Raw genomic sequence first — 115,343 nt, forward strand, 5'->3', positions numbered from 1 at the left:
CTGCTCGGACATCTCGATCAGATGCCGCAGTTGCCCACGCATGACGTCCCGGTCGCCGTACGGCCGGCGCAGCGCCGCCTCGTCCAGCACGGCGTGGAATTGGGGTGAACGTTCGGAGACGAGGGCCTTCTGCCGCTCCAGCCGCAGCGCCACACGGCGGTCGATCTCGGCGGCGGGTGCGTCACCCATGCCCCGGGTGACGACCGCGTGCGCGTAGGACTCGGTCTGCAACAGGCCGTGTACGAACTGGACTTCGTACACCCGGATGAGCGATGCCGCACCCTCCAGGCCGATGTACGTCTGGAACCATCCGGGCAGTACATCTCCGTAACTGTGCCACCAGCCCGCCACATTGGCCTCGCGGGCGAGGCCGAGCAGGGCGTCGCGCTCCGCGTCGTCCGTGACACCGTAGAGCGTAAGCAGGTCCTCGACGTCCCTGGCCTTGAAGCTCACCCGTCCCAACTCCATGCGGCTGATCTTCGATTCGGAAGCCCGGATGGAGTAGCCGGCCGCCTCACGGGTGATACCGCGTGAGTCGCGCAGCCGCCTGAGCTGCGAGCCCAGCAGGATGCGCCGCACCACAGATCCACTCGACTCGCCTGCCGCCACTGGTCCGGTCCTCCCCATCGCTTCCTGGACACCGGGGCTCCCCCTGAACCCCAAGTGCCGGATTCTGCCATCAAAACGCTTCAGCCCGTACTCGTTCGATTACGGAAATGAGAAGACTCCCGCAAAGCGACGAAAACACCCGCAGGAAGAAATGACCAAGAACCGGCACGGGTTCGGACAGGTCCGGCGCGTGCACGTGCATCTGCCCTTGCATCTGCCCTGCGCATTCGGAACCATGGCCCTCGCGCACCTGCGTGCTCGTTCGTGTTGTGCCGCTGTACCCGTAGTGCCGATACAGCCGCGAATCCCGGGAGTGCCTCGCATGGGGACGAATGGATCGACGATGCTCGAGCCGTTACGGCAGGGGCTTCCCCCCATCGATACCTCGGCCGTCTCCGGATCGGCGACCTGCACACTGCCCGCCCAGTACGAAGCCGTGGGCGGGGCACGGCGGTTCACCAGGACGACGCTGAACGGATGGGATCTGGACGAGCGTTTCGACGATGTCGCACTCGTCGTCTCCGAACTCGTCACCAACGCCCTGCGGCACGCCTTGCCCGCCGACTTGGCGCCGGATCCTCAGATACCGCCCGTACGGCTGCACTTGATGCGCTGGAGCTCGCGCCTGGTGTGCGCCGTGCGCGACCCCAGCCACAAGAGCCCCATCGCCTCCGAGGCTCCCGACTCCGCGGAGTCGGGCCGGGGCCTCTTCCTGGTGGAGTCCTTCAGCGACTCCTGGGGCTGGCACCCCACCCCCGTCATGGGGACGGAGGGCCCGGACAGCGTGGCGGCACCGCGCGGCAAGGTGGTCTGGGCACTGTTCCGGCTGTCCGACACCGTGTGATCCGCGCGGCCCGACGGTGAGCGGCGGGCAGCGGGCGATGGGCGGCGGGCAATGGGCCGGCCGGTCGCCGGATACCGGCCCGTGGGATGCGGTCAGCCGCCCGCTATGAGGTGGTCGAACTCCCCGTCCTTCACCCCGAGCAACAACGCCTCTATCTCGGCCGGCGTATAGACCAGGGCCGGCCCGTCGGGGTGGCGCGAATTCCGCATCGCCACATCCCCGCCGGGCAGTTTCGCGAACTCCACGCAGGATCCCTGGGAGTTGCTGTGTCTGCTCTTCTGCCAGACGACTCCGCGAAGCTCTGTGGCCGCCATGCCGTTGTACACGTGGTGCACAGGACGCTCCCCGAGTTGCAAGGTGCAAGTGTCAACTGTCTCGGATCATAGCTCTGTTCAAATATCCCTGCATGAGCAGATGCATGAGCGAATGCACGTGCACGCGGGGTGTTCTCGTGATTACAGCTCTGCGATTACAGCTGTGGACGCAGAGATAGACGTACGGGTTGTCTGTTCGGCTCCACCTCGCCGCGTCTACCCCGGGTCGGGCCCTCCATCCCGGAGCCGCGCGCTGGTAGCTTGGCGCGGTCTTTCATCGACCAGGGGGAATTCCACATGCGCGAAGTCCTGCGAACCGGCGTCGTGATCGTCGCCGGAATCGTCACCGCCGCCGCACTGACCGGCTGCAGCAGTGACAGCGAGAAGAGCGACTCGGGCAAGGGTGCCGACGCCGCGAAGTCCAGCCAGGCTCCCGGCGCCAGCGGCGGCAGCAGCAGCAGCGGTGGGGGCGGCGATTCCGGGGCCGGTACCGCGGCGCTGGAAGGCGGTTGGGCCGGGAAGACCGACGGCAAGACGGTGATCATTTCCGTCGCATCCGGTAAGGCCGTGCTCGTCACCGAGCAGCAGGCCTGCACCGGCACCGTGCAGGACACGGGCAAGGTGATGCTGACGCTGAAGTGCGCCGACGGCGACACCCGGCGCACGACCGGAGCCATCGAGTCCAACGACGGCAAGACCGTCGTCGTGTCCTGGGACGGCGGCACGAAGGACACCCTGGCCAAGACCGCCCCGGGCGCGCTCCCGTCGGGGCTGCCGGATCTGCCGGCCTCCTGACGGCCGACTGCGCCGCCTTTCGTCTCTCGATCCTCAATTCGCCTGGTTCGCGGGAGGGTTCGGGTTCGGGTTCGAGTTCGGGTTCGGGTTCGGGTTCGGGTTCGGACCCGGCTTCGGACCCGGCTTCGGCTTCGGATCTGGCTTCTGTTTCGGATCCGGCTTCTGTTTCGGTTTTGGTTTCGGTTTCGGCGTGCCGTCCAGGCCGCGGGAGAATTCGTCCAGGGCTTCGAGAAGGAGGCCGACCCCGTTCCGTACGAACGGGGCCGCCTCCTCCGCGCCCGTCTGCTGTCGCGCATCCCACTGCGCCAGCGCCTCCCGCACCTCCGCCCAGTCCGGTACGCGCCGCTCCCGCACCTCCTTCGCGCCCTGTTCGGTGTCCCGGCGCAGCGCCTCGGCCAGACGCGCGGCGGCCGGTACGGGGGTGGCGCCGCCGCACGGGAGGTGGGCCTCCAGCAACATCGCGACCCGGCCGAACTGCGCGAGGGCGTGCTGGGTGTCGTCGGCTGCGGCGCGGGAGAGGCCGCGGTTGCGCACCGGTTCGTGCTGGGCGGTGGCCAGCGCCTCCTGCCAGGCGACACGGGCCTCGCGGGTGTGGAGCAGCGCGGAACGCACGTCGTCTTGGCCGCGCTCGGCCGGGTCGGCGTACTGATCGACGACCGAGGCGGCGTACCTCCCGTCCGCCTTCAGCCAGTCGCCGAGCCTGCCGCGAAGCCGCGGGGTCTCCCAGGCCGGGTAAGCGGCGTACGAGATCATCGCGAGGAGGCCGCCGACGAGGGTGAGGACGACGCGTTCGAACACGGTCTGCGACCAGTTGTCGCCCGCCATGCCGAGCAGGAAGACGACATACGCCGAGACGCAGGCCTGCCCGACCACGTACCCGGTGCGCATCAGCAGATACATCAGCAGGGCGCAGAGCACGGAGAGCATCGCGGCCAGGGTCACACCGGGGTGGGTGGTCTGGACGATCGCGGTGGCGAGCGAGACGCCGACGATCGTGCCGCCGAAGCGGGCCACGGAACGCCCGTACGTCTGGGAGAACTCCGGCCGCATCACCATCACCGCCGCCATGGGCGCCCAGTAGCCGTGGCCGAACGGCAGCGCGGTGCCGATGAGATAGCCGACGGCCGCGACGACGGACACCCGGACGGCGTGCCGCAGGATCGGTGAACCGGGGCGCAGTTCGGCGTACATCGCCTTCATGACGACGGGGATCATCCGCGGGAGGGTGGGCCTGCGGCGGTGCGGGACGGCGGGCGGTTCCTCCCCGGTGGTCTTGATGGCCTCCGCCGCCGCCTCGGCCTCGGCCTGTTCCTCCTTCGTCCCCTCGCCCTCGGCCGTCTCGATGACGTCGGAGAGCAGCGCGCCGAGCCGGTCGGCGGCGCGGTGGGACGGGCCGGTGAGGAGGGTGCCGGTGTCGGGGGTCCGCAGCACCGCGACGGCGGCCGGGGAGAGCTGCACCGGATCGCCGTTGCGGATCGCACGGGCCGCCGAGTCGAGCACGGATCCGGCGGCCGCGAGCAGCTCGCGGACCCGGTCCCGCTCCGGGCCTTCGGACGGAACGCCCATCGCCGGGTCCGCGAGCGAGGCGAGTACCGGCCTGATCCGCTCGGCGACGCCGCGCGAGCCACGCAGTTCGGCCGGCCGGCGGCGGGCCTGACGCGGGGTGACGGCGGCCGCGCTGCGGGCCGTCATCAGCGGCACCGGGTCGAAGGCGGCGAGCGGGTCGTGGCGCAGCCGCCGGGCGTAGTCCGCCTCCGCGGCCAGGGCGTGGGCGAGGGCGTCGCGCTGGGCACCCCATCGCCGTACCGGGAACAGGACGATCAGCACCGCCTGCACCACACCGCCGAACAGGATCATCCCGGCGTGCACGGCCGAGTTCGCGACGGAGGTGGGCAGGGTGACCGTCACCAGCATGATCGCCACGTTGGACGACGCGATGATGCCGCCCGTCGGCCCCGCCGCCCAGGCCAGGCCCGCGAGGAACGTCCAGAGCACCAGCAGAGCCAGGAACAACGGCATGCGGGAGCCGGTCAGATAGCCGAGGAAGGTGGATACGGCGAGACTCGCCCCGGAGACCAGGGCGAGGACGGGCCGGGGGCGCCAACTGCGCTGGAACGTGGCGATGGCCGCCTGGAAGGCGCCGAACGCGGAGCTCGCGGCGACGACGGGCCCGAAGAACGCGAGGCTGATCCCGATGACGAGGGCGAGCCCGGCCGCACCGCGGATGGCGATGAGCGGTTCGAGACGCCGTCGCTCGATTCTCAGCCCCGAGCGGGCCGTCTCCTTCAGCGCCCGGAGCCAGCTCATGCCCAGAGCCTAGCCGGAATCACCGATAAGCCCGAGTTGCGGTAATTTCAAGGCTTTCGATGTTTCTACCATTTCCCGCGCCTGCCGGGGATCTCCGGCCCGGTACCACCCGTCCTCGCCCGGTCCGCAGCGGCCGTTCCATGGGTCCATCCGTCGAGGTCGGTGGCGCCCCGGACGCGCGTGGTCGTGGTTTCGGGGAACATCCGCTCGGCGGTGTCCGTGACGGCCATGTCGCGGGCCGCGAGCACCGGGAGCAGTCGAGGGCTGCCGGACCCGGCCGGTCCGGCGCCGCTCCCGCCCCCGGCCTCGGTATCGGCCTCGGCGGTGACACGGGCGGTGTTGGCGGCGAGCCGGCTGCCCAGGCGCTGGGCGTACGCCATCAGGAACGACTGCCGGAACGTCTTGGTCCGCTTGCGCCCGTCGGCCCGCTGGCCCGCCTCCGCCTTCGTCATCGCCGCCGTGCCCTGGACCAACAGGGAGGTGTACAGCAGTTCCACGGCGTCCAGGTCCGGCTCGAAGCCGACCACCGTGGAGAAGCCGAGGTCGCTGTTCCACACCGCCCGGCAGCGGTTCGCGGCGGCGACCGCGTCGAGCAGGATCGCCTTCGCCGTCTCGTACGGCGCGTCGACCCCGATCCGGCACGCGCCCGGCGCCTCCTTGCTGTGGGTACGGGCGGCGAGCAGGGCCTCGTCGATGGAGTGCCGGGCCATCAGCTCTTGCGCCTTGGTGGTGAGGGCCTCTGCCTCTTCCGGGAAACCGGTCGCCTCCGCTTTGGCGAGCAGGGCGCGGATCCGGGTCAGCATCCGCGGTTCGTCGTGCGCGGGCGGCAGGTGGAGCCCGTGCGGGGAGGTGCCGGGCGGCGGACCGACCGGTTCGATGGCGGGGAGCCGAAGCAGCAGCCGGTACAGGCCGAGGAGGGCGGAGGCGTAGGAGAAGCGGTCCGGCCGGTTCCGGGGCGGCGCGACGCGGAGACCGTCGAGCTGCGACCGCCAGCGGGGCGGCAGCGATGCGTACCGCCCCGTCTCCGAGGCGATCAGCCCGGCGACAAGGCCGGCCGCGGTCTCGTCGAGGTCGCGGCGGACGATGCGTACGACATCGGCGGGCTGCCAGCCGCGCGCCCAGGCCCGGCGGACGAACTCCTCGCCGCGCCGGACGAGTTCCGCGTCGGCCGTCGGGTCGGCGGCCAGGAGGGAGGCTCCGGCGTCGAGACCGGCGTCGCCGTCCGAGTAGAGGGCTGCCGAGAATGCCTGGTCGATCACCGGTTCCATGAGGTCAGGGTAGGCAGGACAGTGGGCCGGGGTAGGGCTGGCCCCACCCCGGGTACGGGGCCTAGTGGTCGTGAGCGTGGGGCGCGGAAACGGTTCGATCGGGAACATGACATTCGAGGACATGACTTCCCCGCATGCGCCCGCCGCCGCATCCGCGTCCCCTGCCGCCGCCGCGTCCCGCCGCGTTCTCCGAGCCTGCGGGGGGCCGCGAGCGCCACCGACGCCGTACGGCTTCGCTCCGTACGCCGCGCCTACGGCGAGGCCGAAGCTCTCGCCGGCATCCGACCGGGCAGGGCACCGGCCCGCCGAGATGTCGGGCGGCCAGCAGCAGCGGGTGGCCCTGGCCCGGGCCCTGATCACCCGGCCCGCGGTGCTCTTCGGCGACGAACCGACCGGTGCGCTGGACACCGCGACAAGCCAGGAGGTGCTGGTGATGCTGCGGGAGCTGGTGGACCGGGAGGGGCAGACAGTCGTGATGGTCACCCATGACCCAGTGGCCGCGGCGTATGCGGACCGGGTGGTCTTCCTGGTCGACGGGCAGGTGGCGGACGACCTGACCGGGCTGTCGGCCGAGCGGATCGCGGCCTGGATGGCGACGCGGTGTGCAGGGCTTAAGGGATGCACGGTGCGCAAGGGGTATACGGGGTATACGAGATCTTCCGAAGGCGCCGCAGGAGCCCACCGGACGACTGCGGACACGGACACGGACGCGGACATCGCAGGTCACGCGGGTCGCGCAGGTCTTGTCGGTCACTCGGGCCACACGGACACGGACGTCCTCGGTCACTCAGGCCACGCGGACGTCACCGACCACACGGACATCGCCGGCCACGCGGAAGGCACGCCGTGCTGACCGTCGCTCTGGCCACCCTGCGTACCCGCTGGACCATCCTCATCGGCACCCTTCGTCGCGCTCGCGCCGGTGGTGGTGATGGGCGACGACACCCTGACCGTGGAGGTGCGGCGCGGGCCGTCCACGGACCGGGTCAGTCACAGACTCATTCATCCACACCCTGTGGATATCGAACTCCTGCGTACCCTCCGGGCGCTCGGTCCGGTGACGCGGGACGACGGGAACAGCGCGCGCGGCGGCCCGGACGCCGTGGGTGTGGACGCGCCCGCCGCCGAGGTGCGCCGTGTCGTCGGCGACCGCGCCCTGGTCCTCACCGGGGACGACCGCCGGCGCGCCGACCCGGCGACGGCGCGGGACGCCGAGGGGCTGGTCACCGTGAACGCCCGGCTCGGCACGGCGGGCGGCGTCACCGCCTTCGTCGCGGTCTTCGTCGTCACGTCGGCCTTCGCCTTCGCGGTGGCACCGCGCCGACGCGAGTTCGGGCTGCTGCGCACGGCGGGCGCCACACCGGGCCGGCTCCGGCGGCTCCTGCTGACCGAGGCCGCCGTGGTCGGCACGCTCGCCTCCGCCGCGGGGTGCGCGCTGGGCCTGCGGGGTGCGCCACTGCTGGCCGGGCTGCCGGTCGACGAGGGGATGGCACCGTCCTGGTTCACCGTCCGGCCGGTCGCCTGGCCGCTCCACGCCGCCTTCTGGACCGGTCTCGTCGTGGCATTCACGGGGGTCTGGGCGGCGTCGCGGCGGGCGGGCCGGATCGGCCCGGCCGAAGCGCTGCGCGAGGCCGACGTCGATACGGGCGTGCTGCCGCCGGCCCGTCGGCTGCTGGGCTTCGCCCTGCTCGCGGGGGCCGCGTTCCTGATGGCGAAGTCCCTCGTCACCGACCCGTCCGCGCTGCTGAAGCGGAAGACGTACACCACTCAGCCGATGGTCCTGATCACGGCCGCCACCCTCCTCACGCCACTGCTGGTACGCCCGTTGGCCCGGCTGGTCCGGCTGCCCGAGCGCCAGCACCGCCGCGATCCGCAGCTCGGCCGGCCGCCCGTTGCCGAGCCACACCCGGGCTGTCGCGCCCACCGTGTGCTGCTGATGGCGGGGTCCGTACTGTCCTCGGAGCTGAACGCGCTCCGGCTGGCCGGCGCCACCCGGTCCCGGGTACTGGCCGTGGTGGCCGGGGAGACCCTGTTCGCGGTGGCGATCGGGGCGCTGCTCGGACTGGCCGCGACCGCGGTGAACCTGGCGGGCCTCGGCGCCGCGCTGGCCTCGCTCTCCGCACCGGTGACGGTGTCGGTGCAGTGGCCGCTGGTGGGCGGTGCGGCCGGGGTGTGCGCGGTGGTCGCGGTGGGGGCGGCGCTGCTGCCGGGAGCGGTGCGGTGCCTCTCGACGCCGGTGCACTGAACCACCGACGCCGAGCGGTCGGCGAGAGGCCCGGCCGGACCGTACGGGACCGGTTCGACAACGTGATTGGTCCATACGGCCCCACCCGCTGACGGCATATCCACTTTCATCCTTTTACCCAGGTTTCACATGGTTTCATCTCGCCATGGAGGCGATCAAGTGATGACTGGAGACCGACAGCAGGACACGCAGGCACGGGCGATCACATCGCGGCGACGCGTACTGGCGGCGGCCGCACTCACACCGGTGCTGGCCGCCGCGGGGCCGGCCACCGCGTGCACCCTGCCCGCCGGAATGCCCGGGCCGGGGCGCCGCAGGCGGGTCAAGCCGGCGCCGACCGGCCTGGCGGACTGGGCGGCCGTCGCGAAGGCGCTGGGCCGCACCGGCAACATGCTGCGCGGAACGACGTACCACACGAGTTTCCCCCGGCGGGACCTCCACGTGGTGTCCGACGGCGTCGTCGTCACACCGGCGCTCGCGCTGGGCACGCATGTGGCCTTCGTCCGCTACGCCGACGGCAGCACGATGCTGATGGGCGACGTGGTGGTCACCGAGCACGAATTGCAGCAGGTGACCGACGCCTGGCAGGCGCAGGGAATCGAGCAGACCGCGCTGCACAAGCACCTGCTCGCCCAGATCCCCGACATCTGGTGGATCCACGTCCACGCCCACGGCCACGACGCGGCGGCCCTGGCCCGCGGCCTGCGCGCCGGATTCGACCGCACCGGGACCCCGCCCGCCCAGCCGCCCGGCCCTCCGGTCCCGGTCGACCTGGACATCGCCGGGATGGAGGCGGCGCTCGGCGCGAAGGGTTCCGCCGATGACGGGCTGTACAAGGTCATCTTCGTCCGCCGCGAGACCATCGCGGACGGGCATCTGATCCTGCCCCCCGGCCTGGGATCGACCAGCGCGCTCAACTTCCAGCCGCTGGGCGGCGGCCGGGCCGCGCTCAGCGGTGACTGCGCCATGCTCGCCGGTGAGGTCCAGAACGTACTGAAGGCATTGCGGCGCGGCGGGATCAAGCTCGTCGAGCTGCACAACCACCACCTGGCGGACGACCCCCGCCTGTTCTTCACCCACTTCTGGGCCGTGGGCGACGGCGTCGAGCTCGCCCGCGCGGTGCGCCCCGCGGTGGACGCCACCGACGTCGTACCGTCCGGCTGAGACCGGCCGCTCACGCCGACCCCGGCGAACGCGCCGCACCGGCCGCACGGGGTCGCCGGACCGATTTGCGCCGGTCCAGCGACGCCGGCCGCCGATTCCGTTCTGCATATGGACCAATCGGCCCGAAGTGGCGCGTGCCCGTGCGGGTGACCGGGCACCCATGTCCCGTCCAGCCAGCACCTTCCTCGAACCGCCCGTCAGATCCCCCTCTGGAGCTCCGTATGGAACCGGTCGCCGCCGCACGGCACTGCCCGTTCGACTATGCCGAGGCCCTCGAATTCGACCCGGTGCTCAGGCACTTGATGACCGAAGAACCCGTCTCCCGCATCCGGCTGCCGCACGGCGACGGCGAGGCGTGGCTCGTTACCGGCTACGACGACGTTCGCACGGTGACCACCGACCGGCGCTTCAGCCGGAGCGCCATCATCGGCCGGAACTTCCCGCGCATGACCCCTGAACCGATCGTTCAGGACGAAGCGATCAACGTGATGGACCCGCCGGGCAGCAGCCGGCTGCGCAGCCTGATCTCCAAGGGGTTCGCGCCGCGTCACATGGAGCGCATGAAGGTGCGTACCCAGCATGTCGTGGACGAACTGCTGGACCGCATGGAGGAGCACGGTTCCCCCGCCGATCTCTTCGAGCACCTGGCGGCCCCGCTGCCTCTGACCACCATCTGCGAGGTCCTCGACATTCCCGAGGCCGACCGCGCACAACTGCGTGCCCATGCCCGGACCATGATGGACACCACCGTCGAGAACAAGGACGCCGCGGTACATGCCAAGGCCGATCTCCGTGCCTACTTCCAGAAATTGACGGCCGAGCGGCGCGCGAACCCGGGCGACGACCTGATCAGCGCGCTGGCCACGGCGCGCGACGGGGACGAGATCCTGGGCGACCAGGAATTGACCGTGATGGCCATGGTCCTGCTCATCACCGGCCAGGACACCACCACGTACGAGATCGGCAACATCGCCTACACGCTGCTCACCAGGCCCAACGAGCTCGCCATGCTGCGCGAGCACCCCGACATGCTCCCGCAGGCCATGGAGGAACTGCTGCGCTTCATCCCGTTCCGCAAGGGCGTCGGCATCCCCCGGGTCGCCCTGGAGGACGTGGAGCTGAGCGGGGTGCTGATCCGGGAGGGGGACATCGTGCACGTCTCCTATCTGACGGCCAACCGCGACCCCCGGAAGTTCGACCGGCCCGACGAGCTGGATCTGAAGCGCGAGAATCCGTCCCACATGACGTTCGGCTGGGGCGGCCACCACTGTCTCGGCGCGCCGCTCGCCGCCACGGAACTCCAGGCCGCCATCGGAACCCTGCTGAAGCGCTTCCCCGCTCTGAAGCTGGCGACACCGGCCGAGGAAGTGCGGTGGAACAAGACGTCGATCTGGCGCTATCCCCTCGAACTGCCCGTCACCTGGTGACAGGGTGTACCACGCATCCGCGCAGGGACCGTGCGGACCGTACGGCTCGTGACTGTCATCGATGATGCGTCACAGCAGGGCGCCCGGCAACCCGGGTCCATCCCGGGCACCGGGCGCCCTCTTGCGCCGCTTTTACACCCTTATTGCTTCCTGTTGCACCCCTCTTACACTCCTCTTGGTACGTCGTCACGTCGGCTCGGAATCCGCACCGATCCGCTGGGACATGCGCGCCGATCCGTCCGCGGTACGGCGGACATCCGCTCGACGTGCGGCCCTGATTCTTCTGCCGTAGCGTGATCCCCGACGGCCACCCAGCCGTGGCGGATCAGCATCCGCCACGAACGGCTAGAACTCAATCTTCGACGGTCGGCCCGTCCGCGCCCGTGCCAGGGGTATCGAACCCGGTGCAGGAATCCACCAGAGCTCTGTCCCGCGCGTCACCGCGCGTGACGGAACAGTGGTGGCCACTCCCGCGTCGGTTCATACCCCGTGACCGCTCCGGGCCCGGCCGTGTGGACCAAGTCCGCTAGGAGGAATTCCATGGCGGTTCTCTGCAAGCCGGCAATCGAGGTTCCCGAGTACGTCATCACCAACGAGGAAACTCTCGAGCTGGCTCAAAGGTTGCATGGCGACCATCCGCAGATCGACCTGGTCCTTCGCTTGATCGAACATACCGGGGTGCAGAAACGGCACCTGATCCAGCCTATCGACAAGGTGCTTCAGCACCCGGGCTTCGACGCCCGCAGCGTCACGTACGAGGAACACACCAAGGCCCGGGTGCCGGCGGTGATACGCCGGGCACTCGACTCGGCCGAACTGGAGCCGCAGCAGATCGACTTGATCGTCTACGTCTCCTGCACCGGCTTCATGATGCCGCCGCCGACCGCGTGGCTCATCGGCGCGATGGGCTTCCGCCCGGAGACCCGACAGCTGCCGATCGCCCAACTCGGCTGTGCCGCGGGCGGCGCCGCCGTCAACCGGGCCCATGACTTCTGCACGGCGTACCCCGAGGCGAACGTGCTGGTCGTCGCCTGCGAGTTCTGCTCGCTCTGTTACCAGCCCACCGACCTGAGCGTCGGATCCCTGCTGTCCAACGGCCTGTTCGGCGACGGCATAGCCGCCGTCGTACTCCGGGGCAGGGGTGGCACCGGTGTCCGTCTGGAACGCAACGGCTCGTTCGTCATCCCGGACACCGAGGACTGGATCTCCTACGCGGTCCGCTCCACCGGGTTCCACTTCCAGCTCGACAAGCGGGTGCCCGGAACCATGGAGCCCCTCGCTCCGGTGCTGAACGCCGTCGCGGAGGAGTACCACTGGAACGCCAGCAAGCTGGACTTCTACATCATCCACGCGGGCGGCCCGCGCATCCTGGACGACCTGAGCCGCTTCCTCGACGTGCCGCCCGAAGCGTTCCGCTTCAGCCGGGCCACGCTCACCGAGTACGGCAACATCGCCAGTGCGGTGGTGCTCGACGCCCTCGGCCGCATGTTCGACGAGGCATCGGCCCTGGACGGCCACCGCGGCCTGATGGCCGGCTTCGGTCCCGGCATCACCGCCGAGATCTCCCTGGGCACCTGGACGACGGACGCCGCGTCCTGACGTCCCGCCTCCGGCCCGCCCGGCGTGCTCGGCCCTCCGGCCCTCCCGGGCGCGGGGCGGGGTGAAGCCCCCGCAGCGACCCACCCCACCCCGCGCCCGTCTCCCGGCCGCTGTCAGTGCCGGGTGCCAGACTCGACGACATGACCGAACGTTGGGCTCTGGCCACCACGGAGACCGGCGGCGCCCGCCTCGCCCCGCTGGATCCCACCGGCCTGCCCACCGCCCCGGTCCTGACCGAACCCGACCTCGTGGAGGCCGTCCGCTCCCGCCCGGACGTCACACGCTGGGTCTGGCGGTCCACCGCCGAGATCTACCCGCGCCTGCTCGCCGCCGGCGTCCCCGTGGCCCGCTGTTACGACATCGAGGTCGCCGAATCCCTTCTCCTCGCCCACGAGGGCCGTCTCGGCGAACCCCGCTCCGCAGCCGCCGCCCACGCCCGCCTGCGCAACGCCCCCGTGCCCCCCGACCCCCCGCCCCGCTCGGCCGAGCCCGGCTCGCAGTCCTCCCTCTTCGAGCCGCAGTCCGGCACGGGCCTGCCGTTCGACGACTTGCTCCACGTGTACGCCGCGCAGCTCCGCCGCCACGACGCCACGGCGCACCCGGGCCGGATGCGCCTGCTGACGGCCGTCGAATCGGCCGGCATGATGGTCGCCGCCGAGATGAACCGGTCCGGTCTCCCCTGGCGCGCGGACGTACACCGGGCAGTGCTCCACGAACTGCTCGGCGAGCGCTACGCGGGCGGCGGCGAACCCCGCAGGCTGGCCGTGCTCGCCGACGAGGTGTCGGCCGCCTTCGGCCGACGGGTCCGCCCCGACCTCCCCGCCGACGTGGTGAAGGCGTTCGCGCAGGCCGGTATCAAGGTGAAGTCCACCCGGCGCTGGGAGCTGGAGGAGCTGGACCATCCGGCGGTGGAACCCCTCATCCAGTACAAGAAGCTGTACCGGATCTGGACGGCGCACGGCTGGAGCTGGCTCCAGGACTGGGTGCGCGACGGCCGCTTCCGCCCCGAGTACCAGCCCGGCGGCACCGTCAGCGGCCGCTGGACGACCAACGGCGGAGGGGCGCTGCAGATCCCCAAGGTGATACGGCAGGCGGTCGTCGCCGACGAGGGCTGGCGCCTCGTCGTCGCGGACGCCGACCAGATGGAGCCCAGGGTCCTGGCCGCGATCTCCCGCGACCGCGGCCTGATGGAGGTGGCCGGCCATGACGGCGACCTCTATACGGCACTGTCGGACCAGGCCTTCCAAGGCGACCGGGAACACGCCAAGCTCGCCCTCTTGGGCGCGGTCTACGGCCAGACGTCGGGCGACGGCCTGAAGAACCTGGCCGCCCTGCGCCGAAGATTTCCCCTGGCCGTGGCCTATGTCGACGACGCGGCGAAGGCGGGCGAGGAGGGCCGTCTCGTACGGACGTGGCTGGGCCGGACCAGTCCGCCCGCCGCCGGGAGCGGGGACGACGACGAGGCCGGCATTCCGCAGGAGAGCCAGGAGAGCACGGACAAGCCTTTCGCCGATGGCGAGTTCACCCCTGGTTACGCCTCGTCGAACGCCCGGGCGCGGGGCCGCTTCACCCGCAACTTCGTGGTGCAGGGCAGCGCCGCGGACTGGGCTCTGCTGCTGCTGGCCGCTCTGCGCCGGGCGATCGGCTCCGCCGGTCTCCGGGCCGAGCTGGTCTTCTTCCAGCATGACGAGGTGATCGTGCACTGCCCGCGGGAGGAGGCCGAGGCGGTCGTGGAGGCGATCCGGGCGGCCGGTGAGCTGGCCGGGCGGACCGTCTTCGGTGAGACGCCGGTGCGGTTTCCATTCACGACGGCGGTGGTGGAGCGCTACTCGGACGCGAAGTGATCACCCTCCGGAACCCGACTCCGAACCGGAACTCGGGCCGGGATCCGAACCGGAACCGGAACCGGAGGCTGTCCCGGAATCAGCTCCTCCGTCTTGCCGTTGTCCACCCGCGCCGGGCTCCGTGGCAAGCCGGGAAGAGTGTCCCGAAGCCGGTTCGTCCCCGAACCCGGCCAGCCCGTGTTCGTAGTGCGCCGGACGCAGATGCTGATGCCGATGGCGGGCATTGAGCTGATGGATGACGAACGCTGCGATCGCGATCATCACGAGGACGACCACGACAGTGACCAGGGTGTCCATACGGTAGCGGCCCCCTTCGATGCGCAGGCCGAAAGAACCGGCTCACCGGGAGCCGTACACGTCCAGGCTACTCCGCGGCCCGCCGGCCGCCCCTCGGGCAGCGGACCGTTCGCGCCCCGGCAGCACGGCACGGAGGTGCCCGGCCCGGATGCGCTCCGGCAGAGTGTCCGGCCTGCGGGGGCCGCTTCAACAGCAACGCGCTGGAGTTCATCACACCCGAAACGTCGTAAGGCGCGTTCAGGCCACACCCGGCCGGGGCCAGTACGAAGCCTCATTGACCATGACTGACCAGACGCCTTGGACGTCCTCCGGTTCGCCTCGGCCGGCCGGCTGCCGGTCGGTGCCGAGTTCCAGGCACGAAGTCAGCTCACCGAATGCCTCGGCCTGATCACCCAGCCGCTGATCTACGACGTGGAAGACGCTCGTAGCCCGCACAATGACGGGCCGCACGCCTTGGGATGCAGAGCGTCGAGAGCACTGAATCTGAAGTGCTGACCTCGCCCTGAAACGGGACGGCACTTCCGTATGCACTGACGCAGCCGCTCCTTCGATGCCCTTGCCGATCGGCTACTGCGTGCACTCACGGCCGATCATCGCCAGGACCCGAGCCGAACGTGAGATCTGTCGGGACCAAACAGTCCCGACGACGCCTGTCGCCAATCGGAGAGGGGTGCATTTCACCCACCGTCCCGGGGTCGGCGAGAGCCCCCTGATGGGGTGTCACGCACGGCTGTCCACCGGGACGTGCCGATAGAGGGTCTGCCAGGAGATTCCGAGCTCCTTGCAGAGCTCGGTGACCTCGGGGTCGGGTTACAGGAACCGAGGCGGCATCAGGACACATTGCGCAGCAGTGCCGACGTCATGGCGAGCAGCGTCTCGGCCTCCACCCGGCTGTATTGGAAGTCGCGGGTGATCGCGTCGTTGTGCATTGCTCCGCTGGTCTGGCTGTACAGCGCCGCCTGGATCCGCCACCATCGTTCGCTCTGACTGCACTGTTCGGCGGCCTTCTTCGTCCCCGGGTTGTCCCACCCCGCGTTCTGCTGGATCCATTCCAGTGCGCGGCGCACTTCCAGGATGCTCGCTCGGATCTCGCCGACCGTGATCAGACGCTGTGCCTCGCGCAGGGTTCGGCCGATCTCGGCGCGCGGCTCGTCAGCAAGGGGAAATGGGACTGCCATCTCGAACGCGGAGGACGGGCCGAGGGCGGCGATCTGTTCCTCCCACCGGCTCTTGGCGATGGTGATGCCCAAGGTCTCCGGCGCGCAGGCGGGGTAGCCGACGGCCTGCGGCAGCGTGGCGTTGAGGTCGAGTTCGAAGCGCATGTCGCTGCCCCTGCCCGCCTCGATCGCGTGCAGCTGCAGGGACGTCAACAGGAAGGACAGCTGGACCCGGTGCACGGTCACGGCCTGCGTGTAGGCCAGGTTCAAGGTCGTGCGTGCCAGCATGGATCGGGGTCCGGAGGCGGTCCCGAAGCCGACCAGGCCGGCCTCCAAAGCAAGGATCTGTCCGGCCTCCTTAAATGGCGTCGCCACGACGTTGAGCTGGACACGCAGCTCATGGCCGCCGAGTCCCCGGTGCAGCCACACCTGATCGTTGTCGGTGCTCACGGCGAATCGCAGATCGTCAAAGCGTAGTTCCTGCATCACGTACGTCCCCCTGGGATAGTGCGGTTGGTCTGCCGATTCTGCCGTCTGTGGATCAAGAGCCCTCCACGGCCGGAGTGAACGTCCGGTCGGATGAGACCGTGGTGGAGTTCCTGCTGAGCTGGCACAGGAAGAAGACCGAGCTGAAGAGGACCACCGTCCACGAGTACGGCCGCGCCATCGAGCTGTACCTGGTCCCCCGCCTCGGCGTACTTAAGATGCGCGGCCTTCGCGCCCGCCACGCTCAGGGCGTCTTCCCTGGATCGTCTCCGACAACGCGCGCCGCCTGGAGCACCGCGCCCGTCATCGAACCGCAAAACGTACCCATAGTTCTGCTCCGACCACGCTGGTAGAGCTGTCCGGCCTGCCGCCGATGAGGCGGAGAGTCCGGCGCTGGCCGTCGACATCACGCTCACGACCGTGCAGGCGATGCTCGCATCGATGCGGATGACGACCGACACGTACAAGGCGGTGCTGCCTGAGATGCACGCCGCAACGGCCTCGGCCCCTTGTACCCCATCACCACGTACCGGGCAGCAGAAAGCCAGAAGGCCGGAAAGAAGACGAAAAATAAGGACCTGAAGGCGGACGGACGGAGGCCCACGTGGGCCCCAGATTGAGCCCACCGGGCCGCCTCAGGGCCCAATCGGCAAGCAGTTTGGACCAGAAGCCGATCAAGTAAATGAGAAAAGGCCAGGTCAGAGGGTGTCTGGCCTGGCTTTTCTCGCATCCGCTTTCGGGATTCGAACCCGAGACCTACGCATTACGTGCGCGGGCCCCCATCTGGCCCCCATGAGCCGATTCGGAGCCGAATCAGGCGTGTGGTGTAGACCACGAACTGATCGAGGAAAAGCAAAAGCCCCAGGTCACGGCGAGTGAGTCCTGAGGCTTCTACAGAGCCGCCTTCGGGATTCGAACCCGAGACCTACGCATTACGAGTGCGTTGCTCTGGCCAACTGAGCTAAGGCGGCACGCCCTGTCGCACCATGGTGTGATCAGCAGCGTCGCCAAGTCTACACAGTTTCCGGGGGTGCTCCGCACCAGCCCGGTTTCGGACCGTTTTCGCAGGTCAGTGGCAGTCCAGTGGCAAGTCGGCGGCAGATCCGCAGTGGGTCGGGCGGGATCAGGAGCACTGCTTGCCCTCGCTCGGCGGGGTGCCGTCCAGGAGGTAGGTGTTGATCGCCGTGTCGATGCAGTCGCTGCCGCGACCGTAGGCCGTGTGGCCGTCGCCTCGGTAGGTGAGGAGGGTACCGGAGGAGAGCTGGCCGGCCAGGGACTCGGCCCACTTGTACGGGGTGGCCGGGTCGCGGGTGGTGCCGACCACGACGATCGGATCCGCGCCCTTCGCCTCGATGCGGTGGGGGGTGCCGGTGGGCCGGACCGGCCAGTGGGCACAGTTCAGGGCGGCCCAGGTGAAGGTCCTGCCGAAGACCGGGGACGCCTTCTCGAAGCGCGGAAGCGCCCGGGCGGCGGCATCGGCGTCGGCGAAGGCGGGCGGCAGGTCCAGGCAGTTCACGGCGGCATTGGCGGACATCAGGTTCGCGTACGTGCCGTTCGGTTCGCGTTCGTAGTAGCTGTCCGACAGGGAGAGCAGGCCGGAGCCGTCACCCTTCTCCGCGCCGGTGAGGGCCTCGCGGAGCTGGGGCCAGGCCGTCTCGTCGTACATCGCGGCGATGACTCCCGTCGTGGCGAGGGATTCCGTGAGCCGGCGGGAGTCGCCGGTGGGGATCGGCCGGGCGTCGAGTTGAGCGAAGAGCTGCTTCAGGCGGGTGGCCGCGTCGGCGGTGGAGGTGGTGCCGAGCGGACAGTCCGCCTTTTTGAGGCAGTCGGCGGCAAAGGACTGGAACGCGGTCTCGAAGCCCGTGGTCTGGTCACGGTTCACTTCGACGGCGGGGAGCGACGGGTCCATCGCCCCGTCCAGGACCAGGCGGCCGACCCGGGCGGGAAAGAGCTCGGCGTACGTCGCACCGAGGTACGTGCCGTACGAAGCGCCGACGTAGTGCAGTTTCTCGTCACCGAGCAGGGCGCGCAGCATGTCCATGTCCCGTGCCGTCTCGACGGTGGAGACATGCGGCAGGATCTCGCCGGAGTGGCGCTCGCAGCCGCCGGCGAACTCCTTGTAGGCGCCGCTCAGTCTGGCGACCTCGCCGACGTCGTCGGGTGTCTGGTCGACCTGGGTGTAGGCGTCCATCTGCGGACCGGTGAGGCACTCGACGGGCTCACTGCGGCCCACGCCGCGCGGGTCGATGGCGACCATGTCGTAGCGGGCCCGAACCTGGGCGGGGTAGCCGACGGCCGCGTAACTCTGGAGATAGCCGATGGCCGAACCACCGGGGCCGCCCGGATTCACCAGGAGGGAGCCGACCCGCTTGCCGGGTCCGGTGGCCTTGGCACGGGAGACGGCCAGCTTGATGTCACCGCCGTCCGGCTGCGCGTAGTCCAAGGGCGCCTTCATCGTCGCGCACTGGAACCCTTCGACGCCGCAGTCCCGCCAGTCCAACTGCTGCGCGTAGAAAGGCTTGAGCGCGGTGGGGACGGATGCGGCGGACGGGACGGACGGCGAGGCGCTCGTGGAACTGCCGCCGCTACAGCCGGAGATGAGGAGGCCGGCAGCGCCGAGCGCGGTGGCGAGGATGCGGAGCGGGCGCCTGGTGTCCATCCCCGGAGCGTAGTCGCCGCGCGACGACTCACCCGATTTCCCGCTCATACGGGTGAAAAATATGACAGGAAGTGACACAAAATTACATATAGGGATGCATGACGATACATGGAGACGCGCGTTGACGAGTGAGGACGAACGGCGGCGGTGCCCGGCCTCAGCCCGCGCGCAGCGCCATCGTCATCGCCTCCACCGCGAGCAGCGGGGCCACGTTGCGGTCCAGCGCCCGGCGGCAGGCGCTCACCGCTTCTATCCGGCGCAGGGTGCGCTCGGGTGTGGAGGAGCGGGCGATGCGGTCGAGGGCGTCCTGCGCGTCCCCGTTGGCGATGGCGATGCGCGAGCCCAGCTGGATCGCCAGTACGTCGCGGTAGAAGCCGGTCAGGTCGGTGAGCGCGAGGTCGAGGCTGTCGCGCTGGGTACGGGTCTTGCGGCGCTTCTGTCTGTCCTCCAGCTCCTTCATCACCCCGGCCGTGCCGCGCGGCATCCGCCCACCCGCGGCGGCACCGAGCGCCGCCTTCATCTCCTCCGTCTCCTTGGCATCGACCTCCTCCGAGACCTGCTTGGCATCGTCGTTGGCGGTGTCGATCAGCTCCTGAGCGGCCTTGAGACAGCCGCCGATGTCCTCGACCCGGAGCGGCAGCTTGAGCACGGCGGCACGACGGGAACGGGCTGCCTCGTCGGTGGCGAGGCGGCGGGCCCTGCCGATGTGGCCCTGGGTGGCACGGGCAACGGACACGGCCCGCTCCGGATCGATGCCGTCGCGCCGCATCAGGACGTCGGCCACCGCGTCCACCGACGGCGTGCGCAGGGTGAGGTGACGGCAGCGGGAACGGATGGTGGGCAGCACGTCTTCGAGCGAGGGCGCGCAGAGCAGCCACACCGTGCGCGGCGCGGGCTCCTCGACCGCCTTCAGCAGGACGTTCCCCGCGCCTTCGGTGAGCCGGTCGGCGTCCTCCAGGACGATGACCTGCCAGCGGCCGACGGCCGGGGAGAGCTGGGCACGGCGGACCAGCTCTCGGGTCTCCTTCACACCGATGGAGAGCAGATCGGTACGGACCACCTCGACGTCGGCGTGGGTACCGATGAGGCTGGTGTGGCAGCCGTCGCAGAAACCGCAGCCCGGTGCGCCGCCCAGGGCCCGGTCGGGGCTGGTGCACTGGAGGGCGGCAGCAAAGGCGCGGGCCGCGGTGGAACGGCCGGAGCCCGGCGGGCCGGTGAACAGCCAGGCATGGGTCATCTTCGACCCCGAAGGCGCCGGCTCCCCCGTGGAGTTGGCGGTGACCAGCGCATCGGCGTCCCGGGCGGCGGCACCGAGCTGCTTCTGCACCCGGTCCTGGCCGACCAGGTCGTCCCATACGGTCATGGGTCACCGCCCTTCAGGTGGTGTGCGCCGCGCGGCTGTCGTGCGATGCGGTCGCGTGGCTGTGATGTCGCTGCTCGTCGATCCGGCTTCCCATTGTGAGGGACGGGTCTGACAATCCCGGCAACACGGCGGGACGGCGGGAGTTCGGCACGGCTGCCGGGCGGGCCCGCCCGGCAGCCGCCCCGGATCAGCGGCGCGGGCGGCGCCCCCGGCCCGAGGAGCCCGAGCCCTCGTCGTCACGGTGGTCGCCCAGCAGCTCGTCCGCCAGCGTCGGCAGATCGTCCAGCGGAGTCTCCTCGGCCCAGTCGGGGCGAGGCCGCCGGCCCCGGCGCTCCTCCTGTTCCTGGCGTTCCGGACGCTCCCGCTGGTCCCGGACCGGCCGCAAAACCGCCGCGTGCGGGTCGCCGATCTGCGGAAGTTCGCGGGTGCGCTCGTTCTCGTTCTCCTGAGCGGGTTCCGCCGGGCGCTCATCACGGAAGATGCCCCGCGGAACCCGGTCCGCCGGATTCGTCTCCCGGGCGTCGTGCACGTCCCGTACCGGAGGAAGAACCGCCGTCTCGTCCGCACCAGGGCGCTCGGCACGGCCCGAACGGTCGTGGATCTTCGGAATCATCGCCGTCTCGGCCTCGTCGGGCGGCGTGGAGCCGGGCGAGGACGGGGCGACCGGCGACGGCACCGGCTGCGTCACCTCGTTCGGGTTGACGATCGGAGTCGGCACCGTGATCTCGTTGTCCGGCACGGACGCCGACGCGGCTTCCTCCGCCCGGGCCGACTCCGCCGCGGCAGCCGCCTCGGCCCGCCGACGCGCCTCCTCGGCCCGCAACAGCGCCTCCTCGGCCTTGCGCTGCTTCTCCAGCCGCCGCGCCTCGGCCTCCTTGCGCAGCCGGGCCTCCTCCTCGGCCTGCCGGCGCAGCCGGGCCTGCTCGGCCTCGTGAGCCGCTTCCTCGGCCTCCCGCCTGACCCGCTCCTCCTCGGCCAGACGGCGGGCTTCCTCGGCGCGCTGCCGGGCCTCCTCCGCCTGCCGCTCGGCCTCGCGCCGGCGTGCTTCCTCCACCTCGCGGCGCTTGCGTTCCTCCTCCTCGGCACGGAGCTTGGCGAGCTGTGCCTGCCGCTCGCGCTCCAGCCGCTCCTCCTCGGCCTTGCGGGCCGCCTCTTCCTCGGCCTTGCGCCTGGCCTCCTCCTCGGCGGCCTTGCGCGCCTCCTCCTGGGCCTTGATCTCGGCCTCGGAGAGCGGAAGGAGCTGGTCGAGCCGGTGGCGTACGACCGTGGTGATCGCTTCCGGATCCTGGCCCGCGTCGACCACCAGGTAGCGGGTCGGGTCGGCCGCGGCCAGCGCCAGGAAGCCGGACCGCACCCGGGTGTGGAACTCGGGCGGCTCGGACTCCAGCCGGTCGGGCGCCTCGGTGAACCGTTCCCGCGCGGTCTCCGGGGCGACGTCCAGCAGCACCGTCAGATGCGGTACGAGTCCGCTCGTCGCCCACCGCGAGATCCGGGCGATCTCGGTCGGGGAGAGATCGCGGCCCGCGCCCTGGTAGGCGACGGACGAGTCGATGTAGCGGTCGGAGATGACGACCGCGCCGCGTTCCAGCGCCGGACGGACGAGCGAGTCGACGTGCTCGGCGCGGTCCGCCGCGTACAGCAGTGCCTCGGCCCGGTTGGAGAGCCCGGCCGACGACACGTCGAGCAGGATCGAACGCAGCCGCTTGCCGACCGGGGTGGCGCCCGGCTCACGGGTGACGACGACCTCGTGGCCCTTGGCGCGGATCCACTCGGCGAGCGCCTCGACCTGGGTGGACTTGCCGGCGCCGTCGCCGCCCTCCAGGGCGAGGAAGAAACCGGTCGCGGCGGGCGCGACGGCCGGGTCGCCGCCGCGCAGCGCCTCGCGCAGATCGCGGCGCAGCGGCACGCCGGAGCGGTCGTCCGTCTTCGCGAGGACGATCACGGCGACGGGCAGCAGCAGCGCGCCGATCAGCATCAGGGCGAAGGCCGCTCCGCCGTGGTCGAAGACGAAGTCACCCGAGGTCAGCCGGTGGGTGCCGATCGCGGCGGCCAGCAGCGGACCCGCGAGCGCGCCGAGCGCGATGAGCACCCGTACGACGGCCTGGAGGTGTTCCGTGGTCCTGGCCCGGCGGAACTCCTCGGTCTCCTGGTCCACCAGGACATGACCGGTGCCGGCGGCGACCCCTGCCGCGTATCCGGCGAGCACCGCGATCATGAGCACGGTCGCCGTGTCCGGCACGAGGCCCAGGGCGAGGAGCCCGATGCCCGTGACGGCGATGGCCAGCGCGAGCAGCCGGCGCCGCGACAGCGCGGGCAGCACCTTCCCCGCGGTACGGATGCCGACACCCGTGGCGCCGGTCAGAGCGAGGATCAGCAGGGCGAAGGTGGCGGGCCCGCCACCCAGTTCGGCGGCGTGCAGTACGGCGACGGCGGCAGCGGCGGCGATGGCTCCGGCGACGATGGCCGAGGCGCCGACGAGCAGCGGCACGGCTCCGGTACGGCCCTTGTCGGGTCCGCTGCCAGCCGACGGCCGGCGCAGGCCCTCCAGCGGCGAGCGCGGGCGGGGCGTCTGCGTACCGGGCAGTTCCAGGAAGTACAGGGTGGAGATCGAGGCCGAGAAGAGCCCGGCCGCGATGTACGAACCGAGGGCCGCCTGGTGGAGCGAGAACCACTCCAGGCCCGAGCCCAGCAGAGCGCCGACGAGCGTGGCGATCAGCAGGACGGCCGCGGCGGCCGGAATGGCGGCGAAGTCGGTACGGACGGAGAGCCGGCGCAGTGCGTCGAGATGGTCGGGCAGCGGGCGTACCGCAGCGCCCTCGGGGGGCGGGGCAGGCAGCAGCGCGGGGGCTGCGCCGTCCTTGGCGACGGTCCACAGGCGTTCGGCGGCGCCGACGACGAAGACGGTGATGAGGATCATCATGAGTGCCTTGTCGGGCATCCAGTCGATCCACAGCGGTGCGACGACCAGCAGCGCGAGCCGCAGCCCGTCAGTCCCGATCATCAGCCACCGCCGGTCCAGCGGTCCTCCGGGCGCGGTGAGCGTCGTCAGCGGCCCCAGAAGTACGGCTCCGAAGAGCAGGGTGGCAAGGATCCGGGCACCGAACACCGCGGCGACGGCAAACGCCGCCCCTCGGTATCCAGCTCCGAATGAGCCCTCAAGGACCGCCGCTTGCAGCGACATCAGCACCAGCACGAGAAGGGCGAGTGCATCGCCGATACTTCCGACGAGCTGGGCGCTCCACAACCGCTTCAGCGGGGGAACACGCAACAGGGCTCGTACGGCGCGCTCGCGTGAGTCTGCGGCAAGTGTGTCGGAGGTGGGGCTCACGACCGTTGGCTGCTCGGCTCGCGTCATCCGCCCAGCCTATCCGGAGCGGAGGGGTCCCCGGAGGCCCAGCCCGAACATATGGGCGCCCGGCCGGTTCCGGTGCTTCCGGCCCCGCCCGGCGCCCCCGGCATTTCCAGCCCCTCCGGCGCTTGAGGATCGGGATCCGGGGCAGAGCCCCGGTTACAGGGTGGGAAAACAGACCCGCCGCAGGCGCCACCCACCCGCCGCACCCGTCCGACCCGGCGCGCCCACCCCCGCCGGAACCCGCGCAAACGCCGGAGGGGGCCGGAACACCCGGCCCCCTCCGGCGTACTCGACGCGTACCGCTCAGTCCTCCACGGACGACGTCGCAGCCGTCTTCTTCGCCGCCGTCGCCTTCTTGGCGGCCGTCTTCTTCGCGGTGGTCGTCTTCGCGGCGGTCTTCTTGGCCGCGGTCGTCTTCGCGGCGGTCTTCTTGGCCGCGGTCGTCTTCGCGGCGGTCTTCTTGGCCGCGGTCGTCTTCTTGGCCGCTGTCGTCTTCGCGGTCGCCTTCTTGGCCGGGGCCTTCTTGGCCGGGGCCTTCTTCGCCGCCTTCTTGGCGGGCCCCTTGGCGCGCTTCTCGGCGAGCAGTTCGTAGCCGCGCTCCGGCGTGATGGTCTCGACGCTGTCGCCGGTCCGCAGCGTCGCGTTGGTCTCGCCGTCGGTTACGTACGCACCGAACCGCCCGTCCTTGACCACGACCGGAGCCCCGCTCACCGGGTCCGTGCCCAGTTCCTTCAGCGGCGGCTTCGCGGCGGCGCGGCCACGCTGCTTGGGCTGGGCGTAGATCGCGAGGGCTTCTTCAAGGGTGATGTCGAAGAGCTGATCCTCGGAGGTCAGCGACCGCGAGTCCGTGCCCTTCTTCAGGTACGGACCGTAGCGGCCGTTCTGCGCGGTGATCTCGACGCCCTCGGCGTCCTCGCCGACGACCCGCGGCAGCGACATCAGCCTGAGCGCGTCGGCCAGCGTCACCGTGTCCGGCGACATCGACTTGAAGAGCGAGGCCGTCCGCGGCTTCACCGCGTTCTTGCCGGTCTTCGGGGTGCCCTCGGGCAGCACCTCGGTGACGTACGGGCCGTAACGCCCGTCCTTGGCGATGATCTGGTGCCCGGTGATCGGGTCCGCACCGAGCTCGAAGTCGCCACTCGGCTTGGCCAGCAGCTCCTCCGCGTACTCGACGGACAGCTCGTCGGGCGCCAGTTCCTCCGGCACGTCCGCGCGCTGGTGGCCCTCGGAGTCCTTCTCACCGCGCTCGATGTACGGGCCGTACCGGCCGACTCGGAGCTTGATGTCATTGCCGACGGGGAACGAGGAGATCTCCCGCGCGTCGATCGCGCCGAGGTCGGTGACGAGCTCCTTCAGGCCGCCGAGGTGGTCGCCGTCGCCATTGCCCGCGTCGGAGGCCGCGCCCGCTCCGGCCGTGTCGTCGTCGCCCGCGCCGAAGTAGAAGCGCTTCAGCCACGGCACGGCCTGGGCCTCGCCCCGCGCGATGCGGTCGAGATCGTCCTCCATCTTCGCGGTGAAGTCGTAGTCGACGAGCCGGCCGAAGTGCTTCTCCAGCAGGTTGACCACGGCGAAGGAGAGGAACGACGGCACCAGGGCCGTGCCCTTCTTGAAGACGTAGCCGCGGTCCAGGATCGTGCCGATGATCGAGGCGTACGTCGACGGGCGGCCGATCTCGCGCTCTTCGAGCTCCTTGACCAGCGAGGCCTCGGTGTAGCGGGCCGGCGGCTTGGTGGCGTGACCGTCCACCGAGATCTCCTCGGCGGACAGCGCGTCGCCCTCGGCGACCTGCGGGAGACGCCGCTCGCGGTCGTCGAGCTCGGCGTTCGGGTCGTCGGCGCCTTCGACGTACGCCTTCATGAAGCCGTGGAAGGTGATCGTCTTGCCGGACGCGGAGAACTCGGCGTCCCGGCCGTCGCTCGCCCGGCCACTGATCTTGACGGTGACGGAGTTACCGACCGCGTCCTTCATCTGGGAGGCGACGGTCCGCTTCCAGATCAGCTCGTAGAGCCGGAACTGGTCGCCGGTGAGGCCGGTCTCGGCAGGGGTGCGGAAGCGGTCGCCGGAGGGGCGGATCGCCTCGTGCGCCTCCTGCGCGTTCTTGACCTTCCCGGCGTACGTGCGCGGCTTGTCCGGCAGGTAGTCGGCGCCGTACAGCTGCGTGACCTGCGCCCGGGCCGCGGAGACCGCGGTGTCCGAGAGGGTCGTGGAGTCGGTACGCATATAGGTGATGAAGCCGTTCTCGTACAGCTTCTGCGCGACCTGCATGGTGGCCTTGGCCCCGAAGCCCAGCTTCCGGCTCGCCTCCTGCTGGAGGGTCGTCGTCCGGAACGGGGCGTACGGGGAGCGGCGGTACGGCTTCGACTCGACGGACCGTACGGCGAACGTGGCATCGGCGAGCGCGGCGGCCAGGGCTCGGGCGTTCGTCTCGTCCAGGTGCAGCGTCTGGCCGGAGCCGGGCTTCAGCCGGCCGTCCGGACCGAAGTCACGGCCCTGGGCCACCCGGCGGCCGTCGACCGCGCTGAGGCGGGCGGCGAGGGTCGACGGATCGGAGGCGTCACCGGTGCGGCCGGTGGCGAAGGCGCCGGTCAGGTCCCAGTACTCGGCGGAACGGAAGGCGATGCGCTCGCGCTCCCGCTCGACGACGAGACGGGTCGCCACGGACTGGACCCGGCCGGCCGACAGGCGCGGCATGACCTTCTTCCACAGGACCGGCGAGACCTCGTAGCCGTAGAGGCGGTCAAGGATGCGGCGGGTCTCCTGGGCGTCGACCATGCGCTGGTTGAGCTCGCGCGGGTTGGCGACGGCGGCCCGGATCGCGTCCTTGGTGATCTCGTGGAAGACCATCCGGTGGACCGGGACCTTGGGCTTCAGAACTTCCTGCAGGTGCCACGCGATGGCTTCGCCCTCGCGGTCCTCATCGGTGGCGAGGAAGAGTTCATCGGACTCGGCCAGCAGCTGCTTGAGCTTCCTGACCTGTGCCTTCTTGTCCGCGTTGACGACATAGATGGGCTGGAAGTCATGCTCGACGTCGACGCCGAGCCGACGGACCTCGCCGGTGTACTCATCGGGGACCTCTGCGGCGCCGTTCGGCAGGTCGCGGATGTGCCCGACGCTTGCCTCGACGACGTATCCGGGGCCGAGATAGCCCTTGATCGTCTTCGCCTTGGCAGGCGACTCGACGATGACGAGTCGGCGGCCGCCCTGTGCGGTCTCGCTGGTCGGGGACAACTTCGCTCTTCTCTCCGGTCGACACTCAGTGGGCATCCGGGCAGCGCGATGACGCTGCCGACGGTGCTGTCGCTGCGGAGTGTGACGGTACAACCCGCCCCCGTGTCAAACGGCAAAAGCCCGCAACGGCCACTCGAACGGTAACCCGACTTCCGCCATTCCTGCCGCCCGGACCGCTCGCTCCCCTGTGGGCACGGTCGCCGCCTGCGGGTTTCCGAGTGCTGCGGCGGTACCGCGGAGCGGGACTTCCGGCGTCGGGCACCCGGGCGCCCCGGGCGCGTTCTCCGCCTCCCCGCCATGGCTGTCGAGACCCTGGGGGCCGGATCCGGTGGGACGTGGATCAGATGCGGGTGAAACACCACACACCGAGGACGAGAAAAAGTACGCCGAACACAGTGGCGAGAGCGGCGGAAGCGATGGGGCTCACTCCGTGCGCCACCGGCGCACGGTGCAGCACGCGCGCCCCCGTCCACAGCAGCAGTGCGGCGCCGAACAGCGCGAACGCCGTTCCGGCGAAGACCGCAGGTCCGCTCTCCATGTCCGTACGCCTCCCATTCCTGCCCGGCCGGGGCCCATGCCGGTCCGGTCCGGTCCGGTTCGGGGGAGGCTGCCACCCCAGGACGTCGTGGACGCGAACCCCGGGTGAATGGCGGGAATCACGCACCGCGCAAGTTCGGGGCCCTGGGCCGGGGGGCGACACCGCCCGGTGAGCCAACCGGAATCCGCGGCCTCCGCGACGGACCGGAGACGGTGAACGCGAAGGCGCTGATGACGAGCCGGTTCCTTGCGTACGGCGGTACGCGCCCGAACCGGAACGGAGCCCGGTGACGGAGCCCGGTGTAGGAGCCCGCCCAAGGCTGCGGCAGCGAGGGAGACGGCCGCCCGGCCCGGCTCACGGCAACGTGATCGGCTCGATCAACTCGAACGATGCGATCAACTCGTCGACGGCACCGGCTCCAGGAAGCCCTCCTCCACCAGTAGCCGGATCGCCTGCGGAGTGCGGTCGCGCAGAAGCACCGGGTCCTCGTTCATCAACTGGGCGATCGCGTCCAGGATCCGGCCCGCGGGCAGCGTCCCGTCGCACACGCCCGCGAAGCCGGCGCCGACGGCGTCGACCTTCGTCGCACGCCGCATGCCACGGTTCTGACGGAGCACCACATGCTCGGGGTCCTCCGCACCAGGGAGCCCGACCTGTTCCTGCACGACCTCGGCGGCGAGGGTGAAATGCCCGGCCAGGAGCGCCGCGTCATCCTGTTCGCGGAGGTAGTCCTGACGGACGAAGTGGGCCTGGACAGCGGGTCCGAGCGGCTGCTCCACCGCGTGCGGCCACTCCTCGATCACGACGGACGGATTCCCGGCGGCAGCAGCGGCGGACTTCCGCAGGGTGATCCAGCCGAAGCCCACGCCCTTGGTCTTGCGTGCCTCGAACTCGTCCAGCCAGGCGTCGTACCGCGCGGCGTACTCGGTGGGGTCCGTGCGGTGGTCGCCGCTGTCGCGCAGCCACAGCTCCGCGTACTGCGTGACGTCCTGAACCTCGCGCTGCACGATCCAGGCATCACAGCCGTGCGGCACCCAGGAACTCAGCCGGGTCTGCCACTCCTCGCCCTCGATGTGCTGCCAGTTGGCGAGAAAGTGGGCATACCCGCCTTCGTTCAACCGGTCGCCCGCCTGCTGCACCAGGGTCCGGCACAGGTCGTCGCCGCCCATGCCGCCGTCGCGGTAGGTGAGGCGGGCACCGGGCGAGATGACGAACGGCGGGTTGGAGACGATCAGGTCGTACGTCTCGGTGCCGACGGGCTCGTACAGGGAGCCCTGACGCAGATCGGCCGCGGCGACGCCGGAGAGGGCGAGCGTCAGCCGGGTGAAGTCCAGCGCTCGCGGGTTGAGGTCGGTGGCGGTGACCCGGGTGGCGTGCTGCGAGGCGTGCAGCGCCTGGATGCCGGAGCCCGTACCGACATCGAGCGCGGAGGCGACAGGTGTACGGACGGTGATGCCCGCGAGCGTGGTGGACGCCCCGCCGACGCCGAGGACCACGCCCTCCTCCCTCGAGCCGATGCCGCCCGCGCCGCCGACCGCGCACCCCAGGTCGGAGACGATGTACCAGTCCTGCCCTTCGGGACCGCCGTACGGCCGCACGTCGACCGTGGCCCGCACTTCGCCGGCGGTGTGGGTCACCCAGCCGTCCTCGACGCACTCGGCCAGGGGGAGCGCGGCGCGGGCCCGCTCGTACGGGACCGGGTGCTGGAGCAGGAAGAGCCGCACCAGCGTGTCGAGCGGGGAGTCGCCCCGGGTGGCCCGCAGGGCCGGGACCGTCTCGCTCCGGGCGAGCGCGGCATAGGCGGGGGCACCGAGCAGGTCGAGGAGCCCGTCGGCGGTGAAGGCGGCGGCGAGCAGGGCTGCACGGAGCCGGGGCGAACGGTCGGGCACGGGGAGGCTGGTCGTACTCACCCCCTCATTGTGGCCGCTCCCACTGACAACGGCAGCGGCCCGGCGCCCACCGGGGCCGCCGGGCCGTACGCACAACGGCCGCAGTCGCTACAACCGCCGTACCTGCTACGACTGCCGCACCTGCTACGGCTACGGCTGCCGCGGCCGTTCGGTTACGACTTCTTGCTGGGCGAGGCGGACGGCGACGGGGCGCCCGGCTTCGGGGAGGCGGTGTTCGGCGCCACCGAGGCCGTCGGCTTCTGGCAGCCCTTCTGCTTCGCCATCGCGGCGGCTACCTCGCCGGACTGGAGCTTCCTCAGGGCCTTGTCACCACCGTTGCTGATCTTGTTCAGCTCGTCCGCGATGCCCTTGAGGCCGTCGGCGAACTTCGCCTGGTCCTTCGTGTCGAGGGCGTCGACCTTCTTCTCCAAGTTCGCGTACGCCGCGGAGGAGGCGTTCAACTCCTTCACGGCCTCCTTCTGCGTGGTCTCGCCACCGTCGACCGGCGGCGCGCCCGCCGAATCGACAGCCGCACCCAGAGCCTTGTACGCCTGCGAGATCTGCTGGAAGGCGGCCGAGTCGGTCCTCTGGACGTCGGCGGGCTTGCTGTTGTCCGCGGTCTGCTGCTGGATGGCGGCGTTGGCGTTCGCGATCTTCTGGAGCTGGGGCTGGACCTTGTCACAGACCGCCTTGGCCCAGTCGTTCACCTTGTCGCTGTTGTCGTCGCTGCTGCAGCCCGACAGCGTGAGTACCAGTACCGCACCGCCGGACAGCGCGGCCGCAAGCTTCTTGTTCACCGGATCGGTCCCTTCCAAGGCTCTCGGCCCCGGAACTTACACGTCGGGCGCCCTCCATCCGGGTGCCGGGCGCCCAATGAGAGATCTTTTGTAGCCATTTGCACCAAGGAAAATGAGGGAGATACAACTCACCCACGCGGCTCTCCAGAGCCCTCCGGGCGGGTGAACACCTGCACGAGCAAGCACCCGGACGGGACCGCCGACGGGGGCACCGCCCGGCGCCCCGGCCGATGCCCCGCTGCCGGGCCGCCGAAGAGACCGCGGGCGGACGACACACCAGAGTGCGTCGCCCGCCCGGTCATGGGCCGAGGGCGGCTACGTATCGCCACCCTCGCCGCCCTCTTCCCGTCACCGCTTCACGAAACCGCCGCCTCTCCGGGCGACTCGGCGGGCCTGCCTCCGCCACCGGCCCCGCCACCGGGGCCCTCCTCGTCCCCCACGGCGACCCCACGCCGTTTCGAGACGTAGACGGCGCCGATGATGACGACGGTGGCCAGCGCCGCGACCGCCGCCCGCACGCCGGCGCTCGCGTCCTGCCCGTAGCTGAACTGCACCACTGCCGGGGCAATGAGCAGCGCGACCAGGTTCATCACCTTGAGCAGAGGGTTGATCGCCGGACCTGCCGTGTCCTTGAACGGGTCGCCGACCGTGTCACCGATGACGGTCGCGGCATGGGCCTCACTGCCCTTGCCGCCGTAATGGCCGTCCTCGACGAGCTTCTTGGCGTTGTCCCACGCACCACCGGAGTTGGCGAGGAAGACCGCCATCAGCGTGCCGGTGCCGATGGCACCCGCGAGATACGAACCCAACGCCCCGACACCGAGTGTGAACCCGACGGCGATCGGCGCCAGGACCGCGAGCAGGCCGGGCGTGGCGAGCTCGCGCAGGGCGTCCTTGGTGCAGATGTCGACGACGCGTCCGTACTCCGGCTTCTCGCTGTAGTCCATGATCCCGGGGTGCTCGCTGAACTGCCGTCGCACCTCGTAGACCACGGATCCGGCGGATCGGGACACCGCGTTGATCGCCAGCCCGGAGAAGAGGAAGACGACCGCGGCACCGAGGATCAGGCCCACCAGGTTGTTGGGCTGCGAGATGTCCAGGCTGAGGGTCATCTCCCCGGCCTTGGCCCCCACGCCGTCGACGGCCGTGGCGATCGCGTCGCGGTACGAGCCGAAGAGCGCCGAGGCCGCCAGTACGGCCGTGGCGATGGCGATGCCCTTGGTGATGGCCTTGGTGGTGTTGCCGACGGCGTCCAGGTCGGTGAGGACCTGCGCGCCGGCGCCGGTGACGTCGCCGGACATCTCCGCAATGCCCTGCGCGTTGTCGGAGACCGGGCCGAAGGTGTCCATGGCAACGATGACACCGACGGTGGTGAGCAGCCCGGTCCCTGCCAGGGCCACCGCGAAGAGCGCCAGCATGATCGACGTACCGCCGAGCAGGAACGCCCCGTAGACGCCCAGGCTGATCAGCAGGGCCGTGTAGACGGCAGACTCCAGACCGATGGAGATACCGGCGAGTACGACGGTGGCCGGGCCGGTCAGCGATGACTTGCCGATGTCCCTGACGGGGCGCCGGCCGGTCTCGGTGAAGTAGCCGGTCAACTGCTGGATCAGAGCGGCCAGCACGATGCCGATGGCGACGGCGACCAGGGCGAAGACCCGCGGGTCGCCGCCGTGCGAGGTGATGGCGCTGTCGGTGACACCGTGCAGATCCGCGTACGAGGACGGCAGATAGACGAAGACGCCCACGCCGACCAGGACGAGCGAGATCACCGCGGAGATGAAGAATCCGCGGTTGATTGCGGTCATTCCGCTGCGGTCGGCGCGCCGCGGGGCGACCGCGAAGATCCCGATCATCGCGGTGACCACGCCGATCGCCGGAACGATCAGTGGAAAGGCCAGTCCGGCGTCGCCGAAGGCGGCCTTGCCGAGGATGAGCGCGGCGACGAGCGTCACGGCGTACGACTCGAAGAGGTCGGCGGCCATGCCCGCGCAGTCGCCGACGTTGTCGCCCACGTTGTCGGCGATGGTGGCGGCGTTGCGCGGGTCGTCCTCCGGGATGCCCTGCTCCACCTTGCCGACGAGGTCGGCTCCGACGTCCGCGGCCTTGGTGAAGATGCCGCCGCCGACCCTCATGAACATGGCGATCAGCGCGGCACCGAGACCGAAGCCCTCCAGCACCTTCGGAGCGTCGGCGGCATAGACGAGGACCACACAGGAAGCCCCGAGCAGGCCGAGGCCCACGGTGATCATGCCGACCACGCCACCCGTGCGAAAAGCGATCTTCATCGCCTTGTGTGAAACGGTGGTGAGATCTTTTTCGGGTTCGCCCTCCGCAGGAGTCGCCTCCCGAGCGGCAGCGGCCACGCGGACGTTGCTGCGTACGGCGAGCCGCATCCCGATGTATCCAGTGGTCGCCGAGAAAAGCGCACCCACCAGGAAGAACAACGAACGGCCCGCGCGCTGCGACCAGTTGTCGGCCGGAAGCAGCAGAAGCAAGAAGAAGACCACGACGGCAAAGATGCCGACGGTGCGCAGCTGCCGGGCCAGATAGGCGTTCGCGCCTTCCTGGACGGCTGCCGCAATCTCCTTCATGCGGTCGGTGCCCTCACCGGCCGCCAGCACCTGACGCACCAGCAGTCGGGCGACGACCAGTGCGGCAACGGCAACGACCGCGACGACGGCCACGATGACGCGATTGTCATCGGTGAGCACCGCGGCCGCGAGAGACGCGGGCCGGCTGGAAGGGGTGGAAAGTGCGGAATCTTGCGCCAGTCCTGCCAGTGGGGTGTTGAAGAACTCCGCCATACGTCCTCCTTGACGCTCAGCGCTCAAGACGTGGACGGATTGTAAGGAGCGGAAGCCGATCAAAACAGTGCGCGGTAAATGTAATTGACCTTCACGGGCGGCTCGGTAAATGATCGCGCCCACGAATCGACCCGAATGCAGTAATGGGGCAGGCGCATTTTCCGTAGATCAATGATCACACAGAAATGAAAAAAGGCCCTGCTCGGCAGGGCCTCAATGACGGATCAAGAAATATGTCGGGGATGGTTCGGGGGAGGGATCCGACGGGATCGGGACCGGCGGACCGCCCGTGGTGGCTGCGGAGCCTCAGGGAAGCACCGTCACTGGCGTCTTCGGCCAGCTCATGCGGATCACTCCGCCGTTGGCTCCCGACCTGACCTCCACATCGTCGACGAGGCCGCTGATGACCGCGAGGCCCATCTCGTCCTCGCCGTCGGAATCCGGCCCATCGAGCCCCACGCCGGGCGTGGCGCCGCGTGTCGCAGGGGCCTCGGCGGATCCGCCGGGCTCGGGCTCGGCGCCCGGTCCGGGCACCTCGTCGCCGACCTCGATCGAGAAGGACTTCTCCTCCTCGATCAGGACGACCGAGACGGGAGCGGCGATGCCGTGACTGCGGTGCAGCCCGACTGCGCGGCTGCAGGCTTCACCGACGGCGAGTCTGACCTCGTCGAGCACGGCTTCATCGACCCCCGCCCGGCGCGCCACGGCGGCTGCCACGAGGCGGGCCGTCCTGACGTGTTCGGGCTGGGCACTGAAGCGGAGTTCAACGGTGGCCATGGGATCCCCCTCAGACGTACGGGTATGCATCCCGGCGGCCCGGGCACACTGCCCGGATACCCCGGCTCTTCTTCGGGTCTTCTTCCGGTTTTGTTTCCGCGTTCATTCGGACTGCTTCCGGATTTCTTCCGGAACCGACGAACCCGGCGACCGACCTGGTCGGCGGCCGCGCGGAGAGCCGGCCCGCTGACGTCCGTCTGCCGACCGGCGGACGGACCACTCCCGGGCAACCGAACAACCGACGACCGGCCGACAAGCGACTGCCCGCCGGACGACCGGTCGGCAGGCAACCGACGACCCACCGGTCGGCCGACCGGCAACCGACCGGACGCCGACCGGCTGCCCGGCAACCGGAGCACCGACTGCCCGGTCTCCCGGCCGCCGGCACCGATCGCCCGGCCGACTGCCTGACTGCGACAACCGGCCGTTCAGGCCACCTGCACGGCACCGGCCGCCGGTCAGGGCTACCGGTACACCGACCACTGGTCGGACCGCGGACGACCGCGGACCGGCCGTCAGTCGGTGGCCGCAACGGCCTCGTCGACCGTGGTGTGAATCGGGAACACCTTGGTCAGACCAGTGATCCGGAAGATCTTGAGAATGCGCTCCTGGTTGCAGACCAGGCGCAGCGAGCCCTCATGGGCCCGGACACGCTTCAGGCCGCCCACGAGCACGCCGAGGCCGGTGGAGTCGAGGAAGTCGACGCCTTCCATGTCGACAACCAGGTGGTAGCTGCCGTCATTCACCAACTCGACCAACTGCTCGCGCAGCTTGGGCGCGGTATACACATCAATCTCGCCACCGACCTCGACGACCGTACGGTCGCCACCAGGGCCGGACACATTGCGAGTCGACAAGGACAGGTCCACGGATCCTCCAGCACCTTGCTATCGAGCGGTCGCCCCTCGGTCTCCCCGGCGGAGCCAGGGGACGGATCGCCAGCCGCGATGGCATTCAATCACTTACCAGCAGCCATGCACGACGCCTTGGGACCATTGTCCGTCACGCCAGTGACACACTCGGTGCCGATGGCCAAGAATCACCGCCCCAGTCGACCAGCCGAGAACAGGGACTCGCGCCCCTCTCCGGCCATGGTCCTCGACCGGCTCGCCGCAGTGGCGGGCCGGTCCGCGCGCATCACTCATACGGAGCACTTGCCCCCGCGCACGGGAACCCATGCCATCTGGCCCGATCGCATCCGGCCAGAAGTGATCGCCGCGATCCAGAAGGCCGGAATCGACCATCCGTGGGCACACCAGGCGGCCGCCGCCGAGCACGCCCTGGACGGCGAGTCCGTGATCATCGCCACGGGCACGGCTTCCGGCAAGTCGCTCGCGTACCTCGCCCCGGTACTCACCACCCTGCTCGACGGCTCCGAGGCCCCGAACGGCCGTGGCGCGACCGCCCTGTATCTCGCCCCCACCAAGGCCCTGGCCGCCGATCAGAGGCGTGCGGTGAAGGAACTCGCGGCACCACTCGGCAACGCCATCAGGCCTGCGGTCTACGACGGCGACACCCCCGTCGAGGAACGCGAATGGGTGCGCCAGTACGCCAACTACGTCCTGACCAATCCCGACATGCTGCACCGCGGGATACTCCCGTCCCACCCCCGATGGTCCTCCTTCCTGCGCGCCCTGCGCTTCGTCATCATCGACGAGTGCCACACCTACCGCGGTGTCTTCGGCTCCCACGTCGCCCAGGTGGTACGCAGGCTGCGCCGCCTGTGCGCCCGCTACGGAGCGGATCCGGTCTTCCTCCTCGCCTCGGCCACCGCGGCTGAGCCATCCGTCGCGGCGGGCCGCCTCACCGGTCTCCCGGTCAAGGAGGTCGCCGACGACGCCTCGCCACGCGGCGAGCTGCTCTTCGCCCTGTGGGAGCCGCCTCTGACCGAGCTCCACGGTGAAAAGGGCGCGCCCGTCCGCCGTACCGCCACCGCCGAGACCGCCGACCTCCTCACCGATCTGACCGTCCAGGGCGTCCGCTCGGTCGCCTTCGTACGCTCCCGGCGCGGGGCCGAGCTGATCTCCGTCATCGCCAAGGAACGCCTCGCCGAGGTGGACCGCTCCCTGCCCGCCCGGGTCGCCGCCTACCGCGGGGGCTATCTCCCCGAGGAGCGCCGCGCCCTGGAGCGCGCCCTGCACTCCGGGCGGCTGCTCGGCCTTGCCGCCACCACCGCCCTCGAACTCGGCGTCGACGTGTCCGGCCTGGACGCCGTCGTCATCGCCGGTTATCCGGGCACCAGGGCGTCGCTGTGGCAGCAGGCGGGCCGCGCCGGACGCTCCGGCCACGGCGCCCTGGCCGTCCTGGTCGCCCGCGACGACCCGCTGGACACCTTTCTCGTCCACCATCCCGAGGCCCTGTTCCAGCAGCCCGTGGAGTCGACCGTCCTCGACCCGGACAACCCGTACGTCCTCGCCCCGCACCTGTGTGCCGCCGCTGCGGAGCTCCCGCTCACCGAAGCCGATCTGGAGCTCTTCGGTCCGGCCGTGGCCGAACTGCTGCCGCAGCTGGAAGCCGCGAAGCTGCTGCGCAGACGCGCGTCGGGCTGGCACTGGACCCGCCGCGAGCGCGCCGTCGATCTCACCGACATCCGGGGCGAGGGCGGTCGCCCCGTCCAAATCGTCGAGGAGGGCACCGGCCGGCTGCTGGGCACCGTCGACGAGGCTGCCTCGCACACCGCCGTCCATGAAGGCGCCGTCCATCTCCACCAGGGCCGCACCTATCTGGTCCGGAAGCTGGATCTGGAGGATTCGGTGGCCTTGGTCGAAGGGGCCAACCCGCCGTACTCGACGACTGCCCGCGACACCACCGCCATCGCCGTCCTGGAGACCGACACCGAGATCCCATGGGGTGACGGGCGGCTCTGCTACGGCTCGGTGGAAGTCACCAACCAGGTCGTCTCCTTCCTGCGTCGCAAACTGATCACCGGCGAGGTCCTCGGCGAAACCAAACTGGATCTGCCGCCCCGCACTCTGCGTACGCGCGCCGTGTGGTGGACCATCACACAGGATCAGCTCGACGCCGCCCGCATCAACCCGGAGATCCTCGGCGGCGCCCTGCATGCCGCGGAGCACGCTTCGATCGGGATGCTGCCGCTCTTCGCCACCTGCGACCGATGGGATATCGGTGGCGTCTCCGTACCGTTGCACCCGGACACCCTCCTGCCCACGGTCTTCGTGTACGACGGACATCCGGGCGGTGCCGGATTCGCCGAGCGGGCCTTCCACACCGCCCGCGCATGGCTGACCGCGACCCGCCAGGCCATCGCGTCCTGCGAATGCGAGGCCGGCTGCCCGTCCTGCATCCAGTCCCCCAAGTGCGGCAACGGCAACGATCCACTGCACAAACGCGGCGCCGTGCGTCTCCTCAGCGAACTCCTCCGGTGGGCTCCGCCGGATTCCGGGGAGCCGAGCCCTCCGGAATCGTCGGAGGCGACGGCTCCGGAGGATCGGGAACAGCCACCGGAGGGCCCGCCCGGGACCTGACCTCCGGTTCGTACGGTCCGAAACGCACCTGGGCCGTCACATCGGCGACCTCTCCTCGCACCACGCACCGGACCACCACGACCCCCTGTGCCGCGGCCACCTTCTCGGCCGCCCCACATGCCTCCTCGGCCCCTTGCAGGGCCCGGTCGGCCGCGGCCAGAGCCGCCAAGTCCGCCGCGCCGCCGGCCAGGTGCCGAACGGCTACCACCTTCCCGAGCGCCAGCACGACAGCGAACACCGCACACAAGGTAGCCGTGGTCATCGCCACCCACACCGTCGCCAGCCCCCTGTCCCGGCCCGCCGGGCCCTGGTCCGGCTCGCGGCCCCGTCCCCGTCCGTGACCCGGGCCGCCGGACCCACGTACGTGGAGCCGCCCGGTCACAGCCGACGCGGCACCCCGTCCCATCCCGGTCATGGCGTCACCCCCACCGTGTCCTCGGCCAGTGCCACCGCCTCCGCATGAAGCGTCAGGGCCAGCGGGCCGAGTCCGGGGGTGGGCGCCGCCACCCGCACCCGCCACAACTCCCCGGCCCGCTCCATCGCGATTTCGGCCCCGCCGGGTGCGGCCGAACGGGCGACTTCCAACACCTGTGGCTCCGGTTCCGAACGGGCCGCCGCCCTCGCCCCCGCTCTGGCCGCGTCCACGCACCGGATCTGGGCGGAGGCGGCCATCAGCGCCCAGACCAGGGCCAGGGCGAACACCACCAGTACCGGAATCGCCAAGGCGGCTTCCGCCGTCACCGCACCCCGGTCCCCGCCCGCGCCCGCAGTCCCCGATCGGCCCCCGGCACACGCCCCGGAACCATTCCTAGAACTTCGCATCGAGTGCGTCCTTCACCAGTGACTGCAGCGCGGACATGACCGGCTGGCTGTTCACCACCTTGTAGAGCACCGCCGCGAACGCACAGGCCGCGATCGTCCCCACCGCGTATTCGGACGTCGTCATTCCGTTGTCCGACCGGACTCGGCGCGCCATGCTCCGCACCCAGCCCCTGATTCGCTGCACCATTTCAACCCCCGAGAAATGCGTAATTAATATGAATAGATAATTTCAGCGCTTTTCATTCAGGCGGAGTGAAGCAGGCCGGTCGCCAGCCCGATCACCACCGGCGCCACGCCGACTGCCAGGAACGCGGGCAGAAAACAGAGCCCGACCGGTGCGGTGATCAGCACGCCTGCCCGCTGGGCGCGCGTCACGGCCGCGCTCGCCCGCTCCGCCCGCATCGCCTCGGCCAGCCGCGCCACCGGCTCCGCCGCCGGAGCTCCGGTCGATCCCGCCCGGTCCAGGCAACGGGACAGCGCGCCGGCGCCAGGTATCTCCCCGAACCGCCCCCACGCCACGGCCGGTTCACCACCGAGCCGGATCTCCGCCGCCGTCCGCGCCAGACACACGCCGACCGGTCCGCCCAGCGAATCCCCTACCGCCTCCGCCGCCTCCCAGGGGCCTGCTCCGGCCGAAATGCATGCCGCCAAGAGATCTGCCGCCAGCGGGAGTTGGCGTGCGGCCTCAGCCATTTCCGAAGCACCGGCACCCTGTTCGCCGCTGCGCCGGGCCCGCTGCCACCGCCGGGCGATGTACGCCCCGGCAAGCCCGGCCACGCACCCCAACAGGCCGCCGACCAGGACCACGCCCGTCGCCACAGCCCCCAGCGGTGCGATCCACTCCTTGGCTGCCAGGGCGCCGGAAACCGCACGCCCGGGTCGACGCTTCTCCGCACCGATCGCCATCAGCGCCGCACCCCGGCGGCGTACCGCCCGCCGATGCCGCCGCCCCGACAGAGCGAGAGCCAGATACAGGGCCAGGCCCAAAACCCCCCACACCGCCGCCACCAGGTGGGCGGCATCGCCGATGACTCCGTTCATGCCGCCTCCCCCGCCCGTACGATCCGTCCGGCCCAGCAGAGCCCGGCAGCCTCCAGCAACCCACCCGCCACCAGACAGACCAGCCCGGCCGGCGTGTGCAGCAGCACCTCCAACGGATCCGCTCCGAGCGCCGCCCCCAGTCCCAGCCCAAGCACCGGCAGCAGCGCGAGCACGGCCACCGTCGACCAGGCACCCGCCAGTTGGGCCCGTAACTCCTCGCGTCTGCATCGCTCGGACCGCAGTGCACCTTCCAGGCGGTCCAGCCCCGCCGCGAGCCCGGCCCCACCGTCCGCCGCCACCCGCCAGCAGGCCGCGACCCCGGCAAGCCCGTCCAGGCCCGGCTCCCGTGCCGCCTGCCCGAGCGCCCTCGGTACATCGCCACCGAACCGTGCCGCGGCGGACACACCAGCCTCCGCCGCTCCCATCACCCCGGTCCCGCGGACTGCGACGAGCAGCGCCTGCCCCGGCTCGTGTCCGGCCCGCAGCTCACCCACGACTGCGCCGCACAGCGCCACCAGCCCATCGGCTCGGCGTTCCCGCTTACGCGTCAGGGCCTGTCTCCGCAGCCACCGCCGCACCAGCGGCACCGCGACCGCCCCGGCCAGTAGCGGAAGCACGGACTCCCCCAGCACCGCGATGGCCAGCGCCACCGGCAGACAGAGCCACTCCCGCCGCTCCCGCAACCGCGCCTGGAACCACGCCCGAATCCGCTCCCAGCGCGCACGCAGCGTCGACTCCACCTCTCCGTCGACGAACAGCCCCCGGGCCCTCCGCCGCCCCTGGTCCTGCGCCACCACCAACCAGGCCGCCACCGCGACGCACAAGACCGCCGCGCAGCCCGCAGTCGCCGACAGCCCCGGCGCCGCACCGCCGCTCACAGCGCACCGCCGATCAACGACCGCAGCCGCTCCCAGCCCCGCTCCCGCACGAATCCGCCGGCGCCCCAGCGCAGCGCCGGCACGGTCACCACCAGCCCGGCCGCGTCCCGCTCCAGCACCTGCACCTCGGCGATCCGCCGCTGTCCGGCCCGGTCCCGTACGAGATGGACCACCACTGACAGCGCCGCCGCCAACTGGCTGTGAAGTGCTGCCCGGTCCAGCCCCGCCGCCGTCCCCAGCGCCTCAAGACGGGCTGGTACATGCTCGGCGGCATTGGCGTGAACCGTCCCGCAACCGCCCTCGTGCCCGGTATTCAGCGCGGCCAGCAGTTCGGTGACCTCGGCACCCCGCACCTCCCCGACGACCAGCCGGTCGGGCCGCATCCGCAGCGCCTGCCGCACCAGGTCCCGAAGAGTCACCCGGCCCGCCCCCTCCTGATTGGCGGGGCGCGACTCCAAACGCACCACATGCGGATGGTCCGGCCGCAGCTCCGCCGAATCCTCGGCGAGCACGATTCGCTCACGCTCCCCGACTGCACCCAGCAGACTCGACAGGAGGGTCGTCTTTCCGGCTCCCGTCCCCCCGCTGATCAGATAGGAGACCCGGGCGTCCACCAAGGCCCGCAGCACCCGGTCGCCGTCCGGTGGCACCGTCCCGGCCTCGACCAGTTCCGTCAGCGAGAAGGCCCGCGGGCGTACCACCCGCAGCGACAGACACGTCGAGCCGACGGACACCGGCGGCAGCACGGCGTGCATACGGGTGCCGTCCGGCAGCCGTGCGTCCACCCAGGGCCGGGCGTCGTCGAGCCGCCGCCCCGACACGGCCGCCAGCCGCTGAGCCAGCCTGCGCACCGCGGCAGCGTCCGGGAACGTCACCGCAGTGATTTCGAGCCCGCCGCCCCGGTCCACCCACACCCGGTCCGGCGCACAGACCAGCACATCCGTCACCGCCGGGTCGGCGAGCAGCGGTTCCAGCACTCCGGTCCCGACCAGCTCGCCGCGCAGCTCATCGGCCGCACCAAGCACTTCAGCATCACCGAGCAGCCGCCCCTGGGCACGCAGTGCGGCCGCGACCCCGGCCGGGGTCGGCGCCGCGCCGCTCTGCGCCAGCCGCTGCCGTACGGCGTCGAGCAGCGTCTCGGTCATGACGCATCCCCAGCGGTGCGGCTCCCGACGCCCTCCGGGGCGAGCGCCCGCTCCCAGAAGGCCGTGCAGAACCTGGCCAGTGGACTGCGCGCGCTGCTGCCGGGGGGTGCCCCGCCGTCCTGGGCCGCCAGCAGCCCGGTTTCGAGCGGGAGTTCACCAGCAAGCGGCAACCCAAGCGCTTGCGCCACCCACCGTTCGTCGAGGCCCGCCGCGTACGGACCGCGCGCCACCACCCGCAGGTCGTCCAGGACCATTCCGGCCATCGCCGCCACCCGCTTCGCCGCCGCAACCGCCCGAAGCTCCCCCGGGACCACCAACAGCCCGAGGTCCAGCTGCGCGAGCGCCTCGGCGACCGCCTCGTCGACCCGGCGTGGCAGATCGACGACAACCACCCCGCCGAGCCTGCGCGCGGCGGCCAGCACAGCCTGTATGGCCGGCGGCGGGATCACCACCCAGTCGTCGCGGCCCCAACTGAGCACCCGCAAACCGTGCAGTGCGGGAAGCGACTCCTCCAGCGCGCCTCCGCCGACCCGCCCTTTGGAATGGGCGAAATCCGGCCATCTCATTCCCTCGGTCCGCTCGCCGCCGAGCAGCACATCGATGCCCCCGCCGAGCGGGTCACCGTCGATCAGCATGGTCCGCCGCCCGGCCCTGGCCGCCGTCACCGCGAGGGCGCAGGCCAGTGTGGATGCGCCGGAACCGCCCCGCCCGCCGATCACCCCGACGGTGAGTGCCGGCCGGCCCACGCCTTCCGCCGCATTGGCGATCTGATCGACGAGCCAACCCTCGGATTCGGGCAGCCTCAGCACATATTCGGCCCCGATCTCGACGGCGCGACGCCAGACGTCCGGGACATCCTGGTCCCGGCCGACGAGCATCACACCGCGCCTGCGCGCCACCCCGCGGCACCGCTGGGCTGCGTCGTCCCCCACGAGAACCATCGGGGCCTGATCCCAGCTGCCTCTGCGCTCGGGCAGCGAGTGATGAACTTCCGGTTCCGCTCCAGCGGCGGCGCACAGCCGCAGCAGATCGTCGAGGAGTTCCACATCCTCGGTCACGATCAACGGTCCGCCCCGCCGCACTTCGGCGCTCGGCAGACGATCCCGTGCGTTGGATTCAGCCACGATCTCCACCCCCTTCTCACTGCACCTTCATCACAGTTCGCGCTGATCCCGGAGCGTTCCGGGATCAGCGATTCCACAACCCGCGGACTTCGCGGCTGGAATCACCGTGCAACGCTTCGGGAAATCGTGTGGATCTTGCTCAAAAACTGTGGACAACCCCACCGCTGTGAATAACTCGGTCACTCATACCGGCGACTCCCGGAGAGCAGCACTTCCGCTACGCACCGTGACGGGGCACGATGATGGGAGACGGGCGAGAAGTGAGCCGTCGTAGCCGAAACGGAGGCGGAATGCTTGATTCCAAACCGCGGAAATGGGTCCGGACATGCGACGACCCCCGCCGGGGGGGAGAGCGGGGGTCGTCCCCACGGCCGACTCGGGGGGGGAGGAGCCGGACCGGGTTAGCACGGTCGCGAACGATCCGTGACTTCCATGGTGTACCCGAGAGCCTTCTCAGGCAAACCCACGCGCCAGAGTTTACGCCGAATGGTGGGCCCCTATGCTCTGCCTTGTGGAAAACCGCTTCTTGCCGCGCACAGCAGCCTTCTTCGACCTGGACAAGACGGTCATTGCGAAGTCTTCGACGCTGACCTTCAGCAAGTCCTTCTACCAAGGCGGACTGATCAACCGCCGCGCCGTGCTGCGCACTGCGTACGCACAGTTCGTGTTCCTCGCCGGGGGTGCAGATCACGACCAGATGGAACGGATGCGGGAATATCTCTCCGCGCTCTGCAAGGGTTGGAACGTACAGCAAGTGAAGGAAATCGTCGCCGAGACCCTGCACGATCTGATCGACCCAATCATCTACGACGAAGCGGCGACGCTCATCGAGGAGCACCACACCGCCGGACGCGATGTGGTGATCGTCTCGACCTCGGGCGCCGAGGTCGTCGAGCCGATCGGCGAGCTGCTCGGCGCCGACCGAGTCGTCGCCACCCGAATGGTCGTCGGCGACGACGGCTGCTTCACCGGCGAAGTGGAGTACTACGCCTACGGACCGACGAAGGCCGAGGCGATCAAGGCACTCGCGGTGTCGGAGGGGTACGACCTCTCGCGTTGCTACGCCTACAGCGATTCGGCGACCGATGTACCGATGCTGGAATCGGTCGGACACCCGCACGCAGTGAATCCGGACCGCACTCTGCGGCGCGAGGCGACCCTCCGCGAGTGGCCGGTTCTCGTCTTCGATCGACCGGTCCGGCTCAAGCAGCGGCTGCCCGCTTTCACAATGCCGCCGCGTCCCGCGCTGGTCGCGGCGGCGGCGGTGGGCGCGGCCGCGGTCACGGCGGGACTGGTCTGGTACACCTCCCGTCGCCGCTCCATCAATCCCTCCGTCTGACCTCGCGACCCGGGCGGCACCCCGATGCCGTGAACCCGCTGCCCGACCCCGCCCATGGGGCCGGACAAGGCGACCACCTCGACCCAATTCACCGACTGAACCAAGCTGTCCAACTCGCCCGTAATTGAACCTAAAAGTAAAGAAGTGTGGCCAGCACTACCGCTCACACCAGCCCTGGAGTACAAAGGACTCAACGGCCCGCGAGACCAAGGACGTCCGAGAGGATTACCTGTAACGCAGAGAAGGCCCCACGGACCGAGCATGAAAACCGAGCACCCACGCGACGTCGACCCGTCGATTACGGGCCAGCCGCACCAGGGAACGGGCAAAGCCCCCGACCTGATGGGCACATATCGAGGACGCCTGGTAACTGGGTAGACATGCCAGCGGCGGTACCGAGGACGGTACCGCCGCAACCCTTGCACCGGGCCGTGAAGTTGCCCCGGCGAAGTCACCGCGAAGCCGCCCTTGGCCCGGTGGAATCACCGCACTGAAGTTACGACCCTGACGTTATGCGGTGGAGTTTCACGGCTGACAATTCAGCCCGTCGCACCCGGCACCGCGACACCGCCGCGTCGTTACGCGGCGCCGCGCTGCAGCGCCTCGCACACCGCCGTCGATTCCCTGACTCCCAGTTCCACAGCGCGCCCGCAGTGCGCGATCCAGGTCGCCAACCCGTCCGGCGTCCCCGAAAGGTAGCCATCGAACGCCGCGATATACGCCGCCCGGCCCTGCTCGGCGTGCCCCACCTCGGCGGGGCAGACCGATTTGGGGTCGAGCCCGCTCCCGATCAACACGATCCGCTCGGCGGTCCGTGCGACGAGGCCGTTGTACGAACCGAAGGGGCGCAGGGCCAGCAGTTCACCGTGCACAACCGCCGCCGTCACCAACGCGGGCGCCGAAGTGCCCGAAAGGATCAGCCCGGAGAGCCCTTCCAGCCGTCCGGCCACCTCGTCGGCGCCCGGCAGCGGCGCTTGGATCAGCGGTTCGTCCACGGGTTCGCCCGTCAGCCGCGGTCGGCCGACAGCGTCCTCGGGTTCGGCGCCGCCGGCCGCAACCAGATGAAGCCGCGCCAGAACACGCAAGGGCGACTGCCGCCAGATGGAAAGCAGTTGGCCCGCTTCGGCGGTCAGCCTCAGGGCCGCTCCGATCACATGCGCCTCACCGTCTCCACTGAAGTCGGTGCGGCGGCGCACCTCCTCCAGGTTCCAGTCGGCCCCGGACAGTGCCGCCGAGCCACGGGCGCCGCGCAGTGCCGCTTCGGCGGTGACCTCGTTGCTTCGGCGCCGCATGACACGGTGACCGTAGACGCGGTCGACGGCCTTGCGTACGGAGTCCACCGCATCGGCGACTCCCGGCAGGGCGCCCAGGGTGGCGAGCGGATCAGAGGCAGGCGTACTCATAGGTAGCGAGGCTACGCGCCCCACAATCCGTTACGAGCCGGGAGTGGCCTTCTTCACGAAGTGTGACAGCAGAGCGCGATCGTCACGCTACCCTAGGTGAACATGAAGATCGCTTTCGTAGGGAAGGGCGGCAGCGGCAAGACCACGTTGTCCTCGCTCTTCATCCGTCACCTTGCCGCCAATGAAGCCCACGTCGTCGCGGTGGACGCCGACATCAACCAGCACCTCGGGGTCGCGCTCGGCCTCGACGACCAGGAAGCCGCGGCGCTCCCCGCCATGGGGGCCCAGTTGCCTCTGATCAAGGAGTATCTACGCGGCAGCAATCCCCGTATCGCCTCCATCGAGACGATGATCAAGACGACTCCGCCCGGCGAGGGCTCGCGACTGCTGCGGGTCCGTGAGGACAACCCGATCTACGACGCGTGCGCCCGTACGGTCCGGCTCGACGACGGGGAGATCCGGCTGATGGCCACCGGGCCGTTCACCGAGTCGGATCTGGGCGTGGCGTGCTACCACTCCAAGGTCGGTGCGGTGGAGCTCTGCCTCAACCATCTCGTCGACGGCCCCGAGGACTACGTCGTCGTCGACATGACAGCCGGATCGGACTCCTTCGCTTCCGGGATGTTCACCCGTTTCGACATGACGTTCCTGGTCGCCGAGCCGACCCGCAAGGGAGTCTCGGTATATCGCCAGTACAAGGAGTACGCGCGGAACTTCGGGGTCGCGCTGAAGGTCGTCGGCAACAAGGTGCAGGGTGAGGACGATCTGGATTTCCTGCGCGCCGAGGTGGGCGACGACCTGCTGGTCACTGTCGGGCACTCCGACTGGGTACGGGCTATGGAGAAGGGCCGTCCCGCCCGCTTCGAGCTGTTGGAGGCGGACAACCGGATGGCTCTGCAGGCACTGCAGAACGCCGCGGAGGATTCGTACGAACAGCGGGACTGGGAGCGATACACGCGGCAGATGGTGCACTTCCATCTGAAGAACGCGGAGAGTTGGGGCAACGAGAAGACGGGCGCCGACCTCGCCGCCCAGGTCGACCCCGCCTTCGTGCTCGACGAGCGGTACGTGCAGGACGGCGCCGCCCAGCCGGCCTGACCGTCGGCTCAGCCAACCCGGTCAGCCGGCCCAGCCGATCCGGTCGGCCGATGCCCCGGCCGGGAAGAGGCGTTCGTACCGCCGGGATGTCGTTGACATTCCTTCCGCCGGGGCGCCGTTGCACCCCTTATCAGGCGCCGGTTCACAGCAGTACCGGTCCTCAGCCGAAGGACGCTCAGCTCGGTGGCCGCGCACGGCCACCGAGCACTGTCACCGGGGGCCGTCGCCGAGCCGGCGACCGGGCTGATAGGCGTCGGATCCGGCGTGAGCCGTGCCGGCCCCCGATGTCCGGCCCGCTTCCGCCGGCGAGTCAGACACACAGCGGACACCCTTCTTGGTGCAGACCGTCGCGATGGTCTCCTCGACGGCGCGCATGTACGTGCCACCGTTCCAGGGCTCGAAATCGAGAGGCCCCAGATACCGTCCTTCTTCTTCGGCCAGACCTGCTTGTTGACCCCGCTGGAGTCGTACCGGAAGCCCGTGGCCCGCGCTGCGGCGACCATATTCTTCTGCCCCTCCAGACATGGGGTACGGCCGCCGATGAGCTCCTTGTCGTAGTCGAAGGGAAGCGGCTTCTCATCCTTGAGACCGGCGTCGTTGCTCTTCCAGCTCTTCACAAAGGACTTGGCCCGGTCGATCTCGCTCTTCCACTGGTCGACAGACCAGGTGCCGACGCCGCCCTCGGGGCCGCAGAAGTGGCCGTTGAAGCAGGTGCCGATCTCGTCGCCGTCCTCCCAGGCACCGCGCATCCGGCTGATGGTGTTCCGGATTCCCTCGGCCTCGTTGAAGCCGATGTCGGAGCTGCTGACGTTGCGCTTCGGCGGATCGCAGAGCTCCCGTTTGTCTTTCGGCGGCATGTACACGCCGCTGAGGAAGTACGTCGTGTTCGCGTGGTACTTCCTTCCCATCTCGCGGAAGTGCGAGAACAGCTTCTGGCTGTCCTCCCGGAGGAGCGGCCGGCCACCGCAACCAGCGCAACAGCCACGACGCCCAGGGCGACCCGTCCGGCAGCGGTCCTCTTCGCGGCAGCCAGCATCCGCCCACCCTCTTCCTTGCAGCCGATTCGCGTCGAGGTGCCGACACGGCGCGGCCAAAGTCGCGTGCAGCTTTGCCGGAATCAGTGCGATAAGCCGCATAAAAAGCTGCCTATTCACCTGAACAGGTGATCGACCGGGTCATTTAACCTCAAGCATCGACATGAATCTTTACTCTCCATTACGATCTATTTACTGAGAGTTGAGAAATCCCGCCGCTGCAAGCCGTGCCCCACGGCCGCGTCCCCCACGTTCCGCGACCGCACCGCCCCGGAGGAGACGGGAAAATGTCTGCCTACGTACCCACTCGCCATGACCGCCCACCCCGCAGTTCGCGCCCACCCCGCGCCTGGGGGATCAAACGACCACACAGCCCGCCACCGCCGCGTGGCAGCGGACGATTCCGCATCACGGGCGCCGACCTGTCCGCCTCGGTCACGGTCTTCCTGCTCGCCGTCCCCATGTCGCTCGGCCTCGCAGTCGCCATGGACGCCCCGCTGGAAGCCGGCCTCATCTCAGCCGCCATTGGCGGTATCGTCGCCGGGCTGCTCGGCGGCACACCCCTCCAGGTCAGCGGCCCGTCCGCCGGACTGACCGTGGTCACAGCCGAGTTGATCCAGATCTACGGCTGGCGTACCACCTGCGCGATCACCGTCGGCGCCGGACTGCTGCAGATCCTGCTGGGCTCACTGCGGGCGGCGCGCAGCGCCCTCGCCGTCAGCCCCGCCATCGTGCACGGCACCCTCGCCGGAATCGGCGTGGCCATCGCGCTCGCCCAGCTGCACATCGTGCTCGGTGGCTCACCCCAGAGTTCAGCGGTCGCCAACACCCTCGCCCTTCCCGACCAGTTGGGGCGGGTGGGTCCGGCCGCACCCCTGATCGGCGTGCTGACCATCGCCGTCCTGGTCCTGTGGCCGCGGATTCCTGGGCGGATCGGCCGGGTGTTACGGCGGATTCCGGCCGCCCTCGCCGCAGTGGTGACAGCGACGGCGGTGGCCGCGCCGGCCGCACCCGGGATCGCCCGGGTCGACCTGCCGTCCTGGCGCTCCCACGCACTGCCGGAGATGCCGCAAGGTCCCGTACTCGCCCTGGCCACCGCTGTGTTCACTGTGATGTTGGTGGCCAGTCTGGAGTCGCTGCTCGCCGCGGTGGCCGTGGACAAGCTGTCGGCCGACCGCGCCGGTGAGCGAACAGCCGCCCGGTCACAGGCCGACCCGCCTTCGGCGTCCGCGGCGGTGTCGGTACGGGCGTCGGCGTCGGCGCCGCCGGCCCCGCCCGCCAGGCGTTCGGATCTCGACCGTGAGCTGCGCGCCCAGGGCATCGCCAACACCCTGTCCGGACTCGTGGGCGGGCTCGCGGTGTCCGGTGGTGCGGTGCGCAGCTCGGCAAACGTGCGGGCAGGGGCGACGAGCCGCGCCTCCACCGTGCTGCACGGCGTCTGGATGGTTCTCGCCATCGGGCTGCTGGTTACCGTCCTGGAATGGATCCCGCTGGCCGCCCTCGCCGCGCTGGTCATGATGGTCGGCATCAAGATGGTGAGCTTCGCCCACATCCGCAATGTCCATAAGCACCGAGAATTCCTGGTGTACGGGGCGACGATCAGCGGCGTGGTCCTCTTCGGCGTGCTCAAGGGCGTGGCGATCGGCATCGCGGCGGCGGTGGCCGTGGCACTGCATCGGCTGGCCCGGACCAGGATCACCGTGGCCAATCAGGGTGAACGGCATCTGATCGTCGTGCGGGGCCAGTTGACGTTTCTCGCGGTGCCTCGGCTCAGTCGGACGCTTGGACAGTTGCCGCAGGGCGGGGACGTCGTCGTCGAGCTGGACGGCTTCTTCATGGACCACGCGGCGTACGAGGCCATCCAGGACTGGAGCCTTGCCCAGAAGGCCCACGGCGGCAGGGTCGCTTTCACCGGCAGGTCAGGCGGCCGGATCGCCGAGCCCACCTCGTCGGCGCACTTCTGTTGCCGCCCCTGGACGCCCTGGCGGAACCATCACTGCCACGACCGGCCCGAGCAGACGCCCGACGCCCACCCTGGCCCCGGCGCCCCCTTCGACGGCTCCCGCACCGGCCTCGACCCCGTCCGGGGAGCGGACACGAGCCCCTCTCCCAGCACCGTCGACGGCCACAGCTCCGAATCCGGCTCCGCCCCTGATGTCGGTCCCGCTTCCGGCCCCGGAGCCCACAACACTCACGATCCGGCCACGCCAGCCACCGCCCCACGCGGGATCGGCGGCAACCGCCTGGCCAGCGGCCTGAGTTCGTTCCAGCGCAACACCGCCCCGCTGGTGCGCGAGGAGTTGGCCCGGCTGGCTCGCGAGGGTCAGTGCCCCTCCCAGCTCTTCATCACCTGCGCGGACTCCCGCCTGGTCACCAGCATGATCACGGCGAGTGGCCCGGGCGACCTGTTCACCGTGCGGAACGTCGGCAATCTGGTGCCCCCGCCGGATACCGATTCGGGTGACGACTCGGTGGGTGCCGCGATCGAGTACGCGCTGGATGTGCTGAAGGTGGAGTCCATCACCGTGTGCGGGCACTCCGGCTGCGGCGCGATGCAAGCTCTGCTCGACGCCGAGCCCGCTCCGGACACTCCTCAGACGTCCCTGTGGCGCTGGCTGAGACACGGGTTGCCGAGCCTGGAACGGATGGCGTCCCGCCATCACGCCTGGGCACGGATCTCCGGTCGGCTGCCGACCGATGCGGTGGATCAGCTCTGCCTCACCAACGTGGTCCAGCAGTTGGACCATCTACGGGCCCATGAACCGGTGGCCCGGCGACTCTCTCAGGGCACGCTCCAACTGCACGGGATGTACTTTCACGTGGGCGAAGCACAGGCCTACCTGCTGACCGAGGGCGCGAGCGCAGGACTTGCGCTCGACGAGGTCTTCGACCGCGTGGACCCGGGCGTCACCCCCGGCAACGTTCCGGCCCGGGCGCCGGCCGAAACGAAGGCCCCGGTCGAACCCCACGCCCTTGCCGAGGCCCGCACCCGCACCCGCACCCACACCTCGGGCGCTTCCCGCGTCACCGGCGACGCCGACACCCTCGGGTCCACCGCCGTCCCGGGAGCTCCCTCCTCCCCGGGCGATCCTTCGGATCCCGGCCGGTTGGAACGTACTGGCGTCTGAACCGCATTCGTCCCCGGTCCGTGAGACCTTGTGGTCCCGCCTCCGCAACACACCGTGTGACTCCGCAAACGCACCGTGCCGCTCGGCCCCCGTGCCGGCCGGCACGGCGTCGCATCGCGTCAGCCGTACGGGGAAGCGGGACCGTGTCTCCATGCACGCCCATACACGAAACACAGGTCTAAACCAATTTCGGGCAGACACTTGTCACCCGGCCTTTGGCCTGATGAGCTATGCCCCGGGACACAACGGACACCCTGGGAATGGGAGATGTCGTGAGCAACGAAAGCTTGGCCAATCTGCTTCGTGAGGAGCGGCGGTTCGCACCGCCTGCCGATCTGGCCGCGAACGCCAACGTCAAAGCGGAGGCGTACGAGCAGGCCGAGGCGGACCGGCTGGGCTTCTGGGCCGAGCAGGCCCGTCGCCTGACCTGGGCCACGGAGCCGACCGAAACGCTCGACTGGAGCAACCCGCCCTTCGCGAAATGGTTCGCGGACGGCAAACTGAACGTCGCGTACAACTGCGTGGACCGCCATGTCGAGGCCGGCCATGGCGACCGGGTCGCCATCCACTTCGAGGGCGAGCCCGGCGACAGCCGCGCGATCACTTACGCCGACCTCAAGGACGAGGTCTCCCGGGCCGCGAACGCACTCATCGAGCTCGGTGTCGGCAAGGGCGACCGGGTCGCCGTCTATCTGCCGATGATCCCCGAGGCCGCCATCGCGATGCTGGCCTGCGCCCGCATCGGCGCCGCGCACTCGGTGGTCTTCGGCGGCTTCTCCGCCGACGCCATCGCCGCCCGCATCCAGGACGCGGACGCCAAGGTCGTGATCACAAGCGACGGTGGTTACCGCCGGGGCAAGCCGTCCGCGCTCAAGCCCGCCGTGGACGACGCCGTCTCCCGTATCGACAGCGTCGAGCACGTCCTGGTGGTGCGGCGCACCGGCCAGGAGACCGCGTGGACCGAGGGCCGCGACGTCTGGTGGCACGAGATCACCGGCCGGCAGTCCGCCGAGCACACCCCCGAGGCGTTCGACGCGGAGCAGCCGCTCTTCGTCCTGTACACCTCCGGCACCACGGGTAAGCCGAAGGGCATCCTGCACACCTCCGGTGGCTACCTCACGCAGGTCGCATACACGCACCACGCAGTCTTCGACCTCAAGCCGGAGACCGACGTCTTCTGGTGCACCGCCGACATCGGCTGGGTGACCGGCCACTCGTACATCGTCTACGGCCCGCTCGCCAACGGCGCGACGCAGGTCATGTACGAGGGCACGCCCGATACCCCGCACCAGGGGCGCTTCTGGGAGATCGTGCAGAAGTACGGCGTCACGATCCTCTACACCGCGCCGACCGCGATCCGTACGTTCATGAAGTGGGGTGACGACATCCCCGCCAAGTTCGACCTGAGCAGCCTTCGGGTCCTCGGTTCGGTCGGTGAGCCGATCAACCCCGAGGCGTGGATGTGGTACCGCAATCACATCGGCGCCGACAGGTGCCCGATCGTGGACACCTGGTGGCAGACCGAGACCGGCGCGATGATGATCTCGCCGCTGCCGGGCGTGACGGAGACCAAGCCGGGAAGCGCCCAGCGCGCCCTGCCCGGCATCTCCGCCACGGTCGTCGACGACGAGGCCAACGAGGTTCCGAACGGCGGGGGCGGCTATCTCGTCCTCACCGAGCCGTGGCCGTCGATGCTCCGCACCATCTGGGGCGACGACCAGCGTTTCATCGACACCTACTGGTCCCGCTTCGAAGGCAAGTACTTCGCCGGCGACGGCGCCAAGAAGGACGAGGACGGCGACATCTGGCTGCTCGGCCGGGTCGACGACGTGATGCTCGTGTCCGGGCACAACATCTCGACCACCGAGGTCGAGTCGGCGCTCGTGTCACATCCGTCGGTCGCCGAGGCCGCCGTGGTCGGTGCCGCCGACGAGACGACCGGCCAGGCCATCGTGGCGTTCGTGATACTGCGCGGTACGGCTGCGGCCTCCGACGAGCTCGTCGCGGAGCTGCGCAACCACGTCGGTGCCACGCTCGGCCCGATCGCCAAGCCGAAGCGGGTCCTTCCGGTTGCCGAGCTGCCGAAGACCCGCTCGGGCAAGATCATGCGTCGCCTGCTGCGTGACGTCGCCGAGAACCGCGAACTGGGAGACGTCACGACGCTCACCGACTCCTCGGTGATGGAGCTCATCCAGACCCAACTGCCGTCCTCCTCCTCGGAGGACTGAGCCCAGGTTGTCCCCGGGAGCATCCGGCAAGGCGCCGGGTGCCCCTCGGGCATTTAGGGTGAAGATCACCGGTTACAGCCCCGCACACCCCAGGTACAGTGGCAGGCGCATCAACAAAGTAATAAGAAATCTCCACAGGGTGTGCCGGGAAGTCTGGTCGGCAAGTGCATCAGCCATGCCATCGCTGCCGTACCGACCCGGAGGTCCTCAATCGTGGCCGCGCCCACCCCCGCACCCGCACCCCCTTCTTCCGAGCCCCGCCGTACCTTTCTCGGGCGCCTGTCCCTCCCTGAGCGGAACTACCTCGCGAATGCCCTGCGCACCGAGACCGTCGGCGGCGTCATCCTGCTGATCGCCGCGGTGGCGGCCCTGGTGTGGGCGAACACTTTCGGTTCCAGTTACGCGGCCGTCAGCGACTTCCACTTCGGTCCCGGTTCGCTGGGCCTCAACCTCTCCGTGGAGCACTGGGCGGCGGACGGGCTGCTCGCGGTCTTCTTCTTCGTCGCGGGCGTCGAACTGAAGCGGGAACTGGTCGCGGGCGAATTGCGCGATCCCAAGGCGGCCGCTCTCCCCGTCGTCGCCGCGCTGTGCGGAATGGCGGTTCCGGCCGTCGTCTACACGCTCGTGGCCGTGACCGGCGGAGGTTCCACGGGCGGCTGGGCCGTCCCGACCGCCACCGACATCGCCTTCGCCCTCGCCGTCCTCGCGGTCATCGGGACGTCCCTGCCGAACGCGCTGCGCGCCTTCCTTCTGACCCTCGCCGTCGTCGACGACCTCTTCGCGATCTTGATCATCGCGGTCTTCTTCACCGAGACGATCAACTTCATGGCGCTCATCGGCGCCTTCATCGGCCTCGCCGTCTTCTATCTGCTGCTGCGCAAGAACGTGCGCGGCTGGTACATCTACGTACCGCTCGCCCTGGTCATCTGGGGCCTGATGTACAACAGCGGCATCCACGCCACCATCGCCGGTGTCGCCATGGGCCTGATGCTGCGCTGCACGCGGCGGGACGGCGAGGCCCACTCCCCCGGCGAGCACATCGAGCACCTGATCCGCCCGCTGTCGGCCGGTGTCGCCGTACCGCTGTTCGCCCTCTTCGCCGCCGGGGTCTCCCTCTCCGGCGGCGCGCTGGCGGGCGTCTTCACCCGGCCCGAGACGCTCGGTGTCGTCCTGGGGCTCGTCGTCGGCAAGGCGATAGGCATCTTCGGCGGTACGTGGCTGGCCACCCGCTTCACCAAGGCTGAGCTGAACAAGGACCTGGCCTGGGCGGATGTCTTCGCGGTCGCCTCGCTCGCCGGGATCGGCTTCACCGTGTCCCTGCTCATCGGCGAGCTGGCCTTCGTCGGCGACGAGGACATGATCAACCAGATCAAGGCCGCCGTGCTGCTCGGCTCCCTGACGGCCGCCGTCCTCTCCTGTGTACTGCTCAGACTCCGAGTACGCAGATACCGGGCGCTGCACGAGGAGGAGGAGCGCGACGAGGACGAGGACGGCGTGCCCGACGTCTACGAGCAGGACGACCCGGAGTACCACCTGCGGATGGCCGCGATCTACGAGAAGAAGGCGGCCGAGCACCGACGTCTTGCCCAACTGGCGGGGGCAGCGAGCGTCAAGCCGGACAGTCCGGCATGATCTGACACCAGATGTGTTGAGCAGGAGAGCAGAAGAGGGAGTCAGGGATGAGCGACCCCGGCAGCAATGCGGGCAGCACCGACCGCAGTCTCGGACAGTTGGTCGCCGCGGCGACGGCCGAGATGTCCGCACTGGTGCACGACGAGATCGCCCTGGCCAAGGCCGAAGTGCGGCAGGACGTCAAGCGCGGCGTCACCGGGAGTGCGGCGTTCGTCATCGCGGGCGTGCTGGTTCTGTTCGCGATCCCGGTGCTGAGTTTCGCGGCGGCGTACGGAATCCACAACTTGGGACTCGGCCTCGCGTGGTCGTTCCTGATCGTGGGCGCGGCCTTCATCGTGCTCGGGGTGTTGCTCGCGCTGTTCGCCGTCGCCAAGTTCAAGAAGGTGAAACCGCCGGAGAAGTCCATCGCCTCGGCCAAGCAGACGGCGGCCGTGCTGCAGGGCGTCAAGCCGCACCCGCGGCCCGCCGTCACGGTGGGAACGAGCCGTCCGGCGGTCGTGGGCAGCACGCTGGCGGACAAGGCTCTGGAGAAATCTCCGGTCCAGGACAAGGCGTCCGCTGTGGCACGCTCGTCCACATGACGGTCCCCGATTCCAGCGCATCCGCCCCAGAAGGCCCGGAAGGCTCAGTTGGCCCGGAAGATCAGGTAAGCGAAGTACGTCAGGTGGGTCAGGCAAGCCAGGTGAGCCAGGTAGGCCCGGGCGATCTCAGCGCGCCCCGGTCACACGGTTCGTCCGACCCGGCAGGTGTGGCGGGCCGGGCGGGTGCGGCCGGTCCGTCGGCCCCGATGGGCGCGGCCGGTGCCGGTGGGCCGGTGCGGATCGACGGGCCGTGGACCCACCGGGACGTGGCGGCCAACGGCGCCCGCTTCCACATCGCCGAGCTCGGCGAGGGGCCGCTGGTGCTGCTGCTGCACGGCTTTCCGCAGTTCTGGTGGACCTGGCGCCATCAGCTCACCGCACTCGCCGACGCCGGTTTCCGCGCCGTGGCGATGGACCTCCGCGGCGTCGGCGGCAGCGACCGTACGCCCCGGGGTTACGACCCCGCCAACCTGGCACTCGATATCACCGGCGTCATCCGTTCGCTCGGCGAACCGGACGCAGCGCTGGTCGGCCACGACATGGGCGGCTACCTCGCCTGGACGGCCGCGGTGATGCGGCCGAAGCTGGTGCGCCGCCTCGTTGTCTCCTCGATGCCGCATCCACGCCGCTGGCGCTCGTCGATGCTCTCCGACTTCGCGCAGTCCCGGGCGGGCTCGTACGTCTGGGGCTTCCAGCGTCCGTGGGTGCCGGAGCGTCAGCTCGTCGCGGACGACGCGGCGTTGGTGGGCCGGCTGATCCACGACTGGTCGGGCGCCCGGACCCCGGAGTTCCCCGACGACGCGGCGATCGACGTCTACCGCCGCGCGATGTGCATTCCGTCGACGGCGCACTGCTCGATCGAGCCGTACCGCTGGATGGTCCGCTCCCTGGCCCGTCCGGACGGAATCCAGTTCAACCGGAGGATGAAGCGGCCGGTGCGGGTGCCCACACTGCACCTGCACGGTTCACTCGATCCGGCGATCCGCACGCGGAGCGCGGCGGGGTCCGGCGAGTACGTCGAAGCGCCGTACCGTTGGCGACTTTTCGACGGCCTGGGACACTTCCCGCACGAGGAGGATCCGGCCGGCTTCTCGGCCGAACTCATCAACTGGCTCAAGGATCCTGAGCCCGACCGGTAGCCGTGCGGCACAGTTGTCCGACGAACAGCCAATTGCCTGGCGCATAAGCCAATTGGCTGGCGGATGGGTGGTTACCGACCATGAGGCACGGGCAGACGTCGGGGTATGGGCTGGACGCACGACTTCGGTGACGCAGCACGCAACCGCCGCTCGACCGCCACGGCGGGTCCGAGCACTCATGAGGGGGGCGGCCCCCAGGGCCGGGTGCAAGATATGCATGTTCTGCATGATCCCCGGCTCGGTATCCCGCGCATTCTGCGCCGTCGGGCCCGCTGGGTCTCGGCGCGATTGCGCCATCCACGCGGATGAGATCCGCCCCGGCCGACCGGTGAGCGTTCACCGGCCGGGCGGGAATTCCACCGCTCTTCCCCGGCTGGCACCGGTCTGTCCGCGTGGATCGTCGGCGCACACCCCGTACGCCGTCTGAAGCGACCCCACCGAGCAGGTGGGGTCGCTCGGTGCAACCGTGCGCGCCCGGTGGAGTTGCTCGATCCGCCCGCGCGCGCCTAGAGCGCGCACGCCTGACTGTCGACCTGCTGGTTGGCGGAGCGGCCGTGCGCGATGTCCTGGCGGATCTCGTCGGCCGTCAGCGCGTACCCGGTATCCGGGTCGTCGCGCGACTTCGCGAAGACGACCCCGTACACCTTGCCGTCGGGGGTCAGCAGCGGCCCGCCCGAGTTGCCCTGACGAACCGTCGCGAAGAGCGAGTACACATCGCGGCGGACGGTGCCCCGGTGATAGATGTCCGGGCCGTCGGCGTCGATACGGCCCCGGACGCGCGCGGCGCGTACGTCGTACGAACCGTTCTCCGGGAAACCCGCGACGATGGCGCTGTTCCCGGTCCGGGCGTCGTGATCGGTGTCGGTGAACTTCAGCGGCTTCGCGTCGAGGTCCGGGACGTCGAGGACGGCGATGTCGCGCTGCCAGTCGTAGAGGACGACCTTCGCGTCGTACAGCCGTCCCTGGCCGCCGATCTGGACGGTCGGCTCGTCGACACCGCCGACGACATGGGCGTTGGTCATCACCCGGCGGTCGGAGAAGACGAAGCCGGTGCCTTCGAGGACCTTGCCGCAGCTCGGGGCCGTACCGACGACCTTGACGATGGACTCCTTGGCGCGGGCCGCGACGGGGCTGCCGACCAGCGCCGGGTCCGGGGCCCTGACCTCGGTGATCGGCTCGTCGGCGAAGGGGCTGAAGACCTGCGGGAAGCCGTTCTGCGCGAGGACCGAGGAGAAGTCCGTGAACCAGGTGGAGGCCTGGGTGGGCATCACGCGGGAGATGCCGAGCAGGACCGAGGAGCTGCGGACCTCCTTGCCCAGCGTCGGCAGTGAGGTACCGGCCAGTGCCGAGCCGATCAACCACGCGACCAGCAGCATCGCGACCACGTTGACCAGGGCGCCGCCGGTGGCATCGAGGGCGCGTGCGGGCGACCACGTGATGTACCTGCGGAGCTTGTTTCCCAGGTGGGTGGTGAATGCCTGCCCCACCGAGGCGCAGACGATCACGATGATGACGGCGACGACGGCTGCCGTCGATGAGACCTCGGAACCGTTCGTCAGCTGGTCCCACAGGACCGGCAGCAGATAGACGGCGACGAGACCGCCGCCCAGGAACCCGATCACCGACAGGATGCCGACGACGAACCCCTGGCGATAGCCGATGACCGCGAACCACACGGCGCCGGCCAGCAGCAGGATGTCCAGCACGTTCACCGTCTATAGCCTCGCAGATTCGTCACCGGGCCCGGGCCTTCGGCTGGGTCCGGGCGCGGCCGGACAGCACAGCACGGGAGTCAGCCTGTCATGCGCGCCAGTCGAGCGGCACCTGCTTAGCTGTGTCCCACGGGCGCTCCCAGCCCGCGAAGTGCAGGATCCGGTCGATCACTCCGGCCGTGAAACCCCAGACCAGGGCGGATTCGACCAGAAATGCCGGGCCTCGGTGGCCGCTCGGATGGACCGTGGTCGCGCGGTTGGCCGGATCCGTGAGATCCGCCACGGGAACGGTGAAGACCCGGGCGGTCTCACCCGGATCGACGACCCCGACCGGGCTCGGCGACCGCCACCAGCCGAGAACCGGTGTCACGACGAAGCCGCTCACGGGGATGTAGAGCCGGGGCAGCACGGCGAAGAGCTGGACCCCGCGCGGATCGAGGCCGGTCTCCTCCTGCGCTTCCCGCAGAGCGGCCCTGAGCGGCCCTGTGGTCGCCTGGTCGCCGTCTTCCGGGTCCAGGGCGCCACCGGGGAAGGACGGCTGCCCAGCGTGGGAACGCAGGCTTCCGGATCGCTCCATGAGGAGTAGTTCAGGGCCGCGCTCGCCCTCCCCGAACAGTACGAGTACGGCGGACTGCCGCCCGGCGCCGCTCTCGGGTGGCAGAAAGCGGCTGAGCTGATCCGGCTCGATGGTCTGCGCGGCGCGGGCCACGGGCATGAGCCAGTCGGGCAGGCCTTCGGCCGTGACGGTGATGGCGCCGCCGTGCCCGGAGCCTGCCGGGGCAGTGGCCGCTGCTGCGGGGCTGACGGACGCGGGGCCCACCGTCGTGCGGTGGACCGGCACGGAATGCACCACCACGGTTGCGGCTGCCGTTTCCACGATCTGCTCGTCCACGATCGGCTCGGCCGCAACCTGTTCGTTCGTGTTCTGCCCGTGGGTGTTCTCTTGGTGCGTGCTCTGTTCGTGCGTCTTCATAGGCACCCCTCGTCTCACAACGCCTGTCGTCACGCATTTCGTTCCGGAGCGAACGCCCGTGCGTCAATCGGCTCCGAGGGCCGGCGCGGGCTTGCCCGGGAAGCCCGGCGGCGGACTCAGCCGCTGACCGGGCTGACCGCCCATCTCGTACTTCAGAAGCTTTCTGGCTTTCTCCGGGTCCGTCTCGCCCTCCCCGTAGGCCGGGCAGAGCGGGGCGATCGGGCAGGCCCCGCAGGCGGGCTTGCGGGCATGGCAGATGCGGCGGCCGTGGAAGATCACACGGTGGGAGAGCATCGTCCACTCGCTCTTGGGGAAGATCGCGCCGATCTCGGCCTCGATCTTCTCCGGGGTCTCCTGTTCCGTCCACTTCCAGCGGCGGACCAGGCGCGCGAAATGGGTGTCGACGGTGATGCCCGGTACGCCGAAGGCATTCCCGAGCACGACGTTGGCGGTCTTGCGGCCGACCCCCGGCAACGTGACGAGATCGGTGAGACGGCCCGGTACCTCACCACCGAAATTGTCCCTGATCGCCATGGAGAGGCCTATCAGCGACTTCGTCTTGGCCCGGAAGAAGCCGGTCGGTCGGATGAGCTCTTCCAGTTCCTCCGGAACGGCCGCCGCCATGTCCTCGGGGGTGGGATAGGCGGCGAAGAGCGCGGGAGTGGTCTGATTGACTCTCAGGTCGGTGGTCTGAGCGGAGAGGACCGTGGCGACGAGAAGCTCGAAGGGGTTCCTGAAGTCCAGCTCGGGGTGGGCGTACGGGTACAGCTCGGCAAGCTCACGGTTGATCCTGCGGGCACGGCGGACCATCGCCAGATGCGATTCCGGTTTCGGTTTCGCACCGGCTTTCACTCCGGGCTTCGCGGACTCAGCCGACTTGGCGGGCTTCACGGACGTCGCGGGCTTCACCGGCTTCACGGACTTCGCTCCGCCCTTCGGAGCTTGCCCGACCAGGGGTCGTTTTGTCGCTTTTTTCGGGCGACTCGCGCCCTGTTCGCCCACAGCGGAATCACGGCCTTCCGGCACCCCATCAGCCCCCTTGGCCTGCGCTCTCACCGGCGATTTGGACACCCGGCCAGCCTAGAGCCACACACTGACATCCGCCCCGGTCACCGCGCATCCGCCCCCGATCGGCCCCCCTGCCGCACGGTTCGGCACGCCCGTGCGTCAAACTGGTTTGTGATTGATCGCACTGTTTTACCGTCCGGCATGATGGGGACCACGGTTCCCTGAACAGGCCGACAAGGAGAGAACTCGTGGACGACGTTCTGCGGCGCGCCCCGCTTTTCGCGGCGCTCGATGATGAGCAGGCCGCGGAGCTCCGCGCCTCGATGAGTGAGGTGACCCTCGCACGCGGCGACGCGCTCTTCCACGAGGGCGACCCGGGCGACCGCCTCTATGTGGTCACCGAGGGCAAGGTGAAGCTCCACCGCACCTCACCGGACGGGCGCGAGAACATGCTGGCGGTCCTCGGCCCCGGCGAGCTGATCGGTGAGCTGTCGCTCTTCGACCCGGGCCCGCGCACCGCGACCGCGACCGCGCTGACCGAGGTCAAGCTTCTCGGTCTCGGTCACGGCGACCTCCAGCCCTGGCTGAACGTCCGCCCCGAGGTGGCCACGGCCCTGCTGCGCGCCGTCGCCCGCCGGCTGCGCAAGACCAACGACCAGATGTCCGACCTGGTCTTCTCGGACGTACCGGGCCGTGTCGCCCGCGCCCTCCTCGACCTGTCGCGCCGCTTCGGCGTCCAGTCGGAGGAAGGTATCCATGTCGTCCACGACCTGACTCAGGAAGAGCTGGCCCAGCTGGTCGGCGCCTCCCGCGAGACGGTCAACAAGGCGCTTGCCGACTTCGCCGGACGCGGCTGGCTGCGTCTGGAGGCGCGCGCCGTGATCCTGCTGGACGTGGAGCGCCTGGCGAAGCGGTCCCGCTAGCCGGCCGTCCGATCCGCCGACGGGACGGGGCGCCGGACCGGACGCCGTCTCCGTACGCGAGTACACAAGGCCCGACTGCGCGGCCCTGCTACGCGGTCCCGCCGCGCGGCAGGGCCTTGCGCGTATCCGTCCGACCTAGATCAGGCCGTGCTCGCCCAAATACTCCAACTGCGCCAGCACCGAGAGTTCCGCCGCGGGCCACAGGGACCGGTCCACGTCCACGTACACCTGCGCCACCACCTCCGACGCCGTCCGGTACCCCGCCTCGACCGCCGTCTCCACCTGGGCCAGCCGGTGCGCGCGGTGCGCGAGGTAGAACTCGACCGCGCCCTGCGCGTCATCCAGCACCGGGCCGTGTCCCGGCAGGACCGTGTGCACGCCGTCGTCGACGGACAGCGAGCGCAGCCTGCGCAGCGAGTCCAGGTAATCGCCGAGCCGCCCGTCCGGATGCGCGACGACCGTCGTGCCGCGTCCGAGGATCGTGTCCCCCGTCAGCACCGCCCGGTCGGCCGGCAGGTGGAAGGAGAGCGAGTCCGCGGTGTGCCCCGGGGTCGGCACGACACGCAGCTCCAGACCCCCGGTGGTGATCACGTCGCCCGCGGTCAGCCCCTCGTCGCCGAGCCGCAGCACGGGGTCCAGGGCGCGCACCTTCGTACGGGTCAGCTCCCCGAAGCGTGCCGCGCCCTCCGCGTGGTCGGGATGCCCGTGGGTGAGCAGGGTGAGCGCGATCCGGCGGCCCGCCCGCCCCGCGGTGTCGATGACGGCCCGCAGATGTATGTCGTCCAGCGGCCCCGGATCGATGACGACCGCGAGGTCGGAGTCGGGCTCGGCGACGATCCAGGTGTTGGTGCCGTCCAGCGTCATCGGCGAGGCGTTGGGGGCCAGGACGTTGACGGTACGGGTGGTGGCGGGCCCGCACAGAACTCCGCCGCGTGGCTGTCCGGGCAGCGCTTGCGCGTCGCTCATCCCGCTTCACCTCCCACACCACCGGCACCACCGGCACCACCGGCACCACCCGCACCACCCGCACCAGCAGGGCCGCTCGGGATGTGCTTGGTGAACTCGTCGTGCCCCGGCCAGCTCAGCACCAACTCGTCACCCTCCAGCCGCGCCTGTGCGAGTACGGGGGTGAGGTCCTGGGAATCCGCCGCCTTCAGGGCCTCGGCGGCTGTCCCGTACGGCCTGAGCGCCCGTAGCGTCGACACGGTCGGCGGCATCATCAGCAGCTCGCCCCGGTCGTAGCCGTCGGCCGCCTCGCCGGGCCCGATCCACACCGTACGGTCGGCCTCCGTGGAGGCGTTGCGGGTGCGCTGGCCCTCGGGGAGCGCGGCGACGAAGAACCACGTGTCGTAGCGGCGCGGCTCGAACTCGGGGGTGATCCAGCGCGCCCAGGCGCCCAGCAGATCGGAGCGCAGCACCAGACCTCGCCGGTCCAGGAACTCCGCGAAGGACAGCTCGCGCCCGACCAGTGCCTCGCGATCGGCCTCCCAGTCGGCGCCGGTGGTGTCGCTGACGACCGTGTCGGCGGTCGGGCCGGCGAGGAGAACGCCCGCCTCCTCGTACGTCTCACGGACCGCCGCGCAGACGATGGCCTGGGCCTCGGCCGGTGTATCGACGCCGAGCCGTGCGGCCCAGCTCCCCAGCGCGGGTCCGGCCCAGCCGACGAGCCGGTCGTCGTCACGCGGGTCGACTCCGCCACCCGGATAGGCGTACGCGCCGCCGGCAAAGGCCATGGAGGCGCGGCGGCGCAGCATATGGACCGCGGGGCCGCCCTCGGTTCCCGTGGCAGGGTCCCGGAGCAGCATCACGGTGGCGGCCCGCCTCGGGGTCGCGGCCGTCAGCTCGCCCGCGGCGAGTGCCCGGATCCGGTCGGGCCATTCCGGTGGGTACCACTGACCATTGGACATGGCCGGAGGCTATCCGGAAACCGCGCCGATGTTCGAGAGACATGTTGATCCGTGCATGCCCCCGCACACACATGATCCCGTCCGGTCGCCACGACCGGACGGGATCAGAGAATCGGGCGGCGGACGGCAAGCACACTCGACGGCACCGCCCTGCCGGACCGGCAGGGCGGTGCGGCTCAAGCCCCACCGCCCCGGCGGGCCAACACCTCAAGCCCCACCGCCCTCAGCAGACGACCTGCTGCTCAGGTGTCGGCCAGCTCGACCTGGACCTCGACCTCCACCGGCGCGTCCAGCGGCAGCACCGCGACGCCCACAGCGCTGCGCGCGTGCACGCCCTTGTCGCCGAGGACCGCGCCCAGCAGCTCGCTGGCGCCGTTGATCACGGCGGGCTGCCCGGTGAAGTCGGATGCCGAGGCGACGAAGCCCACGACCTTCACGACCCGTGCGATCCGGTCCAGATCGCCCGCGACGGACTTCACCGCGGCCAGCGCGTTGAGCGCGCAGGTCTTCGCCAGTTCCTTGGCCTCCTCGGCCGTGACCTCCCCACCGACCTTGCCGGTGACCGCGAGCTTGCCGTCCACCATCGGCAGCTGGCCGGAGGTGTACACGTAAGCCCCCGACCGCACGGCCGGCTGGTACGAGGCCAGCGGCGGTACGACGTCCGGCAGCGTCAGCCCGAGCTCGGCGAGCTTCGCCTCGACGGCGCCCGCCACTACGCCTTCTCCCGCTTCAGGTAGGCCACGAGCTGCTCGGGGTTGTTCGGGCCGGGAACGACCTGGACCAGCTCCCAGCCGTCCTCGCCCCAGGTGTCCAGAATCTGCTTGGTCGCGTGCACGAGAAGGGGCACGGTCGCGTATTCCCACTTGGTCATGGCCCGACTGTAATACCTGGCACGCACAGCCTCGTGCGTAGCCCGCGGCCCGACTGGTTAGGCTCGAATACGTGAGCAGGTTCCAGGTCGTCAGCGGCAAGGGTGGTACCGGTAAGACCACGGTCGCCGCCGCACTCGCGCTCGCCCTCGCGACCGAGGGCAGGCGCACCCTCCTCGTGGAGGTCGAGGGCAGGCAGGGCATCGCCCAGCTCTTCGAGACGCAGTCCCTTCCGTACGAGGAGCGCAAGATCGCCGTCGCACCGGGCGGCGGCGAGGTGTACGCCCTCGCGATCGACGCCGAACGCGCCCTTCTCGACTACCTCCAGATGTTCTACAAGCTCGGCAGCGCGGGCCGCGCCCTCAAGAAGCTCGGCGCGATCGACTTCGCCACCACGATCGCGCCCGGTGTACGGGACGTGCTGCTGACCGGCAAGGCCTGCGAAGCCGTACGCCGCAAGGACAAGCAGAACCGGTACGTCTACGACTATGTGATCATGGACGCCCCGCCCACCGGACGCATCACCCGCTTCCTCAATGTGAATGACGAGGTGGCGGGGCTGGCCCGGATCGGCCCGATACACAATCAGGCGCAGGCCGTGATGCGGGTGCTGAAGTCCCCCGAGACCGCGGTCCATCTGGTGACGCTCCTGGAGGAGATGCCGGTCCAGGAGACCGCGGACGGCATCGCTGAGCTGCAGGCGGCCGAACTGCCGGTCGGCCGGGTCATCGTGAACATGGTGCGCCCGCATCTACTGGACGAGGACGCGCTGCGCACCGCCGCCGGCGGCCGCCGCAAGGAGATCGCCAAGGCGCTGACCCGGGCGGGCGTGACCGACTCCGCGGGGCTCGTGCGTCCCCTTGTCGAGCAGGCCGCCGAGCATGCCCAGCGGGTCGAGCTGGAGCGCGAACAGCGTGCGGTGCTCGCGGACCTGGAGCTGCCGGGGTACGAACTCCCGCTGCTCGGCGAGGGCATGGACCCGGCCGGGCTGTACGACCTGGCGACCGAACTACGCAAGCAGGGCGTGGGCAACGGGGAGGGACAGGGACAAGGGGTGGGCACATGAGACGGGACGCGGACACGGCCGAAGTCACCGCCACGGACACGCACGAGGCCGCGCCCGCAGCCACGGACACGGCCACCGCAGCCGACCCCGCACCCGTACCCGTACCCGCACCCACGCTGGACACCGACGCGCTGCTCGACGACCCCGGTATCCGGATCGTCGTGTGCTGCGGTTCGGGCGGAGTCGGCAAGACCACGACCGCCGCGGCGCTGGGCGTACGGGCGGCCGAGCGCGGTCGTAAGGTCGTCGTCCTGACCATCGACCCGGCCCGCAGGCTCGCCCAGTCCATGGGTATCGACTCGCTGGACAACATCCCGCGCCAGGTGCCGGGCATCACGGGCGACGGCGCCGGGGAACTGCACGCGATGATGCTCGACATGAAGCGGACCTTCGACGAGATCGTCGAAGCACACGCGGACGGCGAGCGGGCCCGCGCGATCCTGGAGAACCCCTTCTACCAGTCCCTGTCGGCCGGTTTCGCGGGCACGCAGGAGTACATGGCGATGGAGAAGCTCGGCCAGCTGCGCGCGCGCAACGAGTGGGACCTGATCATCGTGGACACCCCGCCGTCGCGTTCCGCACTGGACTTCTTGGACGCGCCGAAGCGGCTCGGTTCGTTCCTGGACGGAAAGTTCATCAAACTGCTGATGGCCCCGGCGAAGATGGGCGGCCGGGCGGGGATGAAGTTCCTCAACGTGGGCATGTCGATGATGACCGGCACCCTCGGCAAGCTGCTCGGCGGTCAATTCCTGCGCGACGTACAGACTTTCGTGGCGGCGATGGACACCATGTTCGGCGGCTTCCGTACCCGGGCCGATGCCACGTACAAACTTCTACAGGCACCCGGTACGGCGTTCCTCGTCGTCGCGACACCGGAGCGGGACGCGCTGCGCGAAGCTGCGTACTTCGTGGAACGGCTGGCCGCGGAGGAGATGCCGCTGGCCGGTCTGGTGCTCAACCGCGTCCATGACAGCGGCGCCGCCCGGCTCTCCGCCGAGCGCGCCCTGGCAGCCGCAGAAAATCTTGACGGGGTCGGCATTGTGGATCAGCCGTCAGGGAAGGCTGGACTTGGTGACCCGGCCGAGTGGTCGGTCGCGCCTCCCGAAACCGATGGCACCCCGAGTACCGCCCCCGCAGCCCTTCCTGATCATTCCGAGCACGAGCACAAGGACACCGAAGACCGCGAACCAGACCCGGATACTGGCCCGGACACAGAGCAGGGATCAGACCCAGCAGAAGACCCGGTAGAAGATCCCGAGGCCGCTTCCGTCGAGCAGCTGACCGCAGGCCTGTTGCGACTGCACGCGGAACGAATGCAGGTAGTCGCGCGCGAAAAGCGCACACGCGACCGCTTCACCGCGCTGCATCCCGAGGTAGCCGTGACCGAAGTGGCCGCGCTGCCCGGTGACGTACATGACCTCGCGGGGCTTCGGGCCATCGGGGACCGGCTCGCGACCGGTTCCGCCTCGGCCGGAACTGCGTAGCCGCCCGTTCGCCGCTATCCCACCGCGGCATACCTCTCATGCAGTTCGTCGTCCAGTCCGATCGCCACGGGCAGGATGCCCGCGGACTGCTCGTACTCGCTGCGCGCGGTCTCCAGCAGCCGGCGCCACGACGTGACGGTGGGCCGCCTGCGCAGCAGTGCGCGGCGCTCCCGCTCCGTCATTCCGCCCCACACGCCGAATTCGACGCGATTGTCCAGCGCATCGGCCAGGCACTCGGTCCGCACCGGACATCCGGTGCACACCGCCTTGGCCCTGTTCTGCGCTGCCCCTTGTACGAACAGTTCATCCGGATCGGTAGTGCGGCAGGCTGCCTGCGCACTCCAGTCGGTTACCCAGCCCATCACGGCGCCGTCCTCTCCCGAATCGAGGCTCCCCCACGGCGGTAGCGGCATATTCACCGCTGCCAGTTGAGGACGTTACGGAAGGCGGCGACAGCACAACACCCCCTTCGGGCCCAATCTTGGATGGCCCGAACGGACTATGCGTATGCGGCAGATCACCCAGGGGAGTGAGGTGAGGACATACGGGAGTATCCCCACGGAATCGGGACAGTTCTCCCGGATCACAACGGACGTTCACTGACACAGGAGGCGAATTCGGGACCGCCTGAACTCATGGCCGGATTGTGCGCGGGGGTTGCTACAAAACGGGACTGCTGTGACAGTTGAGAGCAGCTTAGGCCAAGGCATATACGTGTGTCCGGCGAATGAGAACGTAGGCTGCCCCCATGCCAAAGAAGCGCTCGGGCGGGGGTCTCACGACGACCCAGCAGGCCGCCAAGTTCCTCGGTGTCGCCACACTTTCCGGAGTTGTGCTCGCGGGCATCGCACTGCCGGCCGCCGGAGCACTGGGTCTTGCCACCAAGGGAACGGTCGAGGGGTTCGACGAGATCCCGGCCAATCTCCAGACTCCGCCGCTGAGCCAGCGCACCACGATCCTGGACAGCAAAGGAGGAATGATCGCCTCGGTGTATTCGCGCGACCGCACGGTGGTCGAGCTGAAGGACATCTCGCCGTACATGCAGAAGGCGATCGTCGCGATCGAGGACGCCCGCTTCTACAAGCACGGGGCCGTCGACCTCAAGGGCATCCTGCGCGCGCTGAACCGCAATGTGCAGTCGGGCGGAACCGCGCAGGGTGCGTCGACGCTCACGCAGCAGTACGTGAAGAACGTCTTCGTCGAGGAGGCCGGTGACGACCCGGACAAGGTCGCCCAGGCCACCCAGCAGACCCTGGGCCGCAAGATCCAGGAGCTGAAGTACGCGATCCAGGTCGAGGAGAAGCTCGGCAAGAAGCGGATCCTGACGAATTACCTGAACATCACGTTCTTCGGGCAGCAGGCGTACGGCGTCGAGGCCGCCTCCCAGCGCTACTTCTCCAAGTCGGCGAAGGACCTGACGCTGGAGGACGCCGCGCTGCTGGCCGGCATCGTGCAGTCGCCGAGCCGCTACGACCCGGTCAACGACCCGGCGGAGGCGACCAAGCGCCGCAACACCGTGCTCCAGAGAATGGCCGACGTCGGCGACGTCACGCAGGCCGAGGCCGACAAGGCGAAGGCGACCCCGATCAAGCTGAAGGTGAAGAAGCCGAAGAACGGCTGCATCACCGCCGTCAGCGGCGCGGGCTTCTTCTGTGACTACGTACGCAACGTCTTCCTCACCGATCCGGCCTTCGGCAAGACCAAGGAGGACCGGGCCAAGATCTGGAACCGGGGCGGTCTGACGATACGGACGACGCTCGACCCGCAGTCCCAGCAGTCGGTGCAGGCCTCGATCAAGAGCCATGTCTACAAGTCGGACAAGGTCGCGACGGCCGTGACGCTGGTCCAGCCGGGTACGGGCAAGATCATGGGCATGGGCCAGTCCAAGCCGTACGGCTTCGGGCCCAACGAGACCCAGTACAACTACTCGGTCGACAAGGACATGGGCGGCTCGAACTTCGGCTTCCCGACCGGTTCCACGTTCAAGCCGTTCGTAGCGGCCGCCGCCATAGCGCAGGGGAAGCCCGCCACCCAGGTCTACTCGTCGCCGTACGAGATGCCCTATCCGTCGGTGCAGACCTGCGACAAGCCGTACGTGAACCTGGACGGCGCGCGGGTGCCGAACGAGGACGAGTCGGAGCATGGTCCTTACGCACTGAAGGAGGCGATGGCCAAGTCGGTCAACACCTACTTCATCCAGATGGTGCAGGACATCGGCCTCTGCCCCGTGACACAGTTGACCGACAAGCTCGGCGTGGTCCAGGGCAATGGTGAAAAGCTCCCCCAGTCCCCCGCCATCGCACTCGGCTCGAAGGGGCTCTCTCCGCTGACGATGGCCAGTGCGTACGCCGCTTTCGCCAACCGCGGCACGTACTGCACGCCGGTCGCCATCGAGTCGGTCAGGACCGCGGACGGCACCTCGCTCCCCGTACCGAAGACCAGCTGCTCACAGGCGATGTCGCAGACGACGGCCGACACCATCAACACCCTGCTGCGCGGCGTGGTCGACTCCGGTACCGGTCAGCAGGCGGGCCTCACCAGCCGCGACAACGCGGGCAAGACCGGTACGACCGACTTCCGCAAGAACGCCTGGTTCGTCGGCTACACGCCGAACATGTCCGGCGCGGTCTGGGTCGGCAGTCCGACCCAGACAGTCGAAATGGTGAACATCACCATCGGCGGCGTCTACCAGGCCAAGGTGTACGGCGGACAGGTCCCCGGACCGATTTGGCGTGACGCGATGACAGGCGCCCTCGATGGAGTGACCGCCCCCTCCTTCAATACCGTCGACATCCCCGATCCGCAGCCGGAAAAGGACGACGAGGGGGACAGGGGCAGGCCGGGCCCCGGCGGCGCCAAACCCGGCAAGCCCGGCAAGAAGCCCGGCGACAAGAACCCGTTCCCCGGCATCAGCATCCCGCCGAACATGATCGGCGGGAACACGGGCGGCCACCGCGGCCAGACCAACGGCGGCATGCAGGGCCCCTGACCCGTACGGCTCACGCACATGAAGGTGGGGCGCCCGGACCGAGATCCTTCCCGGTCCGGGCGCCCCACCTTCGTACGGCCTCTTCCGTATGCCGTTTTCCGTACGTCCTCTTTGTACGTAGCCCGGTCTCAGCCCGCCAGGAGCTTCTTCACCGCGGCGGCCACCCGGCCGCCGTCCGCGCGCCCCGCGACCTTCGGGTTCACGATCTTCATGACGGCGCCCATCGCCCGCGGCCCCTCGGCCCCCGCGGCCTTGGCCTCCTCGACGGCGGACGTCACGATCGCGCCCAGCTCGGCGTCGCTCAACTGCTTCGGCAGGTACGCGTCGAGGATCTCGCCCTCCGCCTTCTCACGCTCGGCCTGCTCGGTCCGGCCGCCCTGGGCGAAGGCCTCGGCCGCCTCGCGGCGCTTCTTCGCTTCCTTGGCGATCACCTTCTGCACCTCGTCGTCGGAGAGTTCGCGCGCCGTCTTGCCGCTGACCTCCTCCTTCGTGATGGCAGTGAGGGTCAGTCGGAGCGTGGACGAGGTCAGCTCGTCACGCGCCTTCATGGCCGTGGTGAGGTCTTCCTTGAGCTTGGACTTGAGCGTGGTCATGTGCTGATTGTGGCAGGTACGAGGCGCCCGTCGCCCTCCGGTTTTCTCCCCGCCGCATGGTGTCTGCGACGATGGGCACATGCGCGCACGCTACGGAGTACCCCTGAAAGTCACGGCAGTCGGCGCAGCGGTCGGCGCAGCCGGCCTCGCCTACGCCGCCGGATTCGAGGCCCGCTCGTTCCGCCTGCGGCGGGTGGCCATCCCCGTACTCCCGCACGGGGCTCGCCCGTTGCGCGTACTCCAGGTCTCCGACATCCACATGGTGAGCGGCCAGCGCAAGAAGCGCGCCTGGCTGCAGTCACTGGCCGGCCTTCGTCCGGACTTCGTCGTGAACACCGGCGACAACCTCTCCGACCCCGAGGCCGTACCCGAGCTGCTCGACGCACTCGGTCCGCTGATGAAGTTCCCGGGCGTCTACGTCTTCGGCTCGAACGACTACTACGGTCCCAAGCTCCGCAACCCCGCCCGCTACCTCTTCGAAAAGGTCCAGGGCAAGCACGGCCTCAACGGGAACGCCCCCGCGGTCGGCGTCGTCCACAACCCGTGGGAGCCGATGCGAGACGCCTTCGACGAGGCGGGCTGGCTGGGCCTGTCCAATACCCGCGGCAGCCTCAAGATCGACGGACTGGAGATCGCGTTCACCGGCCTGGACGACCCGCACATCAAGCGCGACCGCTACGCGGAGGTGCCGGGCGGCCCCGAGACGGGCGCCGACCTCTCCATCGGCGTGGTCCACGCCCCCTACCTGCGCTCCCTCGACGCCTTCACGATGGACGGCTACCCCCTGATCCTGGCCGGTCACACCCATGGCGGCCAGCTCTGCATCCCCTTCTACGGGGCCCTGGTCACCAACTGCGACCTGGACACGGACCGGGTCAAGGGCCTCTCCACCCACTCGGTCGACGATCACCGCGCCTACCTCCACGTCTCCGCAGGCTGTGGCACCAACCGCTACACCCCGGTCCGCTTCGCCTGCCCGCCCGAGGCGACTCTGCTGACCCTGACACCCCGGGACTGAGCGCCCACGGCCCCCTCGCCCTCAGCTGCACATAGACCGGATTTCGTCTGCGGGCGCGGGTGGGCTAAAGTAATCGATGTCGCCGGGACACCGGTGACGATCGGGGTGTAGCGCAGCTTGGCAGCGCGCTTCGTTCGGGACGAAGAGGTCGTGGGTTCAAATCCCGCCACCCCGACAGCTGAAATAGCAGGTCAGAGGGCACGTACTGAATTTAGTACGTGCCCTCTGTCGTACTCGGGGGGCCAAAGGCTTTTCATCACGCCTTGCCGTGCGGGCGTCTGGCCCCGAAGTCGAAGATCTCGTCCATCGCCTCTGCGCCCTGCGTGATCACGGGTCGCAACTGTTTGCGGTAGACCGCCTCAGTTGTTGCCTGGCTGCTGTGCCCCACGAGCATCGCGAACCGCTCCAGCGGGATGCCGTGATCCGAGAGCAGTGACACGAAGCTGTGCCGGAGCTCCCGGGGTGTCCATTCGGGCTCAAGGCCTGCCTTCTTCACGATGGCCCGGAAGTCACGGCGTACGTTGGCGGCGTCGAGGGGCACGCCACTTCCGGTGGCGAAGACGCGACCCGCGAGGCTCCACACGATCCCGTGAGCCGCTCGCTCCCGCTTCTGCCGGCGCAGGTGCTATTCGAGGACTTCCACCACCTGCTTCGACAGGGCGATCGTCCGCCGGCTCTTCCGCGTCTTGGTTTCCCCGTGCCGTCGAACGGAACGCCAGACCGCGACGTGGGGCGGAACGTCGTTCTCAGTCGCGAGGTACACGTGATCCCAGGTGAGGGGGCGAGCCCCCTCCGTGCGGACACCCGCTCGGGAGCGAGAGCACGAGGTACGCGTACAGCCGCGAGCCGCGTGCGGCGAATAGGACCGCCTTGGCCTGCTCCACGTTCAGGGCCTTGCTCGCGTGCCCGAACGCGAGAAGAAAGCTCGGTTGATCCTGATCGGCGGAGAGGGCGGTAGCCCCCTGCCGACATCGTAAAGGCACGGCAAAACACGCTCGTCAAGCGCGTATCGCGACCGGTTGAGCGACACATTTCGGACGTTCCGGCCGCCGGGCCCCAGATGCACTGGACGGCGCCACAACGCCCCCTATGCTTCTACAGATCTGTAGAACGCGGAGTGCTCACGGCCGATGTTTCCGGCCCTCACCCGCGGCCTTCCCCTGCCTCAACGCACGCACATAAGGGAGTGGACGCCACGATGGTGTTCAAACGGCTGCTCGGCTCGCTCGGCGTGGGCGGTCCCATGGTGGACACGGTCCTCGCGCCGGGCGCGGTGCTGCCCGGCGGCGGGCTCTCGGGCGAGGTCCGCCTGACCGGCGGCGGCGCGGACTTCGACATTGAACACATCACCCTGGAACTGGTCGCCCGGGCGGAGGCCGAGCACGAGGACGGCGAAAGCCATGGCACGGTCGCCTTCGACCGGTACGTCGTCGGCGGCGGCTTCCGCCTCGCGGAGGGTGAACACCGCAGCGTCCCCTTCACCGTGAACCTGCCGTGGGAGACGCCGATCACCGAACTGCACGGACAGCAGCTGGGCATCGTCCTGGGCGTGCGCACCGAGCTGTCGGTGGCCGGCGCGAAGGACAAGGGCGACCTGGACACGCTCACCGTCGGCCCGCTGCCCGCGCAGGAAGCGGTCCTCGAAGCGTTCGGAGAGCTCGGCTTCGGCTTCAAGTCCGCCGACCTCGAATACGGCCGCGTCGGCGGCACCGGCCAGCGGCTCCCCTTCTACCAGGAGATCGAGCTGACTCCGGCGCCCCAGTACGCCCACGCGGTCGACGAGATCGAGGTGACCTTCCTCGCCACGCCCGGCGGCATGGAGGTGATCCTGGAGGCCGACAAGCGCGGCGGCCTCCTCTCCTCCGGTCACGACGCACTCACCCGCTTCACCGTCTCCCACGACGACGTCCCTCACCACAACTGGAAAGACCTGGTCGACGGCTGGGTCCGCGAACTGATCGGGCACCGCTCGTCGTACGGCTCCAACTCGTCGTACGGACAGGTCGGTTACAGCCACCATGGTGACGCTCATCACGGCGACCACGGCCACCACGGCCACCACGGCCACCACCAGGAGCATCACCACGACGGTCGCCGGTCCGGTCCCGGCTTGGGAACCGCCATCGCGGCGGGCGCGGCCGGACTCGCCGTCGGCGTGGTCGGCGGCATGGTCGCCGCTGAAGTCGTGGACGAGGTGGGGGACTTCTTCGAAGGGGACGACGAGGACGAGGGCGGCGAGGACTGACCATGTTCGGCATCAGCGAGATCGCGATCATCCTCATCGTCGTCATACTCGTCGTCGGCGCGAAGAAGCTGCCCGAACTCGCCCGCAGCGCGGGCAAGTCGGCCCGGATCCTCAAAGCCGAAGCGCGGGCCATGAAGAACAAGGACGCGGACAACACCACGGAACCGGCGCCCCGTGTCATTTCCGGCGAGACGCTCCCCCCGCGGAGCCCGGAGCAGGACACGCGCCCTCAGTGACGCGTGCTCTACGGGCGGAGTGTGCGGCTGCGCCCACAGCCGCGCACACCGCCCCGCACGCTCACAGAGAAACCAGTGCGCCGGTGCGCGGGTCGGCTTCTCCACGGACATGCGGGGTGCGCCCGTAGGGGTTCACCCCGCGGTGACCTTGGCCGCGAAGGCATCCAGGTTGTCCGCCATGCGCGCGAGGCGTTCGTCCAGGGTCAGGGACTCCTCGTACCGCGCGTAACGCAGCTTCGGCTGCCGCTTGCCGCGCAGATACAGGGGGCAGGCGAGGTCCCCGCAGATGTAGATGCCGACCGTGTTGCCCTCGCGGCCCCGGGCACCCGCCAAAGGGGCGGCGAGCAGGGAGACCCCGGAGGAGGCGTGGCCGGTCAGGCAGATCTGGCACATGCTGGACTTCACGGCGCTGGTGCGCCTCACGGAGGGTATCCGCAGAGAGACCCCCAACGGGCCCTGTGGCCGGGGCAGCACGAGATGCGCCCTCAGCGGCGCTCCCGGATCCACCCACCCCAGGAAGTCCAGGTCCTCCCAGGGCAGTTCTGCGAAGTCGAGCGGCAGCCGAAGCCGCGCCGCGTCGCCCTTGGTGCAGTTCACGAAGGATGAGCGGATCTGTTTCTCACTGAGCGGTTCCACGGGCGTCGACCCTACGTCTGCCCCGGCCTGCACGCATCTCAATATCCGACCCGGCCCGCACGCATCTCCGATGTCCGAACCGGTCCGCAGGTATCTCCGATGTCCGTTTGATCCGACGGGCAGCGCCTGCCGCCGCCCGGAGCTCCGCCACACTCGGTACGAATCTCATGACAGCCCGAGAGCACTCATGGCCACCTCGTGCGATACGAGCACGCGGGAGCGGGTCACGGCTTCTTCAACACCGACACGGAGCATCCGCCCGAAATGCACCCTTCGCACTCGCATGCGAATCTGAAGTTGCCCGTCGTCCGAGAACCGCTACAGGAGGCACGATCGTGGGCAAGAAGCAGAGTCGGCAGAACCGCGGTGCCCGCACCGGCGGCCATGAACGCAGCGCTGCTCCGGAGACGAAGGAACAGCCGCAGCGAACGGCCGGCCAGGACACGGTGCACGCGATCTCAGAACAGGTCTCCCATCGGAAGCAGCGAAGGTTCGGCCACAACTGATCCTGGGAGATCCACGACAACCGCCCTCTGCGGTGGCACCCGACACGGGTGCCACCGCAGAGGGCGGTTTCGTTTGAACCGGCCGTACGCGATGCATGGAGGAGCACGGGGTGCCCGACTTCTCGGGCACGGGCACCTTCTCCGGCACCGGCGGCCACTCCCAGGAATCCGCCTCGGACGCGACATCGGCGGGTGCCGAGCGAACCGCGCGCGTACGCCCCGGCCATCGGCATCCCGGAGGACGCGGCCACGGCCAAGGGCTGAGGTAGCGGGAGCCGCGGACGCCGTGGAGGGCGCGGGCGAACGGCCGGTGGCGGAAGCGGGCATGGCGGTGGGCGGCGCCGACCGGGAGGACCTGGCCCGGTCGATGGCCGAGCGGCCTCCGGCGACCGCCTGAACCTCGAGAGAGGCATCGCCGGACATCGGATGCGTGACACCCCCGGCACCCGATCCCCCGTCCTCAGAAACGGACTTCGGCCCCGCCACAAAGCCACGTGAATGCCACCGGCCGAGCACGTACGCAGGAAGCAGCGCCGGCGGGCATGCGGCCCTCCGGGCGCGCCGCACTTCCCGGACACCCCACGCCATCCGGAACCACCGGGCGCCCCCTCCCGGATGGCGCGACGGCCCCGAAGGTACGCGTATCCGGCAAGGCCGCACGAGCCTCCGTTCGCACCATTCGAGGTGCGTCCGGAGGTTTATCTACGCGCGGAGCTTCGATACCCAAACGATCATTCGGGCATATCAGACCAGTTCTTCTCCAGCTATTACCGGCGGGTACCAAGAGCTGCTAGAAACATGGCGCTCCATCAACCCCCCACCCACCCCCCACACTTCGGAGGGCTGACAGCCATGTCAGTACGGAGATTCTGGGCGTCCGCATCCACTCTGCTCCTCGCCGCCGTGGCCGCTCTGGGCGTCGCCCAGCCGGCCTCGGCAACCTCCTCGGCCGCCGCCGGCGGGTACGTCGCTCTCGGCGACTCGTACTCGTCCGGCGTCGGCGCGGGGAGCTATCTGTCCGACAGCGGCGACTGCCGCCGCAGCACCAACGCCTACCCCTATCTCTGGGCAGCTGCGAACTCACCTTCGTCCTTCGCCTTCGTCGCCTGCTCTGGCGCCACGACGAGTTCGGTGGCCGGCAGCCAGTTGGGCGCGCTGAACTCGTCCACCGGCCTGGTCAGCGTCACCGCCGGCGGCAACGACGTCGGCTTCGCCAATGTCATGCAGGACTGTGTGCTGTCCAGCGAGGCCACCTGCCTGAGCAGTGTCCGCTCGGCCGTTTCGCAGATGCAGAACTCGCTGCCGTCCGGCCTGGGTTCGCTCTACAGTGCCATCCGGTCGCGGGCTCCGCAGGCGCATGTCGTGGTGCTGGGCTACCCGCGCTTCTACAAGTTGAGCGGGACCTGCATCGCCGGGCTCACGGAGAACGAGCGGGCGGCCATAAACAATGCGTCCGATGTCCTGAACGGTGTCATCGCCAAGCAGGCGGCCAACGCCGGGTTCACGTTCTCCAGCGTGGTGGACGAGTTCACCGGGCACGAACTGTGTTCCGGTGACGCATGGCTCCACAGTGTGTCGATCCCGGTCTACAACTCGTATCACCCGAAGGTCGCCGGACAGTCGGGCGGCTACCTTCCGGCCTTCCGCTCGGCCGCGTAGGACGCGGACGAGGGAGGTAGGACCGGCGGTACGGACGTACAGAGGTACGGCCGGCGATACAGAGATGCGGCGGGCTGCCGGGAGCGGGTGCTTCCGGTAGTCCGCCGCAGGTCTGTTGCGGTTCAGGTTCGGTTCCCGTTCCCGTTCCGGTTCCGGTTCCCGTTCAGGTTCCGGTTCAGGTGCAGATGCAGGTGCAGGCGAGTCGCTTCCGGTACGGGCGATGGTGTCCGAGCGGTGCGGAGCAGGTGCCGCGCGGGTGGCGGTCGCGGAGGCCCGGTTACGCGGTCTCGGCCGGCCGCGACGCCTTGATCGAGTACATCAGCGGGATGCGTGGACGGTCGGCGGGGAAACGGAAGGAGCCGTCGTCCTGCCGCTCCAGCGTAGAGAAACGGGCGAAGAGCGAGATGTCGTGCTCGTGCAGGAACTCGATGCGCAGCCCGGCGGCGGCCAGCGCCGACACCACGTCGCCGATCGGGTGCTGCCATTCGACGCTGCGGTTGTGGAGGGTCGGCGCGTCGAAGTCGGCGTACGTGCCCGGCGTCTCGTCCACCCACGCGTCGCGGCTGAAGTAGTCGTGCACGACCTTCGTACCGGTCGAGTCGTCGAGACAGTCCGTGATCGGGTGGAACTCCGCGAGGTAGAGGAATCCCCCGGGCGCCACGAGTGAAGCTGCCGTCTCGGCCCAGCGCCGGGTGTCGGGCAGCCAGTTCAGCGCGCCGACGCCGGTGTAGACGATGTCGTACGAGGAGTCCGGGACGGCCTCTGCCGCGTCATGGACATCGGCCGTGACGAACGCCGCCCGGTCCTGGGTGAACCCGAGCTCTCGGGCCAGGCCGCGCGCAGTCTCGACGGCCGGTTCGGAGAAGTCCAGACCGACGACGTGCGCGGCGCCGTGCCGGGCCCAGGAGAGGGTGTCGACCCCGATGTGGCACTGCAGATGCAGCAGCGACTTGCCCGTGACGTCCCCGACCTCGGCGCGTTCGAAGTCGCGCAGCGCGTCCTTGCCGGCGCGGAAGGCGTCGAGGTCGTAGAAGTCGCTCACGGCGTGGATGGGGACCCGCTCGTCCCAATGGGCACGGTTGGCCCGCTGCCAGTCGTCGGGGGTCGATGCATGCATGCCCAGGAGGTTATCCACAGACTGAGGGCAATGCGAACGGATTGTCGGCGTTCCGGCGCAGAATGGGGGACATGACTGAGACCACTGGCTCGACGGCGCCGTCCGCACAGGCGACCGTTTCCCTGCCCGCGACCGCCTCCATGCCGGAGTGGGAGCAGCGTTTCCGGGCGCCGCGGGTGTCGTTGCCCGACTGGGCCGAAGACGCGCCGCACCGCGCCCTGTTCGTCTCCAACGCCACAGGTACGTACGAGCTGTACGCATGGGACCGTGCCACCGGCGAGCAGCGCCAGGTGACCGACCGGCCGAACGGGACGACGGACGGTGTGCTGACGCCGGACGGCGAGTCGATCTGGTGGTTCAGCGACACCGACGGGGACGAGTTCGGAGTGTGGATGCGTCAGCCGTTCCACGGCGGCAGCGGGGGCGAGGGCGAGGAGACGGTGGACGAGCCGGCGGCACCCGGCCTCGGTGCCTCGTACCCGGCCGGGCTCGCGATCGGACGCGACGGTACGGCGGTGATCGGCCGTTCGACGGACGAGGACGGGACGACGATCCATGTCGTACGGCCCGGGGCCGCACCCGTCGAGATCTACCGGCACCGGGAGTCGGCGGGTGTCGGTGACCTCTCGTACGACGGGATGCTGATCGCCCTGGAGCACACCGAGCACGGCGATGCGATGCACTCCGCGCTGCGGGTGGTCCGGCCGGACGGGTCGACGGTCGCCGAACTGGACGACACCGAGGGCGGTACGAGGGAGCTGGGCCTGTCCGTGCTGGGCTTCGCCCCCGTCCCCGGGGACACGAGGCTGCTGGTCGGGCATCAGCGACGGGGCCGCTGGGAGCCGATGATCTGGGATCCGCTGACGGGCGTGGAGACGGACCTCGCGATCGATCTGCCCGGTGATGTGAGCGCCGAGTGGTATCCGGACGCCTCCGCGCTGCTCATCGTGCACGGCTTCGAGGCCCGCAGCGACCTGTGGCGGTACGAACCGGGGTCCGGCGGTGCTCCCGTGCGGGTGGAAACTCCCGCCGGTTCGGTGTCCGGTGCCACGGCCCGGCCGGACGGCACGGTGGAGTACCTGTGGTCATCGGCCGCGCAGCCGCCCGTCATCAGGTCCACCTCGGGCGCTGTGGTGCTCGATCCGCCCGGCTTGAAGGCTCCGGCGTCCGTGCCGGTGGAGGACGTGTGGGTGGACGGGCCCGGTGGCCGCGTCCACGCGCTCGTACAGCGTCCCGCCGCTCCGGCCGAGGGGCCGTTCCCCACCGTCTTCGAGATCCACGGCGGCCCGACCTGGCACGACAGCGACGCCTTCGCCTCCGGTCCCGCCGCCTGGGTGGACCACGGCTACGCGGTCGTCCGGGTCAACTACCGCGGCTCCACCGGATACGGCCGCGCCTGGACGGACGCGCTCAAGCACCGGGTCGGCCTGATCGAGCTGGAGGACATCGCCGCGGTGCGGGAGTGGGCGGTGAAGTCCGGGCTCACGGACCCGGCGATGCTGGTCCTGGCCGGTGGCTCCTGGGGCGGCTATCTGACCCTGCTCGGCCTCGGTACGCAGCCGGACGACTGGGCCCTGGGCCTGGCGGCGGTCCCGGTCGCCGACTACGTCACGGCGTATCGCGACGAGATGGAGGACCTGAAGGCGATGGACCGCACGCTGCTGGGAGGCACGCCGGAGGAGGTTCCCGAGCGCTTCGAGGCCTCGTCCCCGCTGACGTACATCGACGCCGTCCGGGCGCCGGTCTACATCTCGGCGGGCGTCAACGACCCGCGCTGCCCGATCCGCCAGGTCGAGAACTACGTGGACCGGCTGAAGGGCCGTGACGCGGTGCACGAGGTCTACCGGTACGACGCGGGGCACGGTTCGCTCGTGGTGGAGGAGCGGATCAAGCAGGTCCGCCTGGAACTCGACTTCGCCCGACGCCACCTGGCCCCGCAGTCGGGCCCGTCCAGCGAGTAGGGGCTTCTGTTCCGTCCTGGGTTTCTGGTCCGCCCGGCTGCTGTTCCCGTCCTGGGCGTCCGTTCCGTCCAGTACGGGCGACCGCCACCGGGCGTCGGTCGGCACCCCGCGCCGGGCGGCCGGAGCGGGGACCGTACCGTGGAGGTGTGTACCGGTTCCTGCTGACCCCACGATGGTGGGGGATCAACCTCTTCGTCGTGCTGGCCATTCCGTTCTGCGTCTTCATGGGCACCTGGCAGCTCGGCCGCTTCGAGGACCGCGTGCAGACGCATGCCGCCGCCGAGAAGCAGCCCGCTCCGGGTACGAGGGCCGCCAAGCCGATCGACGACCTCCTGCCCGTCGACACGGTGACGTCCGGCCGTCCCGCGACCGCGACCGGCCGGTACGCCGACCAGTTCCTGGTGCCCGGCCGGGAGTTGGACGACAAGAGCGGCTTCTACGTCCTGAACCTGCTCCGTACGGACAGCGGCAAGGCCCTGCCCGTGGTGCGCGGCTGGCTGCCCGGCGAGCCCGGCCGCACCGCCGTGCCCGCCGCACCGACCGGCAAGGTCACGGTCACCGGCGACCTCCAGGCGTCCGAGAACGCCGGCACGGCGGGCGTCGACGCGACGGGCGGGCTCCCGCACGGACAGGTCGGCATGATCAGCGCCGCGTCCCTGGTCAACCTCGTCCCGTACGACGTCTACGACGCCTGGGTGACGCTCCAGGACACCGGCGCCGCCGGCGCGCTGCGCCCCGTACCGGCCGCCGCGCCGCAGGGCACCGGGCTCGATCTGAAGGCCTTCCAGAACCTCGGCTACACCGGGGAGTGGTTCGTCTTCGCCGGGTTCGTGCTCTTCATGTGGTTCCGGCTGCTCCGCCGCGAAGCCGAAGCGGCGCGCGACCTGAAGCTGGGCCTCGTCGCAGACACGGATGGGGTTGCAGACACGGATGGGGTTGCAGACACGGATGGGGTTGCGGGCCCGGATGCGGCTGCCGGTCCGGATGGGGGTGCGGCTGCGGGCCCGAGCGCCAAGGGCGGCGCGGACACCCGCCCGGTGGATCCCGCCGACCCCGACGTGAGCGTCGGCGCCGTCTGAGGACGTACACACGTGAGGGGGTCCACCCGCCGAATCGGCTGGTGGACCCCCTCACGCATGCGTCATACGCCGTGCGCCGAAAACCGCGCCGTGCCCGCGCCCGGCGTCACGTGGCGGGGGCCAGCACCCCGGTCCGGTAGATCGTGCCCGCGCAGGCGTTGGTGATCTTCGTCTCCGCGACCGGCGCACCCGCCTCCGGCGTGTGTGTGACGGCGACACTGCCGTCCAGCGCCCCGCCGCCGTCCTCGCTGCCGGACTGCGGATTCATGTCGGCGGACCCGTCCGCGCCGCCCGTACCGGGACCGGCGGCGGTGGCGGTGGCGCCGCCCGTGCCGTCCGCGCCGCCCGTCGGGGTCGGGCTCGGTGAGCCTCCGGCGGTCGGGCAGATGTCCTTCGGCACCCAGGCGAACTTCACCTCGTACGCCATGGACGGCTTCAGCAGCACCGTCCCCTGCTCCTGCGAGGGGTCGGGCAGCCCGGACGCCGCGTCACCCGCCGTGTGCTGGACAACTGTGATAGCGGCCGGGTCGGCCGCACCCATCGCCTGAAAGCCCACGCTTCCGCTGCTGCTCACCGAACAGTCCGTGCCGGAGACGTTTGCGATCCGGAAGGTGCCGTACACCGTGCCGTCGGCACTCGCCGCGCCCGTCTCGGCCGAGGCGACCGAGAGCTGCCCCGGGTCGCAGTTCGGCTGGGACGCCGCCTCGGACGCGGCCGGGTCGGCGGCCCCGCCGGCCAGCCCGCCGTCGGTGCCCTGGCCGCGGCCGTCGGACGGGCTGCCCGTGCTCGCGGGATGGTTCGGGCCGCCGTCGGCCTGCCCGTCGCTGCCACCGCCGTCGCTCTTCCCGCCGGTCCCCGAATCCCTCTCGGTGCCGTTGCCGCCCTGTGCCTGCTCGCCGTGTCCGGCTATCGCGGGATTGGCGGCGTTCGAACCGTCGGAGTTCGCCACATGGACGAAGGCCGGGACGGCCGTGCCGATGAGCAGTGCCGCCGCCGCCATGCCGACGGCGGCCTGCCGTCGCCTGGCGCGCCGGGCGGGCACCGCGCGCTGCAGACGGTCGAGCGTGCCGTCGCCGGGTTCGATGTGCTCGACGGCCCCGTGCAGCATGCGGCGCAGCGCGACCTCGTCCATGTCCGCACCATCGCCCGCACCCGGGTTCACCTGCGAGGCGCTCTCCGATCCACGTTCCTGTGACCCACTCTTCTCCGGCCCGCGCTCCTGCGGACCGTTGCGCTCCGACCCGTCGCGCTCCGGCCCGTCGTTCACCATTTCGCTTCCAGTCAGGTCATTCCAAGGCTCACGATCACGGCCGTTCTCGTGGCCGTTCTCGTGGCCGTTCTCGTTCCTGTGGTCGCGCCGGCTCATACCTGCGCCTCCATCGCGACGCGCAGCGCCGCGATCCCACGCGAGCCGTAGGCCTTGACCGAGCCCAGGGATATTCCCAGTGTCTCGGCCGCCTGGGCCTCCGTCATGTCCGCGAAGTAACGCAGCACCAGAACCTCCCGCTGGCGCCGTTGCAGCCCCCGCATCGCCTTGATCAGCGCGTCCCGCTCCAGTTGGTCGTACGCGCCCTCCTCCGCACTCGCCATGTCCGGCATGGGCTTGGAGAGCAGCTTCAGCCCGAGGATGCGGCGGCGCAGCGCCGAGCGCGACAGGTTGACGACGGTCTGGCGCAGATACGCGAGTGTCTTCTCGGGGTCCCGTACCCGGTTCCGCGCCGAGTGCACGCGGATGAACGCCTCCTGCACGACGTCCTCACACGAAGCGGTGTCGTCCAGGAGCAGAGCCGCGAGGCCGAGTAGCGAACGGTAGTGGGCGCGATAGGTCTCGGTGAGATGGTCGACCGTGGTCCCGGCAGCCACGCCCTCCTCAGCGCCCTCGCGCTGCGACGGCAGCCGTGCGGGACGCGCCGCGGGCATGGGCGCGATCACCGGCATACCGCCGGGCGCGCGGGGCCGTCTGAGCGGTCGCACCGAAGCGCCGCGCAGGGGGCCCACCACTGTGATATCGAGAACCTCTGCCACGCCAGTTGGACACGTTTCCCCCCGTCAGGGTTGTACGCGCGCAGCACCGCGTTCAACACGGTGCGACATGCCCTCATACGTACCTGCTCTTCCCCGAATGCCCCAACTGTGCGCCCCGCCGCGCAAGAGGTGAACGCATAGACGCGCACTGTCCGGCCAGCGGTTGCAGCAGGCCGGAAGGTCATCGTCGGACACCCTGACACCCCAGCTCAAGAGGTTCAGACCTTCAACTTACTCACAGGACATTCACAGAATGTGTATAAACAGGTCCGATCAGGAGCGATCAGGACCGAGGGAATTCGGCGGCCACCGATTCGGCGATCTGCGCCACGTTCAGCGCCGCGCCCTTGCGGAGGTTGTCGCCGCAGACGAACAGTTCCAGACCCCGGGGATCGTCCAGCGACCTGCGCACCCGTCCGACCCAGGTCGGATCGGTGCCCACGACGTCGGACGGTGTCGGGAAGTCCCCCGCCGCCGGACTGTCGTACAGCACCACGCCCGGGGCCGTCGCCAGGATCTCGTGGGCCCGGTCGACCGCGATCTCGTTCTCGAACCGCGCGTGCACGGACATCGAGTGCGTCGCGATCACGGGTACGTACACACACGTCGCCGCCACCCGCAGGCTCGGCAGATCCAGGATCTTGCGGCACTCCTCACGGATCGCCAGTTCCTCCGACGACCAGCCGTCACCGGCCTCGGTCCCGGCCCAGGGCACCACGTTGAGGGCCACCGGTGCGGCAAAGGGGCTGCCTCCGGCGTCGCCCACGGCCCGCCGTACGTCTCCGGGCTTCGTGCCCAACTCCGTACCGGCCACCATCGACAGCTGTTCGCGCAGCGCCGCAACGCCGTCGCGGCCAGCCCCGCTCACCGCCTGGTACGAGGAGACGACCAGTTCCCGAACGCCGAATTCGGCGTGCAGCGCGCCGACCGCGACGATCAGCGAGAGCGTCGTGCAGTTCGGGCTCGCGACGATGCCGCGCGGCCTGATCCGTGCGGCATGCGGATTGATCTCGGGCACGACCAGCGGAACGTCCGCGTCCAGCCGGAACGCGGCGGAGTCGTCGATCACGACCGCGCCCTTGGCGGCGGCGATCGGCGCCCACTGCGCGGAGACGTCGTCGGGCACCAGGAACAGCGCCACGTCGACACCGTCGAAGACTTCCTCGGCGAGTTCGAGGACTTCGCTCTCCTCGCCGCGTACGACCAGCTTGCGCCCGGCCGAACGCGGCGAGGCGATCAGCTTCACCTCGCCCCAGACATCCGCGTGCTGCGAAAGGATCTGGAGCATGACACCGCCGATCGCCCCGGTCGCTCCGACGACCGCGAGCGAAGGACGGCGCGCGGTCATCGGCCGGTGCCCCCGTAGACGACGGCCTGGTCGGAATCGCTGTCGAGACCGAAGGCGGTGTGCACGGCGCGCACGGCCTCGATGACATCCTCGGCGCGGGTGACGACCGAGATGCGGATCTCGGACGTCGAGATCAACTCGATGTTCACCCCGGCATCCGAGAGTGCCTCGAAGAAGGCCGCCGTGACGCCCGGGTTGGTCTTCATGCCGGCGCCGACCAGGGAGATCTTCGCGATCTGGTCGTCGTAGCGCAGCGACTCGAAGCCGATGGTGCCGCGGTTGCGTTCCAGGGCGGCGATGGCCTTGCGGCCCTCGGACTTCGGCAGCGTGAACGAGATGTCGGTCAGACCGGTCGACGCGGCGGAGACGTTCTGCACCACCATGTCGATGTTGACCTCCGCGTTCGCGATGGTGCGGAAGATCGCGGCGGCCTCGCCCGGCTTGTCGGGCACGCCGACGACGGTGATCTTGGCCTCGGAGACGTCATGGGCGACTCCGGAGATGATCGCGTGCTCCACCTTCTGGTCCCCTTGCGGCTCGTTGCTGACCCAGGTTCCGCGCAGTCCGGAGAAGGACGAGCGGACGTGGATCGGGATGTTGTAACGGCGTGCGTACTCCACGCACCGGTGCAGCAGCACCTTGGAGCCGGACGCGGCCAGCTCCAGCATGTCCTCGAAGGAGATCCAGTCGATCTTCCGGGCCTTCTTCACGACCCGCGGGTCGGCGGTGAAGACACCGTCCACATCGGTGTAGATCTCACAGACCTCGGCATCCAGCGCGGCCGCGAGCGCGACGGCGGTGGTGTCGGACCCGCCGCGGCCGAGCGTGGTGATGTCCTTCTTGTCCTGGGACACACCCTGGAACCCCGCGACGATCGCGATGTTCCCCTCGTCCAGCGCCGTACGGATACGGCCCGGCGTCACATCGATGATGCGCGCTTTGTTGTGGACCGAGTCGGTGATGACGCCTGCCTGGCTGCCCGTGAACGACTGGGCCTCGTGGCCCAGGTTTTTGATCGCCATCGCCAGCAGGGCCATGGAGATCCGCTCTCCGGCGGTCAGCAGCATGTCGAACTCACGCCCGGCAGGGATCGGGGATACCTGCCCGGCGAGATCGATCAACTCGTCCGTCGTGTCGCCCATCGCTGACACCACGACAACCACCTGGTTGCCGTTCTTCTTGGCATCGACGATTCGCTTGGCGACACGCTTGATGCCTTCGGCATCGGCTACGGAGGAGCCTCCGTACTTCTGCACGACAAGGCCCACGTGCGCTCCTCGCTCAGTCCATTACTGCGGTCGGCTCAGTTTAACGAGTAGTCCGGAATCGCCCCGTCGATACCACATTGTGAGATGTCCCGCTCAGTACGTGATCATCGGCGCATCGCTCCGAACTGCTCGTACGGGGCTGGTGCCCGCCGATCGGGCCCGCACTCCCGTATGTGGTCCAGCCCACACGCACGGTGCGCCGGGTCCACGATGCACGAGCAGTCCACCTCCAGCGTGGACCGGAACCCCACGGTCCGCCCTTCGGAGGCCTCCACCATGCGTACGCCGCTCCGCGCATTCCCCGCGCTCCCCATGCTCACTCCGGTGATACGGGGCCCCGACTGCTGACGCCACACCCGGCGTGCCGCACCCGAGCAGGTGGATGCACTCCTGAAGCAGCCGGGCCATCTCTTCCACCGTGCGGCAGCCGGTGGAAGAGATGGCCGGGGCGTGACGGCCACGCTCGAATCGTCGCCGACCACGACCACGTCGTGCGGCACACGTCTGCCATGCTCCCGCAGCACCTGGCACACGCCCTGGGCCACAAGGCCGTTGGCCGCGAACACCCCGTCGATCCCCGGGTGCTCGCTCAGCAGCCTGTCATGGCCTCCGCGCCGCTGCCGCGCGTGAACCCGCCCTCGGCACGGGCGCGAACCGGCGGTACACGCCGCCCCACCCCCTTGAATGACCCATGAGGGGGTGGGGACACATGTGAAGGGGGTGGGGACACATTCCCTGAACGTGCCCCCACCCCCCTCGTTCATCTCCTGGCCGCACCCACTACCGCAGCACGCTGACCTCCTCGTCGGTGAGCGCACCGGAGAAGGCCCGGACCTGGTCGACGGCCCCGTGCAGGTACTCGCCCCACCCATCTGCCGTGCGTCCGCGGCCGAATTGAAGGCGTCAGCATGCACGCCACCCTGGGAGAGGGCGGTCATCGGGTGCTCCGGCTCCTGGTCGGCCAGCCGCACGATCGCGCTCACGGTGAAGCTGTCGCCGGTGTCAACGACCGGCTTCTCCGTGGCCGCGTAGCCCGAGCGGCCGTCGAGGTTCAGATGGCCCTCGTCATCGAGCACCAGGTCCCAGGGGTCGCACTCCAGGTCCGTGGGGTCGCACACGTCGTCGTACCGGTGGATCGACGCTCCCGGACCGAGCTTCAGCGGCTGTCCCCCGTTCGTCTCGGGGCTGACGCCTTCCGGCTCGGTCTCCAGGCCCCAGTGGCCCAGCAGTTGGGCTTTGCGGCTGCCGAGCTCCGCGACCTCGGCAGCCACCGCCACCCGGTCGTAGACCCGCACATCGCCGATCTCGCCCTGCCAGCGGTCCCGGTATCCCGTCGCACCCCGGGCCCGGCCGATCTGGAAGTCCCCGTCGCCCGCCGCCGGGGTCCCCGACTGCTCGTCACCCACGGCTTTGCCATTGACGTACAGCCGCGCCTTGCCCGTCCAGGCGTCGTACCGGCCGAGCACATACGCCCACTCGCCCACCTCGGGCAGGCCACCGGTCAGTGGTGTGCCGCCCACGGCGAGCGACCAGGCGGGCCGGCCGTCGACCTGTCTCAGGCCCAGCGTGAACGCGGGCCCCTGCCCGGCGTCCTGACTGACAACCGTCCGCCTGCCGTCCACCGCGGCGGGCCGCACCCAGGCACCCACCGAGAACGTCTTGTCCGTCGCGACGACCGGCGCGTCCGGCGTCGCGAAGCCGTGCCCGGTTCCGTCCAGGCTCACCGTGGACGTCACGTCCGTGCCGGAGGGAGCGCCCGCACCGAACGTGGCTCCCGTCCCGACGCGGGCGGCAGGGCCTGCTTCGGCGGCCGCCTTCCGCGAGCCCGCCGCGTCGGTCAGCTTCCAGCGCGCTTCCGGCGCACGCCCCGAGCCCACTCGGAACTGGTAGTCCGTCGGCTCGCTGCCCCGGCCCGCCCGGTCGAAAGCCTGGACATGCAGCCCGGCGCGCCCGGAACCCTCCGGAAGGCAGTTGACGCCGAGGAGTTCCGGCTGCTCCCGTCGGAGATGGTGCGTGTGGTCGTCCGGATCACGCCCGAGCGTGTGGTGGGGACCATCGCCGGGTGACCGTCGCCGGGTGACCGTCGCGGTCGGGCAGCGCCTCGTCGCAGCCGACGCGGGGGTGACGTCCACGCAGCGGACCCCCGGCACCCCGTGAACGCGTTCGACGAGGCGCCTGGACGGCTGTGTGTCACGTTGCCGCGAGGGGCCGGGGCGCGTCCCGCCCGGGCGTCGCCCGCTACTGCACGGGCCGCAGTCCCAGCGGTGCCGCGATCTCCTCCGCCATCACCCGGCCCGCCTCCTCGGCCAGGTCGTCGTCGACCGTCTCCGAGTCCGTGTCCAGCCCGTCCAGTTCCTGGAGGGGCTGGTTGAGCCGGATGTGGGCGATCAGGGACTGGAGGGCGCGCAAGGTGGCGGATGCGGTGGAACCCCAGTTGGAGAAGTAGGAGAACTGCCACCACCACAGGGCCTCGGTCGTGCGGCCCTCTTCGTAGTGGGCCAGGCCGTGGCGCAGGTCGGTGACCAGGTCGGCCAGGCCGTCGGAGATACGGGCCGGGACCGGGGCCTTGCGCGGCTCGTACGGGTCGAAGACCTCGGAGTAGACGTCGATCGGCTCCAGCAGGGCGGCGAACCGCTCGCGCAGACCGTCGGCGTCCGGCTCCGCGCCGAGATCCGGCTCGTAGCGCTCGTCGGGGACGATGTCCTCGTACGCGCCGAGCCGGCCGCCCGCCAGCAGCAGCTGGGAGACCTGGAGCAGCAGGACGGGGACGGCCTCCTCGGGCTCCTCGACCTTGGACACCTCGGTGACCGCGACGATGAACGTCTTGATCTGGTCGGCGATCTGGACGGCGAAGTCGTCCGGATCCTGCGTGACGGAGTTCAGCGTGGCGTCAGACATCGAGGGGACCTCCCGTGGGCACGGTCGCGAACGGTGAGAAGAACATAGCGTCGCTGAACGTAAAGCCGTTGTGAGTCGACGCAAGAACATCAGACGTCGCGGTCGTGAAGACATCACACATCGTGAAAGCACCAGGCGTCGTGCAGGCATCAGACATCGAGCAGGCGCCTCCCCTCGAAGGCGCGGCCCAGGGTGACCTCGTCCGCGTACTCCAGATCGCCGCCGACCGGCAGACCACTGGCCAGTCTGGTGACCCGCAGGCCCATCGGCTTGATCATCCGTGCCAGGTACGTCGCGGTGGCCTCGCCCTCCAGGTTGGGGTCGGTGGCCAGGATCAGTTCCGTGATCGACCCGTCGGCGAGACGGGCGAGCAGTTCACGGATGCGCAGGTCGTCGGGCCCGACGCCCTCGATCGGACTGATCGCGCCGCCGAGCACGTGGTATCGGCCCCGGAACTCACGGGTCCGCTCGATCGCGACGACATCCTTCGGTTCCTCGACCACACAGATGACCGTCTGGTCGCGGCGCGCGTCCCGGCAGATATTGCACTGTTCCTGCTGGGCGACGTTGCCGCAGACCGAACAGAACCGGACCTTGTCCTTGACCTCGAGGAGGGCATGGGCGAGACGGCGCACATCGGTCGGCTCGGCCTGCAGGATGTGGAAAGCGATCCGCTGCGCGCTCTTGGGACCGACGCCGGGCAGCCTGCCCAACTCGTCGATGAGGTCCTGAACCACGCCTTCGTACAACGGGATCGCCTTCCTGGTCCTGAGTTATGAATACAACGTACGAGTTCCGGCCGCAGGTCAGAAGGGGAGACCGGGCATACCGCCGAGCCCCTGGGTCAGCGGGCCGAGCTTCTGCTGCTGAAGCTGCTGCGCGTTCTCGTTCGCCGCCTGTACGGCGGCGACGACGAGGTCCGCGAGCGTCTCGGTGTCCTCCGGGTCGACGGCCTTCGGGTCGATCACCAGGGCTCGGAGCTCGCCGGAGCCGGTCACGGTCGCCTTCACCAGACCGCCACCCGCCTGACCCTCGACCTCGGTCCTGGCCAGTTCCTCCTGGGCCGCCGCGAGTTCCTGCTGCATCTTCTGGGCCTGCTGCAGCAGCTGCTGCATATTGGGCTGACCACCACCGGGAATCACGGTCACTCCTGGCAATTCGACGACAGAATGTTTCGGTATGCCGAGCCTACGTGGTCACCGCGCGGTGCGCCCCACCCACTGGCAAGCAACTCTTTCGAGTGAGTTTGAAGCACCCTCGGCGAGACTCCTATACCTGATCACAGGCCCCGTACACCCGGGAATACTGCGATTTCGACCCCACGGCCCACCATTCGGCGGTAGGAAGGGCATGCACATCAGGCACACAGGCGAACCGCTCGTCACGCAAAGTTACGCACGCGGGACAGTCGGCCGCGCCGGAGAGCAGTGATCAGCCCACCGTCGAACACACCGCCACACATCAGGCGTCGCTACGCAGAATGCAGAGGAGTACCCCGGTGAGTCAGCCGGAGATGCAGCCCGAAGGGCCGCCCCGCAACGAGCCCGGTTCGACCGGCTCGGCCGGTTCCTCCGGTTCGGGCTCCCGCGCACGCGGCCGGGGCCGGGATCTGACCGGCACACCGTTCCCGCTCGGCGACTGGGGCGAGCCCGCCGAACGCCTCGACGAGCTGTACCGCTGGGTCGAGGCCGATGCGCTGCGCACCGCCGACTGGTATCTGAACGACCGGGTGTGGAAGCGGCGCGGCGCCAGGGCCCTGCGGATCGGTACGGCGGCCGGGGCGGTCGCGGGCGCCGCGCTGCCGTTGCTCGATCTCACAGGTGCCCTGAGCGGGGCGGCGGGATGGGGCTATCTGTCCCTGCTGCTGGGCGCCGCGAGCATGGCCTGCGACCGGTTCTTCGGTCTGACCTCGGGCTGGATAAGGAACCTCGCCACCGCCCAGGCCGTGCAGCGGCGGCTTCAGGTGCTGCAGTTCGACTGGGCGTCGGAGTGCGTACGGGAGGTGCTCGGCCCGACCGAGGGCACGGCCAGCGAGGCCGCCGAGCGGTGCCTGGGGGTGCTGCGGCGGTTCTCGGAGGACATCACGGAGCTCGTGCGGACCGAGACCGCGGACTGGATGGTGGAGTTCCGGGCCGGGCCTGCGCCGATGGGGATGCAGGCGTTGTCGTCGGGCAGCGGGGGCGGGGGGCGTACGGACCAGGGGGCGCTGCCGGGCCGGTTCCCGATGCAGACGATGACCCGGCCGAACATGCCGCGGCAGCGGCCTCCGGAGTCCCCGCGGTGATTGCGCCGCGGTGACGCCGGGGCGCCCGGCCGTCGCCTGCACGGGTGCCCCGGCACCTGATACCGGCACCCGGCATCAGCACCCGGCATCGGTATCCGCTTCAGCTGAAGATGATCATGGATCCCTGGGCGAGGCTGCGCGTGGCCGCCGCGTGCAGACCCAGCCAGACGTGCCGCTCACGGGCGAACGGACTGTCGTCGTACGGAATCGGGCCCGCCGGCTCCTCGAGGGACGTCGGCGCGGCGGGTGGCAGCGGGGCGGCCGGCGGGTTCGCCGGGTCGATGCCGATGGACGGAGCCACGAACTCCAACTCCCTCAGCAGCCCGTGCGCGGAACCGAGCGGGCCGCCGCCCGCCAGCAGGTCGTCGCTGGAGAGCGGAACGGCGAAGTCCAGCGGGACGTACGCCCCCGCGTGGTCGTAGTGCCAGACCAGGTGGGACTGCCGGGCCGACGCCTCGAACATCTCCAGCAACTGCTCGTATTCCCCGCCCAGTTCGTCGACGGGCGTGACGGCGAGGCCGCTGAGCTGGAGCAGATGGGCGCGGCGCAGGAAGTGCAGGGCGTCGTAGTCGAAGGCCGCGACCGGAGCGACGTCGCCGGTCAGGCCCGGCATGTAGGCGTACACGGGGACGGGCGGCAGCCCGGCCTCGCTCAACACCTTGTCGTAGACGGCTATCTCTTCGGCGAACGGGTTGTCGGGGCTGTGGCACAGCACATCGACGAGGGGGACCAGCCACAGGTCACAGGCCACGAAATCTCGCTCTCCCACGGGTGCGCATCAAAGTCATCGGGTATCGGATCAGGTTCATCGGGTTATTCACGACGGTCGGGACAGCGTAATGCGGTGGGCTCATCGCGCACAGTGGCCGACGGCCGCGGACAGGAGCCGGCCGCATTCCGTAACCGCCCGTCCGCAGCCGCCCGTCCGCAGTCCCCGCCCCGCAGTCGCCCGGTCATTGCGGCGGGGCTCCGGTTACGGCCGCGGCTGCGGCTCCTCGGCGGGCGGGGCCTGTCCGGCCGGCTCCGGATCGTGACCCGGATGCGCCGGGTCTCCGGCCGCGAGCCGGTCCGCCCAGTTCAGCGAGTGCCCGTTGTAGTCGTCCATCACCGCGCACACCGCGTCGCGGTCGCAGAGGGTGATCGCCGCGACGAGCTCCGGATGGCCGTGCCACAGCCACTCCCGGGCACCCACGTCGTGGCGCAGATACGGCACCGCGAACACCCATGCCTGGACGCGCAGCCGGTGCAGGAAGTCGCTGATGTACGTGTTGTCGACGAGCGCGCCCAGCTCACGCCAGAACCGCAGGTCGTAGCCGATGAGGATGTCGAGGTCGCCGCCCTGGGCCGCCCGTGCGGCCTCCTGGGCCCTGCGGCGCACGGAGACCAGATGGTCCCGCTGCGCCACCGACAGCACCGGCCCACAGAAGAGGCCGCGGATGACTCCGTCGATGACCAGGGTCCGGGCCTCGACCATCGACCGGTAATCGGCGACGGTGAACCCCCGCACGCGGAAGCCTCGGTGCTGATCCGAGTCGAGCAGGCCCTGCGCGGAGAGGTCGAAGAGCGCCTCGCGCACCGGAGTCGTGGAGACGCCGTACTGCTCGGCGATCTGCTTGACGGTGAACTCCCGCCCCGGCCGCAGACGCCCGGCAAGCACTTCGTCCCGCAGCGCGTCCGCGATCTGCTGCCGCAGCGTACTGCGGGTTACAGCTCCGCTCGCGCACATGGCGCCCCTCCCCTTTTCGGCTTTCGATCACCTTAAGCCAGGGCCGCCCTGCCCGGATCCGGGCAGGGCGGGGGAGGGGCGTGGCGGGTGCGGCCGGGCAGGGGGCGCTGGTCCGCAGGGCCGCGCGGGCCCCGCGGCTACACCGTGTGCTCGTCCGCGACCGACAGTGCCGCGTCGAGAGCCGCGAGGCCCTCCTTGGCCTCGGCCTCGGTGATGTTGCAGGCCGGAACGGCGTGGGTGCGGTTCATGTTGATGAACGGCCACAGGCCGTTCTTCTTCGCCGCCGCGCCGAAGGCCGCCATCGGCGCGTTGGCCTCGCCCGCCGCGTTGTACGGGACCAGCGGCTCGCGGGTCTCCTTGTCGCGGACCAGGTCCAGCGCCCAGAAGGCACCGAGGCCGCGGACCTCGCCGACCGACGGGTGGCGCTCGGCGAGCTCGCGCAGGCCGGGGCCGAGGACCGTTTCGCCGATGTGGGCGGCGTTCTCGATGACCTTCTCGTCCTCCATCACGTGAATGGTGGCGACCGCGGCCGCGCAAGCCAGCGGGTGGCCGGAGTAGGTCAGTCCGCCCGGGTAGGCGCGAGTCTCGAACGTGGCGGCGATCTCGGCGGAGATGGCGACGCCGCCGAGCGGTACGTAACCGGAGTTGACGCCCTTGGCGAAGGTCATCAGGTCCGGCACCACGTCGAAGTGGTCGGCGGCGAACCACTTGCCGGTGCGCCCGAATCCGGCCATCACCTCGTCGAGGATGAAGACGATCCCGTACCGGTCGCAGATCTCACGCACACCCGCGAGGTAGCCGGGCGGCGGCGTCATGATGCCCGCCGTGCCGGGGATCGTCTCCAGGATGATCGCGGCGATGGTGGCGGCACCCTCGAAGGCGAGGGTGTCCTCCAGGTGCTGGAGCGCGCGGGCGCACTCCTCGGCCTCGGTCTCGGCGTGGAACGGCGAGCGGTAGAGGAACGGCGCCCAGAAGCGGACGACGCCCGCCGAGCCGTTGTCGGACGGCCAGCGGCGCGGGTCGCCGGTCAGGTTGATCGCGGTGGAGGTGGCGCCGTGGTACGAGCGGTAGGCGGAGAGCACCTTCGTGCGGCCGGTGTGCAGCCGGGCCATCCGGACGGCGTTCTCCACGGCCTCCGCGCCGCCGTTGGTGAAGAAGATCTTGTCCAGGTCACCGGGGGTGCGCTCGGCGATGAGGCGTGCGGCCTCGGAGCGCGCCTCGATCGCGAACGCGGGAGCGAAGGTGGCGAGTTTGCCCGCCTGCTCCTGGATCGCGGCGACGACGGTGGGGTGCTGGTAGCCGATGTTGGTGTAGACGAGGCCGCTGGTGAAGTCCAGGTAGCGGTTGCCGTCGTAGTCCCAGAAGTACGCCCCCTCGGCGCCGGCGACGGCGAGCGGGTCGATCAGGCCCTGGGCGGACCAGGAGTGGAACACGTGCGCGCGGTCGGCGGCCTTCACGGCCGCACCGGCAGCGGGGTCGACATGCGGGGCATGCGGGGCATGAGGGGTCATGCCGTGAGCGTAGGCCGCACCGGAAGCGGATCGGTATGGCCACCTTGTATGGCGTGGGGCGCTCTGGTGGGCAGGGTGTCGCGTCGGCCCGAGATGGGCACGATTGGCAGCAAACTGCCACATCGGCGGCATATGGTCATCGCAGCCCCGGCGGTTCCCCGTGTCCAGGACGCGTCATGCCCCGCAGGACCCTCGTGCATCTGGCCGTGTACGACACCTACGCCGACTGGGCGACGGGGCACACCACCGCCCATCTCGCCCGGCCGGTTTCACGGTGCGTACGGCCGGGCCCACCAGCGACCCCGTCACCACCATGGGCGGGCTGCGCGTCCAACCCGATCTCGCGGCCACGGGGTACGGGGGTGGTGAGCGGTACGTCGACGCGGACGCGGTAACGGACGGCGACCTCATCACGGCCGGGCCGACGGAACCGGTCGCGTGCGCCCGTGAGGTCTTCGCGCGGCTCGGGGTGTACAAGGGCGCGAGGCTCGACGCCTGGTACCGGCTCTTCCACGACTCGGACGCGAGCGCGTAAGAGGTGTTGCAGGGGTGAGCCGCGCACAGCAGGACGCGCTCAGCCGGACCGCGCTCGGCATCTTCCAGCTGAACGGCCAATTCCTGGCGGTGTCCGATAAGTTGGCCACACCCTTGACCGTGTCCGGGATCGCCCGCGCCATGGGGATCACACGACAGAGCGCGCAACGGATCGCGGATCTGCTGGTGCGGAAGGGGCTTGCCGAGTACGTGCCGAATCCGGCCCACCGGCGGGCGAAGCTGCTCCGCCCCACGGAGGAGGGCCGGGCAGCCATGTCCCGGATCGGCCCCGGCCACGCGGAGTTCGCGGCGCGGCTGGCGGAGAAACTGGGAGAGGCGGAGTTCGCGGAGACGGTACGGGTACTGGAGCGGTTGTCCGCGGCGGTGGAAGCGGTGGAGGTGGCAGGCACGTCCAGCCCGTCCGAGGCTTGAGGACGGAACCTCTCCCAGCCTGTCCGGGGCTTGACGGCGGAACCACCCCCGGCCCGTCCGGCGTCTGAGGACGAAACCGGAGGAGAAATCGCCGGAACACCCCGCGGACGGGCGTGAAATACCGGACCCACCGGGGCACACCCCGCGCCGCTATTCTCAACGCGTTCCGGCGTATCGCCGCACGGGGGAGGACGCACACCATGGAAAAGCTCGGGCCCGCCGACCCACAACGCATCGGCGCCTACCGCCTGCTGGGCCGGCTCGGCGCAGGCGGCATGGGCCAGGTCTATCTGGCCCGCTCCGACCGTGGCCGCACCGTCGCGATCAAGCTGGTACGCGGCGACCTCGCCGAACAGGGGGAGTTCCGCGACCGCTTCCGCCAGGAAGTGCGGGCTGCCCGCCAGGTCGGTTCCGTCTGGACCGCCCCCGTGCTCGACGCCGACACCGAGGCCGCTGTGCCCTGGGTCGCCACCGGATACGTCGCCGGGCCCTCCCTCCAGGCCACCGTCTCCGGTCGCGCGGGCGCCCGCGCGGGGGCGACTACCGGTACGTACGGTCCCCTGCCCGAGCGTTCGGTCCACATCCTGGGTGCCGGTCTCGCCCACGCCCTCCAGGCCATCCACGCCGCCGGCCTCATCCACCGCGACCTCAAGCCCTCCAACATCCTGCTGACGATCGACGGACCGCGCGTCATCGACTTCGGCATCGCCCGGGCACTCGACACCGTGGCCGACGGCGGCCTCACCCGCACCGGGGCCCTGATCGGTTCGCCCGGTTCCATGGCACCCGAGCAGGTACGCGGCGAGCGTGTGACCCCGGCGTGCGACGTATTCTGCATGGGCTCGGTACTGGCCTACGCGTCCACCGGCCGGCTTCCGTTCGGATCGTCCGACAGCGGCGTGCACGCGCAGATGTTCCGGATCGCTCAGGAGGACCCGGACCTGACCGGCGTCCCCGTGGACCTCGTCGAACTGATCAGGGACTGCCTGAGCAAGGACCCGGCCGCCCGCCCGACGACGGACGCGATCCTGGAACGCCTGGCCGACGACGATACGGCGGAGCCCTGGCTTCCGGGCGCGCTCATCGCCCAACTCGGCCGCCATGCTGTCGAGTTGCTCGACTCCGAGGACCCGGAGGAGGCGGCAGAAGTGGCCGAGGAGGCTCCCCTCCCGGACATGGCACCCCCACTGCCCCCGGCCCCCACGGACCGCCCCGTCCACACACGTCCCACGATCGTCGACGCCCCGGCCCCGACCCCCGTGCCGGCCCCGCCCCCCGGACTCCCCTCGCCCGCGTACGGCTATCCGCCACTGACGGCACAGCCGCACCCCGCCCAGGGCTTCGGCCCTCCGCAAAACCAGCCCGGGTACGGATATCCGCAGCAGCACCCGTCCCAGAACCACCCACAGCAACCGCAGCCCGGGTTCGGTGCCACACCGCCGTACGGCCCCTTCTACCCCGGCGCCCCGCAGCCCGTCCCCGAGCCCGCCCACCGCGGCAAGGCGTCGACCATCGCGCTCATAGCCATCGCCATGCTCGTGGCCATAGGCGCGGGCGGGTCCGTCTACGCGCTCATGAACGAGACGGGGCCGGGACCCGCCCCGTCCCCCACCACATCGCCGTCCGCGGCTGACTCGCCCGGCGTCGAGGCTTCGCCCGTGGCCCCGGATCCGGATCCGGACCCGTCCTCCTCCGACGACCTGAAGAACAGCGACGGCCCCGTCCCGGCCGGCTACCTCGGTACCTGGGTGGGCTCCATCGACAACGTCGCGGGCCACTCCACCCGGGACCTCGTCATCCAGCAGGGCACGGTCGGCCAGACCGTCCTCACGCTCACCGCGGACGGCCCGCTCGGCACCGGCGGCTCCTACCACTGCGTCTTCCGGGCGGCCCTGGCCGCGGAGCCGTCCCCGAGCGGGCCCGTCGAGGTCGGCCCGTCCACGGTCACGGTCGGCGAGCCCATGTCGTCCTGCACCGCGGGCAAGGCCACCACGCTCACCCTGCTCCCGGACGGCTCCCTGCGGCGCGAGAACACCGACAGCGGCGAACAGCTCACATACACCAGGACCGACTGATCAGAGCAGGCTGCACACCGTGAGCCCGACGCCCACGGCCAGCACGGCCAGCGCGGTCAGGACGCTCCCGTACGGGGTGTAACGCCGCGGGGCGGGCAGCCGCCGCTCGCCCAGCGCGGCAAACCTGTTGCCGCCACCGGAGAGCAGCAGAGCGGCGGAGGTGAGGGTGAGGGCCATGCCCAGGCCGTAGGCGACGACCAGCAGGACGCCGAAGAACGTACGGCTGAGCGCAATGGCGCCCAGCAGCACGACGCCGCGCCAGACAGGCAGCGACGGCCAGCTTGGCGTGCCCCGGCAACGCCGCGTGCCCCGCGCCCAGCAGCTTCGTCAGCAGGACGGCCAGCAACCCCACCGGCACGGTCAGGTCCCGGCCCGAGGTCAGCGCGGTGAGCCGGTTCTCCAGCGCCGGGAATAGGATCGCGCCGCGGTCCACGACAGGCGCGGCACCGACCGCCTGCGGCCCGGCGGCCCCCACCGGCCCCCCCCCCCCCGCACCCGGCTCCGTACCGAGGTGACCGGCAGGCCGGTCGCCCGCCGCCCGTTCGCCTCGGTGACGACGGGACCGGGTTCGCCACCCGTAATCGCTGCGAAACGCCCTGCTCGATACGGACACCAGGTTGCACGGGCGGGCCAGATACTGGCTGGCCGGCCTATTTCCGGAACCGCTGGCCAGAACGCTTCCGCCCTTGTACTGGCTGCGGGACGTTCTGCTCACCATCGCGGCTCCCTTCGCGCTCACACCTCCAGAAGAACCTCACACCGCCTCCGGACCGGCAGACTCCGGACCCGCAGAATCCTGACGCTCGAACACCTCACGCTCGGCCCTCGACCGGCGGCTCCGCGTCACGCTGCACCTGTGTCTCGGCGCCACCCCGGACTGCCCCTGCGCCCCCACCTCGCCATGAACGGGCCCTCACCGGCCTCATCCCGCGCCGGCACGGCGCGGAGCCGGTCCGGCAGGGCACCCGGGAGGTATCCGGACCGCGCTAGACCAACGGCCTGGCCGACATCAACAGATGCTGGTGAACCGGGCTCGCCGCCTCGTCCGCCGCGTCCGCCCTGGAGGCCCATCCGGTGACCATCGCCCGCTGGCCGGGGCCCATCAACTCGAACCGGACCACGGGTGCGTCGAACGAGGCCAGGGCATCCATCAGATACGACGGATTGAAGGCGACCGTCAGCTCGTCGGTGCCCCCGAGCGCGGCGGGCAGACGCTGGGAGGCGACATCGTCCTCGTAACCCGCCTGCAGCAGCACCGAGTCGCCGGAGAACGTCAGATGGAGCGGGCTGCCGCCCTCCGCGACCACGGCGACGCGCTTGACGGCCTCGACGAGGGGCGCCCGGTCAAGGACCGCGCGGAGGGGGTCCGTCATCGCGAACAGCTTGTCGTGGCGCGGCAGTCGGCCATCCAGCAGACGCACTGTGGTCCGCATCCCGGCCAGTTCGAAACCGACTGATCCGCCGTCCAGCGCGAGTTGGACCATTCCGGCCCGGCTGAAGGAGCGGGCGATCTCGGCCAGCCTGCGGGCGGAGATCACGACATCGGCCGAGACGCCGTCCTGCCCGGGCTTCCACGTGAGCGTGCGTACGGCAAACCGGTAGCGGTCCGTCGCAGCGAGGGTCATCGTGTCGCCGTCGAGCGCCAGCCGGATACCGGTCAGGGTCGGCAGCGTGTCGTCCCGGCCGGCCGCCACCGCGACATGGGCGACGGCCGCGGCGAACTCCTCCGCGTCCACAGCACCGAGCACCTCCGGCAGCGGCGGAAGCGCCGGATAGTCGTCGAACGGCAGCACCGAGAGCCCGAACCGGGCTCTGTCACCGGCCAGCGAGAACCGTGAGCCCTCGACCGCGCACTCCACCACGCCCTCGGGCAGCACCCGGCACACATCGAGCAGCCGGCGGCCCATGACCAGCACCTTCCCGGCCCGTACGGTCTCCGTCTCCACCTCGATGCACGCGGACGCCTCGTAATCGAGGCCCGAGATGCGCAGCCGCCCGTCGGCCGCCTCCAGCAACAGCCCGCCCAGCACGGGAACGGGCGAGCGCGTGGGCAGTACCCGGGCCGCCCAGGCCACGGCGTCGGTCAATGCGCTGCGCTCCATACGGAACTCCATGACGGCGGCCTCTTCCAGTCGTCTCGGATCGTGATCGTGAACGTGGTCCTGATCGTGATCCGACCCTAGGGGCAGCCACTGACAACGCGAGAAGAAGCGAACCGGTTGCGGACGACGACAGCGGCCACCCCCGTGAGCCGCGGCCGCCGTCCCCGTGCCCCTCCCCCGAGGGCCTCGGTACCCCTCCCCCGAAGGGGGCCGCAACCGTGTTCGGACTCTAGGACTTCGGGTAGGCGACAGAAAGGTTCAGTTCGCACTGTGTGGGCCGTCAGGGGTATCAGTCCGCACAGTCGAACCGGTACGATGCACTCCGGTTTTTGGGTGGAACGCAGGGGCGCGGAAGCGGAGGAGGCGTGCGCGCGCGGGAACGGGCCGACGACGTACTGCGGATGTACCGGCTGGCCCGATCCGGCGGAACGCAGGAGCTGTTGCGCTGGGTGTCCGGCCGGGCGAAGGGCTGGGCCGGGCTGCTCAACGGGGACGGCACCGTCCTGCACGGTGTGACGAGGGCCCCGGACCGTACGGGCGTCGACGCCGCCGCCCTGGCCACCGAGGGCGCGAAGGAACTGGCCTCGCTCGACTCACGCTCCTTCTCGTTCGACCGGGGTCCGTACACCGCGCTGCTGTTCCCGCTGGACGGTCCGCCCGACGCCGCTCCCCCGGTTCTGGCCGTCGTCGCCCCGCGCCCGCTGCCGCACGGACTGCTCGCACTGCTCGCCGACGTCGCGATGCCGCTCGCCCTGTGCTGGACGGCGGAGACCGTGGAACGCAAGCGGCGCCGCGTCGACCTGGCGGAGTCGCGCGGCCGGGAAGCGGTGCTGCATCTGCTCATGACCGGTCAGCTGTCCATCGCGCATCAGGTGGCGGGTGCACTGAAACCCACGCTGCCCGACCCCGTCCGGGTGTGCGTCGTGGAGTGCCCGGGCGGTCGCCGCGACGAGGTCGCGCGGATCTGCGCGGAGCTGTCCGGCGGCCGGTCCTGGATCGTGCGGTGCCCGGTGTACGCACGCCATCTGATCCTCGTCGTACCGGCCGACCCGGACGCGACGGAACAGCCGCTCGGCCACCGGCTCGCCGACGAGGTGGACGAGTGTGTGGTGGGGGCCAGCGAGGACGTACCGCTGTCCGACACGGCGACCGGATACCGGCAGGCCTTCCACGCCCTGGCCGTGGCCCGCGGGCTGCCCGTACGGCACGCCCGTTTCGGCTCGGCGCCGGACGCCGCCCTGGTCGTCGGTGCGGCCGGTGCACGGTGGGCGGACGGGCTGCTGCACCCGTTGCTCACGTATCTGCCGCGGCGCAGCCACGACCCGGGCAGCCAGGAACTCGCGGCGACCCTCACCTCCTGGCTCGCGTTCTCCTCGCATGCGACCCAGCACCTGAAGATCCACCGGAACACCCTGACCGCACGGCTCCGTCTGATCGGCGAGCTGCTCGGTGTCGACCTGAACCGGGTCGCCGGCCAGGCCGCCCTCGACCTGGCCCTGCGCATCCGCGCCACGCCGACCGTGTCCCGGACGGTCCGCCCGGACGAGGCGACGCCGGAGCCGTCCCACCGGCTGGACGACATCCTGCGCGGCCCGGCCGTGCAGGAGTGGGCGGCCCAGCAGTTGCGCCCGCTCACCGCGTCGGGTGCCTCTGGGAGCACGGCCGATCCGCGGACGACGCTGCGCACCTGGCTGGACTGCGAGGCCCAACTGGGCCCGACGGCCGCCGCGTTGGGCATTTCGGTGCCGGGAGTCCGTAAGCGTCTCACGCGCCTCGAATCGGCTCTCCAGCGCTCGCTGCTCCAGACACCGAGTGCGCGTTACGACCTGTGGCTGGCCTTCCGGGCGCTGGATGTCGCGGGGGCCGACGCCGCTCGGTGAGCCGGAACGGGGGCGTGTCCGGCCGGGGCCGGACACGCCCCCGTCGGGTGGGGGGCCGAGCCTCAGCAGCTCAGGTTGCAGCCGGGGGTGGTACCGAGGATCTGGACAAACGCCTGGGAGCGGTCGATACGGCTCCGGGCCTGGGCGGGGTTGCCGCCGTTGCACCCCAGGGAACCCCCGGCCACCTCGACGGCGCGATCGGCTCCAGCGAACTGCGCGCAGGCTTGAAACTCCCGGGCGCGCGGGGGAACGGCCAGGACGTGATCCGTACCCATGGGCATCTGCCGTGCGCGACTGGGCATCTGCCGTGCGCGACGCCGAAGGGGCTGCGGATCTGCGGGAAGGACCGAACAGAACGTGGTGAGGGCCGGGACGCACCGTCCCGGCCCTCACCACGTGTTCACGCTCCCGCGGTCGGGCTCCTTCGCAGGAACCCGCGGGGACTTCTTACAGGAAGGAGTTGATCTCGATGGTCTCGGTACGGCCGGGGCCGACACCGATCGCGGAGATCGGGGCGCCGGACATCTCCTCCAGCGCCTTCACGTACGCCTGAGCGTTCTTCGGCAGATCGTCGAAGGTCTTGGCCTTCGTGATGTCCTCGGACCAGCCCGGCAGCATCTCGTAGACCGGCTTCGCATGGTGGAAGTCGGTCTGGCTGTACGGGAGTTCCTCGACACGCTTGCCGTCGATCTCGTACGCGACACACACCGGGATCTGCTCCCAGCCGGTCAGCACGTCCAGCTTGGTGAGGAAGAAGTCGGTGAGACCGTTGACCCGGGTCGCGTACCGCGCGATGACCGCGTCGAACCAGCCGCAGCGACGGTCGCGGCCGGTGGTGACACCGCGCTCGCCGCCGATCCGGCGCAGCGCCTCGCCGTCCTCGTCGAGCAGCTCCGTCGGGAACGGGCCCGCGCCGACGCGGGTGGTGTACGCCTTGAGGATGCCGATGACCCGGCTGATCTTCGTCGGGCCCACGCCGGCACCGGTGCAGGCGCCACCCGCGGTCGGGTTCGACGAGGTGACGAAGGGGTACGTGCCGTGGTCGACGTCGAGCAGCGTGCCCTGACCGCCCTCGAAGAGGACGACCTTGCCCGCGTCGATGGCGTTGTTCAGGACCAGCGTCGTGTCGGCGACGTACGGCTTGATCTGCTCCGCGTACTGGAGCATCTCCTCGACGATCTTGCCAGGCTCGATCGCGCGCCGGTTGAAGACCTTGGCGAGGAGCTGGTTCTTCTGCTCCAGGGCCGCCTCGACCTTCTGCTCCAGGATCGACTCGTCGTAGAGGTCCTGGACGCGAATGCCCACACGGTTGATCTTGTCGGCGTACGTCGGACCGATGCCACGGCCCGTCGTACCGATCTTGCGCTTCCCGAGGAACCGTTCCGTCACCTTGTCGACCGTGACGTTGTACGGGGTGATCAAATGGGCATTGCCGCTGATCAGCAGCTTGGACGTGTCCACGCCGCGGTCGTTCAGCCCACTCAGCTCGGAGAGCAGGACGGCCGGGTCGACGACGACACCGTTTCCGATGACCGGGGTACACCCCGGCGAAAGGATTCCGGAGGGGAGGAGATGAAGTGCGTACTTCTGGTCACCTACGACCACCGTGTGGCCGGCATTGTTGCCGCCTTGGTAACGCACCACATAGTCCACGGATCCACCGAGGAGGTCGGTGGCCTTTCCCTTGCCCTCGTCACCCCACTGAGCACCGAGCAGCACAAGTGCGGGCACAGGCGTACACCCCTTCCGGGCGGGGCATGTCCAAGGTCAGGGGGCGTACGTAAACGTCGTACATGCCGTACGACGATGTACGACAAGGCCTGAACCGTCGAACCGGGTGCCCCGGAATAGACGAAGCCCCTGGCGCAATAGCGCAAGGGGCTCTTGCACCAAGATGCTACCCGAGGAAGGACCGAGGTGTCGGCTGCCCAGCCCCCCGGCGACGGTGCGCACCAGCTGCTGGTGGTCATCGACCCGGTAGCCCGCCGGACCGACGGCGAGTCCGTCCGTATCGCGAAGGACGTGCTCAGTGCCGGTTCGCACGCCAAAATCTGCCTGCCCGACGGGCCCGAGGAGTTCGCGCGGGCCTTGTCCCGCCGGGGAAATCGACGGCCGGTGGTGGTCGGCGACGACCGGGCGCTGCGGCGGGCGGTGGCCCTGCTGCACCGGGAGCGGCAGCCTGCCGGGACTGCACTCGCGCTGATCCCGGTCGGCGCGACGGCCACGCTGGAACTCGCCCATTCGCTCGGTGTGCCCCGGGGCGCGGTGGCGGCGGCGCGTACCGCGCTGGACGGTGCCGTCCGCAAGCTCGACCTGCTGGTCGACGACAGCGACGGCGTCGTCCTGGGCGCGGTGCGCATCCCGGCCCTGAGCGCGCTGCCCGGCGCGGTGGCCGACCGTACGGGGGTCACGGCGGTCTGGGACACCTGCCGCTCCCTGGTCCGCACCCTGGTTCGCCCCACCCCGCCCCCGTCCCCCGCACCACCACGCACGCACCGGCTGCGGGTCGAGGCGGACGGTGTCCTGCTGAACGATCTGGACCACCCGGTCGAGTCGGTGACGGTCACCCCGCAGGGCGGTGACGGCGGCCTCGCGGAGGTGGTGATCCGCCCTCCGTCGGCCGACCCGGTCATGGCGGAGGCGAAGGCCGTCACGGTCTCGGGCGCGGACTTCCGCTACCGCGCGGACATACAGGTCGGCGGCCCGGTACGGACGCGGACGTGGACGGTGCGGGCGGGCGCCTGGGGGCTGATGCTGCCGGTGGTCGAGGGGTAGCCTCCGGCGCGGGGCACGTCGGACGGGCGAGGAGGGCCGGCGAGGCCGGGCAGAAGGGCGGGGCCGGGGATGTCGGACGGTTCGGGCGAGGCGGGCAGACGGGGGACGGGCGCGGGGGCGGTGCGGTCGCACCCGGTCGCGCTGGACCTGCCGGGGACGGCGGACGCGCTGGAGCGGTACCGGACCTCGGCCTGGCGCTGGTTCGGCGGCGGCGCGGTGGGGGTGTGGTCGGTGGTGTACCTCGGGGTGTGCCTGGACGGGTGGCCCGGGTCTCCGACGGTCGGCGGTCTCAGCGGGGCGTTGCTGGCGGGCGGGGCCCTGGTGCGGCACCGGGCCCGGCGGATGCGGCGGGTGCTCGGCGCCGGGCCGTGGGTGGCCCACTCCTCGGTCGCCCTGCAGCGCGGCAGCAGCGGGGCTGCGGTGGTGCTGAGCGGGCCCGGAACGGATGAGCTGCTCCCGCTGGCCCCGTCGACGCCGCAGTGGCGCTTCCCGCTGCTGAACGACCCCGGCGGGATGCTGTGGTGGTGCGGCGATCCCCGCAAGGGGGGCGTGCTTGCGCCGCCCGGCGGTACGGAACTGATCTGGGCGAAGCCGGTGCGGGGCCGCCGGGCCCGTTCGATCGCGGCCCGCCCGCAGGTCAGCGACCTCCGCACGCGCCCGGCCCCGCCCCAGCCACAGATCGCTACGGGCGCTATGAGCCATGCGGGTGGTACGGGCGGTACGGGCGATGCATGCGTTACGGGCGATGCGGGCGATGCGGGCGTGGTCGGGGCGGCGGAGGCTGTCACGGCCGCGGAGGCGGGGAAGGGGCAACGGTTCCGGCGCCGGTGGCCCAGGCGCGGAGGCGGCGGCCCTGGTGGCGGGGCGTCTTCCGCTGGGTGTTCGTCCTCGGCTGCCTCCTCATGGCGCTCGCCACCTGGTGGTCGGCGGCGTCCGACGACGACCCGTACGTCGACCTGACGGTGATCGGTGAGCGCGGCGACGGCCGCTGCGTCGTGCGGTGGACCGATCCGTTCGGCGGGCAGGAACGCACGGGGCTGTTCCACTGCGCCCGGTACCGGGCCTCGGTGGAGGGCTACGAGAGCGGCTTCGTCGTGTCGTACCCGCCGTTCAAGGGCGATCTGTACGACTCGGAGCTGCGTGGCACCCCGGCCTTCGTGGTGACGGACGTCGTCGGGTTCAGCGGGCTGGCGCTGATCGCGTTCGGGGCCGTCGGCGGGGTGGTCCGACTGGTCGTACAGGGGCCGCTGCAGAGCCGGAGACTGCCGCCGCACGCGCTGCCCGCCCGCCCGTGGGCGCGTAGCGGCCCGGACGCTGGGCCGGGCGCCGACCCGGACGCTGGGCCGGGCGCCGACCCGGACGCTGGGCCGGACGCCGGGCCGGACGCCGGGCCCGGCCCCGCGCCGCCGCGTTGAACGGGATCCTGGGGCTCCACACCACCCGGCGGACATTCGGCATCGGGCGTGCGCGATCCGGTACCTACCCCTGCTTACGCCCGCCCACCGTTACTCACGCCCGTCCACCGTCGGGAGATCGAGCGTCTTGCGGTGCTCACTCCAGCGGTCCATCACCCCGCCCAGCTCCGCCTGTACGAACTCGAAGAACGCCGCCGTCTCGGCGAGCCGGGCGCCGGCCGGGGTGTGCTCGCCCAGTGTGCGGGCGCCTTCCTTGAGGGTGCTCTCCCAACGGGTGAGCACCCGGTCACGCTGGGTGAAGGTGGTGTACCAGACCTCGTCGTGCAGGCGGTAGCGGTCGCGGCGCGAGCCCGGGTCGCGCTCGCGGCCGACCATGCTGACCTGGGTGAGGTAATTGACCGCACCGGACACGGCCGCAGGGCTGATCTGCAGCGCCATGGCGAGCTCGGCGGAGGTCATCGACCCGTCGTCGTCCGCGAGGAGCGCCGCGAAGACACGGGACGCCATCCGCTGCATCCCCGCCTCGGTCATCTCGGACGCGAACCGCTCCACGAACCGCGACACGGCCTCCGCGTCGCGCTCATCGCGCGCGTTCTGTTCGGTTTCGCTGGTCATCGCCCGATCGTCTCCCCTGATTCCCGGCCCCCGCCGTGGGCCCAACTTTATACGCTTCCTTAACTTCACAATTTTGTGAAAGTAGCGTACCTTCAGAAACATGACGAAGGCGATCACGGTGGCCGGGCTGCACAAATCCTTCGGCCGGACACATGCATTGGACGGCCTCGACCTCACGGTCGAGACGGGCGAGGTCCACGGCTTCCTCGGGCCCAACGGGTCCGGGAAGTCCACCACCATCCGGGTGCTGCTGGGACTGCTGCGGGCCGACTCCGGCGCCACCCAACTGCTCGGCCGCGACCCCTGGATCGACGCGGTGGAGCTCCACAGACGCGTGGCGTACGTCCCGGGTGACGTCACGCTGTGGCGCAACCTCTCCGGCGGCGAAGTGATCGACCTGTACGGGCGGCTGCGCGGCGGCCTCGACCCGGCCCGGCGCGCCGGCCTCGTCGAGCGGTTCGAGCTCGATCCGACGAAGAAGGGGCGTACGTACTCCAAGGGCAACCGGCAGAAGGTCGCCCTCGTCGCCGCGTTCGCCTCCGATGTGGATCTGCTGATCCTCGACGAGCCGACGAGCGGGCTCGATCCGCTGATGGAAGAGGTCTTCCAGGGCTGCGTCGCCGAGGAACGGGCGCGCGGGCGGACGATCCTGCTGTCCAGCCACATCCTCAGCGAGGTCGAATCGCTCTGCGACCGGGTCAGCATCATCCGCCAGGGACGGACGGTGGAGACGGGGTCGCTGGCGGACATGCGCCACCTGACCCGTACGAACATCAGCGCCGAACTGGCCGGTGCGCCCAACGGGCTCGCGCGGCTGCCCGGCGTCCACGACCTCGACATCCAGGACCTGCGGGTCACGCTCCAGGTCGACACGGACAAGCTGGACGCCGTCCTGAAGTCGCTCTCCGCATCGGGTGTACGGACGCTGACCAGCACCCCGCCCACCCTGGAGGAGCTCTTTCTGCGTCACTACGCGACCGACAGCGGCGAGGGTGCGGGGGTGGCGGCGCGATGACTGCCGTGACCACGACCGCGCCGGCCGGGGCGGGACGCCGGGCCGGAGCGGGACAGCTCGCCGGTACCTGGCTCCTGCTGAGGCTCGCGTTGCGGCGCGACCGGATCATGATGCCGATCTGGGTGATCGTGCTCGGCGGCTCCTTCTCCTCCGTCGGCGGATCCTTCGCCTCGCTGTACGACACCGCCGCCGGACGCGCCGAACTCGCCGCGTCGATGAACGCCAACAGCTCGCTCCGCGCGCTGTACGGGCCGGTTTTCAACGACTCCGTCGGCGGGCTCGTCAGCTGGCGGATGGTCGGCTTCGGTGGAGCGATGGCGGCCGTGATGAGCCTGATCGTCGTCATCCGGCACACCCGGGAGGAAGAGGAGACCGGCCGTCAGGAAATGCTCTCCTCCGCCGTGGTGGGGCGCCGCGCCCCGCTGACCTCCGCGCTCCTCGCCGCGCTGATCGCCAACGCCGCGCTGGCGCTGGTGATCGCGGCCGGTATGGCCGGATCCGACGCGGGCGGTGCCGGGGCGGTGGCGCTCGCCCTGGCGATCGCCGGGATCGGTGTGCTGTTCGCCTGCACCGCCGCGATCGCCGCGCAGTTCACCGAGAGCGCCCGGCTCGCGAAGGGTCTCACGGCGGCGGTGATCGGTGCCGCTTTCGTCCTGAAGGCGGCGGGCGACTCGGCGACGGGCGACGGCTCGTCCGTGCTGACCTGGCTCTCCCCCATCGGCTGGGCGGAGAACGTGCGCGCGTACGCGGACGAACGCTGGTGGGTGCTGCTCGTCATCGCCGCCGCCGTCGCCGTCCAGGCCACCCTCGCCTACTCCCTGACCGGACGGCGCGATATCGGCATGAGCTTCCTGGCGACCCGGCCCGGCCCGGCGCAGGGGCGGATCTCCACGGCGTTCGGTCTGGCGCTGCGGCTCCAGCGCGGTGCGCTGATCGGCTGGACGCTGTCCTTCGCCGCGGTCGGTGTCGTCTTCGGCGGGCTGACCGGCGGGGCGGCGGACCTCGTCGGCGACAACGCGAAGACGAAGGAGATCTTCGAACGGATGGGCGGACAGGCCGGCCTGACCGACGCGTTCCTCGCGACGATGGTCTCCATGCTCGGGATGGTCGCGGCGCTGTACATCGTCGCGTCGGTGCTGCGGCTGCACGGTGAGGAGACCGCCGGGCGCGCCGAACCGGTGCTGGCGGGCGGGGTCGGCCGGATCGGGTGGGCGGCCGGTCATCTGGTCATCGCGTTCGGTGGCGCGGCCCTGATCATGGCGGTGGGCGGCCTCGGCCTGGCCGCCGGTTACGGACATGAACTCCCGGCCGTGCTGGGTGCGTCACTGGTGCAACTGCCCGCGGTCTGGCTGCTGGGCGGGATGGCAGTCCTGCTGTACGGGGCGCTCCCGAAGGCGGCCGTGGCGTCCTGGGGCGTGGCCGGGATATGCCTGGCGCTGGGGTGGATCGGGCCTGCGGTCAATCTGCCGCAGCCGGTGATGGACGTGTCCCCGTTCACGCATCTGCCGAAGCTGCCGGGGGGCACGGGGATGGAGTGGGGGCCGGTGCTGGCACTCACCTCGGCTGCGGTGGTGCTGGTGGGGGCAGGGATGACGGCGCTGCGAAGACGCGATGTCCTCACGTGACGGGGGAGAGCGGCGGCAAGGGCGGCGGCGAGGGCGGCCTCGGGATGGGGACGGGACTGCCCCGGAAGTGCAACCTTCCCGTGGTGCGCACGCGTCCCCCAGATCGTGGAGACCCGAAGCGAAGCCGTCCGGGGAGTCGTCGGGTGCGTGGTCGCCGCCGCCGGTGGGGTTGCGGGGATGCTGGCCTGGGCCCCCTACGGCCGGCGCGGCATCTTCGGCGGCTTCGAGGGCGTGTCGGAGTGGGATGTGCTCTGGTTCGGGCTGCCGGTCATGACTCTCGGCGGCATCGCTGCCGGAATCACCCTCTTCTCCCTCGTCCAGGGAAAGTGGCGGCAGGCGCTCGGGGCGGGGGTGCTCCTCACGGCCCTTGTCGGCTTCGGGGTCGCGTTCGACGTACTGGCGGGCCCGCCACTGAACTGCGATCCGGGGCCGTGCTGAGTCCCGGCCCCGCCCCTGCCTCGCCCTCCCCCGTTCCGCCATCCGCCATCCGCCATCGTCCTCCTCCCTCCGCCGTTCGCTCACTCCGTCACAGCTCGACGCGCAGTTCCTTCAGACCCCTGATCACATAGCCCGGGTTCCACTCGGGCTCGGCCGTCAGGCACAGGTTCGGGGCCCGGCGCAGCAACTCACCGAAGGAGGCGGCGAGTTCGACGCGGGCCAGCGGGGCGCCCAGGCAGAAGTGGATGCCTGCGCCGAAGCTGATGTGCGGGTTCTCCCGGCGGGCCAGGTCCAGAGTGTCGGGGGCCGGGAAGCGGGCCGGGTCGCGGTTGGCGGAGCCGAAGAGGAGGGCGACCTCGGAGCCACGCGGAATGACCGTGCCGTCGATCTCGATGTCGTCGAGAACCCAGCGCTCGAAGAGCTGGAGCGGGGTGTCGTACCGCATCAGCTCCTCGATCGCCGTCGGCAACAGCCCGTGGTCGGCGCGCAGGGCGGCCAGTTGCCCGGGGTGGCGCAGCAGGGCCCACCAGCCGTTCACCGTGGTGTTGACGGTCGCCTCGTGGCCCGCGTTGAGCAGCAGCACGCAGGTGGAGATCATCTCCTGTTCGCTCAGCCGCTCCCCCTCGTCGTGGGCGGCGATGAGTGCGGAGATCAGATCCGAACCGGGGTTCTTGCGCCGCTCCTTGATCAGCTCACGCAGATACGCGGAGAAGTCGAGCGAGGCACGGACGGCGGCGCGGGCGGTGTCGTCGGACGGGTTGAGTTCGTACATGCCGCAGATCGCCGCCGACCAGGGCCGTAGCGGGGCGCGGTCGGACTCCGGGATGCCGAGCATCTCGGCGATGACGGCGACGGGCAGCGGCTCGGCGACCGATGTGAGCAGATCGCCGCCGCCCGCCTCGGCGAACGAGTCGACCAGCCCGGCGGCGAGCCGTCGGACGGTCGGCACGAGCTGCTCGACCGTACGCGGGGTGAACGCCTTGGAGACCAGGCGTCGGATCCGGGTGTGGTCGGGGGCCTCCAGGTCGAGGAGCCCCTGCCCGTTGAGGGTGTGGAAGGGCTCGTGCTCGGCGGGCGGCGGCGTACGGCCGAACTCCTCGTGGGTGAAGCGGTGCAGGTACGTACGGCCCAGGCGGCGGTCGCGCAGCAGGGCGGACACGTCGGAGTGGTGCGGTACGAGCCACTGGTCGGTGGGCTCGAAGTAATGCACCCGGCCGGTGGCACGCAGCCCGGCGTAGGCGGGGTACGGGTCGGCGACGAACGCCGGCGACCAGGGATCGAAGGGGCGGACGGGTTCGAAGGAGCCATCGGCCGCGGAACGGGAAGACGGGTACATGTACGGACGCTAACCGGGCGGGACGGCCGCCGACCACCCTCCCCGGACGCCCCACCACCGGCCCGCCCCGCATCGGCCCAGCCCAGCCCGGCCCACCTCTGCCCGCCTCCGCTCAGGAAGGTGTGACCAGCCGGGCCTCGTACGCGAAGACGGCCGCCTGCGTGCGGTCGCGCAGCCCCAGCTTCACCAGGATGCGGCTCACATGTGTCTTGATGGTGGACTCGGCGACCACGAGACGGGAGGCGATCTCCGCGTTGGACCGGCCCTGGGCGATGAGCACGAGCACCTCCGTCTCGCGCTCCGTGAGGTCGCCGACCCGGGCGAGGGCGGGCGGGCGCGGGACCTCGGCGAGCTTGGAGAACTCGTTGATCAGCCGCTTGGTGACGGTCGGGGCAAGCAGCGCCTCACCGCCGGCCACCACCCGTACGCCGTCGGCGAGTTGACGGGCGGAGGCATCCTTGAGCAGGAAGCCGGACGCCCCGGCCCGCAGCGCCTGGTACACGTACTCGTCCAGGTCGAAAGTGGTCAGCACCAGCACCTTGGCGTCCGCGTCGGCGGCGACGATCTCGCGGGTGGCCTCGATGCCGTTGAGTTCGGGCATCCGGATGTCCATCAGCACCACGTCGGGGCGCAGCGCCGCGACCTGCGCGATGGCCTGCCGGCCGTCGACGGCCTCGCCGACGACCTCGATCCCCGGCATGGCGTTGAGCAGCACCGAGAACCCCTCGCGGACCATCATCTGGTCGTCGACGATCAGCACCCGGATGGACGGGGCGGCGGAGGTGGCGGTCATACCTGCTCCACCTGAGCCTTGTGCGGCTCCTGCGCCTTGTGCGACTCCTGCGACTTGTGCGACTCCTGCGACTTGTGCGTCTCATCCGTATCGCGGGCGGGCTGGACGGGGATGAACACAGTGATCTCGTAACCGCCCTCCGCCGTCGGCTCGGCCGTCATGTCGCCGTCCAGCATCGCGACCCGCTCCCGCATCCCCGTGATCCCGTGGCCGGCCCCCGGCGAAGGCTTCACCGGGCCGGTCTGCGGCCCGTTGACGACCCGCAGACCGAGTCCGCCCAGCACATAGCCGATCTCGACCTTGGCAGTGGCGCCCGGTGCATGGCGCAGCGTGTTGCTGAGGGCTTCCTGAATGATCCGGTACGCCGACAGCTCGACGCCCTGCGGCAGTTCACGTACCGCGCCGGTGATCGTCTTCTCCGTCTCCAGACCCGCCTCACGCACATTGACGAGGAGCCCGTCGAGCTGGGCGAGGGTGGGCTGCGGGGCGTCCGGCGCCTGGTAGTCCTCGGCCCGTACGACGCCGAGGACCCGGCGCAGTTCGGTGAGGGCGGCGACCGCGTTCTCCCGGATCGTGACGAAGGCCTGCTCCAGCTCGGGCGGCGGATTCTCCACCCGGTACGGGGCGGCCTCGGCCTGGATCGCGACGACCGACATGTGGTGCGCGACCACGTCGTGCAGTTCCCGGGCGATGGTGGTGCGCTCCTCCAGGAGCGTGCGCCGGTCGCGTTCCACGGCGGTCACGGTGCGCTGCACGGTCACCTCGCGCTCCGCGTCGCGACGGATCTGCACCACGGTCACCACCAGCAGCGCGAACGCGGAGACCACGGCGAAGGCAGTGGTGTTCGACGTGGGGTGCCAGCCGACGTTCTCGAGCAGGGTGCCGAGCAGCACCGTGAAGCCCCACATCCAGGCAGCGGTACGGGGGCGGGTCCGGGCGGCGACCACGACCAGCACCGTCAGATGCGAAAGGAAGGCGCTCGGCGTCCAGGGCCAGGAGCCACCGTTGACGACCGCCGTCAACGGGGTGAGCACCATCGATATCCAGAACGCACCGACCGGCCTGACCAGTGTCATCAGCGCAGTGACCGCCGGAAGCAGCGCGAGCACGATGACGTCGGGCACGAAATGCAGCCCGCCGGAGTCCGCCGAGACGAGGCCCATGAAGGCCACGATCAGCGCGACCGCCCCGACCAGCGCATGGGGTGTCCAGACGGCACGCTCACGCATCCGCTTCGGCAGCCGTCGCACCAGCCGCCCGTCGGTCCGCATCTGCTGCAGCGGACGGTAGGCGAAGGCGTTACGGAACAGGTCCTGCCGCAGGCCATCCAACGCCCCGGCGGCCACTCGGTATTCGGGGCTTCTGTTTTTGGTCTCGGTCACGCTTCCACGGTAGGGGCCGAACCGGCGCGGGTCGTCAGCAGTGATACGGATCCTGCGCCGTCCGTCGCAAGTACTACAGGGCCCGCACCGCCGTCGGCCCCCGGCTCACCAGGCAAGCTGGGCGAGCTCCTCCGCCACCACCGCACACGCGTCGCTCGCCGGATCGATCAGCGGATAGTGGCCGACGTCGGGCAGCAGGGTCAGGCCCACCGTCTCGCCCGCCTTTGCCGCCGCGTCGACGAACGCCTCCGCGACGGCCTGCGGCACATCGACGTCGGTGGTGCCCTGCACGATGGTGGTCGCGATGCCGGTGGGCAGCAGCACGGCCGGGTCGGCGTGCGCGGCCCGCTTCTCGAAGTCCTCCTCGCGGCCGAGGAACTGGCCGACCGCCCCCGAGCACACGTTCAGCTCGACGGCCGTGGTGAAGTCGGCGATCGGCGCGAGGGCGACCACGCCCCGCAGCGGCGGCGGTGCGGGCAGCCGCCACGGTGAACCCTCGGGCAGTACGTGCCGGGCGGCGGCCCACAGGGCGAGCTGCCCACCGGCGGAGTGCCCGGTGACGACGATCCGCCGGGCATCGGCCTCCGGGAGCTCCCGGGCCAGCAGCGCCGGCAGCGCGTCCATCGCCGCAGCGACATCGTCGAAGGTCTCCGGCCAACGGCCCGCGACCGGACCGGAACCCCGCTGCTGCGGGATCTCGCTGCCCCGCCGGTACTCGACACTGGCCACGGCGAAGCCGCGCCGGGCCAGGAAGTCCGCGAACGGCGACACATGCCGCCGGTCGTACGGCGCCCGCCACGACCCGCCGTGCAGGACGACCACGACCGGCGCCCCGGTCCGCCCGTCGCGCGGGGCGTAGAAGTCGATCAGCTGGTCGGGGTGGTTGCCGTAGCCGACGGATGCGTCGGGGACGACCGGTGGATGCGAGAGGGCCGACTCGGTCTCGGCTGCGTCACGATCACGCGCGGCAGAATCCGACATGATGCTCCAACCGTCCTGTAGCTGAGCCCAACTGGCCTGACCTGCGGGGACGGTACCAGTACGGAAGGCTCCCGTCCCCGCCGAGGATCATGGCAGGAGCTCAGCTCCCCCCGGAGGCGTCCGCCTGCCCCTCCGCCAGCACCTCACCCAGCACTCGCGCCGCCCGCTCCACGTCCGCGAAACCCACGTACAGCGGGGTGAACCCGAACCGCAGCACGTCCGGCCGCCGCAGATCCCCGACGACGCCCCGTGCGATGAGCGCGCTCATCACCGGCTCCGCGTCCTCGCACCGCAGCGCGACCTGACTGCCGCGTTCCGCGTGCGCGGCCGGGGTGAGGGAGGTGACCCGGCCCTCGGGCACGTACGCGGCGACACACTCCAGGAAGAAGTCCGTCAGCGCCAGGGACTTGGCCCGTACCGCCTCGACCGACACCCCGTTCCACACGTCGAGCGACGCTTCGAGCGCCAGCATGGACAGGATGTCGGGGGTGCCGACCCGGCCCCGTACCGCACCGTCCGCCGGGGCGTACCCCGGTGTCATACCGAACGGGTCGGCGTGCGACGTCCACCCCGGCAGGGGCGAGTCGAAGGCCGCCTGGTGGCGCTCGGCGACGTACAGGTAGGCGGGCGAGCCGGGGCCGCCGTTCAGGTACTTGTACGTACAGCCGACCGCGAGGTCCACGCCGTGCGCGTCGAGCCCGACCGGCAGGGCGCCCGCGCTGTGGCACAGGTCCCAGACGGCGAGGCCACCCGCCGCGTGCACGGCGGCGGTGAGTCCGGGCAGGTCGTGGAGCCTGCCGGTGCGGTAGTCGACATGGTTGAGCAGGACGGCGGCGGTACGCGGACCGAGGGCGTCCGGTACGTCGGCGGGGGCGACCGGGACGAGCCGGTGGCCGGTCATCCGGGCCGCGGACGCGGCGATGTACCCGTCCGTGGGGAACGTCGTCGCGTCGACGAGGATCTCGTCGCGCCCCTGCGGCGCCAGCCGGGTCGCGGCGACGACGGCCTTGAAGACGTTCACGCTGGTCGAGTCGCCGACGACGATCTGTCCCGCGGCGGCCCCGACGAGCTGGGCGATCCGGTCACCGATCCGTTCCGGCGCGGTCCACCAACCGCTCTCGTCCCAGGACCGGATGCGCAACTCGCCCCACTCGCGGGTGAGGACCTCCTGCACCCGGGCGGGTACGTGGGCGGGCAGTGCGCCCAGCGAGTTGCCGTCGAGGTAGACGGTGTCGTCGAGGGTGAACAGCTTGCGCAGATCGGCGAGCCGGTCGGCGGCGTCGAGTGCCGCGGCCCGCGCGGCGAAGGTCTCAGACATGGCTGCGCGCCGTCCACAGCTCGGGGAAGACGTTCTTCGTGGCCCGCTTCTCCAGCCACGCGACCCCGGCGGAACCGCCGGTCCCGGTCTTCGAGCCCATCGCGCGCCGGGTGGCGACGAGATGGTCGTTGCGCCAGCGCCACACCAGTTCGCCGACGTCGGTCAGCGCCTCGCCGAGCCGGACCAGTTCATCGTGCTGGTCGGGGTTGGCGTAGATCGCCGCCCAAATGGCCTCGACCTCGGGGGACGGTTCGTACTTCTGCGTGAGGTCCCGGCCGAGCACGGCCTGCGGTACGGGGTGGCCGCGCCGCGCGAGCAGGGCGAGCGCCTCGTCGTACAGGCTCGGTTCGGCGAGCGCCTTCTCCAGCTCGGCGTGGACGCGGGGGGCGCCCCGGTGCGGCACGAGCATGGACGCGGACTTGTCGCCGAGCAGGAACTCCATTCGCCGGTACATCGCCGACTGGAAGCCGGAGCCCTCACCGAGGGCGGCGCGGTAGGAGTTGAACTGGGCGGGGGTGAGCTGGGCGAGCGGCGTCCAGGAGGCGTTGAGCGCCTCCAGTTCCCGCACCGACCGCTTGAGCGCGTCGCGCGCGACGGTCAGCCGGTCCTCGCGCAGGGCGTGCGCGGCGGTCTCCCACTCGTGGACGATGACGGTGAACCACAGCTCCATGACCTGGGTGGTGACCAGGAAGACCATTTCACCCGGGTCGTCGGAGCGAAGGTGCTGGAGATGGGTCAGGACATCCGCCTGGACGTAGTCCTCGTACGGAGTCGTTCCCGCGAAGTCGAGGTGCGGGGTCTGCGCACCGGTGGCTTCGGGGTCGGGGTGGATCGTCGACATTGCTGTCTCCTCGACACGAGCTTCCGGGTAGCGGTCCGCCCCTTCCGTGAGGTGGTGGAGCTCCGGTCCCCTGTCGGCATCCTAGACGGGGCCCGCGCGAGTGCGCAGACCCCGCAGACGTGGGGCTCTGTCTGCGGGGTCCGGTATGTGTGCGACCGGCCCGGTACGACCAGTGAACGTTCAGCCGTGAACGTCTGAACGCCTGGATCCCGGAACGCCTGGATCCCGGAACGCCTGAATGTCTGAAAGCCGGAACCGGAACGCCGGAACGTCTAGCCGAGGGTCTCCGCGGCGGTCGGCGAGGAGTCGCGGAGGAACGTCGAGCAGCGCTCGTACTCCTCCTGCTCACCGATCGCCTGGGCGGCCCGCGCCAGGGCGTGCAGGGCGCGCAGGAAGCCGCGGTTCGGCTCGTGCTCGAACGGTACGGGGCCGTGGCCCTTCCAGCCGGCCCTGCGCAGCGCGTCGAGGCCGCGGTGGTAGCCGGTACGGGCGTAGGCGTACGACTCGATGACGCGGCCGCCCTCGAACGCCTCGTCGGCGAGCTGTGCCCAGGCCAGGGAGGAGGTCGGGTACTTCGCGGCGACATCGGCGGGGGCCGTGCCGCTCGCGAGCAGCTCGCGCGGCTCCGGGTCGTCGGGCAGGTGGGTCGGGGAAGGTCCCCCGAGCAGGTTCTCGTGGATCGACATGAGTTCAAGTGTGCCTGTCACCTGCGCGCCGGGGTACCCGGGCGCCGTACGGAGGGCCGGTTCACGCCGGGAGGTGCCCGGGTGCGCCGCGAGGAGTCCGTACGCGCCGGGGCGATGGCGGCCCGTAGCGGGTCAGTCCGCGCCCTGGTCGCCCGTCTCCTCCTGCGCGGGCTCCAGGGGCGGGGCGGCGACGCCGCAGTGCACCGTGCATTCGGG

The 115,343-nt window shown here is 70.3% G+C and carries 96 protein-coding genes, 2 tRNA genes and 4 pseudogenes (2 of these 102 cut by a window edge); 41 read left to right on the plus strand and 61 right to left on the minus strand.

Annotated elements, in window-relative coordinates:
- Positions 1–627, minus strand: partial view of a helix-turn-helix domain-containing protein gene (locus OG936_RS15370; protein WP_406500464.1) — the 5' portion only. Its footprint begins 255 nt before the window's first position; only the first 627 of its 882 coding nucleotides appear in the window; the start codon lies at positions 625–627; its stop codon lies off the left edge, out of view.
- A 325-nt stretch (positions 628–952) separates the two neighbouring features.
- Here OG936_RS15370 and OG936_RS15375 point away from each other — a divergent pair, with 325 nt between their 5' ends.
- The gene (locus tag OG936_RS15375; protein ID WP_383757204.1) at positions 953–1,453 is read left to right on the plus strand and encodes an ATP-binding protein; all 501 of its coding nucleotides are present in this window, start codon (positions 953–955) and stop codon (positions 1,451–1,453) included.
- Between the two features lie 92 nt (positions 1,454–1,545).
- Here OG936_RS15375 and OG936_RS15380 read toward each other — a convergent pair whose 3' ends face one another.
- Positions 1,546–1,788 carry a DUF397 domain-containing protein gene (locus OG936_RS15380; RefSeq protein WP_266746995.1) on the minus strand — a complete coding sequence of 81 codons (243 nt, stop codon included), beginning with the start codon at positions 1,786–1,788 and terminating at the stop codon, positions 1,546–1,548.
- Between the two features lie 276 nt (positions 1,789–2,064).
- Between OG936_RS15380 and OG936_RS15385 the strand changes: the two genes are divergently transcribed.
- Complete coding sequence (locus tag OG936_RS15385) at positions 2,065–2,562, plus strand: hypothetical protein (RefSeq protein ID WP_406495329.1); 498 nt, start codon at positions 2,065–2,067, stop codon at positions 2,560–2,562.
- A 33-nt stretch (positions 2,563–2,595) separates the two neighbouring features.
- Here OG936_RS15385 and OG936_RS15390 read toward each other — a convergent pair whose 3' ends face one another.
- On the minus strand, positions 2,596–4,869 hold the full coding sequence (locus OG936_RS15390) for an FUSC family protein (RefSeq protein ID WP_406495330.1): 2,274 nt from the start codon (positions 4,867–4,869) through the stop codon (positions 2,596–2,598).
- A gap of 65 nt (positions 4,870–4,934) precedes the next feature.
- Positions 4,935–6,137 (minus strand): DUF2786 domain-containing protein, encoded by a 1,203-nt coding sequence (locus OG936_RS15395; RefSeq protein ID WP_406495332.1) that lies wholly within the window; start codon positions 6,135–6,137, stop codon positions 4,935–4,937.
- 121 nt (positions 6,138–6,258) lie between these two features.
- Here OG936_RS15395 and OG936_RS15400 point away from each other — a divergent pair, with 121 nt between their 5' ends.
- The 6 genes and pseudogenes from OG936_RS15400 to OG936_RS15425 all read left to right on the plus strand — a co-directional run bounded on the left by OG936_RS15400 (position 6,259) and on the right by OG936_RS15425 (position 14,416).
- A complete protein-coding gene (locus OG936_RS15400) occupies positions 6,259–6,990 on the plus strand; it encodes an ABC transporter ATP-binding protein (RefSeq protein ID WP_406495333.1) in 732 nt (243 codons plus the stop codon).
- Positions 6,984–8,382, plus strand: a pseudogene (locus OG936_RS15405) (ABC transporter permease). The gene OG936_RS15400 and the pseudogene OG936_RS15405 overlap by 7 nt, the downstream one beginning before the upstream one ends.
- 162 nt (positions 8,383–8,544) lie before the next feature.
- On the plus strand, positions 8,545–9,546 hold the full coding sequence (locus OG936_RS15410) for a DUF1259 domain-containing protein (RefSeq protein WP_406495334.1): 1,002 nt from the start codon (positions 8,545–8,547) through the stop codon (positions 9,544–9,546).
- A gap of 221 nt (positions 9,547–9,767) precedes the next feature.
- Positions 9,768–10,973, plus strand: a complete 1,206-nt coding sequence (locus tag OG936_RS15415) for a cytochrome P450 (protein WP_406495335.1) — start codon at positions 9,768–9,770, stop codon at positions 10,971–10,973.
- Positions 10,974–11,513: 540 nt separating this feature from the next.
- Entirely contained in the window at positions 11,514–12,572 is a 1,059-nt protein-coding gene (locus tag OG936_RS15420) for a type III polyketide synthase (protein ID WP_383757221.1), read from the plus strand.
- 140 nt (positions 12,573–12,712) lie between these two features.
- A complete protein-coding gene (locus OG936_RS15425; RefSeq protein ID WP_406495337.1) occupies positions 12,713–14,416 on the plus strand; it encodes a bifunctional 3'-5' exonuclease/DNA polymerase in 1,704 nt (567 codons plus the stop codon).
- A gap of 1,127 nt (positions 14,417–15,543) precedes the next feature.
- On the opposite strand, the gene OG936_RS15430 is transcribed toward OG936_RS15425, so the two are convergent.
- Positions 15,544–16,320 (minus strand): hypothetical protein, encoded by a 777-nt coding sequence (locus OG936_RS15430; RefSeq protein ID WP_406495338.1) that lies wholly within the window; start codon positions 16,318–16,320, stop codon positions 15,544–15,546.
- Positions 16,321–16,406: 86 nt separating this feature from the next.
- Here OG936_RS15430 and OG936_RS15435 point away from each other — a divergent pair, with 86 nt between their 5' ends.
- Positions 16,407–16,709 (plus strand): hypothetical protein, encoded by a 303-nt coding sequence (locus tag OG936_RS15435; RefSeq protein WP_406495340.1) that lies wholly within the window; start codon positions 16,407–16,409, stop codon positions 16,707–16,709.
- Positions 16,710–17,253: 544 nt separating this feature from the next.
- Here the strand turns inward: OG936_RS15435 and OG936_RS15440 are convergent.
- From OG936_RS15440 to OG936_RS15490, 11 genes are all read right to left on the minus strand, one after another.
- A tRNA-Thr gene (locus OG936_RS15440) sits at positions 17,254–17,327 on the minus strand.
- 152 nt (positions 17,328–17,479) lie between these two features.
- On the minus strand, positions 17,480–19,015 hold the full coding sequence (locus tag OG936_RS15445; RefSeq protein WP_406495341.1) for an alpha/beta hydrolase: 1,536 nt from the start codon (positions 19,013–19,015) through the stop codon (positions 17,480–17,482).
- A gap of 157 nt (positions 19,016–19,172) precedes the next feature.
- The gene (locus tag OG936_RS15450) at positions 19,173–20,378 is read right to left on the minus strand and encodes a DNA polymerase III subunit delta' (RefSeq protein WP_406495343.1); all 1,206 of its coding nucleotides are present in this window, start codon (positions 20,376–20,378) and stop codon (positions 19,173–19,175) included.
- 187 nt (positions 20,379–20,565) lie between these two features.
- Positions 20,566–23,733, minus strand: coding sequence for a dTMP kinase (tmk, locus tag OG936_RS15455; protein WP_406495345.1), 3,168 nt, complete (start codon positions 23,731–23,733; stop codon positions 20,566–20,568).
- A 300-nt stretch (positions 23,734–24,033) separates the two neighbouring features.
- Positions 24,034–26,958 (minus strand): type I DNA topoisomerase, encoded by a 2,925-nt coding sequence (topA, locus tag OG936_RS15460; RefSeq protein ID WP_406495347.1) that lies wholly within the window; start codon positions 26,956–26,958, stop codon positions 24,034–24,036.
- A 340-nt stretch (positions 26,959–27,298) separates the two neighbouring features.
- The gene (locus tag OG936_RS15465; protein ID WP_266747018.1) at positions 27,299–27,496 is read right to left on the minus strand and encodes a hypothetical protein; all 198 of its coding nucleotides are present in this window, start codon (positions 27,494–27,496) and stop codon (positions 27,299–27,301) included.
- 395 nt (positions 27,497–27,891) lie between these two features.
- The gene (locus OG936_RS15470) at positions 27,892–29,406 is read right to left on the minus strand and encodes a methyltransferase (protein WP_406495349.1); all 1,515 of its coding nucleotides are present in this window, start codon (positions 29,404–29,406) and stop codon (positions 27,892–27,894) included.
- A 152-nt stretch (positions 29,407–29,558) separates the two neighbouring features.
- Complete coding sequence (locus OG936_RS15475; protein ID WP_406495351.1) at positions 29,559–30,182, minus strand: small secreted protein; 624 nt, start codon at positions 30,180–30,182, stop codon at positions 29,559–29,561.
- A 356-nt stretch (positions 30,183–30,538) separates the two neighbouring features.
- On the minus strand, positions 30,539–32,989 hold the full coding sequence (locus OG936_RS15480) for a sodium-translocating pyrophosphatase (protein ID WP_406495353.1): 2,451 nt from the start codon (positions 32,987–32,989) through the stop codon (positions 30,539–30,541).
- A gap of 306 nt (positions 32,990–33,295) precedes the next feature.
- Positions 33,296–33,766 carry an ATP-binding protein gene (locus OG936_RS15485; protein ID WP_406495354.1) on the minus strand — a complete coding sequence of 157 codons (471 nt, stop codon included), beginning with the start codon at positions 33,764–33,766 and terminating at the stop codon, positions 33,296–33,298.
- Between the two features lie 515 nt (positions 33,767–34,281).
- Complete coding sequence (locus tag OG936_RS15490; RefSeq protein WP_003967428.1) at positions 34,282–34,635, minus strand: STAS domain-containing protein; 354 nt, start codon at positions 34,633–34,635, stop codon at positions 34,282–34,284.
- A 78-nt stretch (positions 34,636–34,713) separates the two neighbouring features.
- Here OG936_RS15490 and OG936_RS15495 point away from each other — a divergent pair, with 78 nt between their 5' ends.
- Entirely contained in the window at positions 34,714–37,251 is a 2,538-nt protein-coding gene (locus tag OG936_RS15495; RefSeq protein ID WP_406495356.1) for a DEAD/DEAH box helicase, read from the plus strand.
- Here the strand turns inward: OG936_RS15495 and OG936_RS15500 are convergent.
- From OG936_RS15500 to ssd, 7 genes are read right to left on the minus strand one after another with little or no spacing between them, the layout of a single operon-like run.
- Positions 37,133–37,666 (minus strand): Rv3654c family TadE-like protein, encoded by a 534-nt coding sequence (locus OG936_RS15500; protein ID WP_406495358.1) that lies wholly within the window; start codon positions 37,664–37,666, stop codon positions 37,133–37,135. The genes OG936_RS15495 and OG936_RS15500 overlap by 119 nt on opposite strands.
- A complete protein-coding gene (locus tag OG936_RS15505; protein ID WP_406495359.1) occupies positions 37,663–38,073 on the minus strand; it encodes a TadE family type IV pilus minor pilin in 411 nt (136 codons plus the stop codon). The genes OG936_RS15500 and OG936_RS15505 overlap by 4 nt, the downstream gene beginning before the upstream one ends.
- Positions 38,060–38,260 carry a DUF4244 domain-containing protein gene (locus OG936_RS15510; protein ID WP_383757279.1) on the minus strand — a complete coding sequence of 67 codons (201 nt, stop codon included), beginning with the start codon at positions 38,258–38,260 and terminating at the stop codon, positions 38,060–38,062. Before OG936_RS15510 ends, OG936_RS15505 begins: the two co-directional genes overlap by 14 nt.
- 56 nt (positions 38,261–38,316) lie before the next feature.
- Complete coding sequence (locus OG936_RS15515) at positions 38,317–39,114, minus strand: type II secretion system F family protein (protein ID WP_406495360.1); 798 nt, start codon at positions 39,112–39,114, stop codon at positions 38,317–38,319.
- Complete coding sequence (locus OG936_RS15520) at positions 39,111–39,992, minus strand: type II secretion system F family protein (RefSeq protein ID WP_406495361.1); 882 nt, start codon at positions 39,990–39,992, stop codon at positions 39,111–39,113. The genes OG936_RS15515 and OG936_RS15520 overlap by 4 nt, the downstream gene beginning before the upstream one ends.
- Positions 39,989–41,137: a TadA family conjugal transfer-associated ATPase gene (locus OG936_RS15525; RefSeq protein ID WP_406495362.1), complete on the minus strand. Its 1,149-nt coding sequence runs from the start codon at positions 41,135–41,137 to the stop codon at positions 39,989–39,991. Before OG936_RS15525 ends, OG936_RS15520 begins: the two co-directional genes overlap by 4 nt.
- Entirely contained in the window at positions 41,134–42,195 is a 1,062-nt protein-coding gene (gene ssd, locus OG936_RS15530; RefSeq protein ID WP_406500465.1) for a septum site-determining protein Ssd, read from the minus strand. The genes OG936_RS15525 and ssd overlap by 4 nt, the downstream gene beginning before the upstream one ends.
- Before the next feature lie 565 nt (positions 42,196–42,760).
- Here ssd and OG936_RS15535 point away from each other — a divergent pair.
- Positions 42,761–43,600 carry an HAD family hydrolase gene (locus OG936_RS15535; RefSeq protein ID WP_406495363.1) on the plus strand — a complete coding sequence of 280 codons (840 nt, stop codon included), beginning with the start codon at positions 42,761–42,763 and terminating at the stop codon, positions 43,598–43,600.
- Between the two features lie 578 nt (positions 43,601–44,178).
- Here OG936_RS15535 and OG936_RS15540 read toward each other — a convergent pair.
- Complete coding sequence (locus OG936_RS15540) at positions 44,179–45,003, minus strand: oxidoreductase (RefSeq protein ID WP_406495364.1); 825 nt, start codon at positions 45,001–45,003, stop codon at positions 44,179–44,181.
- Positions 45,004–45,105: 102 nt separating this feature from the next.
- Between OG936_RS15540 and OG936_RS15545 the strand changes: the two genes are divergently transcribed.
- Positions 45,106–46,101 carry an ATP-binding protein gene (locus tag OG936_RS15545; protein ID WP_406495365.1) on the plus strand — a complete coding sequence of 332 codons (996 nt, stop codon included), beginning with the start codon at positions 45,106–45,108 and terminating at the stop codon, positions 46,099–46,101.
- Between the two features lie 312 nt (positions 46,102–46,413).
- On the opposite strand, the pseudogene OG936_RS15550 reads toward OG936_RS15545, so the two are convergent.
- A pseudogene (locus OG936_RS15550) lies at positions 46,414–47,045 on the minus strand (hypothetical protein); the annotation flags it as partial.
- A gap of 377 nt (positions 47,046–47,422) precedes the next feature.
- On the opposite strand from OG936_RS15550, the gene OG936_RS15555 reads away from it, so the two are divergent.
- The 6 genes from OG936_RS15555 (at position 47,423) to OG936_RS15580 (ending at position 56,152) form a co-directional block, all read left to right on the plus strand.
- Positions 47,423–50,263: a SulP family inorganic anion transporter gene (locus tag OG936_RS15555; protein ID WP_406495366.1), complete on the plus strand. Its 2,841-nt coding sequence runs from the start codon at positions 47,423–47,425 to the stop codon at positions 50,261–50,263.
- Between the two features lie 230 nt (positions 50,264–50,493).
- Positions 50,494–52,491, plus strand: coding sequence for an acetate--CoA ligase (gene acs / locus OG936_RS15560; RefSeq protein WP_406495367.1), 1,998 nt, complete (start codon positions 50,494–50,496; stop codon positions 52,489–52,491).
- A gap of 213 nt (positions 52,492–52,704) precedes the next feature.
- Positions 52,705–54,123 (plus strand): Na+/H+ antiporter NhaA, encoded by a 1,419-nt coding sequence (nhaA, locus tag OG936_RS15565; protein WP_406495368.1) that lies wholly within the window; start codon positions 52,705–52,707, stop codon positions 54,121–54,123.
- A 47-nt stretch (positions 54,124–54,170) separates the two neighbouring features.
- Positions 54,171–54,704, plus strand: a complete 534-nt coding sequence (locus OG936_RS15570; protein WP_406495370.1) for a phage holin family protein — start codon at positions 54,171–54,173, stop codon at positions 54,702–54,704.
- Complete coding sequence (locus OG936_RS15575; RefSeq protein WP_406495372.1) at positions 54,701–55,843, plus strand: alpha/beta fold hydrolase; 1,143 nt, start codon at positions 54,701–54,703, stop codon at positions 55,841–55,843. The genes OG936_RS15570 and OG936_RS15575 overlap by 4 nt, the downstream gene beginning before the upstream one ends.
- Positions 55,844–55,948: 105 nt before the next feature.
- Positions 55,949–56,152 (plus strand): hypothetical protein, encoded by a 204-nt coding sequence (locus OG936_RS15580; protein ID WP_266747039.1) that lies wholly within the window; start codon positions 55,949–55,951, stop codon positions 56,150–56,152.
- 197 nt (positions 56,153–56,349) lie between these two features.
- Here OG936_RS15580 and OG936_RS15585 read toward each other — a convergent pair whose 3' ends face one another.
- From OG936_RS15585 to nth, 3 genes are all read right to left on the minus strand, one after another.
- Positions 56,350–57,555, minus strand: coding sequence for a MarP family serine protease (locus OG936_RS15585; protein WP_266747040.1), 1,206 nt, complete (start codon positions 57,553–57,555; stop codon positions 56,350–56,352).
- Positions 57,556–57,643: 88 nt separating this feature from the next.
- Complete coding sequence (locus OG936_RS15590) at positions 57,644–58,528, minus strand: NUDIX hydrolase (RefSeq protein WP_406495374.1); 885 nt, start codon at positions 58,526–58,528, stop codon at positions 57,644–57,646.
- A 63-nt stretch (positions 58,529–58,591) separates the two neighbouring features.
- A complete protein-coding gene (gene nth, locus OG936_RS15595) occupies positions 58,592–59,437 on the minus strand; it encodes an endonuclease III (protein WP_406500467.1) in 846 nt (281 codons plus the stop codon).
- Between the two features lie 347 nt (positions 59,438–59,784).
- Here nth and OG936_RS15600 point away from each other — a divergent pair, with 347 nt between their 5' ends.
- Positions 59,785–60,459, plus strand: a complete 675-nt coding sequence (locus OG936_RS15600; RefSeq protein WP_123460131.1) for a Crp/Fnr family transcriptional regulator — start codon at positions 59,785–59,787, stop codon at positions 60,457–60,459.
- A gap of 135 nt (positions 60,460–60,594) precedes the next feature.
- Here OG936_RS15600 and OG936_RS15605 read toward each other — a convergent pair whose 3' ends face one another.
- The 4 genes from OG936_RS15605 to OG936_RS15620 form a co-directional block, all read right to left on the minus strand.
- Complete coding sequence (locus OG936_RS15605) at positions 60,595–61,425, minus strand: MBL fold metallo-hydrolase (RefSeq protein WP_406495375.1); 831 nt, start codon at positions 61,423–61,425, stop codon at positions 60,595–60,597.
- Positions 61,422–62,366: an NUDIX hydrolase gene (locus OG936_RS15610; RefSeq protein ID WP_406495376.1), complete on the minus strand. Its 945-nt coding sequence runs from the start codon at positions 62,364–62,366 to the stop codon at positions 61,422–61,424. Before OG936_RS15610 ends, OG936_RS15605 begins: the two co-directional genes overlap by 4 nt.
- 242 nt (positions 62,367–62,608) lie before the next feature.
- A complete protein-coding gene (locus tag OG936_RS15615) occupies positions 62,609–63,079 on the minus strand; it encodes a RidA family protein (RefSeq protein WP_406495378.1) in 471 nt (156 codons plus the stop codon).
- The gene (locus OG936_RS15620; RefSeq protein WP_003967454.1) at positions 63,079–63,237 is read right to left on the minus strand and encodes a DUF4177 domain-containing protein; all 159 of its coding nucleotides are present in this window, start codon (positions 63,235–63,237) and stop codon (positions 63,079–63,081) included. The genes OG936_RS15615 and OG936_RS15620 overlap by 1 nt, the downstream gene beginning before the upstream one ends.
- Positions 63,238–63,308: 71 nt before the next feature.
- Between OG936_RS15620 and OG936_RS15625 the strand changes: the two genes are divergently transcribed.
- Positions 63,309–64,301, plus strand: a complete 993-nt coding sequence (locus OG936_RS15625) for an ArsA family ATPase (protein WP_406495380.1) — start codon at positions 63,309–63,311, stop codon at positions 64,299–64,301.
- On the plus strand, positions 64,298–65,785 hold the full coding sequence (locus OG936_RS15630; protein ID WP_406495381.1) for an ArsA-related P-loop ATPase: 1,488 nt from the start codon (positions 64,298–64,300) through the stop codon (positions 65,783–65,785). Before OG936_RS15625 ends, OG936_RS15630 begins: the two co-directional genes overlap by 4 nt.
- 14 nt (positions 65,786–65,799) lie before the next feature.
- Here the strand turns inward: OG936_RS15630 and OG936_RS15635 are convergent, their stop codons facing one another.
- Positions 65,800–66,147, minus strand: coding sequence for a WhiB family transcriptional regulator (locus OG936_RS15635; protein ID WP_283855809.1), 348 nt, complete (start codon positions 66,145–66,147; stop codon positions 65,800–65,802).
- Between the two features lie 386 nt (positions 66,148–66,533).
- Between OG936_RS15635 and OG936_RS15640 the strand changes: the two genes are divergently transcribed.
- Positions 66,534–68,774 (plus strand): transglycosylase domain-containing protein, encoded by a 2,241-nt coding sequence (locus tag OG936_RS15640; RefSeq protein WP_406495383.1) that lies wholly within the window; start codon positions 66,534–66,536, stop codon positions 68,772–68,774.
- A gap of 128 nt (positions 68,775–68,902) precedes the next feature.
- Here the strand turns inward: OG936_RS15640 and OG936_RS15645 are convergent, their stop codons facing one another.
- Positions 68,903–69,367: a GatB/YqeY domain-containing protein gene (locus OG936_RS15645; protein WP_383757326.1), complete on the minus strand. Its 465-nt coding sequence runs from the start codon at positions 69,365–69,367 to the stop codon at positions 68,903–68,905.
- 79 nt (positions 69,368–69,446) lie between these two features.
- Here OG936_RS15645 and OG936_RS15650 point away from each other — a divergent pair, with 79 nt between their 5' ends.
- A complete protein-coding gene (locus tag OG936_RS15650; RefSeq protein WP_406495385.1) occupies positions 69,447–70,385 on the plus strand; it encodes a metallophosphoesterase in 939 nt (312 codons plus the stop codon).
- 101 nt (positions 70,386–70,486) lie between these two features.
- Positions 70,487–70,560: transfer RNA gene (locus tag OG936_RS15655), tRNA-Pro, on the plus strand.
- Between the two features lie 81 nt (positions 70,561–70,641).
- Here the strand turns inward: OG936_RS15655 and OG936_RS15660 are convergent.
- On the minus strand, positions 70,642–70,926 hold the full coding sequence (locus OG936_RS15660; protein WP_406495387.1) for a tyrosine-type recombinase/integrase: 285 nt from the start codon (positions 70,924–70,926) through the stop codon (positions 70,642–70,644).
- Between the two features lie 657 nt (positions 70,927–71,583).
- Between OG936_RS15660 and OG936_RS15665 the strand changes: the two genes are divergently transcribed.
- Positions 71,584–72,630: a sporulation protein gene (locus tag OG936_RS15665; protein ID WP_406495388.1), complete on the plus strand. Its 1,047-nt coding sequence runs from the start codon at positions 71,584–71,586 to the stop codon at positions 72,628–72,630.
- 2 nt (positions 72,631–72,632) lie between these two features.
- The gene (locus OG936_RS15670; RefSeq protein WP_406495390.1) at positions 72,633–72,866 is read left to right on the plus strand and encodes a twin-arginine translocase TatA/TatE family subunit; all 234 of its coding nucleotides are present in this window, start codon (positions 72,633–72,635) and stop codon (positions 72,864–72,866) included.
- 132 nt (positions 72,867–72,998) lie between these two features.
- On the opposite strand, the gene OG936_RS15675 is transcribed toward OG936_RS15670, so the two are convergent.
- The gene (locus tag OG936_RS15675) at positions 72,999–73,502 is read right to left on the minus strand and encodes an FBP domain-containing protein (protein ID WP_383757340.1); all 504 of its coding nucleotides are present in this window, start codon (positions 73,500–73,502) and stop codon (positions 72,999–73,001) included.
- 335 nt (positions 73,503–73,837) lie between these two features.
- Here OG936_RS15675 and OG936_RS15680 point away from each other — a divergent pair, with 335 nt between their 5' ends.
- A complete protein-coding gene (locus OG936_RS15680; protein ID WP_406495392.1) occupies positions 73,838–74,008 on the plus strand; it encodes a hypothetical protein in 171 nt (56 codons plus the stop codon).
- Between the two features lie 852 nt (positions 74,009–74,860).
- Complete coding sequence (locus OG936_RS15685; RefSeq protein ID WP_406495394.1) at positions 74,861–75,667, plus strand: SGNH/GDSL hydrolase family protein; 807 nt, start codon at positions 74,861–74,863, stop codon at positions 75,665–75,667.
- Between the two features lie 277 nt (positions 75,668–75,944).
- Here the strand turns inward: OG936_RS15685 and OG936_RS15690 are convergent, their stop codons facing one another.
- Entirely contained in the window at positions 75,945–76,784 is an 840-nt protein-coding gene (locus OG936_RS15690) for a class I SAM-dependent methyltransferase (protein WP_406495396.1), read from the minus strand.
- A 71-nt stretch (positions 76,785–76,855) separates the two neighbouring features.
- Between OG936_RS15690 and OG936_RS15695 the strand changes: the two genes are divergently transcribed.
- Together OG936_RS15695 and OG936_RS15700 are read left to right on the plus strand one after the other, a co-directional pair.
- Entirely contained in the window at positions 76,856–78,745 is a 1,890-nt protein-coding gene (locus OG936_RS15695; RefSeq protein ID WP_406495397.1) for a S9 family peptidase, read from the plus strand.
- 146 nt (positions 78,746–78,891) lie between these two features.
- Complete coding sequence (locus tag OG936_RS15700) at positions 78,892–79,824, plus strand: SURF1 family protein (protein ID WP_406495398.1); 933 nt, start codon at positions 78,892–78,894, stop codon at positions 79,822–79,824.
- 106 nt (positions 79,825–79,930) lie between these two features.
- Here OG936_RS15700 and OG936_RS15705 read toward each other — a convergent pair whose 3' ends face one another.
- From OG936_RS15705 to OG936_RS15740, 8 genes are all read right to left on the minus strand, one after another.
- The gene (locus tag OG936_RS15705) at positions 79,931–81,190 is read right to left on the minus strand and encodes a hypothetical protein (RefSeq protein WP_406495400.1); all 1,260 of its coding nucleotides are present in this window, start codon (positions 81,188–81,190) and stop codon (positions 79,931–79,933) included.
- Positions 81,187–81,762: a SigE family RNA polymerase sigma factor gene (locus tag OG936_RS15710; RefSeq protein ID WP_383757477.1), complete on the minus strand. Its 576-nt coding sequence runs from the start codon at positions 81,760–81,762 to the stop codon at positions 81,187–81,189. Before OG936_RS15710 ends, OG936_RS15705 begins: the two co-directional genes overlap by 4 nt.
- 370 nt (positions 81,763–82,132) lie before the next feature.
- Positions 82,133–83,197, minus strand: coding sequence for an aspartate-semialdehyde dehydrogenase (locus OG936_RS15715; RefSeq protein WP_406495402.1), 1,065 nt, complete (start codon positions 83,195–83,197; stop codon positions 82,133–82,135).
- Positions 83,194–84,465 (minus strand): aspartate kinase, encoded by a 1,272-nt coding sequence (locus tag OG936_RS15720; RefSeq protein ID WP_406495403.1) that lies wholly within the window; start codon positions 84,463–84,465, stop codon positions 83,194–83,196. The genes OG936_RS15715 and OG936_RS15720 overlap by 4 nt, the downstream gene beginning before the upstream one ends.
- A gap of 104 nt (positions 84,466–84,569) precedes the next feature.
- Positions 84,570–86,597 (minus strand): LamG-like jellyroll fold domain-containing protein, encoded by a 2,028-nt coding sequence (locus OG936_RS15725; RefSeq protein ID WP_406495405.1) that lies wholly within the window; start codon positions 86,595–86,597, stop codon positions 84,570–84,572.
- 106 nt (positions 86,598–86,703) lie between these two features.
- Positions 86,704–87,363, minus strand: a complete 660-nt coding sequence (locus OG936_RS15730) for a DUF5063 domain-containing protein (protein WP_406495406.1) — start codon at positions 87,361–87,363, stop codon at positions 86,704–86,706.
- A 149-nt stretch (positions 87,364–87,512) separates the two neighbouring features.
- Positions 87,513–88,112, minus strand: coding sequence for a recombination mediator RecR (gene recR / locus OG936_RS15735; protein ID WP_351086039.1), 600 nt, complete (start codon positions 88,110–88,112; stop codon positions 87,513–87,515).
- Positions 88,113–88,169: 57 nt separating this feature from the next.
- A complete protein-coding gene (locus OG936_RS15740; RefSeq protein WP_266752272.1) occupies positions 88,170–88,505 on the minus strand; it encodes a YbaB/EbfC family nucleoid-associated protein in 336 nt (111 codons plus the stop codon).
- A 356-nt stretch (positions 88,506–88,861) separates the two neighbouring features.
- Here OG936_RS15740 and OG936_RS15745 point away from each other — a divergent pair, with 356 nt between their 5' ends.
- Positions 88,862–89,647, plus strand: coding sequence for an SLATT domain-containing protein (locus OG936_RS15745; RefSeq protein ID WP_383757371.1), 786 nt, complete (start codon positions 88,862–88,864; stop codon positions 89,645–89,647).
- Between the two features lie 100 nt (positions 89,648–89,747).
- Here OG936_RS15745 and OG936_RS15750 read toward each other — a convergent pair whose 3' ends face one another.
- From OG936_RS15750 to OG936_RS15760, 3 genes are all read right to left on the minus strand, one after another.
- Positions 89,748–90,398, minus strand: coding sequence for a hypothetical protein (locus OG936_RS15750; RefSeq protein ID WP_406500468.1), 651 nt, complete (start codon positions 90,396–90,398; stop codon positions 89,748–89,750).
- 222 nt (positions 90,399–90,620) lie between these two features.
- Positions 90,621–91,373 (minus strand): GntR family transcriptional regulator, encoded by a 753-nt coding sequence (locus OG936_RS15755; protein ID WP_406495407.1) that lies wholly within the window; start codon positions 91,371–91,373, stop codon positions 90,621–90,623.
- Positions 91,374–91,510: 137 nt separating this feature from the next.
- Entirely contained in the window at positions 91,511–92,884 is a 1,374-nt protein-coding gene (locus OG936_RS15760; RefSeq protein WP_383757376.1) for an aspartate aminotransferase family protein, read from the minus strand.
- Between the two features lie 176 nt (positions 92,885–93,060).
- Between OG936_RS15760 and OG936_RS15765 the strand changes: the two are divergent.
- The 3 genes and pseudogenes from OG936_RS15765 to OG936_RS15775 all read left to right on the plus strand — a co-directional run bounded on the left by OG936_RS15765 (position 93,061) and on the right by OG936_RS15775 (position 95,925).
- A pseudogene (locus tag OG936_RS15765) lies at positions 93,061–93,419 on the plus strand (hypothetical protein).
- 14 nt (positions 93,420–93,433) lie between these two features.
- The gene (locus tag OG936_RS15770; protein ID WP_406495409.1) at positions 93,434–93,850 is read left to right on the plus strand and encodes a MarR family winged helix-turn-helix transcriptional regulator; all 417 of its coding nucleotides are present in this window, start codon (positions 93,434–93,436) and stop codon (positions 93,848–93,850) included.
- Positions 93,851–94,050: 200 nt separating this feature from the next.
- Positions 94,051–95,925 carry a protein kinase domain-containing protein gene (locus tag OG936_RS15775; RefSeq protein ID WP_406495410.1) on the plus strand — a complete coding sequence of 625 codons (1,875 nt, stop codon included), beginning with the start codon at positions 94,051–94,053 and terminating at the stop codon, positions 95,923–95,925.
- Here OG936_RS15775 and OG936_RS15780 read toward each other — a convergent pair whose 3' ends face one another.
- Together OG936_RS15780 and dnaN are read right to left on the minus strand one after the other, a co-directional pair.
- Complete coding sequence (locus OG936_RS15780) at positions 95,926–96,174, minus strand: hypothetical protein (protein ID WP_406495411.1); 249 nt, start codon at positions 96,172–96,174, stop codon at positions 95,926–95,928.
- 737 nt (positions 96,175–96,911) lie between these two features.
- Positions 96,912–98,039: a DNA polymerase III subunit beta gene (gene dnaN, locus OG936_RS15785; protein WP_406495412.1), complete on the minus strand. Its 1,128-nt coding sequence runs from the start codon at positions 98,037–98,039 to the stop codon at positions 96,912–96,914.
- A gap of 389 nt (positions 98,040–98,428) precedes the next feature.
- Between dnaN and OG936_RS15790 the strand changes: the two genes are divergently transcribed.
- Complete coding sequence (locus OG936_RS15790; protein ID WP_406500469.1) at positions 98,429–99,907, plus strand: helix-turn-helix domain-containing protein; 1,479 nt, start codon at positions 98,429–98,431, stop codon at positions 99,905–99,907.
- A gap of 62 nt (positions 99,908–99,969) precedes the next feature.
- Here the strand turns inward: OG936_RS15790 and OG936_RS15795 are convergent.
- Both OG936_RS15795 and OG936_RS15800 read right to left on the minus strand, forming a co-directional pair.
- A pseudogene (locus OG936_RS15795) lies at positions 99,970–100,083 on the minus strand (chitinase); the annotation flags it as partial.
- A gap of 271 nt (positions 100,084–100,354) precedes the next feature.
- Entirely contained in the window at positions 100,355–101,638 is a 1,284-nt protein-coding gene (locus OG936_RS15800; protein WP_266906188.1) for an adenylosuccinate synthase, read from the minus strand.
- Between the two features lie 186 nt (positions 101,639–101,824).
- Between OG936_RS15800 and OG936_RS15805 the strand changes: the two genes are divergently transcribed.
- The 3 genes from OG936_RS15805 (at position 101,825) to OG936_RS15815 (ending at position 104,097) form a co-directional block, all read left to right on the plus strand.
- Positions 101,825–102,682, plus strand: a complete 858-nt coding sequence (locus tag OG936_RS15805; RefSeq protein ID WP_406495413.1) for a diacylglycerol kinase family protein — start codon at positions 101,825–101,827, stop codon at positions 102,680–102,682.
- Positions 102,683–102,751: 69 nt separating this feature from the next.
- Positions 102,752–103,642, plus strand: coding sequence for a hypothetical protein (locus OG936_RS15810; protein ID WP_406495415.1), 891 nt, complete (start codon positions 102,752–102,754; stop codon positions 103,640–103,642).
- Positions 103,585–104,097: a hypothetical protein gene (locus OG936_RS15815; protein ID WP_406495417.1), complete on the plus strand. Its 513-nt coding sequence runs from the start codon at positions 103,585–103,587 to the stop codon at positions 104,095–104,097. The genes OG936_RS15810 and OG936_RS15815 overlap by 58 nt, the downstream gene beginning before the upstream one ends.
- A gap of 90 nt (positions 104,098–104,187) precedes the next feature.
- On the opposite strand, the gene OG936_RS15820 is transcribed toward OG936_RS15815, so the two are convergent.
- Complete coding sequence (locus tag OG936_RS15820) at positions 104,188–104,712, minus strand: GbsR/MarR family transcriptional regulator (RefSeq protein WP_406495419.1); 525 nt, start codon at positions 104,710–104,712, stop codon at positions 104,188–104,190.
- A 100-nt stretch (positions 104,713–104,812) separates the two neighbouring features.
- On the opposite strand from OG936_RS15820, the gene OG936_RS15825 reads away from it, so the two are divergent.
- The 3 genes from OG936_RS15825 to OG936_RS15835 all read left to right on the plus strand — a co-directional run bounded on the left by OG936_RS15825 (position 104,813) and on the right by OG936_RS15835 (position 107,790).
- The gene (locus tag OG936_RS15825) at positions 104,813–105,727 is read left to right on the plus strand and encodes an ATP-binding cassette domain-containing protein (protein ID WP_406495420.1); all 915 of its coding nucleotides are present in this window, start codon (positions 104,813–104,815) and stop codon (positions 105,725–105,727) included.
- Entirely contained in the window at positions 105,724–107,352 is a 1,629-nt protein-coding gene (locus tag OG936_RS15830) for an ABC transporter permease (RefSeq protein WP_406495421.1), read from the plus strand. The genes OG936_RS15825 and OG936_RS15830 overlap by 4 nt, the downstream gene beginning before the upstream one ends.
- A 105-nt stretch (positions 107,353–107,457) precedes the next feature.
- Positions 107,458–107,790, plus strand: coding sequence for a hypothetical protein (locus tag OG936_RS15835; protein ID WP_406495422.1), 333 nt, complete (start codon positions 107,458–107,460; stop codon positions 107,788–107,790).
- Between the two features lie 88 nt (positions 107,791–107,878).
- On the opposite strand, the gene OG936_RS15840 is transcribed toward OG936_RS15835, so the two are convergent.
- From OG936_RS15840 to OG936_RS15875, 8 genes are all read right to left on the minus strand, one after another.
- A complete protein-coding gene (locus OG936_RS15840) occupies positions 107,879–109,126 on the minus strand; it encodes a cytochrome P450 (protein WP_406495423.1) in 1,248 nt (415 codons plus the stop codon).
- A gap of 112 nt (positions 109,127–109,238) precedes the next feature.
- Complete coding sequence (locus tag OG936_RS15845) at positions 109,239–109,919, minus strand: response regulator (protein ID WP_383757413.1); 681 nt, start codon at positions 109,917–109,919, stop codon at positions 109,239–109,241.
- Positions 109,916–111,301 (minus strand): sensor histidine kinase, encoded by a 1,386-nt coding sequence (locus tag OG936_RS15850; RefSeq protein ID WP_406495424.1) that lies wholly within the window; start codon positions 111,299–111,301, stop codon positions 109,916–109,918. Before OG936_RS15850 ends, OG936_RS15845 begins: the two co-directional genes overlap by 4 nt.
- A gap of 105 nt (positions 111,302–111,406) precedes the next feature.
- Positions 111,407–112,282 carry an alpha/beta hydrolase gene (locus OG936_RS15855; RefSeq protein ID WP_406495426.1) on the minus strand — a complete coding sequence of 292 codons (876 nt, stop codon included), beginning with the start codon at positions 112,280–112,282 and terminating at the stop codon, positions 111,407–111,409.
- Between the two features lie 100 nt (positions 112,283–112,382).
- Entirely contained in the window at positions 112,383–113,600 is a 1,218-nt protein-coding gene (gene kynU, locus OG936_RS15860; protein ID WP_406495427.1) for a kynureninase, read from the minus strand.
- Positions 113,593–114,441: a tryptophan 2,3-dioxygenase family protein gene (locus OG936_RS15865; protein WP_383757422.1), complete on the minus strand. Its 849-nt coding sequence runs from the start codon at positions 114,439–114,441 to the stop codon at positions 113,593–113,595. Before OG936_RS15865 ends, kynU begins: the two co-directional genes overlap by 8 nt.
- Positions 114,442–114,713: 272 nt before the next feature.
- Entirely contained in the window at positions 114,714–115,127 is a 414-nt protein-coding gene (locus tag OG936_RS15870) for a DUF3151 domain-containing protein (RefSeq protein WP_406495429.1), read from the minus strand.
- Between the two features lie 132 nt (positions 115,128–115,259).
- Positions 115,260–115,343, minus strand: partial view of a DHA2 family efflux MFS transporter permease subunit gene (locus OG936_RS15875; protein WP_406495431.1) — the end only. 1,440 nt of this gene lie beyond the right edge of the window; 84 of the gene's 1,524 nt are visible here — the last part of the coding sequence; its start codon lies off the right edge, out of view; it ends in the stop codon at positions 115,260–115,262.

This window comes from Streptomyces sp. NBC_00846 (assembly GCF_045207325.1).
In the GTDB taxonomy this organism is placed as follows: domain Bacteria; phylum Actinomycetota; class Actinomycetes; order Streptomycetales; family Streptomycetaceae; genus Streptomyces.

Coding starts and splice junctions, on each gene's coding strand:
- OG936_RS15375 (WP_383757204.1), top strand. CDS start 953: ATGCTCGAGCCGTTACGGCAGGGGCTTCCCCCCATCGATACCTCGGCC.
- OG936_RS15385 (WP_406495329.1), top strand. CDS start 2,065: ATGCGCGAAGTCCTGCGAACCGGCGTCGTGATCGTCGCCGGAATCGTC.
- OG936_RS15390 (WP_406495330.1), bottom strand. CDS start 4,869: ATGAGCTGGCTCCGGGCGCTGAAGGAGACGGCCCGCTCGGGGCTGAGA.
- OG936_RS15395 (WP_406495332.1), bottom strand. CDS start 6,137: ATGGAACCGGTGATCGACCAGGCATTCTCGGCAGCCCTCTACTCGGAC.
- OG936_RS15400 (WP_406495333.1), top strand. CDS start 6,259: ATGACTTCCCCGCATGCGCCCGCCGCCGCATCCGCGTCCCCTGCCGCC.
- OG936_RS15410 (WP_406495334.1), top strand. CDS start 8,545: ATGACTGGAGACCGACAGCAGGACACGCAGGCACGGGCGATCACATCG.
- OG936_RS15415 (WP_406495335.1), top strand. CDS start 9,768: ATGGAACCGGTCGCCGCCGCACGGCACTGCCCGTTCGACTATGCCGAG.
- OG936_RS15420 (WP_383757221.1), top strand. CDS start 11,514: ATGGCGGTTCTCTGCAAGCCGGCAATCGAGGTTCCCGAGTACGTCATC.
- OG936_RS15425 (WP_406495337.1), top strand. CDS start 12,713: ATGACCGAACGTTGGGCTCTGGCCACCACGGAGACCGGCGGCGCCCGC.
- OG936_RS15445 (WP_406495341.1), bottom strand. CDS start 19,015: ATGGACACCAGGCGCCCGCTCCGCATCCTCGCCACCGCGCTCGGCGCT.
- OG936_RS15450 (WP_406495343.1), bottom strand. CDS start 20,378: ATGACCGTATGGGACGACCTGGTCGGCCAGGACCGGGTGCAGAAGCAG.
- tmk (WP_406495345.1), bottom strand. CDS start 23,733: ATGACGCGAGCCGAGCAGCCAACGGTCGTGAGCCCCACCTCCGACACA.
- OG936_RS15465 (WP_266747018.1), bottom strand. CDS start 27,496: ATGGAGAGCGGACCTGCGGTCTTCGCCGGAACGGCGTTCGCGCTGTTC.
- OG936_RS15480 (WP_406495353.1), bottom strand. CDS start 32,989: ATGGCGGAGTTCTTCAACACCCCACTGGCAGGACTGGCGCAAGATTCC.
- OG936_RS15485 (WP_406495354.1), bottom strand. CDS start 33,766: ATGGCCACCGTTGAACTCCGCTTCAGTGCCCAGCCCGAACACGTCAGG.
- OG936_RS15495 (WP_406495356.1), top strand. CDS start 34,714: ATGGCATTCAATCACTTACCAGCAGCCATGCACGACGCCTTGGGACCA.
- OG936_RS15500 (WP_406495358.1), bottom strand. CDS start 37,666: ATGACCGGGATGGGACGGGGTGCCGCGTCGGCTGTGACCGGGCGGCTC.
- OG936_RS15505 (WP_406495359.1), bottom strand. CDS start 38,073: ATGCGAAGTTCTAGGAATGGTTCCGGGGCGTGTGCCGGGGGCCGATCG.
- OG936_RS15510 (WP_383757279.1), bottom strand. CDS start 38,260: ATGGTGCAGCGAATCAGGGGCTGGGTGCGGAGCATGGCGCGCCGAGTC.
- OG936_RS15515 (WP_406495360.1), bottom strand. CDS start 39,114: ATGAACGGAGTCATCGGCGATGCCGCCCACCTGGTGGCGGCGGTGTGG.
- OG936_RS15525 (WP_406495362.1), bottom strand. CDS start 41,137: ATGACCGAGACGCTGCTCGACGCCGTACGGCAGCGGCTGGCGCAGAGC.
- OG936_RS15535 (WP_406495363.1), top strand. CDS start 42,761: ATGCTCTGCCTTGTGGAAAACCGCTTCTTGCCGCGCACAGCAGCCTTC.
- OG936_RS15540 (WP_406495364.1), bottom strand. CDS start 45,003: ATGAGTACGCCTGCCTCTGATCCGCTCGCCACCCTGGGCGCCCTGCCG.
- OG936_RS15545 (WP_406495365.1), top strand. CDS start 45,106: ATGAAGATCGCTTTCGTAGGGAAGGGCGGCAGCGGCAAGACCACGTTG.
- OG936_RS15555 (WP_406495366.1), top strand. CDS start 47,423: ATGTCTGCCTACGTACCCACTCGCCATGACCGCCCACCCCGCAGTTCG.
- acs (WP_406495367.1), top strand. CDS start 50,494: ATGCCCCGGGACACAACGGACACCCTGGGAATGGGAGATGTCGTGAGC.
- OG936_RS15570 (WP_406495370.1), top strand. CDS start 54,171: ATGAGCGACCCCGGCAGCAATGCGGGCAGCACCGACCGCAGTCTCGGA.
- OG936_RS15575 (WP_406495372.1), top strand. CDS start 54,701: ATGACGGTCCCCGATTCCAGCGCATCCGCCCCAGAAGGCCCGGAAGGC.
- OG936_RS15580 (WP_266747039.1), top strand. CDS start 55,949: ATGGGCTGGACGCACGACTTCGGTGACGCAGCACGCAACCGCCGCTCG.
- OG936_RS15590 (WP_406495374.1), bottom strand. CDS start 58,528: ATGAAGACGCACGAACAGAGCACGCACCAAGAGAACACCCACGGGCAG.
- OG936_RS15605 (WP_406495375.1), bottom strand. CDS start 61,425: ATGAGCGACGCGCAAGCGCTGCCCGGACAGCCACGCGGCGGAGTTCTG.
- OG936_RS15610 (WP_406495376.1), bottom strand. CDS start 62,366: ATGTCCAATGGTCAGTGGTACCCACCGGAATGGCCCGACCGGATCCGG.
- OG936_RS15620 (WP_003967454.1), bottom strand. CDS start 63,237: ATGACCAAGTGGGAATACGCGACCGTGCCCCTTCTCGTGCACGCGACC.
- OG936_RS15630 (WP_406495381.1), top strand. CDS start 64,298: ATGAGACGGGACGCGGACACGGCCGAAGTCACCGCCACGGACACGCAC.
- OG936_RS15635 (WP_283855809.1), bottom strand. CDS start 66,147: ATGGGCTGGGTAACCGACTGGAGTGCGCAGGCAGCCTGCCGCACTACC.
- OG936_RS15640 (WP_406495383.1), top strand. CDS start 66,534: ATGCCAAAGAAGCGCTCGGGCGGGGGTCTCACGACGACCCAGCAGGCC.
- OG936_RS15645 (WP_383757326.1), bottom strand. CDS start 69,367: ATGACCACGCTCAAGTCCAAGCTCAAGGAAGACCTCACCACGGCCATG.
- OG936_RS15650 (WP_406495385.1), top strand. CDS start 69,447: ATGCGCGCACGCTACGGAGTACCCCTGAAAGTCACGGCAGTCGGCGCA.
- OG936_RS15665 (WP_406495388.1), top strand. CDS start 71,584: ATGGTGTTCAAACGGCTGCTCGGCTCGCTCGGCGTGGGCGGTCCCATG.
- OG936_RS15670 (WP_406495390.1), top strand. CDS start 72,633: ATGTTCGGCATCAGCGAGATCGCGATCATCCTCATCGTCGTCATACTC.
- OG936_RS15685 (WP_406495394.1), top strand. CDS start 74,861: ATGTCAGTACGGAGATTCTGGGCGTCCGCATCCACTCTGCTCCTCGCC.
- OG936_RS15690 (WP_406495396.1), bottom strand. CDS start 76,784: ATGCATGCATCGACCCCCGACGACTGGCAGCGGGCCAACCGTGCCCAT.
- OG936_RS15695 (WP_406495397.1), top strand. CDS start 76,856: ATGACTGAGACCACTGGCTCGACGGCGCCGTCCGCACAGGCGACCGTT.
- OG936_RS15705 (WP_406495400.1), bottom strand. CDS start 81,190: ATGAGCCGGCGCGACCACAGGAACGAGAACGGCCACGAGAACGGCCAC.
- OG936_RS15710 (WP_383757477.1), bottom strand. CDS start 81,762: ATGCCGGTGATCGCGCCCATGCCCGCGGCGCGTCCCGCACGGCTGCCG.
- OG936_RS15715 (WP_406495402.1), bottom strand. CDS start 83,197: ATGACCGCGCGCCGTCCTTCGCTCGCGGTCGTCGGAGCGACCGGGGCG.
- OG936_RS15730 (WP_406495406.1), bottom strand. CDS start 87,363: ATGTCTGACGCCACGCTGAACTCCGTCACGCAGGATCCGGACGACTTC.
- OG936_RS15755 (WP_406495407.1), bottom strand. CDS start 91,373: ATGTGCGCGAGCGGAGCTGTAACCCGCAGTACGCTGCGGCAGCAGATC.
- OG936_RS15760 (WP_383757376.1), bottom strand. CDS start 92,884: ATGACCCCTCATGCCCCGCATGCCCCGCATGTCGACCCCGCTGCCGGT.
- OG936_RS15775 (WP_406495410.1), top strand. CDS start 94,051: ATGGAAAAGCTCGGGCCCGCCGACCCACAACGCATCGGCGCCTACCGC.
- dnaN (WP_406495412.1), bottom strand. CDS start 98,039: ATGGAGTTCCGTATGGAGCGCAGCGCATTGACCGACGCCGTGGCCTGG.
- OG936_RS15790 (WP_406500469.1), top strand. CDS start 98,429: ATGTACCGGCTGGCCCGATCCGGCGGAACGCAGGAGCTGTTGCGCTGG.
- OG936_RS15810 (WP_406495415.1), top strand. CDS start 102,752: ATGTCGGACGGTTCGGGCGAGGCGGGCAGACGGGGGACGGGCGCGGGG.
- OG936_RS15815 (WP_406495417.1), top strand. CDS start 103,585: ATGGCGCTCGCCACCTGGTGGTCGGCGGCGTCCGACGACGACCCGTAC.
- OG936_RS15820 (WP_406495419.1), bottom strand. CDS start 104,712: ATGACCAGCGAAACCGAACAGAACGCGCGCGATGAGCGCGACGCGGAG.
- OG936_RS15825 (WP_406495420.1), top strand. CDS start 104,813: ATGACGAAGGCGATCACGGTGGCCGGGCTGCACAAATCCTTCGGCCGG.
- OG936_RS15830 (WP_406495421.1), top strand. CDS start 105,724: ATGACTGCCGTGACCACGACCGCGCCGGCCGGGGCGGGACGCCGGGCC.
- OG936_RS15840 (WP_406495423.1), bottom strand. CDS start 109,126: ATGTACCCGTCTTCCCGTTCCGCGGCCGATGGCTCCTTCGAACCCGTC.
- OG936_RS15845 (WP_383757413.1), bottom strand. CDS start 109,919: ATGACCGCCACCTCCGCCGCCCCGTCCATCCGGGTGCTGATCGTCGAC.
- OG936_RS15855 (WP_406495426.1), bottom strand. CDS start 112,282: ATGTCGGATTCTGCCGCGCGTGATCGTGACGCAGCCGAGACCGAGTCG.
- kynU (WP_406495427.1), bottom strand. CDS start 113,600: ATGTCTGAGACCTTCGCCGCGCGGGCCGCGGCACTCGACGCCGCCGAC.
- OG936_RS15865 (WP_383757422.1), bottom strand. CDS start 114,441: ATGTCGACGATCCACCCCGACCCCGAAGCCACCGGTGCGCAGACCCCG.
- OG936_RS15870 (WP_406495429.1), bottom strand. CDS start 115,127: ATGTCGATCCACGAGAACCTGCTCGGGGGACCTTCCCCGACCCACCTG.